Below are 115,343 nucleotides of genomic sequence, written 5' to 3'. Positions count from 1 at the left end.
GTTGAAAGCAAGGAATACCAGTCGTTAGTAAAGAAGACATTCCGTGAGTGGGCTGGTGCTGAAAGCGAAGAAAAGCGCATCTATATCCGTAACATTCTGTCGAACGCGGCTGCCACTACAGTTTCCAGCGATGATGTAGTGCGTATGTACATTGATTGGATCAGCCAATATTCGGAAATGCACTTCCAAGTTATTGGAGCAATCTATAACAGCGGTGGCATAACCCGCGGTGAAATTTGGCGAAAAATTGGTAAGGGGCCTGTACGTGAAGATTCAGCTGATGCTGATTTGTACAAGCTGCTATTTCGTGATTTAAGTACGGGCAGCATCATCCGTCAGCACCGGGAGGTAGACCGGTTCGGTAACTTCGTACCAAAGCCTTCGCAACGAAGACCCAAGGGAAGTGGTCCAAAACCGCCAGTTTCGGCATTTGACGAAAACGAAGGCTATGAGCTGACCGGGCTAGGTCAACAGTTTGTTCATTATGCAATGAGCGAGCTACCGCCTAAAATCGAATTCCAGGCCGAGGCCGAGAGTGGCGAGCCCTAACAAAGCCAGTCACAGTGACGGCTTTTCCGTTACGGCTTCGCCTTCACTACAAAGCCGCACGTGCTGGCGGCGTTAGATTTAAAAAAATGGGATAGCTATGAGCTCAAGCCTGACCCTCCACTTTGATGGAGATATCGTTTCGAATCATTTTGTTTCCGCTCGTACATTGGGAAGGTCGCTCGTTCACACACAGAATGCGGTAGATAGAGCGTTCCTCGATCTTAAATACGGGAATCTCTGGAAACATGCGAGGATGAAGGCCGATGACTATCACGCCGCTGACTTTATAGCGCTATACCCTGAAGAAGGTGGTTTCGTTCAGAAGTTGTTATCGGATTCTGGTAAAGTGATAGTTGATCGTATTTCTTCTGCGCTTGGCCCGGCAATGGATAGGGTTCTTCAAGAAGGGGATGAGGTTTCCGATTCGCTTCAGCAACAGGTTAGCAATAGGAAAAATCAAATTGAAAAGGGGATTATAGAACCCTCCTCATTTCAATATATTGTGGATAACCCCGGGCAGCATGTTGTTAGGAGTTATGCGGATCGCTCAATTAATAGGGAAATTGATCAAGTTCTATCAATGATTCGATCGAGAAACTCTGGTGAGAGTGTTCTTGAAATAACTACGGAGGGTAGTAAAACTGAAAATTATCAATTTAATCGGTTCAGGAGCGAACGATTCCATTCTATCATATCAAAAAGGCAGGTTGGCGAGCCTGTGGTTTATGTAGCCAGAGTCAGGCAGCTAGATCGACAACTGCTAAATGGTAAAATAGTCAACCAAGAAAATGACAAAACATTAACGATTAGGTTTGCAGACGACTCTGATTTTGTAAAAGCTCACCCATATTTAGGAAACAATGACGAAATGGTTTTTATCGGAGCGCCTATCATTGAATATGGTGCTTTCGATCCGAATGCTGGCGATATCTATTTTATCGACCTCGTAGGGTAATGATGGTTGATCTAATCGCATCTCTCAAAGAAAAGTACGCAGAAGAAACTGGTTGGTCTTTCAGTTTCTTTGGGTTTGCGACTTTTTCTTTATATTTATTTTTTGTGAACTTCTTGTTTGAAAATGGCACCGGACGGGCTTGGCATCAGCTCTTAAGTTCAGGGCTACATGACTTAGCGGTTGGCGACTCCTCTATATTTAAAAACGCCAACATTCTTGAATACATAATTTCTTTAATATCACTGCTGGCCACAATAACACTATATCGGTATTTTCAGTCAAAAATATATGACTTTCTTGCGACAATAAGGGATATGAACGCCTATGTTGATAGACTGAAGAAGAAGCATAGTGATGTCGTAAAAAGTGGCCAAGCAATGAGGATTTATATTGCAAAGGAAGCGGCGAGTGATAATAAAAAACATATGCGGCAGGTATCGACGTTAAGTGGCCTTGGACTCCTTTCGATCTCGGGTTTCATAGCAACCATGCCTTTTCTTTTGAGTCCAGACTTAGTCAACTACTTTTCAGCTATCATTTGTTTATTGATATTTTTGGCAGCTCAATGGTTTGCATTTGCGAAGTACACATCCCAAGTGTTACCGCGGATAATATTGGAAAAAGAAGCTAGGGATGAGGCAGTCGAATTTGGTGAGGGACTTGGTGAATAATCTAACAATTCGCGTCACGCGGATGCCCTTTACGCCGCTTCGCTCTGTAAAGGCCACCGGTGCGCTCTGCGTTCGGCAAAGGAGACGCACTGATGACCATAGCCTGTCTTGGTTGGGGCTCCCTCGTCTGGGACCCGCGAGAACTCGCGATTCAGCGCCAGTGGTACGATGATGGACCGCTAATTCATGTTGAGTTCGTGAGGCAGTCCCAAGATGGACGGATAACGCTGGTCCTAGTCCAGACAGAAAGCCCTGTCCGCTCCTTGTGGGCGGTTATGGATGCGGCCGACCTTGCCTCTGCAAAAAGGGAGCTCCGTAAGCGTGAGGGAATTCCTGAGAAAAACGAAGAAAAGCATATCGGTGCTTGGTCAGTTGGGGATCCATCTCCTGCGCTGATCCCCGGTCTCGCCGAATGGGCCGTAGGCCACGGCATAGCTCATGTAGTCTGGACCAACCTACCGCCAAAGTTCAACGGTGAAGAAACCACACCTTCTGCCGAACAGATTGTGAAGTATCTGGCCAGCCTTACAGGCGCCCAACGAGAAGTGGCAGAACGCTACGTTCGTTCTGCACCGAAGCAGATTGATACGGGTTACCGTCGCCGCATCGAGGCGGCGCTCCAGTGGACTGCACGCGATGCAGTACAGTAATAGCAGATTGCGGCCGAACAAGCCCATCCAGCCGACGCCAAAAAGCGGCGCGGCTGATGGACGACGTTGGGCGGGCTCTAAGAGAGCCGGCCTGACCTTTGCCACCACCGAATGTCAAGTAGATAGTGACGAGAAATGAGAAACTTGTTTTTGCCACACAAAGCTTGTGTCGAATTTTGCGAGGCGGCTGGAGACGTGCTTCCGTTGAGCGCAGATCCTGCTTTCTTGTATCACTACACTACGACAGAATCTGTCTTCTCCATTCTTCAATCATCCGAGTTGTGGCTAAGCCACGCACGGTTTTCACTAGATGTAAGCGAATTGGATTACGGTCTGGATGTAGTAGAGGGTGTTATTAATCGACGTGTAGCGGCCTTGCAGGAGTCAAATCAATCGGAAATATTGAAGACTTTGCAAGTCTACGCTCGTGAGAAGCTGGAAACCTATGATCCGTTTATTATTTGTTTTTCTGAGACTCCTGATGTTCTTTCGCTTTGGAGAATGTTTTCTCTCGAAAAGGGCGTGTGCCTAGGGTTTGAGGTGCAGGGGCTATTGGCCACGAATTCTGATGTGATCAATTGCTTTTTTAAAAACTCGGGGGCGCTTGGAAAAGTTTCATATGACCCGGGTGAGCAGATTGCGATAGCTGAAGGGCTTGTTGATACAATTATTGGCTCGCTTGGGCGGGCGGTAAAATATGTTGATGAAAAGCATCCAGATGAGGCATTGGATGTTTACGCCGTCCATTTGCTCGCAGCGGCCATGCTCTTCAAGCATCCTTCATTCCAAGATGAACGAGAGTGGCGATTGTTTCAATTTGCGCATTTCGAGACGGAAAGTGACCATCAAGCGTTGCGATTTCGAACTAAGGAGGCGGCGATAGTTCCAGCGATTGCTGTGGCTCAAGAAAAGCAACCACTCCCGTTGGAGGAAATATTCTGTGCCCAAAGCGCACTATACCCGGACCATAGGCGTGCACTCGAACTTCTCAAGGTGAAGACCGGGCATGCTAAGGCAGCGGTCCATATGTACGACAGCAAACTCCGAATATAGTTGATTAAAGTGCGACACAACCAAGAGGGGCTATTTCATCTGGAAATACATTCCGCCAAGCCCAACAATAGCTTGCAACGGACGCCGTAAAGCGGGCGCCGCTGAAGCTAGGCGTTATACAGCTTTACACCGTTGCGCAACACGCTACAATGTAGCTCATGATCAAGTCGTTCAAGCACAAGGGATTGCGCCGTTACTACGAGACAGGGAGCACACGCGGCATCCAGGCGAAGCACGCCAAACGGCTAAAAATGCAGCTGGCAGCCCTCGATACCGCAGTTGAAATTGCTGACCTGGATATTCCTGGGTACGGGTTGCATCCGCTCAAAGGGAACCGAAAGGGCATATGGGCCATTACCTTAAGCGGAAATTGGCGGCTCACCTTCCAGTTCTCAGACGGCAATGCGTATCTGATTGATTATGAGGATCATCACTGATGACTATGCACAACCCCCCACATCCTGGTGAGTTCATTCTGGCAACCTACATGGAGCCTCACGGTCTGAGCTGCCGCTATTTGGCCGAGCAGCTGGATGTGTCGCCATCTACCTTGAGCCGGATTTTGAAACAGCAGAGCGGTGTTAGCCCGGAAATGGCGTTGCGGCTGTCCAAGGCGCTAGGCCGTACACCGCAAAGTTGGCTCGCAATGCAGGATGCTTATGACCTATGGCACGCGGGTAAGACCATCAAATTGGATAAGGTCCATAAAGTTGAGCTTACCGCTGCATAACCAGTCGCTCGAGTTCGCTCCGGCCCTGGCCGGGCCTGTGCCGGGCGGGCTTTCTAACCTTGTCCCGGTGAATTGGTCCCCTCTTCTATTTAGGTGGATCTTCCCGCCGGCTCTTGGGTCACTGTCGGTTGGGAGGTTGATTCTTAGGCGAGTATGGCGCCCCGGGCAGGATTCGAACCTGCGACCTGCCGCTTAGGAGGCGGCTGCTCTATCCTGCTGAGCTACCGGGGCAGGGCATCGGTGCGTATGATAGCACGAACCCCTCTCAGACCCACGGAGCCCCATGCCCCGCAAAGCCGCCTGGTGTGACCTCAGCGACTGTTTTGCCTGCACCATCCGAGACTCGGCCCTGTTCTCCGGATTGCGGGAGGCGGATCTGGCCGTGGTGCACGGCGCCATTGAGGAGATCCCGCTGCGCCCCGGGCACTGGCTGTACCGCGGTGGCCAGTCCGCCGACTCGGTGTTCACCGTGCGTGGCGGGCTCGTCAAACTGGTGCAGTACCTGCCCAACGGCGATCACCGCATCGTGCGTATTGCCCGTTCCAGCGACGTGCTGGGCCTGGAGGCCACCCTGCGCCAGCCCTACCAGCACGATGCCATCGTGGTGCAGGCCGGGCTGGCCTGTCGCATTCCCATCGAGGTGCTGGACGAGCTGAACGCCCGCAATCCCGCTCTGCACCAGGAGTTGATGCGCCGCTGGCAGTCCGCGCTTAGCGAGGCTGAGGCCTGGCTGACGGAGTTGTCTACCGGGTCGGCCCGGCACCGGGTAATCCGCCTGGTGCTGCGGTTGTCCGATGAACAGGGGCGGGGTAGTGCGCCATTGTTCAGCCGCAAGGACATGGGTGCCATGCTGGGGGTCACCACCGAGTCGGCCAGCCGTGCCGTGGCCGAGCTGAAGCGTGCCGGTTTGTTGGGCGAGGACGCTCGGGGGTTCTGGTGCGACCGCGAGGCGTTAGCGCAGCGCGTTACCGATTGAGAAATTTCATCGCCGCCGATTGACGATTTTCAATGCGGTGCGGTTTCTTGCCTCATTACCATCCTCCCGACTTGCGGAGTCACTTGCTCTGCAGCGGAGGATGGAAAGATGCGCAACTATCTGTACCTGCTGGGTGCCATCATCTTCGATGCGCCCTCCCCAGGCCGTTTCGAGGCCGCCCGCTCTTTGACCACGGCCCTGCGCGCGCAGGACCTGCCTGCCGGCCACGCCGCCATTGTCGAGCGGATCGATTCTGAACTCACCCTGACCCCCCAACTGGCCTGCGAGCACAGCCGCCTGTTCGTACTCGGCAACCCCGACGTGGCGGCACAACCCTATGCCGCCTACTGGCTGGAGGGGCAGTTGATGGGGGAGTGCACGGTCAACGTGGCCCGCCACATGGAGGCCTTCGGTTTCGGGGTGGATCGCGCCAGCGGCCTGCTGCCCGATCATATCGTGGCGGAGCTGGAGTTCCTGGCCCTGCTTTCCGATCTGGAAACCCCCGCGGCGCGCGATGCGCTGGAGGCCTTCAACGATCAACACCTGGTGCGCTGGGTGCCGCTGTTCACCCGGGCGCTGCGCCGGGCCGATCCGGCCCCCCATCCGCTCTACGCTGCAGCGGCCGACCTGCTCGACCTGCTGCTGACCGAGCACCGCCCCTGGCCGGGTGACCCGGTGTACCGGCAGCACGCCCCCGCCGCCCTGTCCATCTGAACAAGCCCCTGTCGAGGTACCGGATGAGTTCCAAACAAGCATTCAACCCCGGTCGTCGGGCCTTTCTGACCGGTAGCGCGGCCGGTGCCGGCCTGGCCGTGGCCGGGGTGACCACCCGGGCCCTGGGCCGGATCCAGGCACCGCACCAACTGGAGAAGCTTAAGCCGACCACCGAGACCTACGGCTTCTGCGACATGTGCTTCTGGCGCTGCGGCATCAAGGTCCGCTCCCGGGATGGCCGGGTCGTCAAGATCGACGGCAACCCGGAACACCCCCACAACTACGGCATCGTCTGCGCCAAGGGCAATGCCGGCCCCATGTGGGCCTACGACCCAGACCGCCTCAAGTACCCCATGCGCCGTGTCGGCAAGCGCGGCGAGGGCAAATGGGAGCGGATCAGCTGGGACGAGGCGCTGGACGAGGTGGCGGCCGGGCTGGCACGGGTCAAGGAGCAGTACGGGCCGCAGGCGCTGACCGTGATCGGCCACGGCACCTGGATGAAGCCCTACACCCGCCTGGGCCGGGCCTTCGGCTCCCCCAACATCTGCAGCCCCGCCTTCGGGTTCTGCTGCGGCCCGCGCCTGGTGGCCAACGACCTGGTGGCCGGGCGCACCCTGACCGGCAACGAGACCCTGGACCTGGAAAATTGCCGCTACTTCCTGATGCTCGGCCGGAACATCACCGAGGCCCTGCACAACGGCGAGGTGCGCGGCTGGATGGACGCCGTGGCCGAGGGCGCCAAGTCGGTCTACGTGGACCCGCGGTTCAACATCACCGCCTCGAAGTCCCAGGAGTGGCTGCCCATCCGTCCGCTGAGCGACCACGCGCTGCTGCTGGCACTGATCCACGTCGTTATTGAAGAACAGCTCTACGACCAGGCCTTTGTCGCCGAGTACACCACCGGCCTGGACGAGCTGCGCCAGCGCGTCCAGCCCTATACCCCGGAGTGGGCCGAGGGCGAGACCGAGATCCCGGCCGACACCATTCGCCGCATCGCCCGCGAGATGGCCGAGGCCGCACCCCGGGCGCTGGTCTACTCCCCGCGCCGGGTCACCCGCACCACCAACCAGCTGGGCACCCTCCTGGCCATCGCCCAGCTCAACGCCCTGCTGGGGGTCTGGGACCGCTACGGCGGTATCTTTACCCCCCAGACCTTCGACATCCCGGAGCCGGACCTGCCCCCCTACGAATACCCGCGGGCGGACAACCTGCCCGAAGAGTGGGTGGACGAGGAGGGCCGGCCGCTGCGCGCCGATGGCGCCGGGGTCGACGGGGCCTTCCCGCTGGCCTGGGGCGATGACCGGGGGCTGGCCAACCAGCTCTGGCGCGTCATGGCGACCGAGGAGCCCTATCCCATCAAGGCCTTCATCGCCGCTGGCGGCAACGGCTTCCTCAGCGGGCCCGATTACGAGCTGGTCCACAAGGCGATTGAGAACCTGGAGTTCTTCGTGGCCTGCGACGTGATGCCCAACGAGATGAACAGGTACGCGGACATCCTGCTGCCGGAGGCCAGTTACCTGGAGCGCTACGACGACCTGCAGACCGGCGGTCAGCGCGAGGGCTACGTCGCCCTGCGCAGCCCCGCCATGGAGCCGCTGCACGAGAGCCGGGATGCCTGGACCATCTGCAAGCAGATCGCCGAGCGGCTGGACCTGGGGCAGTACTTCCCCCACGAATCGGTGGCGGATCTGGTGGACGAGCGCCTGCGCAAGGTGGGCCTCAGCCGCGAGGAACTGGAGCGCAAGGGTGTGGCCAAGATACCGGCCGACCCGGCGGTCAACTTCCCCCGGGAACATGGCCGGCGCTCCGAGTTCCCCACCCCCAGCGGCAAGCTGGAGCTGGTGCCCAGCCGCCTCAAGGCGATGGGCTACGAGGAGGCCCTCGACTACCGCCCGCAGGTGGCGCGTGAGCCCGACGAGTTTCACCTGGCCTTCGGCCGCACCGGCGTGCATACCCACACCCGCACCCAGAACAACCCCTGGCTGACCGAGTTCATGGCCGAGAACCGTCTCTGGGTCCACCCCGATGCCGCAGCCGAGCGGGGCATCGAGGACGGTGACCCCCTGCGCGTCACCGACCGCAAGGGCCGTAGCGAGACCCTGCGCGCGAAGGTGACCCGGCGCATCCGCAAGGACACGGTCTTCATGGTGCACGGCTTCGGCGGCTTCGACCCGCGCCGCCAGCAGGCCTACGGGCGGGGCGGTGCGACATCCAACCTGGTTTCCAACGACGTGGACCCCTACCTCGGGTCGGCCGCCCTCGACCGGGGGCTGGTCCGGGTGGAGAAAGCGAGCGGGGGTGAGGCATGAGCGAGAAACGGTACGTAATGCTGGCGGACGTTACCCGCTGCATCAACTGCAAGGCCTGCGTGGTGGCCTGCCGCGCCGAGTGGGATACCCCGCTGGGCCATTCCCGCGACTGGGTGGCCGAGGTGGAGGACACCGACGACAACGGCATGCCGGTGCTGGACTTCTTCCCCGGCCGCTGTCAGCACTGCGAAAACGCCCCCTGTGTCAGCGCCTGCCCCACGGGCGCGGCCTGGCAGCGGGACGACGGCATCGTGCTGGTGGACGACCCGCTCTGCTCCGGTTGCGAGCTCTGCGTGCCCGCCTGCCCCTACGATGCCCGCTGGCTCAACCCGGAGACCGGCACGATCAGCAAGTGCACTTTCTGCCAGCCCCGGGTGGACGAGGGGCTGCAGCCGGCCTGCGTGGAGACCTGCGTGGGTGGTGCACTGCACTTCGGCGATGCCAACGACCCGGACTCCGAGGTCAGCAAGCTGCTGGCGGAGAAGGAGTGGGTGCAGCTGACCACCGAGGCGGTGCCCGCCTCCACCAACCACTACTACTACACCGGCGGCAAGCCGCTGCCCAAAGAGGTGCTGCCCCGACCGGTGCAGCAGTCGATCCAGGAAAAGGCGATCAGCGACGTGGTCAACCCCACCGCGAAGATCGGTCTGGGGGCCATGGTGGCCACCTTTGCCGGCGCGGGGCTCAAGAAGCTGATCGACCGGCGCAACGAGCTGAGCGGTGATGAGCGTCCGGCAGAGCACGGGCGGGAGGAGCAGTGATGGCAGAGGCAGAGAAGATCAAGGTCCGCGACCGCTGGACCATCCGGCTGCACTGGTTCAACGCCCTTTGCTGGGCGCTGCTGGTGCCCACCGGCCTGGGTATTATCAGCGGCGAGAGTCTCCGCCTGGCCCCCGCCTGGTGGCCGCAGTTCCTGCAGACCCTGTTCGGTGGCAACCAGAACCTCATCCTCTTCCACGTGGTGCTGGGCGTGGTCTGGATGGTGGGTATCGGGCTGTTCATCCTGCTGCGCTGGCGCAGCGTGGTGGTGCCCTTCCTGCGCAACGTGATGGTGCTGACCCCCGGCGCGCTCTGGCGTGACCTGCGCACCCTGGTCATCACCATGGCGCGGCTTTTCGGCCTGATGAAGCGCGTGCCCATCCCGCCGCAGGGGCGGTACAACGGCGCCCAGCGGCTGCTGGGCACCATGATCGTGTTCGCCTCGCTGGCCATCGCCTTCAGCGGGTTGTACCTCTACTTCGGGCCGATGGTCTTCCACTTCCCGGACAGCGCCCTGTACGGCGCGGCGTTCCGCTGGGCGCTGGTGGTGCACGCCGCCGCGGTGTTCCTGGTGCTGATCGGGCTGGTGCCGCACATCTACTTTGCGATCGTCGAGGAGCGGGAGTCGCTGGAGACCATGAAGAGCGGCTACGCCGAGGTGGACTTCATCAAGCACCATAACCCGCTCTGGTACGAGGAGCTGAAGCGCGAGGGCAAACTGCGTTGAGCGAGCGTCCCTAAAGCAGCAGGGAGAGCGCCACCGACACGGTCAGTATGGACAGCACCGTGGAGACCAGGATGGCCGTGGAGGTGGGGCCCGCGTGGATCCCGTAGCGCTGGGCCAGCACGTAGACGTTGGCGGCCACCGGCAGGGTGGCCAGGATGATCAGCGCGGTCTGCAGCGGCCCGTCCAGCCCGAGCAGCGTGGTGGCGCCCCAGATCAGCGGCGGGTGCACCAGCAGCTTGATGGCCACCAGCAGCAGCGTCTCGCTGTTGGCCGAGCGCACCGACTGCTGCGCCAGGGTGATGCCCAGCGCAAAGAGGGCCGTCGGCCCGGCGGAGGCGCCCAGCAGCTCCAGGTAGCGCACCGCCGGCGCCGGCAGGTTGATGGACAGCAATGCCAGCGTGACGCCGACGACGCTGGCAATAATCAGTGGGTTGCGCGCCACCCCCAGTGAGGCGGTACGCACCGCCCGCCAGAAGCCCTTGCCCTGGTCCTTCTCCAGTTCGATGATCACCGTGGCCACGCCGATCATGATGGCGCTGTCGACGATGATCACCACCATGGCTGCCGGCAGCACGTGGGCCCCCATTGCGGTGACCACCAGCGGTAGCCCGACAAAACCCACGTTGCCGAAGGTGGCGGTCAGTGCCTGGATGGCGCGGGTGCCGGCACCGCGGCCGTACAGCGCCTTTATCCCCAGCCAGGTAGCAAAGAAGAGCACGAACGCGGGCAGCAGCCAGGAGAGGAACAGCGCCGGGCGCAGGATGTCGGCGGCGTCCATCTCCGCCGTGCCGCTGAGCAGCAGGGCGGGCAGGGCGAAGTAGAAGACGAAGGTGTTCAGCAGGCGGGTGTTCTCGCCGGCCAGCAGCCGGGTGCGGGCGGCGGCCATGCCGGTGAAGATCAGGGCGAAGAAGGGCAGGGCAACGGCGAGGACGACATCCATGGTGGCCTGGTCTCAAACGAAAAAAGGCCGCCTGGCGGGGCGGCCCTTTGGGGGCAGGCCCGGCCTGAATCAGGCGGCCTGCCGGGTGGTGTCTGGTGGAGCCGAGGGGAGTCGAACCCCTGACCTCAGCAGTGCGATTGCTGCGCTCTCCCAACTGAGCTACGGCCCCGAAACAACGCGTATCCTAGCACCGCCGTTGGCAAGAATAAAGAGCCCGGCCCCGGACAGTCCCGGAGCCGGGCTCGATTCCCCATGAAGAAGCGCCTCCGGGTCAGCCGCGCTCGGCGGCCACGGCGTTGGCCCGGTCCATCAATTCACTGCGCTCCTGCAGCAGGTAACCGATCTCGCGATAAGTGTGAACATCCAGCCCGGTATCCTCAACCGCGGTGGTCATGGCCTCGCGGGCCTCTTCCTGCAGGGCCAGGGCGTCCTCGCCCTCCGCCTCGCGGATCTGGTCCGCGTAATCCTCACGGACGTTCTGGATGGCCTCGGCGGCCTCCAGGAAGTTGCCGAGCTGCTCATCCTCCACCTCGTCGGCGCTCAGTTCCGCCTCGCTGGCCACCTCGCTCTCGTACAGGTCCTTGTCGTTGGCGGCCCACGCCACGCCGGCCGGGGCCAGGGCCAGGCCGAGGGAGACGAGGAATGCCGGAATGTGGCGGGTGGTTACTCGCATGGTGCACCTCCGCTAGAAGTGTTCGGTCGGCTCACCACCGGGTGTGCCGTGTGCGTACCGTTGCAGGGGTGATGCCAAACAGTGATGTCTTTAAAAACAGTGCCTTACGAGACATACGGGGCAGGCGCGCCTGTGCCCTTGCGGCACATGTGCGTGCGGGTCGCGCTCAGGGGCTTCAATATCCCCGGGCCTGGATGCCGCGCCGCTCCAGCAGTGAGCCGTCCAGCCGGTAGAGGTCGACCAGCGCCTGGCGGTAGCCTATCTGAGCGGCCTGCTGGTCCACCTGGGCCTGCAACAGATCGCGCTGCGCCTGCGAGAGGGCGAAGGCGGTGGTCTGGCCCACCTCGAAGCGCGCCTCCTCGGCGCGTAGCCTCTCCTCCTGGGCGGCCCGGGTGGCGGCGGTGGCTTCGATCTGGGCCTGGCTGCGCGCCACCTCCAGCCACGCGCTCTGTACATCCACCTGCACCAGCCGGGTCAGGTTGTCGATGCCAAGCAGGGCCTGCTCCCGCTGCAGCCCGGCCTGGCGGTGCTCCGCCTGACCGGCGCGGCGCCCCAGCGGCTGTTCCACCCGGAGGCCCACAACGGCGTCGTAGCTTCGGCCATCCAGCTCTTCCACGGCGGAGCCAAAGCTGTCGGCATAGCCGCTCTTGCCCAGGGTGACGAACAGGTCCAGCCGCGGAAGGAGCCCGTTGCGGGTGCGAACCAGTTCCAGTTCGTTGCGCTGCAGCAGCAGCCGGGCCTCGCGCAGTTCCGCCCGGTGCTCCAGGGCCAGCAGCAGGTGGGTGGCCACCGGGTCCGGCTCCGCGTCCTCGGGCAGGGTGGGCGCGGTCTCCGGGGTCAGCTCAGGTGCCTCGCCGGGGGCGTAATCGGTACCGGTCAGTTGCAGCAGCTCCAGGCGCGCCACGTCGCGGCGGTTGCGGGCATCGATCAGCTCCTGTCGGCGCAGGGCGGCCTCCGCCTCCAGCGGGGCCAGCTCGGTCTCCGAAAGGTCCCCGAGCCGGACACGTTCCTCGGTGCGCTCGATCTGCTCCTCGGCCAGGGCCAGCGAGGCCTCGAACAGCTCAATCTCCCGCTCAGCCTGTACCAGGTCCCAGTAGGTGGTTTCCACGTCCGCCACCAGGGCCTCGGTGAAACCGCGCAGCTCGTACTCCGAGCGCAGCGTGTCCAGCTCTGCCTGCTGGATGCGAACCAGGTTGACAGCGCGCCCGCTGCCCCGGAGCAACGGCTGGTTGAGCGTAAGGTTGAGCCGGGAGCGGTGCAGGGCGCTGCTGTCGGCGGCGCCGGGCGCGTCGCTCTCGCTCAGTCGGCGGTCCTGGGTGACGCCCAGCTCCACCTCGGTGCCCGGGGCGAACTGCTGGCGGATGCCGGCTTGAACGTCCTCGCGCTCAGTCTCCACGGCGAAGCGGTCGCCGAGCCGGTCGTCCAGCCGGTCTTCCCGGTCACGGCGCACGCGCAGTTCGGCAAAGATCTCCGGATCAAAGACCGCCCGCTCGATCTCCTGAAAGGTGGCGGCGATCTCCGGTTCCAGGCGCTCGGAGCGCAGGGCCGCGTTGGACTCCAGCGCCCGCAGCACCGCCTCCTCCAGGGTGAGGGACTCCGCCTGGACACCACCGCTGGCCAGCAGTGCGGCCAATCCGATCAGCAGGCCATTCATCCGGGTCATGTCGCGCGTTTCCTTACCGGGTGGAAGAGGGTGTAGACCACCGGGATCAGCAGCAGGGTGATCACCGTGGCGCTGGTCAGGCCGCCGAGCACCGCCCGGGCCATGGGGGCCTGGGCCTCGGCACCCTCGCCCCAACCCAGGGCCAGGGGCAGCAGGGCGAGCATGGTGGTGGCCGAGGTCATCAGCACCGGACGCAGCCGGCGCCGGCCCGCCTGCAGTGCGGCAGCCCGTGGCGGCAGGCCGGCGCGCCGGTAGCGGGTGGCGCGGTCCACGATCAGGATGCCGTTGTTGACCACAATGCCGGCCAGCAGGATGGTGCCGATAAAGGACTGGGCGTTCAGGGTGGTGCCGGTGAGCCACAGGGCCAGGATGACCCCGATGGCGGCCATGGGCACGGTGAACATCACCACCAGTGGGTCGCGCAGCGATTCATAGAGTGAGGCCATCACCATGTAGACCAGCACCACCGCCAGCACCAGCGTGAGCGTCAGGGCGCTGAAGGCCTCGGCCTGCTCCTCGTAGTCGCCGCCCAGGTGGTAGCTGTAATCCCGGGGCAGGGGTTGCTCGGCCAGCCGCTCGCGCACGTCGGCCACCACCGAGCCCAGGTCGCGGTCGGCGATGTTGGCGTAGACCAGGGCGATGCGCTGGCGGTCGCGCCGGTCGATGCGCAGCGGGCTGGTGCCCGCCTCGCGACTGACCAGGTTGCGCAGGGCGATGGCCTCACCCTCGCGGTTGCGCACGGTGAGGTCGAGCAGGTCCTCCAGGTCGAGGGCGCGGGCGTTGGCCAGGCGTACTCGGATATCCACTTCCTCGCCGTTGTCCTGGAAAAGCCCGGCCCGGGTGCCGGCGACAGCGGTCTCCAGGGTGCGGGCCACCTGGCTGGGGGAGACGTCCAGGTCGGCGGCCCGGGCGCGGTCGATCATCAGCCGGTTCTCGGGGATGCCGTCGTCGCGGGAGCGGCGCAGGTCGGTGATGCCCGGCACGCCGTCAAGCCGCTCGATGGTGGCCTCGGCCAGACGGTCGAGGGTGTCCAGGTCGAAGCCGCGGATCTCGATGGCCAGTTGTTCACCCTCGCCGCCGAAGCCGCCCCGGAACAGCATGCCGGAACGGGCGCGGATGCGGACATCGGCGCCGGGGATGTCGGCCAGCGCCTGGCGGAGTTCCTGGGCGACGGCTTCGCTGGAGCGGTCCCGTTCGGTGACGCTGCCCAGGGCCAGTTGCAGGTTGCCGCGGGCACCACCACCGGCGCGGAAGCCGCCGCTCCCGGCCCGGGTCACCCACGCCTGGGTCTCCGGTACCCACTCCAGCACCCGGGCTTCGATCTCCCGCATCCGCTCATCCATGAACTCCAGCCCGGTGCCCGGCTCGTAGGTGATGGTGATGCGTACGTCGCCCTCGTCGGTGGCGGGCATCAGCTCGGTGCCCAACCGGGGCAGCAGGGCCAATGCCAGCACGAAGGCCGTCGTGCCCAGGGCCAGGGCGGCATGGCGGTTGCGCAGGGTGGCGGCCAGCAGCCGGCGGTAGCCGTGATCGAGCCCGGTGAGCAGGCGCTCAACGCGTCTTTTGATCCGCCGCAGCGGGTGGCCGGCACCCTGTCGGGGGGCTTCCGCGGCCTCGACCGGGCGGACATCGCTCGCACCGGCGCGAGTCAACTGGCGGCGCGCCCGTTGCGGAATCAGCGCCGTGAGCATCGGCACCAGGGTCAGTGCCACCAGCAGGGAGCAGAAGAGGCTGAAGGCCACCACCCAGGCCAGCGGCTGGAACAGCTCCCCGGCCAGCCCCTCCAGGAAGACCAGCGGCAGAAAGATGGCCAGGGTGGTCAGGGTGCTGGCGATGACCGCCGGGGCCACTTCGCCAGTGCCCTGGACGGCGGCCTCAAAGGGCGTCGCCCCGCGTTCCCGCCGGGCAATCACCGACTCCAACACCACGATGGCGTTGTCCACCATCAGCCCCACGCCCAGGGCCAGCCCCCCGAGGGTCATAAGGTTGAGAGTGAAGCCGCCGCCGTAGATCAGTGCGAAGCTGGTGACCAGCGAGATGGGGATGGCCACGGCCGCCACGGCGGTGGCCCGCACGTCGCGCAGAAAGAACAGCAGCACCAGGATGGCCAGGCTGCCGCCCAGTACGATGGACTGACCCAGGTTGCGCATGGCCCGCTCGATGTAGCGGGCGGAATCCGTGATCGGCTGGAGCTGGATGGCCGGGTAGTCCAGATTCATGCGCGCCAGCTCGCGGCGCAGCTCCCGGGCGGTGGCGACGGTGTTGGCCTCGGACTGCTTGCGCACCGCCAGCCGGATACCCGGCTCGCCGTTGATCAGGATGCGCCGGGTCTCGCGCTGGTGGGTGTCGCGGATGTCCGCCAGCTGGCCCAGGCGCACGAAGGCGCCATCGGCTCGGGCCAGGGTGATCTCGTGCAGGGCGTCCAGCTCGGTGAAGCGGCCGGGGATGCGCAGGGCGCGCTCGTAGCGGCCCTCCTCAAGGCCGCCGGCGGCCACCTCGAAGTCTGCCTCCATCAGGGCATCGCGCACGCCATCCAGGGTCAGCCCCAGCGATTGCAGCCGCCCCGGGTCCACGCCGACCTCGATTTCCCGTTCCAGGCCGCCCCAGATGTCGATGGCGCCCACGCCGGGCAGCCGCTCCAGGCGGTAGGCCATCTGGTCGTCCACCAGGCGGCGCAGTTCGATGGGATCCAGCGGGCCGGAGGCACCGATGATCATGATCGGCGTATCGCCCAGGTCCACCTGGCGCACCCTGGGGCGATCCGCCTCATCGGGCAGGTTGGGAACCACCCGGTCCAGGCGGTCGCGCAGGTCGTTGGCGGCCTGCTCCAGGTTGGTGCCCCAGGCGAAGTTCAGCGTGACGTCGGATTGGCCCTCACCGGACACGGAGTTGATCCGCTCCACCCCCGGCACGGCGGCCACGGCGTCCTCCACCCGGCGGGTGATCTGCTGCTCCACCTCCCGGGGCGAGGCGTCGGCGTAGCTGGTGGAGACGGTCAAGGTGGGGTAGGCCACGTCCGGCAGCAGGTCCACCGGCAGCCGGGTCAGCGAGGTCAGCCCGAGGACCACGGCGATGAGGGTGACCATCACCGTGAAGACGGGGCGCTGGGCGCAGAAGGCGGCGAGCTTCACCCTTCCTGATCCTCGTCATGGCGGGCCAGGACGTCGGTGAGCCGCTCCGGGCGCAGCGGGCTGCCATCCTGGATCAGGTGCTGGCCGAGGGTGACCACGTCGCCGCGTAGATCCGGCTCGCGGATCTGGACCCGGTCGCCGTCGCGGACGCCAGTGACCACCACCTGGTAGCGGGCGCGGGGCGGCTCGCCCTCGTCCACGTCGTCGTCCACCAGGTAGATACCGGTCTCGTCACCGCGCCGGACCAGGGCGTCGCGGGGGACCCAGAGGGCATCCTCTGCCTCGCCCACGGTGATCGCCATGCGGGCGAACAGGCCCGGGCGCAGGCGGTCGTTCGGGTTGGGTACGGCCAGTTCCAGGCGTGCCTGGCGGCTGCCGGGACTGAACCGCGGAGCCAGGCGGGCCACCGTGGCGGGGAAGGGCTCCCCCGGATAGACATCGACGGCCAGACGGGCGCTCTGGCCCGGATGCAGGTGGGCGTAGTCCCGTTCGGTGACGAAGCCCACCGCGCGCAGGGTGCGCGTGTCCATCAAAGAGACCACCGGGTCGCCGGCGTTCAGCGAGGCGCCCTCGTCGCGGTAGCGCTCGCCGACCACCCGGGTGTCGCCGTCACCCTCCCAATCGGCACGGATCTCGGTCCAGGAGAGGCGCACCCGGGCGGCGGCCAGCGCCGCCTCGCGCTGGGCGATCTGCGCCGTGGCCAACTGCTCCCGGCTCTGCTCTGCGGCCACCCGCGCCTCGGCCGCCTCCAGTTCGGCCTGGGAGGCGACCCGGCGTTCCCGCAGCGCGCGGGTGCGGTCCAGTTCCTTGCGGGCGGAGGCCAGCGCGGCGCGGGTTTCGGCCAGCTGGGCGCGGGCCACGTCACGGGCGGCTTTCGCCTCGGCCACGGCCTGCTCCTGCTCCTCGCTGTCCAGCCGGGCGATCAGCTGGCCCCGCTCTACGGTATCGCCGATATCCACCATCAGCTGGCGCAGCCGGCCGCCGGTGCGGGCGGCCAGGTCGAACTCATTGGCCGCCTCCAGGCTGCCGGTAAAGCGGCGCACATCCTGCAGCGGGCCGCGGGTGAGGCTGGCGGTCTCCACCGCCACCGGCCGGGGCTGGCGTTCTCCGCCCATGCCCGGGGCGCCCAGGTCGGGGCCGGTCTGTTGCAGGACATAGAGGCCGATGCCGGTGATTAGCACGGCGGGCAGCCACCAGCGGAGGGCTTTGATCAGCTTGGAGGTCATGGGTTAGTCCGATTCCATGAGTGCGCACCCCGCCATGAGAGCAGCGGCGGGTAACACCACTGTTACACGATCGGCCCGGATTGTAACGGGGTGTGACAGCGCGTTCGTCGCAGGCATCCCCCGATTGGATGCCGTTGGAGCCGTGGGGTTCCCCTACGGCGGGTGGTACTCCGGCTGGGAGCGGGTACAATGCCGCACTGCAACGATCCCGGGTTGGCCAGGGAGTGACCCGTGCACTGGAAGACCATCCTGCGTATCACCAGCCTGCTGGTGGTTATCTTCAGCTTCAACTTCATCCCGCCGCTCGGCGTGTCGCTGTTTTACGGCGATGGTCACTGGGGCACGTTCGGGTTGAGCTGGCTGATCGTGGCCGTGATCGGCGTGCTGTTCTGGCTGCCGGTGCGGGGGGACCGCAAGGAGTTGATGGTCCGGGACGGCTTCCTGGTGGTTGCGCTTTTCTGGACGGTGCTCGGCCTGGTGGGCTCGCTGCCCTTCATGTTCGGGCTGGGCATGACCGCCACCGATGCGGTGTTCGAGTCCATCTCCGGGTTCACCACCACCGGCGCCACGGTCATCCTGGGCCTGGATGAACTGCCGCGCTCCATCCTGTATTACCGCCAGCAGCTGCAATGGCTGGGCGGCATGGGGGTGGTCGTGCTGGCCGTGGCCATCCTGCCCATGCTGGGCATTGGTGGCATGCAGTTGTACAAGGCGGAGGTCTCGCGGGTGACCGCGGATGACAAGCTGACCCCCCGGCTGATGCACACCGCCCGCGCCCTGTGGGCGATCTACCTGACGCTGACCATCGCCTGTGCCCTGGCCTACTGGCTGGCGGGCATGACGCCCTTCGACGCCATCGGCCACGCCTACACGACGGTGGCCACGGCAGGCTATTCCACCCATGACGCCAGCATGGGCTATTTCGACAGCGTGGCCATCGAGCTCATCGCCATCGTGTTCATGCTGCTCGGCGGGATCAACTTTGCGCTGCACTTCCTGGTCTGGCGCTCGCGCGATGTGAGGGTTTACCTGCGGACGCCCGAGGCGCGGGTGTTTCTCGGGCTCTTCCTGGCCGCGACGATGGCGATCGCCGGCGGGTTGGCCTTCGTCGGCACCTATGACTCCGTGCTGGAGTCGCTGCGCTACGCCGCGTTCCAGACCGTTGCGGTTCTAACCACCACGGGCTATGGCACGGCAACCTTTGCCGAGTGGCCGCTTTACATCCCGCTGGTATTGGCCAGTCTCTCCTTCATCGGTGGTTGCGCCGGGTCCACCGCCGGCGGCATGAAAGTGGTGCGCATCATGCTGCTGTTCAAGCAGGGTGCGCGTGAGGTGAACGCCACCATCCACCCTCATGCTGTCTACCGGGTGAAACTGGGCGACCGGGCCGTGCCGGAGCAGGTGGTGCAGGCGGTGTGGGGCTTTTACACCGTGTACATCCTGGCGGCGCTGGTGCTCACGGGGCTGAACATGGCCATGGGGCTGGACATGGAGAGCGCCTTTGGTGCGACCATCGCCTCGCTCAACCTGCTGGGTCCGGGGCTGGGGGAGGTGGCGACTACCTTCGCGCATCAGTCCGACCCGGTGAAGTGGATGGCCAGCTTTGCCATGCTCATGGGGCGGCTGGAGGTGTTCACCCTGCTGATCCTGTTCACCTTCGCCTTCTGGCGCAACTGAAACGAGGTGACCCATGTTCCTGGAATGTAACCCCCGTTTCGTCAGTCGCCTCACCCGGGACACGCTGGCGCTGATCATGGCCGGGGGGCGCGGGGGCCGGTTGTCCAACCTCACCGACTGGCGCACCAAGCCGGCGGTGCCCTTTGGCGGCAAGTTCCGGCTCATCGACTTTCCGCTGTCCAACTGCATCAACTCCGGCATTCGCCGTATCGAGGTGCTCACCCAGTACAAGGCCCACTCGCTGATCCAGCACATCCAGCGGGGGTGGGGTTTTCTGCGCGGTGAGTTCGGCGAATTCGTGGAGCTGGTGCCGGCCCAGCAGCGCATGGACAAGCCGCTGTGGTACGCCGGCACGGCCGACGCGGTCTACCAGAACATCGACATCATCAAGGCGCATAACCCCAGCTACGTGCTGGTGCTGGCCGGTGACCACGTCTACAAGATGGACTACGGCGGCATGATCGCCCGCCACGCCGAGTCCGGGGCGGCCATGACCGTGGGCTGCGTGGAGGTGCCGCGCAAGCGTGCCTCTTCCTTCGGGGTGATGAGCGTGAACGAGGCGCGCCAGGTGCTGGCCTTCAACGAAAAGCCCGGGGACCCCACACCCATGCCCGGTAACCCGGATCGGGCCCTGGTCTCCATGGGCATCTACGTCTTCGACCGCGAGTACCTGTTTCAGCTGCTGCGTGAGGATGCGGAGAACTTCGACTCTTCCCGCGACTTCGGCAAGGATGTCATCCCCATGGCCATCGCCAACCACAAGGTACAGGCCTATCCTTTCAGCGACCCGGTCTCCGGCCGGCAGGCCTACTGGCGCGATGTAGGCACGGTGGATGCCTTCTTCCAGGCCAACATGGAGCTGATCGGCGAGGACCCGGAGCTGAACCTCTACGACGAGGAGTGGCCCATCTGGACCTACCAGGCGCAGCTCCCTCCGGCCAAGTTCATCCACGACCGCGAGGGCAAGCGGGGCATGGCCATCAACTCCATGGTCTCCGGCGGGGACATCATCCACGGGGCGGAGGTGCGCGACTCGCTGCTCTTCTCCCAGGTGGTGGTGCGCCCCGGCGCGGAGGTGCACGAGGCGGTTATCCTGCCCGACGTGCAGGTGGGCGAGGGCTGCCGCATTCGCAAGGCGGTGATCGACGAGGGTTGTCGCATCCCGGCCGGCACGGTGATTGGCGAGGATCTGGCAGAGGACCGGCGGCGCTTCTTCGTCACCCCCAAAGGTGTGGTCCTGGTGACCGCGGAGATGCTGGGCCAGGAGGTGGCGCACGTGCGCTAGCCTTACTGTGTCAAAGCGCCTCGTCACGATATAGTGAGAACGATCACACTTGAGAAGGGGGCGCCCCGACATGGCCCAGGATCCACACCTGCCCGCATCCGGCCAATCTACCGAAGCCGAGAGCCAGACGCCCTGGCACGCCCGTGATGCCCAGGCGGTGCGCGAGCACTGGCAGGTGGGCGAACAGGGGCTGAGCGCAGACGAGGCCCGGGATCGGCTGGCGCGCCACGGGGCCAACCGGCTGGTGCCCCCGGAGCGGGCCAGCGCCCTGGTGCGGTTCGCCCGCCACTTCCACAACATCCTCATCTACATCCTGCTGGCGGCAGCGCTGGGCACGGCCCTGCTGGGCCACTGGGTGGACACGGGCGTCATCCTGGCCGTGGTGCTCATCAACACACTGATCGGCTTCGTGCAGGAGGGCAAGGCCGAGCAGGCCCTGGACGCCATCCGCAAGATGCTCTCGCCCATGGCGGTGGTGGTGCGCGAGGGCAAGCGCCGGGAGATCCCCGCCGAGGAGATCGTGCCCGGTGACCTGGTCTACCTGCAAGCGGGGGACAAGGTGCCTGCCGATCTGCGCCTGCTTGAGGCGAAGAACCTGCGCATCGAGGAAGCGGTGCTCACCGGCGAATCGGTGCCCGTCGAGAAAGACCGAGAACCGGTGGCCGAAGAGGCTGCTCTGGGCGACCGCGCCAGCATGGCCTGGTCCGGCACCCTGGTGACCTTCGGCCGTGGCGTCGGCGTGGTGGTGGGCACCGGTGAGCAGACCCAGATCGGGCGCATCTCCAGCATGCTCAGCGAGGTGGAGAGCCTGCAGACCCCGCTGGTGCGGCAGGTGGAGCAATTCGGTCGCTGGCTGGCGGTGGTCATCATCGCCATCTCCGCCGCCACCTTCGCCTTCGGCTACTGGGTGCGTGACTATCCCCTGGACGAGATGTTCCTGGCGGCGGCCAGCCTGGCGGTCTCCACCATCCCCGAGGGGCTGCCCGCCATCATGACCATCGCCCTGGCCATCGGCGTGCAGAAGATGGCCCGGCGCAACGCCATTATTCGCAAACTGCCGGCGGTGGAAACCCTGGGCTCCGTCTCCGCCATCTGCTCGGACAAGACCGGCACCCTCACCCGAAACGAGATGACCGTGCAGAGCCTGGCCTTCGCCGACCGCCTGGTGGAAGTGGACGGCGTGGGTTACGCCCCCCATGGCGGCTTCAGCCAAGGGGAGCGCGACCTGGACCCGGAGGAGGACCGGGTGCTGATGGAGACCCTGCGCGCGGGGCTGCTCTGCAACGACGCCCAGGTCTACTGTCGCAACGATGAATGGGTGATGGAGGGCGACCCCACCGAGGGGGCGCTGATCACCGCCGCCCAGAAGGCGGGGCTCGACCCCGAGCGGGAGCGGGTGACCTATAACCGGGTAGACGTGATCCCCTTCGAGTCCGATCACAAGTACATGGCCACCCTCAACCACGATCACCGCAACCACGAGGTGATCTACCTGAAGGGCGCCCCGGAGCGGGTGCTCGAACTCTGCCATCGGCAGATGACCGTGGAGGGCGCGCAACCGCTGGACCGGGATCACTGGCAGAGCCTGATGGATCAGGTGGCCGATCGGGGTCAGCGTCTGCTGGCCATCGCCGCCCGGGATGGCAAGCCCCAGCAGCACAGCCTCAACTACGACGAGGTGGAGGCCGGCGATTTCACCCTGCTGGCCCTGGTGGGCATCATGGACCCGCCGCGGGACGAGGCCATTCGCGCCGTGGCCGAGTGCCAGGATGCCGGTATCCGGGTGAAGATGATCACCGGCGACCACCTGATCACCGCCCGGGCCGTGGGCCGGATGCTGGGCATCGCCGGGGCCGGTGAGGGCCGCGAGGCGGTGGCCGGCCACCAGCTGGATGAGATGGACGACGCCGAACTGCAGCGGACCGTGCGGGAGGTGGACGTCTTCGCCCGCACCACGCCGGAGCACAAGCTGCGGCTGGTGGAGGCGCTGCAGGCCGATGGCCGCATCGTCGCCATGACCGGTGACGGAGTGAATGACGCCCCGGCCCTCAAGCGGGCGGACGTGGGCGTGGCCATGGGCGGCAAGGGCACGGAGGCGGCCAAGGAGGCCTCCGAGATGGTGCTGGCGGACGATAACTTTGTCTCCATCGCCCATGCCGTGGAGGAGGGGCGGACGGTCTACGACAATATTCGCAAGTCCATCCTGCACATGCTGCCCACCAACGTGGGCCAGTCCCTGACCATCATGATGGCCATCCTCATGGGTCTGGCGCTGCCGCTGACACCGGTGCAGGTGCTGTGGGTAAACATGGTCACCTCCGTCACCCTGGCCATGTCGCTGGCCTTCCAGCCCAGCGAGCCAGGGGTCATGGGGCGACCGCCCCGCTCGCCGGATGCGCCCCTTCTCAGTGGCTTTCTGCTCTGGCGCATTCCCTTCGTCGCGGTGCTGCTCTGGATCGGCACCTTCGGCCACTTCGTCTACATGGAGGAGGTGGTGGGCGCCTCCGACGAGCTGGCCCGGGCCGTGGCCATCAACACGCTGGTGGCCGGGCAGGCCTTCTATCTGCTCAACCTGCGGCTGATCTACCAGCCGGTGTTGAAGGGCTGGGAGGTGTTCCGATCCAAGGCCATGTGGGCCGCGCTGGGTGTGCTGGTAGTGCTGCAATTGAGCTTCACCTACCTGCCTTTCATGAACACCCTGTTCGGGCTGGAGCCCATCAGCCTGGCGGATTGGGGTCGCATCCTGGTCTTCGGGCTGGCGGTGTTCCTGATCGTCGAGCTGGAGAAGTGGGTGCTGCGCCGAACCCCTTGGGTGGATACAGGCAATGGCACATCGGGGGCGGCTCCGCGCCATGTCCCGAGTCACTGAGCTTCCATGCTAAGCTCGGCGTCATAACCATAAGGGGAGGCTGATGTGACGGCAAAACTCCTGGTGGCGGTCATCGCCGATGAACTGGAAGAGCGTGCTATCAAGATCGCGCGAGAGGAGGGTGCCCGGGGGGTCACGATCCTCTCGGGGCGCGGTATCGGCTTTCCCGAGCGGATCACCTTCTTCGGTCTTACCTACCGGGGGCTTACCAAGATTTTGCTGTGGGTGCTCCCCGAGGCGGCCGCCGACCTCATTGCCGAGCGGCTCAACCGGGAGCTGGACCTGCTCCGGCCGGACCAGGGGCTGGCCTTCGTCCTGCCGGTAAGCGAGACCGGCGGTGTTGATGTTGAGGCAATCCGCCGGGAAATCGCCGCTGGCATGCGGGCCAACGACTGATCGTAAAGGCGACCACCCCATCCCATCACGAGCGACCAAGAAAACGAATCAGTGAATCAGCTCAAGGAATTCTACGGGATACTCAAGCACGCCTTCCGCAACCTGCTGCCCATCATCGCGGTGGTGGCGTTCTTCCAGTTCGTGGTGATGCAGGAGGTGCCCGAGGGCATGATGTCCATGGTCATGGGCCTGGGCATCGTCGTGCTGGGCGTGGCGCTCTTCCTGCAGGGCCTGGAGCTGGGCATCTTCCCCATCGGCAAGAATATCTCCAACGAGTTCGCCAAGCGCGGTTCGTTACCCCTGTTGATGGTGTTCGGCTTCTGTCTTGGCTTCGCCGCCGTGATCGCCGAGCCGGCGCTGATTGCCGTGGCCGAGCAGGCCGAGGTGATCAGTGAAGGGCGGGTCAACGCCTTCACCCTGCGCCTGTTGGTAGCCGGCTCCGTCGGGGCGGTGGTGGCCCTCGGCGTAGTGCGGATTATCCTCGGCCACAGTCTGCACTGGTACATGATCATCGGTTACATCACCGTGGTCATCGTCACCTTCTTCTCGCCCGAGGAGATCGTCGGCCTGGCCTACGACTCCGGCGGGGTGACCACCAATATCGTCACCGTCCCGCTGATCGCCGCCTTGGGTATCGGCCTGGCGGTCTCCATCCGGGGCCGTAATGCGCTCACCCACGGCTTCGGGCTGGTGGCGTTGGCGGTGATGGTGCCCATGATCACTGTCCAGCTCTACGGGATCATGGTGTACACCTTCGGCGAGGCCGGCGATGTGGCCGCCAACGGCCTGCAGGTGGAGGCCGAGACCGAGGGGGTGACCGACCCGGTGGCGGGCAGTGTCCTGCTCGGCATGCTCAAGGATCTGGGGATGATGGTGCGCGACGTGCTGCCTATCATCGGGGTCATCCTGATCTTCCAGTACCTGGTGATCCGCAAGCGCATCGCCCACCTGCACAAGGTGATGGTGGGCTTCCTGCTGGTCATCGTCGGCCTGTACGCCTTCGTGGTGGGCCTCAAGCTGGGCCTGTTCCCCATCGGCGAGCGCATGGCCGAGCAGTTGATCGCCCTGGAAGGCTTCTTCTGGCTCTACCTGTTCGCCTTCAGCATCGGTTTCGCCACCACCATGGCCGAGCCGGCCCTGATCGCCATCGGCGACAAGGCCGAGGAGGCCGCCAAGGGCAAGCTCAAGGGGCACATCATCCGACTGCTGGTGGCGGCGGGGGTTGCCATCGGGATCACCATCGGGGTGCACCGGATCATCACCGGGGACTCCATCCACTACTACATCATGGCCGGGTACACGCTGGTGATCCTGCTGACCTGGTTGTCGCCCAAGTACATCGTGGCCCTGGCCTTCGATCTGGGCGGGGTGACCACCTCGGAGGTCACGGTACCCCTGGTGACCGCCCTGGGTATCGGGCTGGCCACCCATATCGAGGGCCGGAGCGTGCTTATTGACGGTTTCGGGCTGATTGCATTCGCATCCATTTTCCCCATCATCACGGTAATGCTCTACGCCATCATCGTGGAGCAGGTCGCCAAGGCGAGAGGAGTGCAGACATGAAATTCGCAGTGCTGGTGGCCATTCTGGCCGAGGACCTGGAGGAGCGGGCCATCGACTCGGCGAAAAAGGCCGGGGCAGGCGGTGTCACCATCCTGGACGGCCGGGGTATCGGCACCAAGGAGAAGAAGACCTTTTTCGGTCTGACCTACGAGGGCAGCCAGTCCGCCCTGGTTTTTGTGCTGGAGAAGAAGCTGTCGGTCAAGGTGCTCAAGCAGCTGACCCACGATTTGGATCTGAACTCGCACAGCAAGGGCGTGGTGTTCACCATACCGCTTGAGCACATTGCCGGCATCGATACCGCGCAGGTGCAGAAGTTCGAGTCACAGATCAAGGACGACCTTTAAGCCGCCCAAGACGACGGGAGCCGATATGCTGGTCAAGGACATCATGAAGAAGGATGTGGTCACCATCTCGCCGCTGGCCACCATCCGCGAGGCGATGCGGCTGATGAAGGACCACGGGGTGAAATCCCTGGTGGTGGAGAAGCAGGGGCCGCATGATGCTTACGGCATCATCACCTACACGACCATCCTGCGGACCATCGTGGCGGAAGAGGGTGATATCGACCTGATCAACGTCTACGACGTCTGCACCAAGCCCGCCATCTCGGTGAGCGCCGAACTGGAGTGCAAGCACGTGGCCCAGTTGATGGTGAACCAGAAGTTTCGCCGGGTGGTGGTGCTCAAGGACAACGAACTGCAGGGAATCATCACCCGCAACGATATCGTCCGGCCGATTCTGGAACTGGCCGAAGAGTAGCTTTCACTCCATTGCCGGGAGACAGTGTCATGGCCTCAGGGCAGGGGGATGCACGGCGGGCGGGCTGGGACAATCGCTACCGGGAGGCTGAGGCCGGCTCGGCCGCGGCGGTGCTGGCGGACAACACCCACCTGTTGCCGGCCCGGGGTCTTGCCCTGGATCTGGCCTGCGGGTTGGGCAGCAATGCCATGTTGCTGGCCGGCGCCGGGCTGGAGACCGAGGCGTGGGATTACTCGCCGGTGGCCTTGGAACGGTTGGGCGAGCGGGCCCGACGCCAGGGGCTGAACATCACGCCGCGCGAGCGGGATGTGGAGCAGGCCCCGCCGGAGCCGCACAGCTTCGACGTGATCGTGGTGGCCAACTTCCTCCACCGGCCCACCGCCCCCGACCTGGTCCGCGCCCTGCGCCCGGGCGGCGTGCTCTTCTACCAGACCTGGAGCCGCGCCCGGGTCTCGGACGCGGGCCCCTCCAACCCGGACTTCCGCCTGGCCGAGGGCGAACTGCTGACCCTCTTTGCCGACCTGCAGCCGCTCCTCTACCGCGAGGAGAGCGACCAGGGCGACACCCGCCGTGGGCTGCGCGATATTGCCCAACTCATCGCCCGCCGGCGCTGACCGTGCTCCATCGCGACCAGGAACCATCCATGTCCAATATGGCCCCCGGCTTTCGCCCGCCCGACTACCAAGGCTGGCCCCCCTCGGTTAATCAGCAGGATGGTGCGCGCGGACAGGGCTACAGGGTCATCAAGGCGCGCAAGAACGTGATGATTTGGGCCGCCGATGCCGGTGAAGAGGGCCCGGTGGTCTGCAAGCTTTATCACCATCGGGGTCCGGTGAGCTGGGCCCGTGAACACTGGTTCAGGTTCCGCGTGCAGCGGGAGTACGACGCCCTTGCGCACCTCCACGAGCGTGGCGTGCCCTGTAGCCCACCGCTTTACTGGAGCAAGGGACGGGCGTCGCAATACGGGCAGCGCTTTGAATTGCTGGTCACCCGGGAACTGCCCGGGGTGGTGCCGTTACGTAGCTGGTTGCAGGAAACGGAAAACGACGAGGCGATGCCCTGTCTGCGCCGTGCCTGCCGGCTGATCCGGCAGATGCACGAGGCAGGGGTACACCATGGTGCGATGTATCTGCGTAATATCCTGATCGATACACGCGAGCCCAGTGCCGAGGCGCCGCTCTACCTGATCGACATGCCCAAGGCCGTGGTGCTCTCAAAGAGCCTGGTCGGCAGCAGACTGGCGCGCATCGACCTGCTGGATTTCTGCCGCCGCCCACTGCAACGCCTCGGCGAAGTGGGCCTAGACGATCTGCTCCAGGCCTACGGGCTGACGCATCGAGACGACCGCGCCCGACTGATTGCGGCCGCCGCCCGCTACCGCACCAATCGCCACGTCCGTGACTGGAATCGCTTCCAGGGGACGCTCATGGAATTCATGGGGCGCGCTGACCGGTAAACCCGCCAGCTGCCGGGCGCCGGCGGATCCACCACCATCCCAGTCAGGCCTTGCTCAACGCCTCCTTCAGCGCGTCCACCACCCGCACCTGGGTGTCGCGGTCGATGGCCGGCCACATGGGCAGGCTGATCACTTCCCGGGCGGCGCGCTCGGCCTCCGGCAGGCTCACGGTGTACCCCTTGTCCCGGTAGACCGGCTGGGTGTGCAGCGGCGCCGAGTAGTAGCTGTTGGCGCCCACGCCGAGATCGTTCATGTGCTGCCGGATGGCGTCGCGCCGCTCGGCGGGTACCCGGATAGTGTACTGGTGGAAGACGTGGTCACCGTGGGGGGAGACCAGCGGCGGAGTGACCTCCGGCAGCGGGGCCAGCAGCTCGTTGTAGCGGGCGGCTGCGGCCTGGCGGCCGGCGTTCCAGTCGTCCAGGTGGGGCAGTTTGACCCGCAGCAGCGCGGCCTGCAGGGCGTCCAGCCGTGAGTTGTAACCGATGGCGGTGTGGTGGTCGCGACGTGTGGAGCCGTGCACGCGCAGTAAGCGGCAGCGCTCGGCCAGCTCGGCGTCGTTGGTGGTGATCATGCCGGCATCGCCGGCCGCGCCCAGGTTCTTGGTGGGGTAGAAGCTGTGGGCGGCGATATCACCCAGGCTGCCCAGGCGACGGTCGCCTTGCCGGGCGCCGAAGGCCTGGGCCACGTCTTCCAGCACCTTCAGCCCATGCTTTTCCGCCAGGGCGTTGATGGCCGCCATGTCCGGCCCCTGGCCGTAGAGGTGCACCGGGATGATGGCCCGGGTGCGCTCGGTGATCACCGCTTCAATGGTCTCGGCGGTGATGTTGAAGGTGGCGGGGTCGATCTCGGCAAAGACCGGGTGGGCGCCCACCAGGTCCACCGACTCACTGCTGGCGAAGAAGGTGAAGGGGGAGGTGATCACCTCGTCGCCGGGCCCGATGCCCAGGGCGGCCAAGGCGATGATCAGCGCATCGGTGCCGCTGTTGCAGCCGATGGCGTGCTCCACTCCCAGAAAGTCGGCCACCTCCTCCTCCAGGCCCTGAACCTCCGGACCCAGCACGTAGCCACCGGAGGCCAGCACCCGCAGGGCGGTCTCTTCCAGCGGGGCGCGCAGTTGCTCGTACTGCGGGCGGGGGTTGTAGATGGGGATGAAGGGCTGGTCGCTCATTGGGGGCTCCGTCAGCGGGTTTGGCGCAAAGCTTAATGGAAAGCGCCGGAGCCACGCAAAAAAGCGGTGGTGCAGGAGCGCCGGTTGCGCGCGCCCCTGCACAGTGCCGGCCGACTTAGACGCGCTCGATGACCGCGTCAGTGAACCCGCTGGTGGAGCCGTGGCCGCCCAGGTCGGGGGTCACCCGGTCCCCGGCGAAGATGGTGTTGCGGATGGCGGTGCGCATGCGGCTGGCCGGCTCGTGCATCTCCATGTGGTCCAGCATCAGCGCCGCGGCCAGCATCATGGCGGTGGGGTTGGCGATGTTCTGCCCGGCGATGTCGGGGGCGCTGCCGTGAACCGCCTCGAACAGGGCCTTGTCCTCGCCGATGTTGGCGCCCGGCGCCATGCCCAGACCGCCCACCAGCCCGGCGCACAGGTCGGAGATGATGTCACCGAACAGGTTGGTGGTGACAATGACGTCGAACTGCTCCGGGTTCATCACCAGCTTCATGCAGCAGGCGTCGACGATCATCTCGTTCATCTCGATGTCCGGGTACTGCTCGGCCACTTCACGGGCGCACTTGAGGAACAGCCCGGAGGTGGTCTTCAGGATGTTCGCCTTGTGCACCACCGTGACCTGTTGCCGGCCCAGCCGGCGGGCCATGTCGAAGGCGAACCGGACCAGCCGCAGGGACTCTTCCCGGGTGATCACCGAGCGGGCCTCGGCGGTGTTCCCATCCTCGCTCAGGGTCTGGCCCACGCCGGAGTACATGCCCTCGGTGTTTTCGCGCACGGTAATGATGTCGATGTTTTCGTAGCGGGCGCGGGTGCCGGGGATGGTGATGACGGGGCGGACGTTGGCGAAGAGCTGGAAGTGCTTGCGGAGGCTGACGTTGACGGAGGTGAAACCCTCACCCACGGGGGTGGTGATGGGACCCTTCAGGACAATGCCGTTGCGCTCGATAGTGTCCAGGGCCTCTTGCGGGATGAGTTCCCTGCCCTGTTCGAGTGCGGTCAGCCCCACGTCGGCGTATTCGTATTCCAGGCCGCAGCCGAGCCGGTCGAGAACACGAATCGTGGCCTCGACGATGTCCGGGCCTATGCCGTCGCCGGGCAGAACGGTGATTTTACGGCTTGCCATTCGGGTGCCTCCATGTCGGGTTGTAATGGTTTTTAACGGGGTTCGGGCGTGGCCTTGCGCCACCGGGGAAACAGAACCCGCGATGACCCGTATTCTACACCCCAAGTGGCCAGGAGGCAGCCTTGTCCGGCGCTGGACGCACCGTTGATCAAACCGTGTGGAAGGGGGCTTGGCTCAGTCGGGTCGGGAGGCAACGCCCGGCAGAACCGGCGGGTCCCGCAGCACCGCCCCGGCCTGGTCCGCCGGCAGGGGGTGGCTGTAGAGGTAGCCCTGGATCTCGTCACAACCGAGGCGTTTCAGCGCGTTCAACTCCGCCTCGGTCTCCACGCCCTCGGCCACTACCCGCAGGCGCAGGCTGCGCGCCATGTTGATGATGGCGGCGTTGATGGCCGCATCGTTCGCGCTCTGACCGAGACCGCGAACGAAGGTCTTGTCGATCTTCAGTTTGGCCACCGGCAGTTTCTTCAGGTAGCCGAGGTTGGAATAACCGGTGCCGAAATCGTCGATAACCAGTCTCACGCCGAGCGCCTGCAGGGCTTCGAAGGTCCGTATACCCGCATCGTGCTCCTCCCCGTCCAGGAAGACGCTTTCGGTGATCTCCAGGTGCAGGTCGGCGGCCGGCAGGCCGGTTGCGGCGAGCGCCTCCTTCACATCAACGGTGATGTCGGTGCGGCGCAGCTGCACCACAGAGAGGTTTACCGAGACCGGGAGAGCGGGCAGCCCCGCATCACGCCAGGCCTGGGCCTGGCGGCAGGCCTCCTGCAACACCCAGCGGCCCAGCGGAATGATCAGGCCGGTCTCCTCGGCGACGGGGATGAACTCGGCCGGCGGGACAGGATCGCCCCCGGGCGGGTGCCAGCGAAGCAGGGCCTCCACGCCGGTGATACGGCCGTCGTCCAGACCCACGAGTGGCTGGTAGTGAAGCTGGAACTCCCCCTGGTCCAGCGCACGGTGCAGGCGGTTCTCGATGGACAGGCGCCGCTGCGCCCGCTCGGTCATGTCCGCGGTGAAGAACTGGTAGCCACCCGGGGTGTTGCTCTTGGCCATGGACATGGCGGCATCGGCGTGGCTGAGCAGCGCCTCCCGGTCACGGCCGTCTTCCGGAAAGACGGCGATGCCCACCGTGCTGGAGAGGGTGATCTCCTGCCCGGCGAGGGTGAAGGGCTGTGCTACCTGGGTCATCAGGTCCGTGGCGGTCTGGGCGGCCTCGGACGGGCGCTCGATCTGCGGCAGGAGCACCAGGTACTGGTCACTGCCGATGCGGCAGACCGTGCCGGACTCGCCTACCGCCTGGTTCAGCCGATCGCCCACGACGCGCAGCAACTCATCGCCGGTCTGATGGCCCAACGATTCGTTGATGATCTTGAACCGGTCCAGGTCCAGCGACAGCAGCGCCAACCGATGCTTGTCCTGCGACGCCCGGTGCAGGGCCTGGTCCACGCGGTCCGCCAACAGCCCGCGGTTGGGCAGGCCGGTCACCGGGTCGTGCTGGGCCAGGTAGCGGATGCGCTCCTCGCGGTGCTTGGTTTCGGTCAGGTCCAGGCCGACGGCGATGTAGTGGGTGATGGCGCCTTCACCATCGCGGACCACCGACAACGTCAGCCACTGCGGGTATACCTGGCCATTGCGGCGGCGGTTCCAGAGTTCCCCCTCCCAGAAGCCGTCCCGGTGGAGGCGTGAGAGGATATGGCGGTAGAAGTGGTCGGGGTGGCGGGTGGAGCGCAGCATGTGCGGCCGGCGGCCCACCACCTCGTCCGGGGTGTAGCCGGTGCGGTCGGTGAAGGCGCGGTTGACCCGCAGGATCCGTTGCGCGGCATCGGTGATGATGATGCTCTCCGCGCTGTGCTCGAAGACCTCCTCGGCCAGGCGCATCTCCGCCTCGGCGGCCTGGCGCGCCTCTTCGCGCTGGATATTGTCCAGGGCAAAGGAGATATCGGAGGCCATCTCCTCCATGAGCTGCACGATGTCCGATTTGAAAAAGTGCATATGGCGGGAATAGACCGCCAGGGCCCCGATGCACTCCCCGCCCCGGCGGAGCGGGAAGGCCGCCACGGCGCGGAACCCGTAGCGGGCCGCCGCTTCCTGCCAGGGGCGGGTGTCCGGGTGGTGCAGAAAATCCTCAAACACGCTGGCCCGCCCCTGGCGGATGGCCCGGCCCACCGGGCCGTGGCTCTCCGCCCGGGCCGGGTTTGCGCTCACCTCGATCTCGTCCAGGTAGGCCACTTCCGAGCCGGCCCGGCTGACCGGGCTGACGATCTGGCTCGCCGGGTCCAGCAGGCCGATCCACGCCATGTCCAGGCGCCCGTACTCCACCACGATCTCGCAGGTGCGCTGGAACAGCTCGTAGGGGTCATCGATGCGGATGATGCTCTGGTTCGCCTGGCTGAGCGCGGCGTAGAGATCACGCAGCCGGAGGATCTCCTCCTGGGCCTTCACGTGATCGGTCAGGTCGTGGCTGATCGAGAGGATGTGTTCGACGTGGCCCTCGGCATTCTTCTCCGGGATGACCAGCGACTCGAAGTGGCGGGTCCGGCCGTGCTGGTCGGGAAAGGAGAAGCGCAGCTTGGAGGGCTCGCCGGTCTCGCCGACCCGGCGGAACTCGTCCTCCCAGCGGGAGACCGTCTCGCCGCTGAAGCCGATCTCGGCGTGGGTCTTGCCCAGGAACGTGTCGCGGGAGACGCCGGTAAAGGCCTCCAGCGCCCGGTTGACGTAAAGGTGGCGCAGCTGGCGGTCCACCCGCACGATCATGTCGGGTGAGTTCTCGGCCAGCGCCTCGTAGGCGCGCTGGCGTTCCGCTAAATCTGCCTGACTGACCAGTTCTGCCTGTAGGCTGCGGGCTTCGAAAGCCAGCAGATGGCTTCGCCACCAGATCAGGATGCCGAAACCGGCACCGATCAGCAGCAGCACCCCGGTGGCAAGACTCCAGATCGCGGCCTGCCTGGCCGGGGCACCTGCGTCTGGTCCGGGGGCGATCGCCTGCTGGTAGTAGAGTAGCGCGATGGCGGCCAGTGCCAGCCCGAGACCCACCAGGATGGCGACGGGAATCCAGTAGCCGGTCTGGGCAGACGGGTGGGCAAGGGCATCAGTGCTGGCGCGCTGCGCCTGCTCCTGGTGCCGGGCCACGCTCATGGTGAAGCGGATCACCAGGTAGAGCAGTCCGGTCGTCATCAGGACGTAGAACCAGCCTTTGGCGGTCTGCAGCCGACTGACCAGTTCGGCATCCTCGGTGATCGCCAGCAGCAGCCGGTCCGAGCCGAAGATCCAAAGCGCTCCCAGCACCGCGTAGACGATGCAGATGGTGATGGCCGGGCCGTGGCCCGATGTACTGCGTGCCTGAGGCATGGGGCGTCCAGTCAGGACTTCTCCTCGGGGTCCAGGTTGCAGTGTTCGCCGCCCGCGGTGGGGAACTCGCAGATGAAGGTCGCGCCCTCGCCAGGCTGGCTCTCCACCCGGATATCACCCCAATGGGCGTCCATGATCAGTTTGCAGATGGCCAGCCCCAGACCACTGCCCTTGGGCTTGCCGGCCTGTTGGCTGCTGACCTGGTGGAACTTGTCGAAGATCTTGCGCTGCTCCGCGTCGCTGATGCCCGGGCCGTTGTCCTGCACCCGAAGTTCCAACCACTCATTGTCAACGGGTTTGACCACCAGGTCCACCCGGCCGTCATCCGCGTCGGTGAACTTGGCCGCGTTGGACAGCAGATTGATGACCAGCTGGATCAGCCGGTCGTGATCGCCCTTGATGATCATCGGTTCATCGGGCAGGTGCACCTGCAGGTCGACCCGGGTGTCGTTGAAGATCTGGCGGGTGGCGTCGGCGGCCTCGTGCACCACCTGGTTGAGGTCCAGGGTCTCCAGGTGCCATTCGGCCGCGCCGCTCTCGATCTTGGACAGATCCAGCACCTGGTTGATCAGCCGCGTCAGCCGCTCGCTCTCCTTGACCACCACCTGCAGGAACTCCTTGCGCTGCTCGGCATCGAGCTCCGGGTTGCTGAGCAGTATCTCGCCGAAGGCGCGGATGGAGGTGAGCGGAGTCCGCAGCTCGTGGCTGACCATGGAGACGAACTCGTCCTTCAGGTGGTCCAGCTCCTTCAGCCGTTCGTTGGCCCGGCGCAGCTCATCGGTGGCCTTTTCCAGCTCCCGCGATTTCTGCTCCAGCCGCCGGGAGTACTCGATGGCGCGGGAGGTGGCGTCGAGGATTTCCATCACCCCCTCGAAGGAGAGCGCCTCGCCCTTGATGATGGACGAAACCATGACCCGCGCCGAGGCGGAGCCGATGCTGCCCGAGAGCAGGCGCTCGGCGTAGCCGACCAGTTCGGGGCGGGCGTGATCCCTCTCGCTGAGCGCGATGCCGTGCTCTTCGGCGTAGCTGGCGAAGGTCTGGCGCGCCCGCTCCTGGCCGATGAACCGGCCCAGCAGGTCCTGCAGGTCGCCCACCGTGGCGGTCCCCTCCCAGAAGCGGGTGTCGCGCTCGGAGCGCAGGAAGACGTCCACGAACAGCGCGCCCTGGATGCGTTCGATATCCGACTGGCGGGCGAAGAGCGAGACCCCCACCAGCAACCCGATGTTGGCGAACAGGCTCCAGAACACCGCGTGGGTGATCGGGTCCAGGTCGGTGAGGCCGAACAGGCCGTAGGGGTTCAGCCACCCCACGCCCAGCGGGCCGTGCTCGAGCAGTGCGCGGGAGATCAGCCCGGCGTCCACGAAGGAGGGCAGCAGCAGGGTGTAGCCCCAGAGGATGAAGCCGGCGATCAGCCCCGCCATGGCCCCCTTGCGGCTCGCCCCCTTCCAGAAGATCCCGATAAGGATCGGCGGGGCGAACTGGGCCACGGCGACAAAGGAGATCAGGCCGATGGAGACCAGCGCGTAGGTGTCCGCGATCAGCAGGTAGTAGCCGTAACCGAGCAGCAGGATCAGGCAAATGATTACCCGGCGGAGGTTGACGATAAATCGCGACAGGTCGGCGTTGGCGGACAGCTGAAAGCCGCGCATGCGCAGCAGCGCGGGCACCACCAGGTCGTTGCTGACCATGATGGCCAGGGCGATGGTGGCGACGATGACCATGCCGGTGGCCGCCGAGAAGCCCCCGATGTAGATGAACAGCGCCAGCCAGTCGTAGCCCTCGGCCAGGGGCAGGGCCAGGACGAAGCTGTCCGGGTTCACCGTGCCCTCGCCGAAGTAGATCATGCCGGCAAAGGCGATGGGCAGCACGAACAGGTTGATCACCAGCAGGTAGAGCGGGAACAGCCAGGCCGCGGTGCGCAGGTGGTCCTCGTTGACGTTCTCCACCACCGTGACCTGCCACTGCCGGGGCAGGAATACGATGGCCAGCATCGAGAGCACGGTCAGCGTCATCCAGTTCACGTAACCACCGGGGAGGCTGGAGAGCAGCATCAGGTCGCGGATCTGGTCCACCTCGGCGGCCTGTTCGAACAGTGCCTGCGGGCCGTCGAAGAGCATGAAGGTGACAAAGAAACCGGCCGCAAGGAAGGCCAGCAGCTTGATGACCGACTCGAAGGCCACGGCCACCACCATGCCTTCCAGCCGCTCGGTGGCGTCGATGTGCCGGGTGCCGAAGAGGATGGCGAAGATGGCCAGCAGCCCGGCCACCCAGAAGGCCTTGTCGTCCCAGAAGCGCAGCGGCGTGGTGGCCACCTCCGGGTCGGGGAAGCTCAGCATCACCACGAAGCTGTCGGACACCGCCTTGAGCTGCAGCGCGATGTAGGGCGTGATGCCCACCACGGCGATGAAGGTGGCCAGCCCGCCCAACGCCATGGACTTGCCGTAGCGCGAGGCGATGAAATCGGCGATGGAGGTGATCCGGTACAGCTTGCTGATGCGTATGATCCGACGCAGGATCAGCCACCAGAGCACCGCCATCAGGGTGGGACCGAGGTAGATGGTCAGGAACGAGACCCCGGTCTCGGTGGCGCGGCCGACGCTGCCGTAGAAGGTCCAGGCGGTGCAGTAGACGGCGATGGACAGGGTGTAGACGTAGGGGTTGTTGACCAGGGAGCGGCCGGTATCGCCGAGCTTGTCCGCCGAGTAGGCGATGGCGAACAGCAGGCCGACGTAACCGAACGAGGTGATGACCAGCAGCCATTCAGACATGCCCACTGTCCTTGCCATTGCCCTGGCGAGGTGGCACAGCGGCGTGCCGCCGGCGCCTGAGCACCAGCCCGGTGAGGAGGAGCACCAGCAGCCAGCAGCTGAACAGGTAGACGTAGAGCACGGGCAGGCCGAACACCCAGCCGTCCCGCGCGAACAACGACAGCAGCGGGTAGTTGAACAGCAGCGCGGCCAACAGCGCCAAGGCCACGATACGCTCAGTACGTTGCATGAGGGCTCCCTGCTATCGGAATCGGGCCTGCTGTTTGCGCACGGCCACCACCTGTTCCGAGGCGCGCACCGCCTGCCCCAGGGTGTGGATGCCCCGCTCCTGTAGCAGGGTGATCATCCGGGCGAGGATGTCGGCGGTGACCCGCGCGTCGGCCAGCGCGCTGTGGCGCTTTTGTACTTCTACCCCGAGGCGCTCGGCGACACCCTCCAGCGTATGGTCCGGGGTATGGTCGTGCAAATACACCGACAAGAGTAGCGTATCCAGTACCGGCTGGCGGAAACACACGTCGGCGCGCGCCTCGGCGCGGCGCAGAAAGCCCATGTCAAAGGCCGCATTATGCGCGGCCAGGACGGTGTCCTCGCCGACAAAGCGCTGAAAGCGCTGCAGCACCGGCCCGATCTCCGCCGCCCTGGCCACGTCCTCGTCGCTGATGCCGTGGATGCGGGTGGCGCTGGCGGGGATGGCCCGGCGCGGCCGGACCAGTTCCTCGAAGTACTCGTGCTGCACTACCCGACCGTTCACCAGGCGCACCGCCCCGATGGCGATGATTTCGTGGCCCCGCGCCGGTGACAGCCCCGTGGTCTCGGTGTCGAAAACGACGCAGTTGAGCTGGTCCAGCGGCCGGTCGGCCCAGGCGCCGAGATCGGCGGGCTGCTCCGCCACCGAGAAGTCGTAAAAGGCATCCGTGCCGGTTTCCGGCGGGGCTGGCGGGCACCATTGCCGGGTAGAGGCGGGCAAGGGCAGGCGCAGGCAGGCCCGGCCGTGATCCAGCGAGCGGCTCCACGCCACACTGTGATGGCGCTCGAGCACGGCCCGGGCGGGCAGCTCGCCGGCCAGTTCCGGTTGGGGGGCGTCCAGCCACTGATCCAGCCGTTCGCTGCTGACCGGTTCGCCGGTCCAGCTCAGGTCCAGGTAGACCCGCTGGTCCCCCATCAGGGCCTCTACCGTGATGTCCTCCACCCCCTGTTCCGCAGCCAGGCGCGCCAGCAGGTGCTCCAGTACCAGGCCGATGGCGTGGCCCTCGGCGTGCACCCAGAGCGGCAGTCCGATCTCCCGCACCCGGGGCAGCCGGTGGCCGGCCCGTCGCGTCACACTGCCCAGCAGGTCGCTGGTGTAGAGGTCCGCCATCACCCAGGGGGGCGAGACGAAGCGTTGGGCCTCCTCCGCCAGTTGCTGGAACTGCTCATTCAGGGTGTGGCTCTCTCCCCGTAACAGCTGCTCGAAGGCCCGGCGTTGGTCGCCGGTCATCGACGCCACCTGGTCGAGGCTGTCGGCGGCGGCGAGCAGGCTGGCCAGGGGGGTGCGCATGGCCTCCAGCGCCGCGTTCAACCGCTGCTCGCGCTCGGCCATGCCGCGCAACTCGTGGGTGATGTCGTCGAGGGTGAGCACGAAGGCGGACTGCAGCGGCCCGCTGGCGGGCAGCAGGGCGAGCTTGCAGTGGAGCAGGCGGTCCTGGTCGCGGGTCGCGCAGACGAACTCGGTGCTCTCGCTGCCGTCGCCGGGGGTGGCACGGCTGTGGCGCAGTTGCTCCAGGCTGTGTTCCAGCGGAGCGGGGGCGAGCAGGTCGCCGATGGGGCGGCAGAGCCCCAGTTCCGGGGGGTCGTCGAGAATGGCCCGGGCGGCCGGGTTGTAGAGCATGATCCGGCCGTGGTCGTCACAGACGATCACCCCCTGGCGCAGCCCCTGCAGCACCACCTCCAGGCGGGTCTTCTGCGCCTCCAGCCCGCGGGGGTCGCCGGTGACCGCCTTGGCTACCTCCAGTCGGCATTCATACAGGGCCCGACCCAGGGCCTCGACCCGGTGGGGCAGCGTACCCAGCAGGTGGGGGCCGTTCAGCTCGATGCGATGGGCCGGATTGCTGTGGCGCATGATGGCCGCCCCGTGGCTGACCGCGGCCACGGCGGCGGTCAGCCGCTGGTCCAGCACCAGCCAGATCAGTGCCAGCAGCCCCCCGAAGCCGAGCCCGAAAGCGCCCAGCGCCAGGATGGCGCGTCCGCGCTGCAGGTCGTCGGGGAGTTGCGGCAACAGGTAGTGGCCCAGCGCCAGCAGGGCGCCGAGCAGCACGCCCAGCGGGACCAGCAGGAACAGCCAGAACCGGGCGCGCGGGCGGACCGGACGGGGCGAACGGGGCACGACGCGGGCCGCGACCGGAAAGGCTCAGCCTTCGCCCAGGAGTTCGCGCACCTTGTCGATGACCTCCTGGGTGGAAAACGGCTTGGTGATGTAATCGTCGGCGCCCAGGGACAGGCCTTTCTCGCGCTCTACGTCACGCCCCTTGGCGGTGAGCATGATCACCAGAACGTCCTTCCAGTCGTCATCGGCACGGATGGCCTCGCAGACCTCGTAGCCGTTCTTGCGCGGCATCATGACGTCCAGCAGCACCAGGTCCGGCTTCTGCTCCTTCAGGGCCTCCAGCGCTTCGTCACCGTCGGTCGCGGTCTCGACCTCGTACCCGGCCTGCTTCATGAGGAATTCAAGCGACAGGACGATGTTGGCCTCGTCGTCGACGATGAGAATGCGTTTCGGCATGTGTGCAGCTCCTCCGGTCACGGCCCAGTTGTTTTGTTCGGCTATGGTCGTCCCGATAGACGAAAGCGCTCTGGCGGTGGGCCCGTACCCTTTAATTGTACCTGGCTTTTTCGACATGAAAATGCGGGTGCCCCCGAGGGGGCGGATCAGGCCCCGAACCGGGCGTGCATGTTCTCCTGAAAACGTTTGACCACCCGCATGGTCAGGGTGAGGCTCCGTCGGGCCAGCGGATGCAGATCGTCCACGGCCACCTCTTTGTCCAATGGCGTGCCGGCCTCGCACTGGGACAGCTGGTGGGCCAGCAGCAGGTCCAGCAGGTCCTCGTGGGCGGCAATGACCGACTCGGCGGCGTCCGGGCTGAGTACGCCCTGACGGACCAGCGCTTGTACCCGGCCCCGGGTATTGGTCTCCTGGATGCCGGAGCCCACCGCGTGCACCCGGGCGCAGTTGGCGATAATCCGCAGCCCCTGGCGCTTGATGTCGATCTTGCCGCGGTTGGGGCCCCGGTCGGGCGTCACCAGCCGGTTGAACAGCCCCAGCGGTGGCCGCCCCTCGGCGTCATCCATGGCCAGGGCCCGGAGCGCCCGGGGGTGGGCCGGCAGGGCCTCCAGCACGTGGCGCCAGAGCGCATCCACCAGCCGGTCCTCGCCGTACAGCAGCTCGAAGTCCAGCACGATATTGCACCAGCGGGCCGCCTTGCTGCCCGGGTACTGGGCGGCCCGGCTGAAACTGGCCTGCCACTCGGACAGGGTCTTCTGGTAGGCCGGGTTGCGGGCCATGATCTCGCCGGGGCAGATCGCGTAGCCCACCTCGCCGAGATTGACGTTGACCCGGTCGCAGAAGGTCTGGAACCACTGCTTCTCCTCGTCGGAGAGGGGGCCCGGGGCATCATCGATGATGATGCCGTTGTCCTGGTCCGGCTCGAACAGCATCTCCCGCCGGCCCCCGGAACCCATGATGACCAGGGCGTAGGCGCGCGGTGCGGTGCCGTGGCCCTCGCGCTGGATCTCCTCCAGCGTGAGGTCGATGCAGCGGCGCTGCAGGGCCAGGTGGAACTCGCTGATCACCCAGGCCGCCTGGCTGGCATCGCGGTGGCTCTCGAAGGCATCGCGCACCACCTTGCCGATATCCCGGTAGAGCCGTTGCAGCTGCTTGAGGTTGGCCGCATTCCAGGCCAACTCCAGGGCCGTGCTCTCCTGCATCAGCAGCGCACGCAGGATGTTGGTCTGCGAGAGCATGCCGGCCGGTTTGCCTTCGTCCATCACCACCAGGTACTTCTGGCGCAGCTCGGACTGCAGGGCCTCGGCGCGCCAGAGCGGGGTGTCCGGGGTGATCGGGATGGTGGGCCGGGTGATGCTACTGACCGGCGCCGAGGGCGGGTAGCCGGTGCCCAGCACGGCGTGGGCCATGTCGGGCGCGGTGACCAGCCCGAGCAACCCGCCCTGGTCGTCCATGACGCCCATGGAGCCGATGCAGCGGGCCTGCATTTCGCTGTGCACGGCCATCAGGGTGTCGCTGCCCCGGCAGGTGGCCAGGGGGCTGTTCATGGCCGTGCGGGCCGGGCGTGCCAGTGCGCCGGTGGGGGCCTGGTTGGCGTAGCTGCGTGCCCGGATGCGCTGGGTGATGACCTGCTCCAGCGCATCGTGCAGGCCGGGATGCTTGGCACTCAGGGTGTGGATGCGCTCGAACGGGACCACCGCCAACTGTGCCGGCCGTGTTACCACGGCCGTGGCGGAATAGGGCTGGTTGTCCAGGTAGCTGGAGATGCCCAGCAGGCAGATGGCCTCCCGCAGTGCGGTCTCGCCGCTGGGGTAGACCAGGTCGGCGGCCCCCTCCAACAGCACGAACAGCGCCTTGGGGTCGGTGTCACCGAGGCGGAACAGGGTGTCGCCGGGCTCGGCGCGGCGAATCTCGGCGCCCTGGATCAGCGTGGACAGCGCCGCCGGATCCATGTGGTGCAGCGGGCGGCTCCGGGCCAGTTCGTGGATGTCGGGCGGCGTGGGTTCGATGGCGCGCTCGGCCATGCTGGTCTCCGCGTTGGTTGAGCCGTTTGGAAAATATCGCATTCTCGCCCGGTTTTGTCCAAAGCACGCCGCGTTACGCGGGTACACAAGGCATCGTTACCCAAGGTAGCACTTGCGCCAACGGGAGGCCGGTGGATGGGCAGCCAGGCGGCGCTAACAAGCTGAAAGTGAAAGGGATCAATCCCGCACGGCCGGTGGCATGATTCTCGCTCCCCTAAAGGGTAGCCACTTTTTGCGGGTACTGCCGGATGTCCGGCGGCCCGTGCCCACAGATGAAGCGGAGCATGCAGGCAGAGGGAGCCGGACAGCGCCAGTGGGGGGAGCACCCGTAGATGGAGGCGAAGGCAGTATGGCTGTTCATCTTCGTGGCCCTCTACTGGGGTTACTGCGTGTTCTGGGGCGTCCGCGGCGCCATGGAGGCGCGCACGGCTACCGATTACTTCGTGGCCGGGCGCAGCGTGTCCATGTGGGTGTTCATCCTGGCCGCCACGGCCACCTCCTTCTCCGGCTGGACCTTCATCGGCCATCCCGGGCTGATCTACCAGGACGGGCTGCAATACGCCTACGCCTCCTTTTACGCCATTACCATCCCCTTCACCGGGCTGCTGTTCCTGAAACGGCAGTGGATGATTGGCAAGCGCTGGGGCTTCGTGACCCCCGGCGAGATGTTCGCCACCTATTACAAGTCCGACACCCTGCGCATCCTCATCGTGCTGGTGGCGTTGATCTTCGCCATCCCCTACCTGGGGGTGCAGCTGCGCGCCTCCGGCTTCCTGTTCAACGTGCTCACCGACGGCATGCTGGGCGTGGAAGTGGGCATGTGGCTGCTCTCGGCCATCATCGTCTTCTACGTGGCCTCCGGCGGGCTGCGGGCGGTGGCCTACGTGGATGCGCTGCAGGCGGTGCTGTTGGCCGGGGGCATCGTCATCGTTGGCGGGGTGGCCATCTACTTCATCGGCAGTTGGGGTGTGTTCATGGAGGGGATCGCCCGGCTCAGCGAGCAGTCCGTGGAACGGGGCGAGTACGTCACCCCGGCCGGGTTGAGCGGTTACGTGGCGGTGCCCGGGGTGATCCAGTTCGTCAGTGACGGGCCCTCGGCCAGCGGCGGCGCCTGGACCGGGCTGATGATCCTCACCTACATGTTCGCGCTGATGGGCATCCAGTCCAGCCCCGCCTTCACCATGTGGGCCTTCTCCAACGCCAACCCGCGTCCCTTCGCTCCGCAGCAGGTGTGGGCCTCCGCGGTGGGCATCGGGCTGATCCTGTTTACCTTTACCGCCTTCCAGGGCATGGGCGGGCACATGCTGGGGGCGAACCTGGGGTTTACCGCTGACAACCCGGACCTGTTCGACAGCCGCGACCGGGTGGTGCTGCAGCGGGGGCTGATCGCCACCGCCGAGCCGGAACTCTCCCGCGAGGCGGTGGAGGCGCGCATCGAATCGGGGCTGGCGGCGCTGCAGGCCACCGGCCCGGGGGAGACGGTGGATCTGGCCGGCGACCACGGTTGGGTGGACCTGAGGGATCACGGTGGCGGTGACCCCGCGCTGGTCCCCCAGATGATCAGCCTGCTCGAGGTGGGGGCGCCCTGGCTGGTGGGACTTCTGGCGGTCTGCGCCCTGGCCGCTATGCAGTCCACCGGCGCGGCCTACATGTCCACCTCCGGGGGGATGATCACCCGAGATATCCTGCGCCGCTACCTGATGCCGGAGGCGGACCACGCTACGCAGAAGTTCTGGGGGCGGGTCTTCGTGCTGCTGATCGTCGCCGCGGCCCTGCTCACCGCCACCCTGGCCACGGATGCCCTGGTGCTGCTGGGTGGGCTGGCGGTGGCCTACGGCTTCCAGATGTGGCCGGCACTGATCGGGTTGTGTTTCTGGCCCTGGCTGACCCGGCAGGGGGTGGTGGCCGGTCTGATCGTCGGTCTGGTGGTGGTCACGCTCACCGAGAACATAGGGGTGCAGTTGCTGGGCGCCCTGGGGATGGATCTCTGGGGGCGCTGGCCCTGGACGCTGCACTCCGCCGGCTGGGGGATCCTTTTCAACCTGGGCACCGCGATCATCGTCTCGGCATTGACCCAGAACCGCGCCGAGACCGAGCACCGCATGGTCTACCACCAGTTCCTGCAGGAGCACGCGGGCCTGCCGGCGGAAAAGCGCCATCTGGTTCCGGTGGCCTGGATCCTGACCATCGGCTGGTTCTTCTTCGCGGTGGGGCCGGGCACGATCATCGGCAACACACTGTTCGGTTATCCCCAGTCGCCGGTGTTCGGGCTGCCCTCCATCTGGGTCTGGCAGCTCCTCTTCTGGGCGGCCGGCTGTCTGCTGCTCTACTTCCTGGCCTACCGGATGGAACTGAGCACCGTCCCGCGCAAGGAGGTGGAGGTGCTGGCCGAGGAAGAGGACGAGGACATCCGCCTGGACGTCCACCGCCCGTCCTGAGGGCTGCCCCGTGATCGACGAGCGTCATTACCGGTTCTTCAAGTGGACAGCGGTGCTGCTGGCCCTGCTGTGGGTTGGCTGGACGGTCTACGACGGCGTGCTCAGCCAGCGTGGGCCGGGGGATAACGCCGCGCTCGCCGGGGACCGGGCCTTCTCCGACGGCCACCTGGAGCGGGCCGAGCAGCGCTACCGCGAGGCGCTGGACGCCGAGTCCGGGCACGTGCACGCCCTGCGCGGCCTGGCCCTGGCGCTGTTGGAGCAGGGGGAGCACGAACAGGCGCTGGCCAAGCTCAACCAGGCCATCGAGCGGGAGCCGGACTTCGCCGGTAACTACGCCAACCGGGGTATCCTTCACGATCGCATGGGCGAGCACCTGGCCGCTTTGCACGACTACGAGCGCGCCCTGGTCATGAACCCGGACCTTGCCGATGGCCCCGGCTGGTTCACCCGCTTCATCCGCCTGCAGGCGGACCCGCCCCCCACCATCGCCGACCGGGCCGACTACCTGCGCCACCAGTTCGAGTTGCCGGAGGAGGAGCGCCAGCTCCTGCAGCCCGAGGAGGACGGCGCACAACGCCCCTGGCGCCAGTGACGGGTGGTACCCCGGTGCCCGCTCCGCCCGGACGGCGCTGCTGATGCGGGCACAAAAAAACCGGCCGCCCCTGGGGGCGGCCGGTTCTGCCAGTAAGCTGGCCCCTGAGGGGCGCAGGCTTACTTGGTTTCCCGATCCTCGATCAGGTTGTCGACCACGGTCGGGTCGGCCAGGGTGCTGGTGTCGCCCAGGCTGTCCAGCTCGTTGGCGGCGACCTTGCGCAGGATGCGGCGCATGATCTTGCCGGAGCGGGTCTTGGGCAGGCCCGGGGCCCACTGGATGACGTCGGGCTTGGCGATCGGGCCGATCTCGTTGGAGACCAGCTTCACCAGCTCCTTCTTGAGCTCGTCGGTGGGTTCCACGCCGGCCATCAGGGTGACGTAGGCGTAGATGCCCTGCCCCTTGATGTCGTGCGGATAGCCGACCACCGCGGCCTCGGCCACCGAGTCGTGCAGCACCAGGGCGCTCTCCACCTCGGCGGTGCCCATGCGGTGACCGGAGACGTTGATGACGTCGTCCACACGGCCGGTGATCCAGTAGTAGCCGTCCTCGTCCCGACGGGCGCCGTCACCGGTGAAGTACATGCCCGGGTAGGCCGACAGGTAGGTCTCCATGAAGCGCTTGTGGTCACCGTAGACCGTACGCATCATGCTCGGCCAGGCGCGCTTGATGACCAGGTTGCCGTCGCAGGCGCCTTCCAGCTCCTTGCCCTCGGCGTCCACCAGGGCCGGCTCCACGCCGAAGAAGGGCAGGGTGGCGGAACCCGGCTTCAGGTCGGTCGCGCCTGGCAGCGGCGCGATCAGGATGGAGCCGGTCTCGGTCTGCCACCAGGTGTCCACGATCGGGCAGCGGCTGTCGCCGACCACCTTGTAGTACCACTCCCAGGCCTCCGGGTTGATGGGCTCACCGACCGTGCCCAGGATGCGCAGGCTCTTGCGGCTGGTCTTGGTGACGTACTCGTCGCCCTGGCCCATCAGTGCGCGGAGCGCGGTGGGGGCGGTGTAGAAGATGGAGACGTTGTGCTTGTCCACCACGTCCCAGCAGCGGGAGGCGTCCGGGTAGGTGGGCACGCCCTCGAACATCAGGGTGGTGGCGCCGTTGGCCAGCGGGCCGTAGACGATGTAGCTGTGGCCGGTGACCCAGCCCACGTCGGCGGTGCACCAGTAGACCTCGCCTTCCTGGTAGTCGAAGACGTACTTGTGGGTCATGGCCGCGCCCAGCAGGTAGCCGGCGGAGCAGTGCTGCACGCCCTTGGGCTTACCGGTGGAGCCGGAGGTGTAGAGGATGAACAGCGGATCCTCCGAGTCCATCTGCTCGGCGGGGCAGTCGGCGGAGACGTCGGCCACGGCCTCGTGGTACCAGATGTCGCGGCCGTCCTTCCAGTCGATGTCGCCGCCGGTGCGCTTGACCACGAAGACGTTCTTGACGTCGGGGCAGCTCTCCAGGGCCTTGTCGGCGTTGGACTTCAGGGCCACGTTGCGGCCGCCGCGCACGCCCTCGTCGGCGGTGATGACGGTCTCGCAGTCGGCGTTCTGGATGCGGTCCTTCAGCGCGTCCGGGGAGAAGCCGCCGAACACGATGGAGTGGATGGCGCCGATGCGGGCGCAGGCCAGCATGGCCACGGCCGCCTCGGGGATCATCGGGAGGTAGATGCAGACGCGGTCACCCTTCTTGACGCCGCGGGCCTTCATGGCGTTGGCCAGGCGGCAGACCCGCTCGTGCAGGTCCTTGTAGGTGATGTGCTCGGAGTTGTTGGGGTCGTCGCCTTCCCAGATGATGGCGGTCTGGTCGCCGCGCTTCTCCAGGTGGCGGTCCAGGCAGTTGTGCGCGACGTTCATCTTGCCGCCCTCGAAGAAGCGGATGTCGCCGTTCTTCAGGTCGGAGTGGTAAACCTTGTCCCACTTGCTGAACCAGTCGAGGAACTTCTCGGCCTGCTCACCCCAGAAACCCTCCGGGTCGTCCAGGGAACGCTGGTACATCTCCTGGTAGGTCTCTTTGGTGATGTGCGCGTTCTTGCGGATATCGTCGGGTACGGGGTAGACCTTCGCGTTGGACATACTGGATCTCCTCCCAGTTTTGAATTGTTGCTGATGGCCCGTCGGGGCCGAAAAACACCGGCTTACAGCCTGATTCGTGGTTATGGCCGAGCACTGCGCGGCGCCCTGGTATTACGCCCCCTTTTGGACTGACCAATTGACCGGCTCAATGCCGCCCAATTCGTCTGTCGGAGCGGCCGGGTGACCGTCGAGCGCGCAGCCCCTCGTGGGCTCAGCCGTACTTCTTTCTGCTCTGTGCGGGCCTGCTGCCCGCTGGCGGCATTATGGTAACGCTTTCCACGCCATGTTTTGAAATGGCGCAGTGCCGCCGATCTCCTAACCCTAACATTATAAAACATTATTTTCTCGGCCGGGGGATCCCGAGGCGCTGGCGTTTTTCCCAGAGCGCCTTGCGACTTATGCCCAGCCCCTTGGCCAATGCCGTCTCTGTCATCTGGTCCTGGTTGGCCAGGACGTATTCGCGGAAGTAATCCTCCAGCGACAGATCCGGCTTGCCGCTGGGCGCACCGCCGCCGGAGGGCGGCGTCTCCCCGCCCTCCGGCGACCGGCGGCGGGGCAGGGTCAGCTGCTCGGCGGTAATGGTCTCGCCCTCGCAGAGGATCACGGCCCGCTCAATGGTGTTCTCCAGTTCCCGGACGTTACCCGGCCAATGGTAGTCGCTGATCGCCGCCAGCGCCTCCCCGGACAGCTGCAGTGCAGGTCGGTTGAGCCGCTTGCAGATCTTCTCTAGCAGGACCTGGGCCAGCACCGGGATGTCGCCCTCGCGTTCGCGCAGCGGGGGCAGGCGGATCTCCATCACGTCGATGCGGAAGAACAGGTCCTCGCGGAACTGGCCCTCGTTGACCAGTGCCTGCAGGTCGCGGTGGGTGGCCGCCAGCAGGCGCACATCCACCTGGCGCTCCCGCGACGCCCCGACCCGGCGGATGACCCCCTCCTGCAACACCCGCAGCAGTCGCCCCTGGGCCTGCATGGGCAGCTCGCCGATCTCGTCCAGGAACAGGGTGCCGCCGTCGGCGGACTCCACCAGCCCCTGGCGCGCCCCCACCGCCCCGGTGAAGGCCCCCTTTTCGTGACCGAACAGCTCCGCCTCGATCAGGCTGTCCGGGATGGCGGCGCAGTTGACAGCGATCAGCGGCCCGTCCTTGCGGGCGCTCTGCTCGTGCACGGCGCGGGCCACCAGCTCCTTGCCGGTGCCGGATTCGCCCAGGATCAGCACCGAGGTGTCGGTGGGGGCCACCTTGTGGATGCGCTGGAAGACATCCTGCATCGCCTGGCATTCGCCGATGATCCCGCTCACCGGGTAGTCGCGCTGGATGTCCGCCTTGAGTGCGGCGTTCTGGCGCTGCAGACGGTGATCCTTGAGCACCTTGTCCACGGTGAGCAGCAGCTCGTCGTGGTCGAAGGGCTTGGCGATGTAGTCCACCGCCCCCTCGCGCATGGCCTCCACCGCCGAGCGCACGCTGGCGTAGCTGGTCATGATGATGACCGGCACCTCGCCGGCCAGCGGGATGACCCCGGTGCCGGGTTCGCCGGGCAGCCGCAGGTCGGCGATGATCAGGTCGTAGTCGGCGAAGCGGTGGCCCTCCTTGGCCTCCTCCAGCGACTCCGCCTCCGCCACCCGGTAGCCGTTCCGGGTCAGCAGGCGCCGCAGCGCCGAGCGGATGACCGCCTCGTCCTCGATGATCAGCAGTTGCGCCATCTGATTACCTCCATTGTGTCCCGGGCGTCGCTGATCGCCCCTACGGCGACGGGAACTCCAGGGTGACGGTGGTCCCGCCCACATCGGACTCGATGTCCAGGGTGCCGCCGTGATCCGTGATGATGTTGTAGACCAGCGGCAGGCCGAGGCCCGTGCCCTGGCCCGCCGGCTTGGTGGTGTAGAAGGGGTCCAGCACCTTCTTCAGGGCCGAGGCGGGGATGCCCGGCCCGTTGTCCGCCACCCGCACGATGATCCGGTCGCCGCGCTCGCGAGCGGTGAGCACCAGCCGGCCCTGCTGTTCGCAGGCGTCGGCGGCGTTGGAGAAGAGGTTGACGAACACCTGCACCAGCCGCTGGCCGTCCCCCAGTACCTCCAGGTGCTCGGGGATGCGGTTGTCGAATTCCATCTCCTTGCCGCGCCGGCTCAGTACCATCACCTGGCGGGCTTCGTCGGCGGCCTCGCGCAGGCTCACCGGGTCGGGCGGGGCCTCCTCGGTGCCGCCGGCGTGAGCATAGCTCACCAGGGTGTGCACGATGTTACTGATCCGGCGGGTCTGCTCCAGGATCTGCTCCACGCTCTCGCGCACCAGCGCCGGGTCGTCCTCCTCGCGCAGGTTCTGCGCCAGCGAGGCGACGCCGGTCACCGGGTTGCCTATCTCGTGGGCCACGCCGGCTGCCAGCCGGCCGATGGAGGCCAGCCGCTCACTGTGGGCCAGCTCCCGCTCCAGCACCCGCAGCTCGGTCACGTCCTCCACCAGCATCAGGCTGTCGTTGGTGCGGCCCTTGCCGGGCTCGCCGATGCGGGTCCGGTGCAGGCTCAGCCAGCGGGTACCGTCGCCGGGCACCTGCGCCTGGTCGTGGGCGTGGGGCTGACCGAAGGCGATGAAGCGGCCCAGCAGCCGACCCCAGGGCTCCGGCAGGTCCTCCAGCCGGTTGCCCAGGGCGTCGGCGGCGGGGATGCCGGTGAGTTGTTGCATGGCGGTGTTCCAGCGGACGATGCGCTGGTTGGCCGTCACCGTGATTACCCCCAGGGGCAGGTCCTCGAGGATCTGCCGGTGGTAGCGGCGCAACCGGTCCAGCTCCGCGGTCAGCCCGCGGAAGCGGCTGCTGGAGGACTCCAGCCGCTCCTCGATCTGGCGGATGTTCTGGGTATGGGCGGGGCTGACGGAGTGGTCCAGCTCCAGGCGCTCGTCCACGATCATGCGCGCCAGCACCGGGCCCATCATGCCGGAGAGGTTGCGCTCGATCTGATCGCGCAGGTGCTTGAGTCGGTCCGGGCGGTTCTCGGTCCAGTCCAGTCCCAGGTCGTTCAGCGCCTTGCCCACCTCGGCGCGGGCGGCCTCGTCGCCGGTGACCGGGGCCAGCTGCACCACGAACTGCGCCGGCGAGTCGGCCACCAGGGTGCCGAAGGTCATCGGGTGGCCCAGGTCGCGGCAGGCCTCCGCAGCCTGGCGCTCCGGCCCGGTCTGTGGGGTAAGGGTGGAGACGGCGGCGAACAGCAGGGCGTTGAACGACAGCGACCAGAAGGTGGCCAGCCCGTAGATGTCGGTCGGTGACTCCGGCGCCGTGGGGAAGCCGAGCAAAAAGAAGGGCTCGGTGCCCACCAGCGCCGGCAGAAACAGCGCGTCCAGCCAGACCAGCGTGCCGCCGAGCAGTCCGGCGATGAACCCCCAGACATTGGCCCGGGCCCACCAGAGCACGCCCACCACCCCCGGGATGAACTGCGCCATGGCCAGAAAGGAGATCAGGCCCCAGTCCACCAGCCCCTCGCCCGGGTCGAGCATCAGGAAGAAGTAGTAACCGGCGGCGATCATCAGCGCGATTAGCGCCCGCCGGGTCCAGCGCAGGGTGGCGTACAGGTCCAGGTCCTGGCGCGGGCGAGCCCGGGTCAGCGGCAGCACCAGGTGGTTCAGCGTCATCGAGGCGAGCGCCAGGGTGGAGATAATGATCATGGCGCTGGCCGCCGAGATGCCGCCCAGGTAGGTAATGATCACCAGCAGCGGCGAGTCGCTGAGCACGGCGATGCCCAGCACGTAGTACTCGGGGCCCGTCCCCGGCTGCAGCACCTGGCCGGCCCAGAGGATCGGGGGGATGCAGATGGACAGGGCCAGCAGGTAGGCCGGGAACCCCCAGCTGGCCTTGAGCAGGCTGCCCGGCTTGAGGTTCTCGGTGAAGATCATGTGGAACTGGCGCGGCAGCAGGAAGGCCGCGGCGAAGGCCAGGAACAGCAGGCTCATCCAGGGGCCGTCCAGCGCCGGCTGGTAGAAGGCCTCCAGTCGTTCCGGGTTGTCCGCCAGCCAGCGGTTCAGGCCGATGGGGCCGTCGAAGGCCAGGCTCATGGCCACCCAGGCGATCACCAGCAGGGCGGCCAGTTTGACCAGCGACTCGAAAGCGATGGCCACCACCAGGCCGGTGTGCTTTTCCCGCGGGGTGACGTGGCGGGCGCCGAAGATGATGGCGAACACCGCCACGGTGATGCAGAACACCACCGCCAGGAAGTGCACCGTTGTCTCGCCCCCCGCCAACCACTGGCTGGACTCGGCCACCGCCCGGATCTGCAGGGCGATGTAGGGCAGGATGCCGGTCAGCATCACCAGCGTGACCAGCACCCCGGCCGCCTGGCTGTGGTAGCGGAAGGCGAACACGTCCGAGAGCGAGGTCAGCTGCTGGTCACGCGCCAGGCGCAGCAGCGGCATCAGCAGAACCGGCGTGAGCAGGAACGCGATGGTGGCGCCCAGGTAGATGGGCAGGTAGGCGATGCCGTAGCGCTCGGCGAAGCCCACGCTGCCGTAAAAGCTCCAGGTGGTGGCGTAAACCCCCAGTGCGAGCACGTAGAACACCGGGTGGTGCGCCACGGCACGCGGCAGCCAGCCGCGCTCCGTGCCGTAGGCGATCACGAACAGCAACAGCAGGTAGGCCGCCGCGCTGAAAAAGAGCGTGCTGAGGTTAAAGTCCATGCGGTCTGAGCTTTCTGACCACCAGCCAGCAGAGCACCAGGACGACCGCCCAGGCGAGGAAGGGCAGGTACCACGGTGGCGTCTGGCTGAGCCACCAGGTGGCGAACGGCGTGCACAACAGGAATACGGCCAGCAGGCCGAGTATCACACTGTTTCCCCGCGCCCTCGGGTCAAGCGTCCCAGGCATGTACTCCTCCTCCGCGGCAGGGTTGGGTCACCCCGTCTCATCGTTTGTTACTTAAGGTAGCACGGCGCGTCGGATTTGCCCAAGGGCGCCGGGCCTACGCCGGTGCCTGGTGCTGCTGGCGGGGGATCAGCGCCTCGTCCCACGTTTCCAGGGCCCACGTCAGCACCGCGCCGGGCCCGGTCCGGGCCAGGTCCGCGGGCGGCTGTTGGCCCAGAAAGCGGGCCGCCTGCACCAGGTTGTGTGCGGCCCGGTTATTGTCCAGCGGCGGGGCGTGGCTCTGCTTGCTCAGCTTCTGCCCCTCGGCGTTCACCGCCACGGGCAGGTGCAGGTAGCGCGGGGTGGGTAGTCCCAGTGCCCGCTGTAGCAGGATCTGCGGCGGTGTGCACCAGAGCAGGTCGGCGCCACGGACCACCTCGGTGAAGCCGTATTCCCCGTCATCCACGGCGCAGGCCAGGTGGTAGGCCCAGTAGCCGTCGGCCCGGCGGATGATGAAATCGCCGATGGTCGCCGCCGGGTCGCAGCTCTGTGGCCCCTGCAGCGCGTCATCGAAATGGAGCGGGGCGTGGTCGCAGCGCAGCCGCCAGGCGCGGGCTTCGCGGCCCGGCGGCAGGCCGTCGGAGCAGGTCCCGGGGTAGACCGGGCCATTGGGGCCTCTGCGCGCCACCGCCATGATCTCGCGCCGGGTACAGCCGCAGGGGTAGGCGCGGTCCGCGGCGCGCAGTTGCGCCAGGGCCGCCTCGTAGGCGGCCGAACGGGTGGACTGGAAGACCACCGGTCCATCCCAGTGCAGGCCGTGCGCCTGCAGGCTCTGCTGGATGGCGTCGGCCGCGCCGGGTTGCTCCCGCGGCGGGTCCAGGTCGTCGATGCGCAGGTGCCACTCGCCGCCCTGGCGCCGGGCCCGCACGTAGCTGCCCAGCGCCGCCACCAGCGAGCCGAAGTGGAGCGGCCCGGTGGGGCTGGGGGCAAAGCGGGTGCGGTAGCGGAGCGTGGTCGAGTCGGTCACGGGTGGCCTCGCGGTGGCTGGCAGAATCGGCACCTTTGCCGCCGATACCATAGCCGATTGCCGGTAGCCGCATAAACTGACTGCAACGGCCCTTGAAAAGGGCGAGGCAGGGCCTCAGCTCATTAAGTAAGGGGTTGGCACCGGGCGCGAGAGCAAAGCGCCCGGGATGCGCAGCGTACTCAGTGCCCCGGGCGACTCCGGGGCGGCAAGCAAGGAGGGAGTGGATATGTCCCGCTACTGGATCGTCGTAGCAGATGCCAGCAACGCCCGCGTTCTCGCCCGCGAGAAGAAATTCAGCGCGCTGCAGGAGGTGGAGACCCTGACGCACCCGGAGTCACGCCTGCACCGGCGCGACCTGGCGTCGGACCGCCCCGGTCGCCTTGATGAGTCCTATTCGGCCACCAGCAGCGAGGCGGAAGAGCCCACCGACCCGAAGGTGCGCGAGGCCCAGGTCTTTGCCCGGGAGGTGGCCCACGTACTGGAGCGGGGGCGCACCGGTCACCGCTACGAGGAGCTGATCCTGGTGGCGGAGCCGAAGTTCCTCGGGCTGTTGCGCAAGGCCCTGGACGACGAGACCCGGGAGCGGGTCGCCCACGAGGTAACCAAGAACGTCACCCGGGAGCCGTTGGAGGCCATTACCCGGACCGTGGACGCGCTGCTCTGAGCCGTCAGGCCAGCTCCACCTTCGGTTCGGGCTGCCAGCCCGGCTTGCGGTGTTCCGCGACCACCGTGGTGTAGATGCCGCCACGGACGTAGAACTCGGCGGTCACCTTCATGTAGCGAGGCGCGGTGGCGCGCACGAGGTCATCCAGCATCTCGTTGGTGATGGCCTCGTGGAACGCGCCCTGGTCGCGGAACGACCACATGTAGAGCTTCAGCGACTTCAACTCCACGCAACGCTCGTCCGGCACGTAGTCCAGATAGATGGTGGCGAAGTCCGGCTGCCCGGTCTTCGGGCAGAGGCAGGTGAACTCCGGCACCCGCATGTGCAGCACGAAGTCCCGCTCCGGCCGGGGGTTGGGGAAGGTCTCCAGTTCTTTGCTGGGCTGAGTGCTCATCGGCGCTGGTGGCTCCTGTTCAGATGCGATGGGAGGACTATAATGGCCGCCCATTGTAACCGCAGCCGCCACCGATCGCCTGATGCGACTGAAGAAGATCAAACTCTCCGGCTTCAAGTCCTTCGTGGACCCCACCCAGGTGGCCATGCCCGGCGACCTGGTGGCGGTGGTGGGGCCGAATGGCTGCGGCAAATCCAACATCATTGATGCGGTGCGCTGGGTGATGGGCGAGAGCTCTGCCCGCCACCTGCGCGGCCAGTCCATGGCTGACGTCATCTTCAACGGCTCCACCGGCCGCAAGCCGGTCAGCCACGCCTCCGTGGAGCTGATCTTCGACAACAGCGACGGCCGTCTGGGCGGGCAGTACGCCCAGTACGCGGAGATCGCCGTCCGCCGCCAGGTCAACCGCGAGGGTCAGTCCCAGTACTTCCTCAACGGCACCCGCTGCCGGCGCAAGGACATCACCGACGTCTTCCTGGGCACCGGCCTGGGGCCGCGCGGCTACACCATCATCGAGCAGGGGATGATCTCCCGGGTGATCGAGGCCAAGCCGGAGGAACTCCGCGTCTACCTGGAGGAGGCGGCCGGCATCTCCATCTACAAGGAGCGCCGGCGCGAGACCGAGCGGCGCATCCGCGACACCCGCGAGAACCTGGAGCGGCTGGAGGACGTGCGTGAGGAGGTGCGCCGCCAGCTGGACAAGCTGCGTCGCCAGGCCGAGGTGGCCCGCCGGTACCGTGAGCTCAAGCAGGAAGAACGGGATACCCGGGCCGAGCTGATCACCCTGCGCCAGGCCAGCCTCAAGGCCCAGCTGGAGGAGCAGGAAGCCGTCATCTCGGCCAAGGTCAACGCCCGGGAGTTCGCCCTGGCCACCCAGCGCCAGGCCGAGCGGGAGATCGAGGCGGTGCGCGCTACCCAAGGCGAGGCCGGCGATCGGCTCAACTCGATCCAGGCGGATTACTATGGCGTGGGCAGCGAGATCGCCCGCATCGAGCAGCAGATCAGCCACCGCCGGGAACTGCGCGACAAGCAGTTGCGGGAACTGCGCGACAGCGAAGCCCAGGTCCAGGAACTGGAGGACAGCCTGACCCAGGACCGGGAGAAGCTCGAACTGCTGGAGGAGCGCCTGGCCGACCTGGAGCCGGAGCAGGAGGAGCAGGCGCAGTCCGAGGCCTTTGCCCAGGAGGCGCTGGAGACCGCCCGCGAGCGGCTGGAGGCCTGGCGCGAGGCGCGCGAGGGCTTCCAGCGGGAGAGCGCCGAGGCCCAGCGCGCCGAGCAGGTGGAGAAGGTGCGGGTCGAGGGCCTGGAGCGCCGCGCGGACGAGCTGGCCCGCCGGCTGGAGCGGCTTGACGAGGAGTACGAGGCCGAGGACCTCTACAGCCTGGAGCGGGCCATTGTCGAACTGGAAGAGGAAGAGACCGAGCTGGCCGAGGAGCTGGCCGGCATGGATGAGGCCCAGGCCGACGTGGCCGAGCGCCTGGACCACGACCGGGCCCAGGCCGCGGAACTGGCCGAACAGGTAGAGCGGCTGCGCGGTGAGCTGCACCAGCAGCGCGCCCGGCTCGCCTCGCTGGAGACCCTGCAGCAGTCCGCCCTGGGCGAGGACGGCGGCCCGCTGGACGACTGGCTGGGTGCGCGCGAGTGGCAGGAGCGGCCCCGGCTGGCCCAGCAGCTCACCGTCACCCCGGGCTGGGAACGGGCGGTGGAGACGGTGCTGGCCGAAGGGCTGCAGGCGGTCTGCGTGGCGCCCGAAGAACTGGACGCCGCCGCCCGCGAGTTGCCGGAGCAGGGCGACCTGACCCTGGTCAGTGCGGTTTCGGCAACCGCCGGCGGGGCGGCCGGCCCCTGGTTGAGCGACCAGGTGCGCGATGACGGCCGCGCCGTGGCCCTCCTGGCCGGGATCCGCTGCGCCGACGACCTGCCTGCCGCCCTGGCCCGGCGCGCTGAACTGGGCCCCGGCGAGTCCTTCATCACCCCGGACGGCGTCTGGCTGGGGCCCAACTGGCTGCGCCTGCGCGCCGGGGACGATGCGGAGCGGGGCGTGATCGCCCGCGAGCGGGAGATCCACCAGCTGCGCGAGCAGGTGGCCGAGGGCGAGGCACGGCTGGCGGAACAGGAAGAAGCGCACGAGCGGGTCAAGGTGGCCATCCAGAGCCTGGAGGAGGAGCGCGAGGCGCTGCAGCAGCGCAGCGCCCCCCTGCAGCGCCGCCAGGCGGACCTGCAGGCGCGCGTCGAGCACCGCCGCGACGCCCTGGAGGCGGCCCGGGAACGGCGCGAGGCCCTGCACCAGCAACAGATTGAACTGCGCGAGGAGCGCGAGACCGTCGTCGAGGAGATGGACGGCGCCCAGGCGCGCCTGGCCGAGGCCGCCGCCCGGGTGGAGGCCCAGGCGGAGCGGGGCGCGGCGCTGGACGATGAGCGCCACGCCCTGGAGGCGGCGGTGGACGATGCCCAGGAGCAACTGCGCCAGTGCCGCGAGGCCCGCCACGAGATTTCCCTGAAGCTGGAGAATGCCACCACCGCCCGTCAGGCCCTGCGCGAGGGGCTGGAGCGGCTGCAGGCCCAGCACCAGCGGCTGCTGGACCGGCGCGAGGAACTGGCCGAGGGCCTGGAGGGGCTGGACGACCCGGGCGAGGACCTGGAGGGGGAGCGCGACAAATTGCTGGACCGCCGCCACCAGCTGGAACAGGAACTGGCCGAGGCGCGCAACCACGTGGCCAACCTGGAGCAGAAACTGCGCGAGTGGAGCGAACGCCGCCAGACCGCCGCCCAGGAGACCGAGACCCTGCGCGAAGAGCTTGAGGGGCTGCGGATCACCGCCCAGGAGTACCGCGTGCTGCAGCGCCGGGAGGCCGCCGAGCTGGAACAACTGGGCGAGCACCTGGAGGTGGTCGCCTCGCGCCTGCCCGAGGGCGCCGAGGTGGCGGACTGGGAGAAGCGCCTGGAGCAGCTGGGGCGGCGCATCGCCCGGCTGGGCACCGTCAACCTGGCCGCCATCGACGAGTGCGCCGCCCTGGAGGAGCGCCAGCAGTACCTCGACGCCCAGTACGACGACCTGGTCGAGGCGCTGGAGACCCTGGAGAGCGCCATCCGCCGCATTGACCGGGAGACCCGGGCGCGCTTCCGCGACACCTTTGAGCAGGTCAATCAGGGGGTGCAGCGCCTCTTCCCGCGACTGTTCGGGGGCGGTCGCGCCTACCTGGAGCTCACCGACGACGACCTGCTGGCCACCGGCGTGGCGGTCATGGCCCAGCCCCCGGGCAAGCGGGTCACCAACATCCACCTGCTCTCCGGCGGCGAGAAGGCGCTCACCGCCGTGGCGCTGGTCTTCGCCATCTTCAACCTCAACCCGGCGCCGTTCTGCATGCTCGACGAGGTGGATGCGCCGCTGGACGAGGCCAACGTGGGGCGCTTCTGCGAGATGGTCAAGGAGATGTCGCAGCAGGTCCAGTTCATCGTCATTACCCACAACAAGACCACCATGGAGGCGGTCTCGCACCTGGTAGGGGTGACCATGCACGAGCCCGGCGTCTCGCGCCTGGTGGCGGTGGACGTGGCCGAGGCGGTGGAACTGGCCGAGGTCTGATGCTTTAATTCCCCGCTCGCTGCCGGTTCAAAGACGCCGCGGCAGCGTATAAAGTGTCATTTGAAATAGGCGCCGCAAGGCGCTGAAACCCATGCCCAGGTGCCTGCCCGGACAGCTGCGGCCCGCCAGCCGGGCCCGCCGGCAGGCCCGACCAATCGCGCGGATGCACTCATGGATCCATTTCGCTGGCTACTGATCATTCTCGGCCTGCTGCTCATCGCGGGCATTTACGCCTGGGGGCGCTGGCAGGACAAGAAGCATGCCCGCCGCGAGGACTTCCGCTCGGCCTTCGACGACATGGACAGCGCCGTGGGGAGCGACGACGGTTTCGACGTCATCGTCAAGACCCCGCGGCGCGAGGGCGAACCCGACGAGGCCGCGCCGGCCCGCGGGCAGGGCCAGCGCCGGGAGCCCACCGGGTTCGACGCCGACCTGGATTGGCCCGATGAGCCGGAGCCGAGCCTGGGCCTGGACGATGAGCCCGGTTCCCCCGGTTTCAATGAGCCGGAACCGGAACCGGAACCGGTTCGCCGCCGCCCGGCCGCGCCGCCCACCGCCCGCCGGGAGCCCACGCGTGCACCCGGCACCACCGAGGCGCCGGAGGCCCCCGCACCCGCACCGCGCGTCCGCCGCCGCGCCGAGCCGCAACCGGAGCCGGCCCCTGCGACCCGCCCGGCTCCCCGGGCCCCCGAACCGGCACCGCCGGCCGAGGATCCGGTGCGCGACCGCCCCGACCTGGCCGCCCTGGGCCGGAACAACCCCCGCCCTGAGCCGGCCCGCCCCGAGCCGGAGCTGCCCGCCGGCCCCCAGGTGGACATCGACGCCGCCGGCCTGGAGGACAAGATCGTCGCCATCCACGTGGCCGCGCCGGAGGGGCATGTCTTTGCCGCCGATGCGCTGGTGGACGCCCTGGAGCGCGCCGGTCTGGAGTACGGCGAGCACGGCATCTTCCACCGCCACGTGCGCACCGAGCAAGGGCCGGCGCGGGTGTTCAGCGCCGCCAACATGATCAAGCCCGGCTGGTTCGACCTGGACCGGGCCGCCCAGGACGAGACCCCGGGTGCGGCCTTCTTCCTGCAACTGCCCGGTCCGGTGGACGGCATGGCCGCCTTCGACGACATGCTGCGGGTGGCCCGCGATGTGGCCGACCGCCTGGGCGGGCGCCTGCTGGACGCCCGCCGCTGCGATCTCTCCCGGCAGGCGATGGAGCACATCCGCGAGGAACTGCGCGAGTACCGTCGCCGCCTGCACCTGGCCGCCCGTCAGCAGCAGGTGTAAGGGGCGTGGCGCAGGAGGACCCCAGGGCGCGCATCGAGGCGCTGCGCCAGACCATCCGCGAGCACGACTACCGCTACTACGTGCTGGACGCGCCGGCCATTGCCGATGCCGAGTACGACCGGCTGATGGCCGAGCTGCAGGCGCTGGAGGCGGAGCACCCGGAGTGGGTCACCCCCGACTCACCCACCCAGCGCGTCGCCGGGCAACCCGCCGAGGGCTTTGGCGAGGTCGCCCACGGCGAGCCCATGTTCTCGCTGGATAACGCCTTCGAGGAGGAGGACCTGGCCGAGTTCGACCGCCGGGTGCGCCAGGCGCTGGGCGCCGACCCGGTCACCTACGTCGCCGAGCCGAAGCTGGACGGCCTGTCGGTGAGTATCCGCTACGAGGACGGCCGCATGGTGCGGGCCGGCACCCGTGGCGATGGGCGTGTCGGCGAGGACATCACCGAGAACGTGCGCACCATCCGTAGCGTGCCGCTGCGGCTCCACGGCGAGGGCTGGCCGCCGGTTATGGAAGTGCGCGGCGAGGTGGTGATCCGCCGCGGCGACTTCGAGCGCCTGAACGAGCAGCGCCTGGCCGACGGCGAGCGCCCCTTCGCCAACCCGCGCAACGCCGCCGCCGGCAGCCTGCGCCAGCTGGACCCGCGCATCACCGCCCGGCGCCGGCTCACCTTCTTCACCTTCGGTATCGCCGCCGCCGGTCGGGTGGGCGATAGCCACCACGCGGTGCTGGACAAGCTCGCCCGGTGGGGGTTCCGCGTCAACGAGCGGGTGGAAGCGGTGCAGGGGCTGGATGGCTGCCGCGACTACTACCAGCGCCTGCTGGCGGACCGCGACGACCTCTCCTTCGAGATCGACGGCGTGGTCTACAAGGTGGACGACCTGGACGCCCGCGAGGAGCTGGGCTTTACCGCCCGGGCGCCGCGCTGGGCCATCGCCTGGAAGCTGCCGGCGCAGGAGGCCACCACCGTGGTCCGCCGCATCCTGCCCTCCGTGGGCCGCACCGGCGCTATCACCCCGGTGGCCGAGCTGGAGCCGGTGGAGGTGGGCGGCGTCACGGTCAGCCGCGCCACCCTGCACAACCTGGACGAGGTGCGGCGCAAGGACGTGCGCGAGGGCGACACCGTGATGGTACGCCGTGCCGGCGACGTCATCCCGGAGATCACCACCGCGGTGGTGGACAAGCGCCCGGAGGGCGCCCCGGAGTGGCTGATGCCCGAGGCCTGTCCGGTGTGCGGCTCCGAGGTGCTGCGCCTGGACGACGAGGCGGTGCACCGCTGCATGGGCGGGCTCTACTGCCCGGCCCAGCGCGAGGGTGCACTGCTGCACTTCGCCTCGCGCAAGGCCATGGACATCGACGGACTGGGCGAGAAGATCGTCAGCCAGCTGGTGGAGCGCGAGATGGTCCACTCGCCGGCCGATCTCTTCCACCTGGCGCACAAGCAATTCGCCGGCCTGGAGCGCATGGGCGACAAGTCCGCGGACAACCTGGTGGCGGCCCTCGACCAGGCCCGCCACACTACGCTGCCGCGCTTTCTCTACGCCCTGGGCATCCAGCACGTGGGCGAGGTCACGGCCCGCCGGCTGGCCGAGCATTTCGGCAGCCTGGACGCCATCATGGCGGCGGACGAGGAGCGCCTGGCCGACACCCCCGACGTGGGACCGGTGGTGGCCCAGGCCATCGCCCACTTCTTTGCCGAGCCGCACAACCGCGAGGTGGTGGAGGCGCTGCGCCAGGCGGGGGTCACCTGGGAAGAGGTGGACCCGGCGGAGCGGGGCGAGCAGCCCTTGGAAGGGCTGACCTTCGTGATCACCGGGACGCTGGCGGAGATGACCCGGGACGAGGCCAAGGCGGCGCTGGAGTTGCTGGGCGCCCGGGTCAGCGGGAGTGTGTCCAAGAAGACCGACTACCTGGTGGCCGGCGAGAAGGCGGGCAGCAAGCTCGCCAAGGCCGAGTCACTCGGCGTGGAGGTGCTGGACGAGGCCGCCTTCCAGGCCTTTCTGAGCCGGCACCGGGGCTGAACCCGCCCCGAGGGTTCAGAACACCATCTCGGAGAAGTCGTAGTTCATCTCCCGGCCCGGCTCCTGCAGGAAATCCCCCTGCACGTAGTCCGCGCCGTACTCCCACATCAGCGCCAGCGCCCCCGGGTGGCCCAGGTAGCCGGCCACCACCTGCTGGCCCATCTCGTGCGCGGTGTCGATGATCTGCTTGACCAGCTTCTGGTTCTCCTCGGTCTGCTCGATGTCGGCCGTAAGGGAGTCGTCCAGTTTCACCTGGTCGGAGCGCAGGTGCTTGAGTAGCTGGAAGGGGTTGAGCGCGCTGCCGAAGTGGTCCAGCGACAGTTTGCAGCCCAGGGCTTCCAGCCCCTCCTGCAGGGCCTTGGCCTGGTTGAGCTGAGTGACCACCACCGGCTCGTTCACCTGGAAGACCAGTGAGGCCGGGTCGACCTGGTGCTGCTCGATCTCCTCGCGCAGCAGGTCCAGGAAGCCCGTGTCCCCCAGGGTGGCGCCGTCGAGTTTCACGAACAGCCGGGAGCGCTTGCCCATGCGCTTGCGCTCGCCGGCCAGCGCCACCGTGCGTCGGGCCACCCAGCGGTCGATGTCGCGCATCAGCCCGGCCTGCTCCGCGTAGGGCAGGAAGGCGAGCGGTTCCACCTCCTTGCCGTCCTCCTCCATGCGGATGCGCACCTCGTAGAGCTCGTCCCAATCGGCGTTTTCGGCCAGGGCGATCACCGGCTGGTAGACCAGGTAAAACTCGTCGTTCTGCAGGCACTGATGGATGCGCTCGCGCCAGTGGGCCTCGCGCTGTTGTGTTTCCATGATCTCCTGGCCGGAGGCGTGCAGCTGCACCTGGTTGCCGCCGGCGCGCAGCGCCGTCTCCGAGGCGGCGTAGGCCATGTCCACGGCGGCCTGGGCGTTGTCGGCGTTGGTGCCCACCATGGCCGCACCGATGGCGCAGGTGATGGCCAGGGTGCGGTCGTCCACCTCGATCAGCTGCTCCTCGATGTCCTGGCGCAGCTTCTCGGCCACCTCCATGGCGTGGTCGATCTTGCTGTGCTGGAGCAGGATGGTGAACTCCTCGTCGGCCAGCCGGCAGGGAATGTCGTGCTCGCCCACGAGGTTGGTGATGCGCTTGGCCACGTGCGCCACCACCTGGTCCACGGCGGCCAGGCCGATCCGGTCGCGGATGTGGCTCAACTTCTCCAGCTGGATGTAAAGCAGCGCGTGGCTGTTGCGGCCGTCCGAATCCAGGTTGCGCGCGATCAGGTTGTCCAGCTGCTCCAGGAAGTAGCTGCGGTTGTACAGCCCCGTGGTGACGTCCTGGCGGTTGAGCAGCTCCAGGTCCGCCTCCGGCTCGCTGAGCTGCAGCAGCACCTGGGTGCAGGGCTCGTCGTCCACGGTGGCCGGGGTGAGCACCATGGTCACCTCCTCCGGCCCCTCGGTGGTGACGAACCCGAGATTGACCTCGTGGCTGGTCAGGTCGCCCCGGCTGAAGCGGCGCAGCGCCTCCTTGCACGCGCCCTGATCGTCGTCCACCACCATGTCCAGGATCGGCATGCCCTCGATGTCGGCCAGCTCCTGGTGGCCGAACATCTCCAGGTAGGCGGGGTTGGCGTAGATGTGCATGCCCTCGTGCACGTAGGCGATGGGGTCGCGGGAGCTGTCCAGCAGTGCCCGGCAGCGGCGCTCGGTCTCGCGCACCGAGGACTCCAGCCGGCGCAGGCGGCGGCGCTCATGCAGGTGGCGCAGCTCGCGCTCCACCACCAGTTTGAGGTGCTCCAGGTCATTCTTGCTGACCAGGTCCTGGGCCCCCATCTGCATGGCGTAGCGGCGCTGGTCCTGGCTCTGCTCGTGGCTGGAGGCGATGATGGGGATGTCCTTGCCCCACTGCTGGATCAGCTGGTACGCCGTGTCCACCGGGACCTCGCGCAGCACCAGCGAGCAGAGCATCATGTCGGCGGGTTTCTCCTGCAGGGTATCGCGCAGGTTATCGATGCTCTCGATACGACGCGCCCGCACGGCGTAGCCGCTGTTGCGCAGCACGCTCACGTAGATCTCCGCGTCGTTGGGTGATTCCTCGGTGATCAGGAGCCTGACCAGGGGGTTTTGTTTCATGCCGGTGGTCCCTTTCCATGCAATGCCCTGATGCTATCAGAATGCGCAGCGGGGCGGGTGGCCCCCTCGCCCCGGGGCCTCAGTCGGCGTCGGGGGCGGGGGCGACGAGGGTCTTGGCGGGTTCGCCGGCCTCCTCACGGGCCAGGCGCGGCACCAGGTAGCCGGGCAGGCGGGCGCCCAGCTCGGCGGCCAGCGCCTGGCCGCGGGCCTCGGGCACCTCGAAGTGGGCCGCCCCCTGCACCCGGTCGAGCAGGTGGAGGTAGTAGGGCAGCACGCCCACCTGGAACAGCCGGCGGCTCAGCGCCTCCAGGGCGTCCGCGCTGTCGTTGACCCGCCGCAGCAGCACCGCCTGGTTGAGCAGCCAGTGACCGGCGGAGCGCAGCCGGCCCAGCGCGGCCGCCACGGCTTCGTCCAGCTCCTGCGCGTGGTTGCTGTGGATCACCCAGACCACCTCCCAGGGGCCATCCAGCAATGCCAGAAGCTCGGCGGTGACGCGATCCGGCAACACCACGGGCAGCCGGGTGTGCAGGCGCAGGCGGCGCACCTGGGGGCGCTGGCGCAGGGCCCGAGTGAGCGTGCCCAGGCGCCGGTCGCTGAGGGTGAGCGGGTCCCCGCCGCTCAGGATGACCTCGTCCACCTCCGGGTGGCCGTCCAGCCAGGCCAGGCTATCGGCCCAGTCGTTGCGACCGGCCTGCGATTCGCTGTAGGGGAAGTGGCGGCGGAAGCAGTAGCGGCAGTGGATGGCGCAGGCGCCGGTGGTGATCATCAGCACCCGGCCGTGGTACTTGTGCAGAATGCCGGGCCCGCTCTGTGCCGGGCCGTCGCCCACCGGGTCCGTGCTGAAGCCCGCCGGCGTCTCGTGCTCGGCGTACAGCGGCAGGACCTGCAGCAGGAGCGGGTCATCGGGGTCGCCGGGGCGGATCCGCCGGACCCAGGGCTCGGGGGCCCGCAGCGGGAACAGCCGGGCGGCGGACTCGGCCGCCGGCAGCAGGCTCAGCGGCAGCCGCAGGCGTTGCAGCAGCGCCTGGGGGTCGCGCTCGGCCTGCGCCAGCTGACGGCGCCAGTCCGGTGGGGTCTGGGGTTGCGGCGAGGGTATCGGCATGGCAGCCCGTGTTCTAAACAAGCCGGTTTTCCGTTAAGATTCGGCGACACTTTACATGAATCGAGGCTCGGGGAGGGGGCAGCGGCCGGCTCCCCGCGTGCAACCGCAACCGGACAACAGGTGTCGAATGGCGCAATACAGTACCAACGAGTTCAAGGGTGGTCTCAAGATCATGCTCGACGGTGACCCCTACACCATCGTCGAGAACGAGTTCGTCAAGCCGGGCAAGGGGCAGGCCTTCAACCGCGTGAAGGTGCGCAACCTGAAGACCGGCAAGGTCATCGACCGCACCTTCAAGTCCGGCGAGTCCGTGGAGGCCGCCGACGTGATGGAGACGGAGATGCAGTATCTCTACTCCGACGGCGAGTTCTTCCACATGATGGACCCGCAGAGCTTCGAGCAGAAGGCGGCGCCGGCCTCTGCCGTGGGTGATGCGGCCAAGTGGCTGAAAGAGCAGGACATGTGCACCGTGATCCTGTGGAACGACGAGCCGCTCACGGTGGAGCCGCCGAGCTTCGTCGAGCTGCGCGTCACCGAGACCGACCCGGGCGTGCGGGGCGATACCTCCAGCGGCGGCGGCAAGCCGGCCACCCTGGAGACCGGCGCCGTGGTCCGCGTGCCGCTGTTCATCGAAGAGGGTGAGCTGCTGAAGGTGGACACCCGCTCCGGCGAGTACGTGGGCCGGGTCAAGAGTTGAGACCGGCACCGCCTTGACCGATTGGCACCCCACCGCGGGGCTGCCGGTGCTGCGGCGCCGGGCGGCCCTGATCCGGCAGGTCCGCGCCTTTTTTGATGGGCGCGGGCTGCTGGAGGTGGAGACCCCCCTGATGGCCGGCGCCCCGGCCATGGACCCCAACCTGGACAGCCTCGGCGTGCGCCGCCCGGACGGCCGTCCCGCCTGGCTGCAGACCTCGCCGGAATACGCCATGAAGCGGCTGCTGGCCGCCGGCAGTGGCGATATCTGGCAGCTGACCCGCGCCTTTCGCGGGGGCGAGCGCGGCCGCCACCACAACCCGGAGTTCACGCTGCTGGAGTGGTACCGGGTGGGCTGGGACCACCACGCACTGATGCAGGAGGTGGCGGAACTGGCCGCCGAGGTGGCCGGCGCGCGCCCGGTGGAGCACTGGACCTACCGCGACGCCTTTCTCACCTTCGCCGGGGTTGACCCTTTCGACGCCCCGCTGGCGGAACTGCAGGCCCACGCCAGCGACCCCGCGCTGGTGCCGGTTCTGGGGGACGACCGGGATGCCTGGCTGGACCTGATCCTCTCCCGCGAGGTGTCGCCGCGGCTGGGGCAGGGCCGGATGAGCTTTGTCACCGACTTTCCCGCCAGCCAGGCCGCGCTGGCGCGCCTGCGACCGGGCGAGCCGCCGGTGGCCGAGCGTTTCGAGCTGTTCATGGACGGGCTGGAGATCGCCAACGGCTACCACGAGCTGGCCGACCCCCGGGAGCAGCGGCGCCGCTTCCTCGCCGAGCGCGATGCCCGGGGCCCGGCCGGCGCGGCTCTGCCGGTGGACGAGCGGCTGCTGGCGGCGCTGGAGGCGGGCATGCCGCCCTGCGCCGGCGTGGCGCTGGGGGTGGACCGGTTGCTGATGGTGGCCCTGGGGCTGGAGCGCATCGACCGGGTCTGGGCCTTCCCCGACGAACACGCCTGAAGCGGCCGGCGTGCCGGAGGCGGCCGTCGCCGCCCATCAGCCCTGGCCGAGCTCTTCGGGGGACTGCACCCGGTTATCCGGCCCCATCAGCGTGCGCCCCTCGGGCATCTCCAGTTGCACGCCGCGGCACCGGGGGCCGAGCAACTGCACGTAGCCGGGCCGGCGGTCCGCCCCGTCCACGCTGAATTCGAAGCGGTACTCGCGGCGCCAGGTCAGCCGCCCGGAGGGGCCGCGGGCAGGGCGTATCCGCGCCAGCGCCACGGTGACGTCCAGCAACTGCACGTTCAGCGCCCGGCAGGCCCGGCGGGCGGCGCGCACCGCCTGGCTGCGGGCGCGCAGTGCGTCCGACCAGTAGAGCCCCAGGGCGACAACGATGATCAGGGTGACGAGCGCGGTTTCCATCAGCAGGCGGGTCCGGGGTTCGCGGGCGTAACAAGGGTGCCGCCAATGATACGCTGCCTGCCGGAAAAGTCAGACCCGCCGAGGTGAAGCCCCGCTCATGAGCGCCAGTATCGACCTGCACAGCCACTCCACCGCGTCCGACGGCCGCCTGAGCCCGGCAGCCCTGGTGGCGCGCGCCGCAGCGCAAGGGGTGACCACCCTGGCGCTGACCGATCACGACACCACGGCCGGCGTGCCCGAGGCCGCGGCGGCCGCCCGGGAGGCGGGCATCCGCCTGGTGCCCGGGGTGGAGATCTCCACCACCTGGGCGCGGCGCGACTTCCACATCGTCGGCCTCGGCGTGGATACCGACCACTCCGGGTTGCAGGCGGCGCTGGCGGAGATCCGCGCGCTGCGCGATCAGCGGGCGCGGGCTATCGGTGACAAGCTGGCGCGCCACGGCATGCCCGGCGCCCACGCCGGCGCCTCGGCCCTGGCCGGCGATGCGGCGGTCACCCGCGCCCATTACGCCAGCTGGCTGGTGGCCCAGGGGTACGTCGACACCCCCAACGAGGCCTTCCACAAGTGGTTGCGCAAGAGCAAGCCGGCCGGGGTGAGCGTGCGCTGGCTGGATATGGGCGAGGCGGTGGCGCGCATCCGCGAGGCGGGCGGGGTGGCGGTGCTGGCCCACCCGCTGGCCTACAAGCTCACCGGGGCCTGGATGCGCCGGGTGCTGGGCGCCTTCCGCGAGGCCGGCGGCGAGGCCATGGAAGTGGCCTGCGGTACCCGCCCGCAATCCGTGGACGTGGCGCGACTGGCAGAGTGGGCCCGGCGCTACCAACTGCTGGCCTCGCAGGGGTCGGATTTTCACCACCCGGATAATCCCTGGCTGGAGCTCGGGCGCCTGCCGCCGTTGCCCCAGGACTTGACGCCGGTCTGGAATCACCCTTCACTGTGCAATGCAGCATCCTGAGTCCGGCCCGGGGTTTCCCCGGACGGGTAAATCGGGGATGCTTGGTTATACTGAATTGCGTTAGTCTCGCAGGCAGGTTGAACAACAAACCAAACCGACTGGCGCCGCGGGCATTGTCCGGGGGGCGGTACCGGCAAAGTTGCCGAACGAAGCAGGAGGAGTTGTATGTCCGATAGAGAAGTGGTTGTCCTGAGCGCAGCACGTTCCGCCATTGGCACCTACAGCGGCACCCTGGCCGGGTTCGAGCCCGCGGACCTGGGTGGCCTGATCATCAAGGAGGCCGTGGCCCGCTCCGGCGCCGATCCCGAGCAGATCAGCTACCTGACCCTGGGCAACTGCATCCCCACCGAATCCCGTTCGCCCTACGTGGCGCGCGTGGCCGCCATCCAGGGGGGGCTGCCGCACAGCTCCACCGCGGTCACCGTCAACCGCCTCTGTGGCTCCGGCATGCAGTCCATCGTTTCCACCGCGCAGTCCATCCTGCTCGGCGATGCCGATTTCGGCGTGGGTGCCGGCAGCGAGGTCATGTCCAAGGGCGGCTACCTGAGCCCCGCCATGCGCTTCGGTGCCCGCATGGGTGACACCAAGCTGGTGGACATGATGGTCTCCACGCTGACCGACCCCTTCGGTGTCGGTCACATGGGCATCACCGCCGAGAACCTGGCCGAGAAGTGGAACATCTCCCGCGAGGAGCAGGACCAGTTCGCGGCCGAGTCCCAGCGGCGCGCCCAGGCGGCCATCGAGGGTGGCTATTTCAAGGACCAGATCGTCCCGGTGACCATCAAGAGCCGCAAGGGCGAGAAGGTCTTCGACACCGACGAGCACCCGCGCTTCGGCGTCACGGTGGACGACCTGGCCAAGATGCGTCCGGCCTTCAAGAAGGAGGGTGGCACCGTCACCGCCGGTAATGCCTCCGGCATCAACGACGCCGCCGCCGCCCTGGTGCTGGCCGATCGCGCCGCCGCCGAGAAGGCCGGTTACAAGCCCATGGCCCGCCTGGTGGCCTACGGCATCGCCGGTGTGCCCAACGACGTGATGGGCGAGGGCCCGATCCCGTCCTCCAAGGTGGCGCTGGACAAGGCCGGCCTGAGCCTGGGTGACATGGACGTGGTCGAGTCCAACGAGGCGTTCGCCGCGCAGGCGCTGACCGTGATGAAGGGGCTGGGCCTCGACCCGGAGAAGACCAACCCCAACGGCGGTGCCATCGCCCTGGGCCACCCGGTGGGTGCCACCGGCACCATCCTGGCGGTCAAGGCGCTGCACGAGCTGCAGCGTGTTCAGGGCAAGTACGCCCTGGTGACCATGTGCATCGGTGGCGGTCAGGGCATCACCGCCATTTTCGAGCGCATGTAAGTCGCAAATTGCCGCCCAGGCCGGCCCCCGTGGCCGGCGACAGGGCGTGTTAGAGAGGGCCCTGCCGGCGTAATGTGGCAGGGCCCTTTTTTCAGGATAAAGAGGCATAACAATTGGGTTAATTGTTATAACCGAATTGTTGTTGCGGGTTTTTCTGGTTAAAATCCCCGCAAATTCTCAGTGAAGTAAGTGCATGATCCCTCCTGAACAGGCCGCATGGTGGCCGGCAGCTCTCCCATGAAGCCTGTCGTAAAAACCAAGCTAGCGCGTCGGGTTTTTCTGCCCATTATCATCGCGGCCATCGTGCTGTCGGTGGTTTCCGGTGCGTTTTCCTATTGGCAGAGCACCGAACTGGTGCGTGACAAGGCCCACAGCCTTGCCGACCAGCTGCTGCAGGCCACCGAGGTTGGGGTTGCCGGCAGCAGCTCCAGTCACCAGTTGCAGCGCGTGGTAGAGGCGCTGGCAGCCAACCCGGGCGTAGAACAGCTGGTGGTCGGTCGGCCGGATCGGGGGCGCATCCTTGCCGCCCACGACCCGGCGCTGCGGGACCAGGATTGGGCGACGCTGGTTCAGTCCAGTTTCCCCGCAGAGCATTACCAGGCCCTGATGGAGGCCAACGGGCCGGTGCGCCTGGCCACCGATGACACGCTCCATGCGATGCGCCGCATGGAGGCGGGCCGGGTCAACCTGGTAGACCGGGGTTCCGGTGAGGCCTACATCCTGCTCTCCATGAAAAGCGATGGCTCCATGGGGCTGTTCCAGCGCTCGGTGATCGTCTCGCTGTCCGGGGCCGTGCTGGCTCTGCTTGTGTACGGGCTGCTCACCGGCTGGGTGGTCCGGCGCTACGTGCTGAATCCCGTCTGGACGCTGGAGCGCACTATGCGGGCCCGCAAGGCCGGGGATCGCGAATCACGCTCGAGCCTGACCCGTGACGACGAACTGGGTCGATTGGGCCGCAGCCTGGACCGTCTGCTGGACCAGGAGGACCGGCACCTGGGGCTCTATCAGCAGATCTTCGAACGCCACGATGCCGTCCAGTGGTTGGTGGACCCGCGGGAGGGTGTACTGGTGGACGTCAACGCAGCGGCTGCCCGGTTCTACGGCTACAGTCGGACCGAGATGCGGGGCATGCGGGTCACCCGTATCAACATGTTGCCGCCGGACGAGGTGGCCGCTGCCATGGAACGGGTCCGCAGCGGTCAGCAAGCGGCGTTGTACTTCCCCCACCGGCTGGCCAGCGGCGAGGTCCGCGAAGTGGAGGTGCACTCGGGCAGCGTGAACGTGGGCGGCCGGGAGTACCTGCACTCGATCATCCACGATATCACCGAGCGGCAGGAACTGGCCCGAAACCGGCGGCAGCTGGTGGAAATCCTGGAAGCCGCTCCGCAGTTCATCTCCATGTCCGAGGCCAACGGCCGGGTCACCTACGTCAACCGCAAGGGGCGGGAAATGGTAGGTGACCGGCTGCCCGAGACCGACCCGGATACCGGTGAGCCACCCCGGTTCCCGGATGCCCTCTACTGGGTCCACCCGGAGTGGGCGGTGAAGCGCCTGGTCGAGGAGGCCATGCCGGCGGCGGCGCGGGACGGTCACTGGGAGGGGGAGACCGCGCTGCTCGCCAACGGGGGAGAGGAGCTCAGCCTCTACCAGGTGGTGATTGCCCACCGGGACGAGGCGGGGCGGGTGGAGCGCTTCTCCACCGTGGCGCAGGACATCAGCGACCGTAAGCGCCAGGAGCGGGCGTTGCGGTTCCAGGCCAGCCATGACGCGCTGACCGGCCTCTACAACCGGCGCTACACCCAGCGGGCGCTGCAGCGCGAGCTTCAACTGGGCCAGCGCACCGGTCAGCCGGTCTCGGCGGTGCTCTTTGACCTGGACCATTTCAAGCGGGTCAATGACACCCACGGGCACGCTGCGGGCGACCGAGTGCTCAAGCGGCTGGCGGAACTGGTGCGGGCACGCGTGCGGGATACGGACATCGCGGGCCGCTGGGGGGGTGAGGAGTTCATGCTGGTGCTGCCTGGCACCGATGATGCCGGGGCGGAGCAGGTCGCGGAGACCCTGCGCCAGAAGGTGGAGGGGTGCGAATTCCCGACGGTTGGGCGTGTCACCGTGAGCGTGGGTTACGCCGAGGCCTCCGCCACGGAGAACGTCGATGAGCTGTTCAAGCGGGTGGACGAGGCGCTCTACGCCGCCAAGCGGGCGGGCCGCAACCAAAGCCGGCGGGCCGTGCCATCGGCCGGGTCGGCCGGCGGCACTGCGGCCCGCTCCTGATCGGGTGCCGGAGGCCGGCTACTCCGCTTCGTCCAGGTCGTCGAAGTCGAAGTCCAGCTCGCTGATCTCGCGCTGCAGCCGCTTCTCTTCCCAGATCTGCTCGATCACCCGGCGGGTGTCGGCGCCCTTGGCGTTCTTGTCGCCGCCGACCTCGTCCACGCGTTCCGTGTCCCGGTCGGTGATCCGGTCGATGAGTTCCTGGTAGTTGATTTCGTTGCCCATACTGCCCTCCGCATTCCAGAAGTGGCCGGGTCGGCAAAGCCTTTACAAGGCTTGGACAACGAACTTATCCCATCCCTTCCTTAGAATTAAATAAATTATTCCGATGGACCCGATCGGTTATACCGACTGCTGCTTATAGTGTCGGGCCGCGGCTGCGGAACTGTCGCCAGGTGTTCTTGCCGGCCGCCTTGGCCTCGGGGATGCACTGGTTGGCCGCGTCGATGAGGTCCTCCGGGCGCACGCCGTGGTCGGGATAGAGGCTCAGCCCCAGGCTGGCGGTCACCTGCACCTCGTCGGCGCCGATCAGCATGGGCTCGGCGATGGCCTGCAGCAGGCGCCCGGCCAGGCTGCCCGCCTCGGCCGGGTCGCCGAGGCGCTCCAGTACCACCACCAGGGTGTCGTCCTCCAGTCGGGCCAGGGTCTCGCAGTCCGGCACCTGCTGCTTTACCCGGCCCGCCACCCGTGCCAGCACCGCGTCGGTCTCCCGTTCGCCCAGGCGCTGGTTGAGGGCGCCGAAGTCGTCCAGGTCCAGGCAGAGCACGGCGAGTTGGCCCTGCTCGGCGCGGGCGCGCTCGATGGCGTGGACCAGGCGGTCCTGCAACAGATCGGCGCTGGCCAGGCCGGTCAGCGGGTCGCGCAGGGTGCGCTCGCGGGCGGCGGCCTCGCTGGCGCGCTGCTCGGTGGCGTCCTCGGCGATGCCCACGCGATGGGTCAGGCCGTCGTCCGGATCGATCACCGGGGCCAGCCAGGTGTGCTGGATCCAGAGGTCGTCCGGACCTTCGCCGCGGCGGCACTCCAGATCGCCGCTCCAGGGGCGACCGTCGGACAGGGTGTCGGTCAGGCGTTGGTGGAAGTCGTGGCGTTCGCGCCCGGAGGTCAGGTGTTCCAGGCGCCGGCCCTCGGCGCCACCGCCCACCAGGGCCTGGAAGGCGGGGTTGGCGCTGATGATACGGCCCTCCGGGTCGGCCACGTACAGCCCCAGGGGGCTGTGCTGGTAGGCCAGGCCGGCCAGCTCCAGCTCGCGCACCGCCGCCTTCTGATCGGTGATGTCGGTGAGCATGCCGGTGAGTGCCGGACCGTCCGGGTCGCCCATGGCCGGGGCCAGGTGCACCAGCAGCCAGCGCTGCTTGTCCCGGGCGTCGCGGCTGCGGAAGGTCTCGCGCAGCGACTCGCGCTCGCCCTCGAGGATGGCGCGGGCGAGGCGCTCGGCGCGCGGGCGCTCCGCCTCGTCCAGCAATTGTGTCCAGGGGCGGCCGCGCAGGCCCTCCGGATCCTGGCCCAGGGTGCGCGCCCAGGCGGGGGACAGCCAGCCGATGGTCCCGTCCGCCCGGATCAGCACCATCGGTTCCGGGGCGTGGTCGGTGATGGCGCGCAGCCGCTGCTCGCGGTGGCGCAGGCTGCCGGCGGCGTTGCGCTGGCGGGTGCAGTCGGTGCCGACGCTGAGGATCTCCCGCAGGCGGCCGTCCTCGTGGTAGAGCGGGCAGTGGTTCCAGACCAGCCAGCGCGGCTCGCCCGTATGGTCCAGGCAGCTGCCCTCGCTGGTGGGGTAGCTCTCCGGTTCGCTGCCCACCCGCGCCAGGGACAGGGCATCCGGGGCGTCCTGTTCCGGCTCCAGCCGCGCCCAGAGCGGTTCGGCTTCGCTGAACTCCGCCCTGTCACCGAACAGGGTCTGGCCGGCCTCGTTCAGAGAGAGCAGTTCGCCCCCGGGGCGCCAGCGCATGACCACCGCCGTGGCCGATTCCACGATCTCTCGGTAGATGCGTTCGCTCTCCGCCAGCCGGGCGGCATCGCGCAGGCGCTGGTCCATATCGGCCACAGTGGCCACCGCGGCCGGCTGTCCGTGCCACTCGGCAGGGGCGATGTTCAGCCGCACGTAGACACTGCGCCCGGCACTGTGGCGCAGCCGCAGGTTGAACTCGCCCATCGGTGGCAGACCCGCCTCCAGCTCACCGGTGTGGGTCTGCACCCGTTTGCGGTCGGCCGGGTCGAGCAGCTCCGGGAAATCCCGCCCGATGAGTTCGTACTCCGGATAGCCGGTGATATCGCGGAAACGGTGGTTGGCGTAGCGAACCCGCCCCTCCTGGATCAGGCAGGCGCCATCGCTCAACTGGTCCAGCACCGCCCGGGCATCCTGCTCCGCCGCCTTCAGCGCCATATGCCGACGCAACCCGAAGGCGGTCAGCAGGCCCAGCGCCAGGCTGGTGCCGCCACCGGCGGGCAGCAGCCAGCCGCCGCCGGTTTCTGGCAGGGTCGCTCTCAGTTGGCCCTCGCCGCCCGGAATCTGGACCGGCACCCGCAGCGCCGCGCCGGCTGCATCCGGCTCGGGACCGATGGTGCTCTCCTCGTCGTTCTGGGTCAGGGTCAGCTGGGCGTCCACCCCGTGGCTGGCCGGCGCCAGGCCGGTCTCTCGGGCCAGCAGCTCCACGTCCAGCGCTACCAGCACCTCGCCCAGATGCTCGGTGCTCCCGTTGTCCTGCTCGAAGGGCCGGACGGCGGCATACAGGGGCAGCACCGTGCTGCCATCCATGCGCGTCACCGGCCCGAGCTTCACGCCCCCGCGCCCCTCCGCCAGGGCCTGCAGGATCAGCGTCTGTGAGCTGTCGCCGCGCAGGTCGCGGCCGATCAGGCCGAGGTTGTCGGAGAGCGGATGGACCAGGGCAACGCGGCTGTCCGGGGCCAGGGCGGCGCGGCGGACGGGCACGGAGAGACCCATGAGCTGGTCCGCCACCCGGGAGAAGTGCTCCTCGTCCGGTTCGGGCTCCACGCCCAGCCAGGCGGCCAGGCCGCTGGCCACACGGCCGGCGGTGGCCAGTTCCGCCTCCAACTCGGCGCGCAGCGCATGCAGCGAGGACAGGGCCCGGGACTCGGCCTGCTGCTGCTGGTGCGCTTGGTAAAGGTCGTGGGCCGCCAGGGTGGCGGCGCCGAGGCCGGCGGCCACGGTCAGGCCGGCGGCCAGGGGAACGAGTCGGCGGACGGCTGAGGGCTTGTCCATGGGTCTCCTTATCCTTTGAGCCGCCGTCGCGGGCAGATCGGGGTGCGGTCAGTGGGGTTAATTATCCTTGCTCTGCGCCCCGGAATAAACCCGCGTGACAGTGCAGTCCATCGCGCCCTGGTGGACCCGCACCCGCACCGCGTCGCCGGCGGCCACCTGGGTGACATCGCGGATCACCGGGCCGTCTTCACCCTGGCGGGCGATGGCGTAGCCGCGGGAAAGGGTGGCCAGCGGGCTGACCGCATTCAGCTCCCGCCCGATGCTGCCCAGGCGGTGGCGGGCCCGCTCCAGGTGCTGCTGCACCGCCGCGCTCAGGCGGCGCGCCAGCGCCTGGCGCTGCTCCTCGCGCTGGCGGATGGTCAGGCGCGGGTCGCTCCGTTGCAGCCGGCCGCGCAGGTCGGCGAACCGCTGCGCCGGCTGGTTCAGGCGCTGGCGCACGGCGTGTCGAAGGCGCTGGTCCAGCTCGTCCAGCCGTTGGCTGCGGTCGCGCAGCAGTTGCCCGGGGTGTCGCGCCTGCAGTCGCCGGGTCAGGGCGTGCAGCCGTTCACCTGCCTGGCGGCGGTGCTGGGCGTTGAGTTGTGCCAGGCGGTCACCCAGCGCCTGAACCTGGCGCAGCAGGGCGGGGCCGTCCGGCGAGATCAGTTCGGCGGCGGCCGACGGGGTGGGCGCGCGCTGGTCCGCCACGAGATCGGAGATGGTCACGTCCACCTCGTGGCCCACGGCGCTGACCACCGGGAGGCCGCAGGCGTGAATGGCGCGGGCTACCACCTCCTCGTTGAAGGCCCACAGATCCTCCAGCGAGCCGCCACCCCGGGTCACCAGCAGCACGTCCACGTCGCGCCGGCGGTCCGCCTCGGCTATGGCGTCGGCGATCTGCCGGCCGGCGCCCTCGCCCTGTACCGGCACCGGGTAGATCAGCACCGGCAGGGCGGGGAAGCGGCGCTTGAGCACCGTCAGCACGTCGCGGATGGCCGCGCCGGTGGGCGAGGTGACCACCCCGAGTCGGCGCGGGAAGGGGGGCAGGGCCTGCTTGTGCGCGGGGTCGAACAACCCCTCCTGCTCCAGTTGCGCCTTCAGCGCCTCGAAGGCGCGGCGCAGCGCCCCCTCGCCGGCCTCCTCCATGTGGTCCACCACCAGCTGGAACTCGCCGCGGGCGGGATAGAGCCCGGCGCGGGCCCGGACCAGCACCCGCTGGCCGTCCTCGGGGCGGAAGCGCAGCAGCATATTGCGGTTGCGGAACATCGCACACCGCACCTGGGCGTTGCCGTCCTTCAGGGTGAAGTACATGTGCCCGGAGCGGGGCCGCGCCAGGTTGCTGATCTCGCCCTCCACCCAGAGCGGGGGCAGGGCGGTCTCCAGCAGGCTGCGGACCTCCTGGTTGAGCTGACTGACGGTGTAGACGGTGCGCGGTGCCTGGGGTGCGGAAGAAGTAACCATGAGACGGATGTTAGCCCGGATACTGGCCTTGGCGGAACTCTTGCGCTTGAATTAGGGCAAAGACAATAAGGGCCCCGGTGTGCGCTGTATCGAATGAACCCCGGGGCGCTGCCATAAAAATCCCGTGCACGAGGAATGACCATGTTCGAAACCACGCTGGGTGCCGCCCTGGCGGGCCTGCCGCTCGTTCTGGCGATGATGCTGGCCATCTGGCTGGACACCCTCAGCCACGATGACGTGAGCCTGGTGGACCGCTTCTGGGGCATCGGTTTCATGATGCTGGGGCTGTTCTGGTACCTGGAGGCCGGGGCGCCGGCCGGCGCCTGGCTGCCGTTGCTGGTGCTGATGGTCTGGGGGGCGCGCTACACCACCTACATCATCTGGCGGAACTGGGGGAAAGGGGAGGACCCCCGCTACGCCGCCATGCGCAACTACCACGGCGACAGCTTCCGCTGGCTGAGCCTGCGCAACGTCTTCCTGCTGCAAGGGGTCATCATGTGGCTGGTGGCGCTGCCCCTGCTGGTGGCCCTGCGCGACCCGGCGCCGATGGGTAGCGTGCTGCTCTGGCTGGGTGCCCTGCTGGCCCTGTTCGGCGTGGTCTACGAGAGCATTGCCGACTTCCAGCTGGCCCGTTTCCTCGGCCGTCCGGGCAACGCGGGCAAGGTCATGCAGCGGGGGCTGTGGCGCTACAGCCGCCACCCGAACTACTTCGGCGAGTGCCTGGTGTGGTGGGGTATCTGGCTGATGGCCGCCGCGGCGGGCGGCTGGTGGACGATCTTCTCGCCGCTGATCATGACCTGGGCGCTGCTGCGCTTCTCCGGCGTCACCCTGCTGGACGAGCGGCTGCGGGAGACCCGCGAGGGCTACCGGGACTACATGGCGCGCACCAACGCCTTCATCCCGGGCAAGCCGAAGTCGCAAGGCGCCGGTCAGTCCTCCGGCACTGGCGGGTCCACCGCGCAACCTGCCTCGGAGCAGGGGTAGTAGGGGTTGGTGACGGGCTTCGGCCCGTGCTCGCCCACCCGGAATTGCCGGGCGATGGTGTCCAGGTCGCTGGGCTCGGCCCGGTCCGGCTGGTAGGCGGGGATGTCCGCCTTGTACAGCACGCCGGTAGTGAAACCGTCGTCGTCCATCAGCTGCATGAAGGCCTCGCGCCGGTCCGCCGTGGGCTCGAAGCCCGGGTGGACCAGCTTCTTGTACTCCTTCTGCTCCGGCCGGTAGGTGACGCAGGGGCTCAGCACCTGAATAAAGGCAAAGCCCGGAAAAGCCAGTGCCTCGGTGAGCCGCTGCGCCAGCCCGTTGGGGTCGCCGGAGAAGCAGCGGGCGATGTAGGGCGCGCCGGCGGACAGGGCGATCTCCAGCGGCTGGAACTGCGCCAGCCCCGGGCCCTCCGGGGTGAGCTTGCTGCCGGCCCAGTCCGACTCGGTGGTGGGTGAGGCCTGGCCCTTGGTCATGCCGTACACCGCGTTGTCCATGACCAGGTAGGTCAGGTTCACGTTGCGCCGGCAGGCGTGCATGAAGTGGTTGCCGCCGATGGAGAAGCCATCGCCGTCACCGCCGGCGGCCAGCACCGTCAGGTCGGGGCGACTCACCGCCAGCCCGCTGGCCACCGGCAGGGCGCGACCGTGCACCCCGTGAAAGCCGTAGACGGCAGAGTAGGCCGGGATGCGCGACGAGCAGCCGATGCCGGAGACAAACGCCACATCCTCGCGGGGCAGTTGCAGGGCCGCCAGCGCCTTGGTGATGGCGTTGAGCACGCCGAAGTCGCCGCAGCCCGGGCACCACACCGGCTTGGTGTCGGACTTGTAGTCCTTCGCCTTCAGCTCCGTGGTCTTGATCTGGTCTGCACAGGTGCTCATGCCGCCTCCTGTTGCGCCAGTTGGCGCAGTTGTTCCAGTACTTCGCCCGGGCGGATGGCCAGCGGCCCGGGGTGGTGAAAGGCCTGCACGGTGGCCGGCAGGTCGTAGTGGGCACGCAGGTAGTGGTGGAACTGCCCGCCGTGGGTCTGTTCCACCACCAGTGCCCGACTGACCCCGCGCAGCGCCTCGGCCATGGCCTCGGGTTGCACCGGCGACAGCAGGCGCACCGAGATCAGCCGGGCGGTAATGCCCTCGGCCCGCGCCCGGTCCAGCGCCTCGCGCACCGGGCCGGTGCTGCTGCCCCAGGTGATCACCGCCAGTTCGCCTTCACCCTCGATATCCGCCCAGTACTCACCGTAATCGTAGCCGGTCAGCTTGTGCAGGCGCTTGTCCAGCTGGCCCTGGTGGTGGTCCGCCTGGCTGGAGGGGGTACCGCGCTCGGCGTGCTCCAGCCCGTCAGCGGTGTACACCCCGCCCACCGTGCCCGGAATGGCCATGGGCGAGACACCGTCGTCGGTGATGCGGTAGCGCAGGTAATCCTCGCCCGGCTTATCGGCGGTGCGGCGCTCGGCCTTCCAGTCCATCGGGATCGGCTTGTCCACTATGGCCCGGGCCTGACCCATGGCCTGATCGCTGAGCACCAGCGCCGGCGTTTGCAGCGCCTCGGCCAGGTGCACGCTCCACTGGGTGGCGGCCAGGCAGTCGGTGATGCTGTTGGGCGCGACCACCAGGTGCGGGGCATCGCCGTGCAGCCCGTACAGGGCGATGTTCAGGTCGGACTGCTCCGACTTGGTGGGGATGCCGGTGGAGGGGCCGCCGCGCATCACGTCCACCACCACGACCGGGGTCTCCGAGGCCACCGCCAGACCCAGGGTCTCGATCATCAACGCCAGACCGGGGCCGGAGGTGGCGGTGATCGACGGCGTGCCGCCGAAGCTGGCGCCCAGGCACATATTGATGGCCGAGAGTTCATCCTCGGCCTGCACCAGGCAGCCGCCCAGCTTGGGCAACTCGGGCGCCAGCCACTCCACGATGTCGGTGGACGGGGTGATGGGATAGGCAGCGCTGAAGCGCACCCCGCCGCGCAGCGCACCCAGGCCCGCCGCCTCGTTGCCGGTGAGCGCCCAGCGCTCCGGTTGCTCGCCCTCGGGGGTGGGTTTGGCCTCCAGGGCCAGCGAGGTGTCGACCGCTTTGGCCTGCTCGGCGCCGGCCTGCAGGCAGGCCTCGGCGGTCTGCAGCACATCCTCGCCCTTGCGGCCCAGCACCTTGTTGAGGGTTTGCATCAGCGCCGCGCGTGGCAAGCCGATCAGCTCGGCCACCAAGCCCAGTGCCACCATGTTGGCGCGACCGCCCTTTACTGACTTGGTGACCTCCTTGAGCGGCACCATGGCCTGCCGGGCGCCGGTGCGGGCGATCACCTGGGGCACGTCGCCCTGCGCCGGGTCGGCTATGACAGTGCTATGCTCGGCCAGCGGTAGCTCGGCGGCAAAGCGCTCGATGTTCCCCCAGTCCAGCGCCAGGAACAGATCCAGGTGGTCGTCCTGCCCCTGAATGGGGTGGTGCGCCAGCCGCAGAATGGCCGCCGCCTCGCCACCGCGGATCTGCGGCCCGAACGAGCGCGTCATCAGCCCGTACCACCCGGCCTGCGCCGCCGCATCCAGCAGGATCTGCCCCGCTGTCATCACCCCGGTGCCACCGCTACCGATGAGCGCCAGGGAGAGAGAGTTCGCTTGCATCAGGTCACTTCCCCGCAAGGTTTGTATAAAAGTATTCATTTCCGAGTATGCCAGAAGGTTGGGGACAGGACGCTGATCTGGCGCAAGGTTTCGAGTGGCGTGGCAGGGCAGATTGCCGCACCGAGGGGAGCCAATAGAGCACGGCCCACCCCCAGTCATTGCGAGCAAAGCGAAGCAATCCACATGCCCGGCCCAGCCTCCAGTCACAGAAAGCTCCCAATTGGCATTGCGCCAGGCACCCCAACAGGGAAAACAGGCAACCCCTTGCCGCTTTTCCCGCCAAAGTGGTCTCTGCTTGCCGCTTTTTGCCGAAAAACCACCCCCAATCAAGCACTCCCGCACTGCGCCGTTAGCCTGGGTGCACAGAGGTCGGGCCGCCACCGGCGAGTCCAGAACCCGAAAACAAGCGGCACAGCCGCAGACAATGCTTGAGGGGTGAACGTCATGGCACAGGTCATCAACACCAACATTGCTTCACTGAACGCCCAGCGGAATCTAAACGCCAGCCAGGGGCAGTTGAACATCTCCCTAGAGCGCCTGAGCTCGGGGCTGCGGATCAACAGCGCGAAGGATGATGCGGCGGGGCTGGCGATCAGCGAGCGGTTTACTTCGCAGATCAACGGGCTGGACCAGGCGGCACGTAACTCGAATGACGGGATCAGTTACGCCCAGACTGCAGAGGGCGCGTTGGATGAGGCAGGTAACCTGCTACAAAGAGTCCGCGAACTTGCGGTTCAGTCAGCGAACGACACCAACTCTGCGTCGGATCGTGAAGCACTGGATCAGGAGGTTCAGCAAGCGATTGACGAGATCGGTCGAATTGCGCGAGATACGCAGTTCAACGACCAGAATATCCTGGATGGGACGTTGCGGGACCTCTTCTTCCAGGTTGGGGCCAACCAAGGTCAGACCATCGCGGTCTCTGGTGTCGACGCGAGGAGCACAGAATTGGGGCGAGCCCTGGTTCAAGGTGAGGAGGGGTTGACTCAGGATGACATCGCGGAAGGCATCGAATCTGTGGGAGAAATTACCATTGCCCTAGGTGAGGGAGATGACGCAATTCCCATCGAACTGGGGGATGATGAACTAGGTGAGGTTACCTCACTCGAGGATTTGGTGCGGGAAATCAATAGCGCTATCACAAACTTCGCGGGAGAAGGTGACGACGCTGCGGATCAGGTTCAGGCGGTTCGTAATGCGGGACTGAGCGCGGCCGTCTCTACAAATGATGCGGGTGAAAGCACTGTTGTGGTCAGGGGGGCGTTTGATTCCGACTTCAGCGTTGAAGGCGGGGAAATCACACTAGCGGATGGCGAGGACACAACCGTTGAATTATTTGGAGACGGGGAAGATGCGGTCAATAAAAACCTGACCGAAATCGACGTCGCCACACGAGGTGGAGCCAATGAAACCATTGCAGTCGTGGATGGGGCGTTGGAGCAGGTGAGTGGTATCCGGGCAGACCTCGGTGCAGTTCAGAACCGTTTCGAGGCAACCGTGGCTAACCTCAGCATCACCTCGGAAAACCTCAGCGCCTCCCGGTCCCGGATCATGGATGCAGACTTTGCTTCTGAGACCGCAGCACTGACCAGGGGTCAGATCCTGCAGCAGGCCGGCACCTCCGTCCTCTCGCAGGCCAACCAGATCCCCAATAACGTGCTCAACCTGCTGCAGTAATCGAACAGCCAGACCGAACCTCAAGCGGCAGTACTTGGCCCGGGTGGCGTCAGCCTCCCCGGGCCTTTTCTGTATCGGGGCCAGATATCTATCCATCCGCAAGACTCCAGCTGGCGCAATCATTGCAAGATGTCGCTGACAGTCAACGATCTGTCAGCGGAGAGGCATGTTCTGCAATGGCCAAGAAGAACGCGATCAACGTCAAGTTCGAGAACCTTAGGTTTACCGACGGGGCAAGAGAGGGCCTGTTGGGGCCAACCCTTACGGTAGATTTGAAATTACCGCAGCCCATCAAACGCTGGCCGGACGCGGAGGGTCGGCTGCGGGCGATGGCGCGCCACCTATGGGAAGCAGAGCCACTCTACAACGTTGAACCGGAGGACTGGCCGGGAGCTTTCTTGCTGAACACGCCCTCCGATGACTCGCGGGAGCAGTTCGCAGCCTGGTTGGTGGCGTTCCAGATCGCACTGCAGCGCATTGCCAGAGACCCCGTCGGTGCCGGTGGACTGGCGAAGAAGGATGAGTCGGTGCTTGAACTCGTGCTGCCTTGGGAGCGTCAGAATATCGCCAGTGACGCCTTGAAACTGGCCGTTCAGTACCTGGGGATTTCACTGTCCCCGGGCAACAGCGGTCTGCCTGACCTGCAGAAGAAGGTGGCTCAGTGGGTAAACTCGGCGCAAAGTGGCGGACTGCACCCCACCAATCTGCGTTTCGCCCGCGCCGCGATGGAGCGGGGCGTGCCAGTGCGTCGTGCAGGTGGGCAGTTGTTGCGTCTAGGTTGGGGGGCGAATGGAAAACGGATGGAATCAACCTTTGGTCATGAGACCAGTGTCATCGCTACACGCTTGGCTCGGCACAAATTCCGGGCATCACAGATCCTCGCCGACGCAGGCATCCCAGTGGCTCCAGCGGTCATGGTCCGAACTGAAAAAGAGGCTCAGGCCATGGCTGAGCGATTCGGTTGGCCCGTGGTAGTGAAGCCAGGGAATCAGGATCAAGGCGTGGGTGTGGTGCCTGGCATTCGTGACGTGCAGACCTTGCGGCAGGCCTTTTCAAGTGCGGCTAGTTATAGCCCTCAAGGGGTCCTTTTGGAGAAGCATGTTTCGGGCGAAGACCACCGTCTACTCGTCGTTGGTGGGAGAGTACGCGTCGCCACTAAGCGGGTGCCGGCTCATGTGGTCGGGGACGGCCATTCGTCGATCGGAAAGCTTGTGCGGTCTTTGAATGCAGATCCCCGCCGTGGGGATGGAAAGAGCATGCTGGTGCAAGTGAAGATCGATGATGAAGCCGAAGCGATGTTGAATGAACAAGGGCTTTCTCTCGAATCGGTGCCTGCTGAAGGGGATACAGTCTGGCTACGGCGAACCGCGAACATCAGCACAGGTGGGACAGCGGAAGACCTGACCAGCGCGATTCACCCGGATAACGTTCGGCTGGCAGAGCGAGCCGCTCGGATTATCGGACTCGATATCGCTGGAATAGATTTGATTTGTCCGGACGCCCATCGCTCGTGGCGAGAAGTCGGTGGCGTAATTTGTGAGGTCAACGCGCAACCGGGATTGAGACCACACTGGTTGGGGACTCCGGATCACGATGTCAGCGGAGAAATATTGAATTACCTCCTCCAAGGCGAGGACCTTAGGATCCCTGTCGCAGCGGTGGTCGGTGGTGACCGTCGTACTCATGTGGCGGCCATTGCCCACGTTCTACTCGGTGCGGAAAACCACGTATGCGGGCTGGCAAGTGAGGCGGAGGCTCGCGTGGGCGTTGAGTCGGTAGGCGGTACTGGCGCGGACCCATTCAAGCGCGCTCGGATGATTCTATCTGACCCCACGGTGACCCGGGCTGTATTCGCACTGCCTGACCCGACGCTATTGGCTCAAGGCCATCCCTGCGATTACTACCAGTGGGTCGTAATTACAGACTTGAACGAGGGGGGCGACAGCCAAGGGCTGTCGTCGGATCAACGAATGCTGCTTCGGGCCCAGGCCGTTGCCCGGGCCACTGGTGGTGTTGTCGCCAACGCTGACGATGCTGCCTGCGTTGCCCTGGTACGGCAGGTTTCCAGCTTGCCGGTGATCTGGGTGTCCACAGGCTCCAATTTCGACACCGCGCTGCTTCGTCCAAGCGATAAGGCGGTCGTTTGGGGGAGCAATGGCGATGACGCGATGCGTGTAGTAACAGAAAAGGGCACTCAGCATCTTCGCTTGGCTGCGCACCTGACTAACGGAGATGCGGAGGTTGGAGGATTGGACCGGAAGGCCGTGGCCTTTGCCGTGGCGGTGTCTGTTGGCATGGGTCAGCCTGTGGATGTGTTGGCTGAAGCCTGAACAGCAGGAGGTTGTGTTGAGACCGGGTGCATCTGCATGTGTGGTGTGACCTTAACCTACTGACTATTCGATTGTTTTGATTCTTCTCTTTGCTTGTGCCGCCAGGCGGAAAAAAATTTCCGGTCAGGCCTAAAGTTTGCCGCTCATGGGTCGTTACAGGGGGCGCAGGGAGGAAAAGCGGCAACACCGCGCCTCCCACCGGAAACAAACCCAGGGGTTCCTCGCCGAACCCGGAAAGCGGTAAGGAGAAGAGTCATGTCACAGGTAATCAACACGAATATTGCCTCCCTGAACGCCCAGAGGAACCTCAACAGCTCCCAGAGCCAGCTGAACGTGTCTCTGGAGCGCCTGTCCTCGGGCCTGCGGATCAACAGCGCCAAGGACGACGCGGCAGGGCTGGCGATTTCCGAGCGCTTCACCGCGCAGATCAACGGCAACAACCAGGCAGCACGTAACGCCAACGACGGCGTCTCCCTGGCACAGACCGCCGAGGGTGCGCTTGAGGAGATCGGCAACATCGCACAGCGTGTCCGCGAGCTGGCCGTTCAGTCCGCCAACGACAGTAACTCGGCGTCCGATCGTGCTGCGCTGAATCAGGAGGTTGAACAGCTGGTGGACGAGGCCGGTCGTATTGCTGAGTCTACCGAGTTTAACGATCAGACAGTGCTCGATGGAGCCCTGAGTGATCTTTTCTTCCAGGTCGGCGCCAATCAGGGTCAGACCATCGCAGTAGATGGTGTGGATGCGAGGTCCGCCGAACTTGGGCGTTCGATCGCTGAGGGTGAAGCGGGTCTGACTCAGGATCAGATCAGTGAGGGCATCGATGGGATTGGCGAAGTCACTATCGAACTGACCGATCTGGAGGGCTTTGACGTTGGTGAGGGTATTGAAATTGAAGTTGATTTCGGTGAAGACGTTACTTCACTAGAGGGCATGGTCCGCGAGATCAACAGCGCAATCGCATCCTTTGAAGGAGAGACTGAGGAAGAGACGCAGGCTGTCAGGAGTGCGGGTCTGAGTGCAGCTTTGACTACCATTGATGGGGAGGACGGCACGGAAACGACTGTTTCCATTCGTGGTGCCTTCGCTGCTGAATTCGAGGTTGAGGGCGGCGAAATCACCTTGGAAGGTGAAGACACGATTGATGTGTTCAACGGTGAGACCGGAGTTGAGGCAGAGCAACGCAATCTAACTGACGTTGATATTGGTACCCGGAATGGCGCAAGCGAGGCGATCGCCATCGCCGACGGGGCATTGGACCAGATCAACAGCTTGCGAGCCGACCTCGGTGCGGTGCAGAACCGGTTCGAGTCCACGGTGGCGAACCTGAATGTCACCTCGGAAAACTTGGAGGCTTCCCGCAGCCGCATCGTAGACGCTGACTTCGCGGCCGAGACCGCGGCCCTGACCCGGGGTCAGATCCTGCAGCAGGCTGGTACCTCCGTCCTGGCGCAGGCCAACCAGATCCCGAACAACGTGCTGGGCCTGCTCCAGTAATCGGGCCTTCGGGAACTGAGTAGCGGGGTGGCCCGGGGCAGGATGGCCCCGGGTCGCCTCTGACCCCGCCATCGGGGGAGGAGGATCAGATGGATACCAGCATGAAGGTGTCTACGCTGAACGTTCAGATGCTACGGCCCTCGGGGACGGGTGAGAGCCAGGGGAAGGCCTCGCCCGCGCCTTCGGGGGCCGAAGCCGTTTCCGGCACCCGCCAGGGTGGCGGGGCGGCCGAGGCGGCCCAGCAGGCGCAGCGCAACGCCGAGAAGGTCGCCGACGCCGTGGATCGCATCAACGACTTTGTCCAGGTGGTCCAGCGCGATCTGGAGTTCAGCGTACACGACGATACCGGCCGCACCGTGGTGCGGGTGTTCGACTCCGGCAGCGAGGAGCTGGTCCGCCAGTTTCCCGCCGACGAGATCCTGGCCATCGCGGAGCAACTCGACGAGGTCCGCGGGCTGTTGGTGAGGGATCAGGCCTGAGGCGCTGTCCGGATTGTCGGTTTTCACAATTTCTGCGTTTCTCCGGCCCGGGGCGGCGATGCCACTCCGGGCCTTTTTCTGTCCGGGGTGTGGGCTTTCATTGCGCGCGGGGCTAAAGTTCTCCTAAATGCTGCCGATATTTCTTTTAGGGAGCATGCGGCCGGTGGCAGGAGGGATTAGATGGATACCAACAACACCGTGACAACGTCCAACGTCGAGGGCATGCGCCCGGCGGTCACCGGCAGCCAGGGTGCGCCGGCGGGCGAGGGCGTCCGCCAGAGCGAGGCCGCGTCACGCCCGCCCCAGCCGGATTCGGCACGGCCGGTGGACCCGACACTCGACGCCGCCCGGCCGGAGCAGGCGCGGGCCGCCGGCGACCCGACCGGTGAATCGGTCAGCGATGCAGTGGACCGGATCAATGAGTTCGTGCAGGTGGTCCAGCGCGACCTGGAGTTCAGCATCGACGAGGACACCGGGCGCACGGTGGTGAAGGTGTTCGACTCGAAGAACGAGGAGCTGATCCGGCAGTTTCCGCCGGAGGAGATCCTGGCCATCGCCGAGCAGCTGGAAGAGTTACGCGGCCTGCTGGTGCGGGAACAGGCGTAGCACGGCGTGTCACGAGGCGTGAGGCGCCTCTAACTGAAACAGGAAGGTGGGCGAGATGGCGAGCATCAGTTCTCTCGGTGTGGGTTCCGGGCTGGATATCCGGGATCTGGTGGATCAGCTGGTGGCCGCTGAGCGCGAGCCTGGCCAGCAGCGCATCGACCGCCAGGAGTCGCGGCTGGAGGCGCAGGTCTCCGGCCTGGGCAAGCTCCAGGGCGCGGTCAGCGATTTCGGTAGTGCGCTGGGCAATGTCTCCGGCGAGAGCGATTTTCGCAGTGTCGAGGCGGCCAGCAATAATGAGTCGGCGGTCACCGTTTCGGCCAACCGTGACGCCCCGCCCGGCAGCTACGACGTGAACGTTACCCAACTGGCGCAGGCCCAGCGCATCGCCACCAACTCCGACCTGTTCGAGGATGTGGAGGATTTCTCCGCCGGCACCACCTCGCTGGGCACCGGCACCTTCACCATCACCCTGGGCGAGGGCGATGACGCCGTCACCGAGACCTTCCGCCTGGAAGAGGGCGCCGACACCCTTCAGGACGTGCGTTCTGCCATCAACAACGAGAGCGAGTTCCTGCGTGCCTCGGTGGTGGATGATGGCGAGGGGCCGCGGCTGGTGTTCACCAGCCGGGAGCCGGGGCAGGCCAATGCGGTCACGGCCATCGAGGTGGACGCGGATGACGACGAGGGCGATGCCCTGCTCGAGCGACTGGCCTTTGACGCGGCGAGCCTTGACGACCCGGACGAGGATGGTGTGCGCGCCGGCGATAACTTCTCCCAACTGCGCGAGGCACAGAACGCCGAGCTGTTCGTGGACGGTCTGCGCATCACCCGCCCCACCAACGAGATCAGCGGCGTGATCGACGGGGTGACCCTGACCCTCAACGCGGTGGACCAGGCGCGCGTCAACGTCACCCAGGAGCCGGGGGCGGCGGAGTCGGCAGTGCGCGATTTCGTCGAGGCCTACAACAGCCTGCAGCGCACCCTCGGTGATCTGAACGCCTTCGACCCGGAGTCCGGCGAGGCCGGGGAGCTGAAGGGTGATTCCACCCTGCGCTCGGTGCAGTCCCGCATGCGCCAGCTCATCAGCGAGCCGGTTCCCGGCGCCGAGGGCGCGGTGCGCACCCTGGCCGACCTGGGCATCACCACCCAGCGCGACGGCACCCTGGAGATCAACGACAGCCGGCTGGAAGATGCGTTGAACGAGAACCGACTGGACGTGGTCCGACTGTTCACGGACAGCGAGAACGGGATAACTGCCCGGCTACAGGATGCCGTGGACGAGTTCACCGGTCGGGACAGCGTGATCAACAACCGCACCGAGTCCCTGCAGGACCGGCTGGCGGCGCTGGCGCCCCAGCAGGAGCGGCTGGACATGCGCATGGACCGGCTGGAGGCGCGGCTGATCCGGCAGTTCTCGGCCATGGATTCGATGATCGCCCAGATGAACCAGACGAGTGAGTTCCTGGACAATCAGCTGGGCCTGCTGAACCAGCAGTAACCGGCCTAAATGCTCTCAAGTTCGGGGATGAATTGCCGTTAATTATGGGTGACAATCATCCACTAGGGAGAGGGCAGCGGGAATGAGTTACGCAGCCATGAACAGCGGAATCGACCAGTACCAGCAGGTGGGTGCCTACAGCGGTGCGGCCTACGCCGACCCGCACCGGCTCATCGAGATGCTGCTCGACGGTGGCATTGACCGGATCGCCCAGGCCAAGGGCGCCCTCCTGCAGGGCGACCGCGGCACCAAGAGCCAGCTCATCGGCAAGGCCATCGCCATTATCGACGGGCTGCGCGGCGGGCTGGACCAGGACACCGGCGGCGATCTGGCCGCCAATCTGGACAACCTTTACGACTACATGCAGCGCCGCCTGGTCAGTGCCAATGCGCGGAACGACGAGGCCATGCTGGACGAGGTGTCGGACCTGCTGAAGCAGATCCGTGAGGCCTGGCAGGCCATCCCCAAGGAACTGCGCGACAAGGAAGCGGCGAAACGCGCCGCGGCCAACGAGGGCTGAACGCACCCATGCCCCTGTCCCGCGATGAGGCCATGCTGGAGGCGGCGGTGGAGCTGGAACACCTGGCTCGCCGCCGCCTTGCGCTCGCCGAGGCCGGGGAGTGGGACGAGGTAGTGGCCAGCGAGACCCGTCGCGGCGAGCTGGCCCGCGCCATCGACAGCAGCGCCGTTGAAGACCCGGACCGCTACCAGGCCCTGGTCACCCGCCTGGAGCGCATCCTCGAATTGGACAACCGCCTCCGGCCCCTGCTGGAGGCCCGGCTGGAAGCGCTCGGCCATACCCTCATCAACGCCCGCAAAGGCGCCGCCGGCCACCGCGCCTACCAGCGCTTCCGCAACGACTGACTTCCCACTTCGGCATCCCCCTTGGGCGAAAACCGTCATCGCGAGCGCCGCGGCGATCTACCTGCGCCGCGTCCCATAGCGCGGATGCCTGCGTTGGTGACGGATCGTGAGAATTCGGATCACCCGCCCGCCACCGCGGATACGGTACAGGATGGCCCAGGGAAATCGACCCACCAGGCATTACCTGATATCCCCACTGAGCACCGGCCACTGACGGGGTTGGATCGTCAGTTTGTCTATGGCCGCATAGACCTCTTCGCGGAATGCGTCACCCAAGCCAGGCTCTCGCTTGTTGTAAAAAGCTGTGGCCTTGTTGACTTCGTCGATTGTGGCGGGGTGAAACTCAATCTTCATGCGTCCGGCGACCGTCAGTCAGGCGCCGGAACTGAGAGTAACTGATCGGTTGGGCTTTGCCGCTTTCGATGTCCTTATCCCGTTCCAGAGCCGTGGCCAGTCCTTGGGCATCACTGAGCACTTTCCCCTGCTGGTCCCGCTCAAGACTGGACCAAGCTGCCATGGCCAGCCGCTTTCGGGACTCGTAGGGCAGGCTAAGGATCTCTTTTTCCAGTTCGGTGATGCTGCTCATTGGTCGGAATGTAGCACAGACGGTGGCCACCCTGTCTTGCCTCACGGCCGGCAAGGGGCCTTTGTCGTAATTTTGACGGCAGTCGCACGCTGTGGCTAAACTCCGGTCATTAGCGCGGCTATTTGGCCTTTGGGGGGAGCAGTGGTTCAGGTCCTGGTATTGGATGACGACAGCGAGCGCGCTGGCGCCGTGGAGGCGGCGGTGCGGTTCCTGGAGCACGAGGTGGTGCGCGGGCCGGCCGACGGGCAACTGGCGAAGGCGCTGGAGGGCAGCCGGCAGTACGCGCTGGCGCTGATCCCCGCCGAAGGGGAGCGCAAGGACCGGCAGGCGGCGCTGGAAGTGCTCTGGCAGGAGGTCCCCGAACTGCCCGTCTTTTTGGTCTCAGAGGCCGGCCAGCCCCGCGGGCTGGATGCCGGCGCCAACGTGCTCGGCACCCTGCAACTCCCCCTGCGCCAGGCCCAGTTCAGCGCCGCACTCAAGCAGGCCCTGGCCCAGAACGCCCAGCGCAGTCGCGAGAGCCAGACCCGCCCCAAGGGCAAGGCCCCCCGCCTGGTGGGCCAGAGCCGCCCCATGCAGATGGTCAACCGGATGATCGAGCAGGTGGCCGACACCGAGGCCAGCGTGCTGATCCTGGGCGAGTCGGGCACCGGTAAAGAGGTGGTGGCGCAGAATATCCACTACCAGTCCGGCCGCGCCGACAAGCCCTTCGTGCCCATCAACTGTGGCGCCATCCCCGGCGAGCTGCTGGAGTCAGAGCTGTTCGGCCACGAGAAGGGCGCCTTCACCGGCGCGATCAGCGCCCGCCAGGGCCGTTTCGAGCTGGCCAGGGGCGGCACCATCTTCCTGGACGAGATCGGCGACATGAGCATGCCCATGCAGGTGAAGCTGCTGCGCGTGCTCCAGGAGCGCACCTTCGAGCGGGTGGGCAGCAACCGCACCATGGAGGCGGACGTGCGGGTGATCGCCGCCACCCACCGCAACCTGGAAGAGAACATCCGCACCAACGACTTCCGCGAGGATCTCTTCTACCGCCTGAACGTGTTTCCCATCGAGGTGCCGCCGCTGCGGGGGCGGCCTTCCGACATCCCTGTGCTCATCGAGGAGCTGGTCCGGCGTATCGAGGATGAGGGCCGGGGCTCGGTGCGCTTCAGCGCCGCCGCCATGTCCTGCCTGGCCCAGTACGAGTGGCCGGGTAACGTCCGCGAGCTGGCCAACGTGGTGGAGCGGCTCGCCATCCTCTGCGCCTACGACGAGGTGCAGGTGGACGACTTGCCGGTCCGGATCCGCCAGGCGGCAGGCGTACCGGTGGACCCGGCAACGGCTTACCTCCCCGGTGGCGGGAATCCGTCACCCCAACCGGAGCCCGCCCCCGAGCCGGCGATGGCGGCTGAAGCGCCGGCGGCACCCGCCGGGGGCGTGCCCTCGGCGCGGCCCGAGGAGGAGCGCGCCCCGCTGGAGGACATCCCGCCCTTTCTGCGTGCCGCGGAGCCCTCGGAGCCCTCCGAACCAGAACCGGACGTGAGTCCCGCTAACCCGGGCCGCGCCGCCCATCCGGGGGATGAACCCGCCCCCGATGCACCGACCCGCGCCGGTAACGGCGCCGACCCGGCCGCCGGCCAACAGGTCGACTCGCCCCGGTACGCCATTACCGACGTGGACTGGCAGGGCGATGGCGTTAATCTGAAGGCAGCCCTGGCCGACGTGGAGCAGCAGCTCATCGAGGACGCCCTGGACCACGCCGACGGCGTGGTGGCCCGGGCGGCGAAGCTGCTGCAACTGCGTCGCACCACGCTGGTGGAGAAGCTGCGCAAGTACGACATCTCCCGCTGAGCTTGCCGGGTGTCGGGAATCCGTCGGGGCAGCTTTCTGCCGCCAGACACGTTCTTGCCGATCCTCTTGAAAACCATTCAAAGACAATAGCTTGCAGCATATGGCACACCCCGTGCTTCCTTGCCGGTCAAAGTCACCGCGGGCCTGGCCCGGACAAGGAACACGAGGTTTTCACCATGTCGCAACCCAGCGTGCTCATCGTCACCGCGGATCAGGAGTTCAGCCGCCGGCGTTGCCTGTTGCTGCGCGAGGCGGGGTTCCAGCCCATCGGCGTCTCTGACTACACCCACGCCCAGCGCCTGCTGGAGCGGCGCAGCCTGGCGCTGGTGATCGTGCAGACCAGCGCGGAGACGCGCCAGTGGCGGCAACTGGCCCAGTTGCCCTCGGCACCGCCGCTGGTGCTGCTGGCCCCGCAGCCCTCAGTGGAGGAGGCCAAGCTGGCCATGCGCGCCGGTGCCGCCGAGTACCTGGGCGAGGGCTGCTCCTCGCTGGAGCTGGTGCAGACGGTGCGCCGGCTGGTGGGCGACGAGCAGGACCTGGTGGCCAAGGACGCCCGCTCCCGCGAGGTGTTTCGCATGGCGCGCCGGGTGGCGCAGAAGGACGTGAGCGTGCTGATCACCGGCGAGTCGGGCACCGGCAAGGAGATGCTGGCCCGCCATATCCACGAACACTCCGGCCGCGCCGAGGGCCCCTTCGTGGCGGTGAACTGCGCAGCCATCCCCGAGCAGATGATCGAGGCGGTGCTCTTCGGCTTCGAGAAGGGCGCGTTCACGGGCGCCAGCCGCAGCCACGCCGGCAAGTTCGAGCAGGCCCAGGGCGGCACCGTGCTGCTGGACGAAATCAGCGAGATCGACACCAACCTGCAGGCGAAGCTGCTGCGGGTGCTGCAGGAGCGGGAGATCGAACGGCTTTGCGGCACCGAGAGCATCCCGCTGGACGTGCGGGTGCTGGCCAGCAGCAACCGCGACCTGCGCGAGGCGGTGGCCAGCGGTCAGTTCCGCCAGGATCTCTACTACCGCCTGCACGTCTTCCCCATCCACCTGCCGCCGCTGCGCGAGCGGCTGGACGACGTGCTGCCCCTGGCCGAGGCTTTCATGGCCAAGCATGCCGGCCTGGGACCGGAGGGGGCGCAGCTGGACGACGCCGCCCGCAGCCGCCTGCTGGGCCACGACTGGCCGGGCAACGTCCGCGAGCTGGAGAACGTGATTCAGCGCGCCATGATCCTGGCGGACAGTCAGCGCATCAGTGCCGATGACCTGGTCATCGAGCCGGTGCCCACGGCTGCCGCGCGCCGCCCCGTGCAGCCGGCCGTCAGGGACGGCGACGAAATGCCGACGTCCCCGGAGACCGCTGACACCAGCGCCGGCGCGTCGCCGGCGGAAGAGGAGCCCGCCACCCTGGGCCACAACCTGCGCGAGCAGGAGTTCCGGCTGATCATGGACACCCTGCGCGAGTGCCGCGGCAACCGCAAACAGGCGGCGGAGAAGCTCGGCATTTCCGACCGCACGCTGCGCTACCGCGTGGCCCGTCTGCGCAAGGACGGGTTCCACGTGCCCTCGAAGGCCGGCGCGGAATATGCATACGGACAGGTGTGAGTCGGAATAACGGCAGGCACCGGTGGAGGCCGGCACCATGAACGTCAATAACAGTTTTCAGGTCAATCAGGCGCTGCAGCAACTGCAGGAGGTCGCCTCGCAGGCGCGCAACGAGCCCGTGCAGGGCCAGGGGGAGGCCCCCGGCGCCGATTTCACGACGATGATGCGCGAGGCCATCGAGAACGTGAACGGCATGCAGCAGACCTCGAAAGGCATGGCTGACGCCGTGGCCCGGGGCGAGGACATGAACCTCACCGAGGTGATGGTGGCCCAGCAGAAGTCGCGCGTCTCCTTCGAGGCGCTGAAGGAGACCCGGAACCGGCTGCTGGAGGCCTACCAGGAAATCTCCAACATGCAGGTCTGACGGGCGCAATAACGACCATCCGACGAAAATCTGACTGAACGGGGAAGGCAATGGCTGAGGCAAGCCAGGCACTGACGGAGACGGAAGGCGGCGCGGGCCAGCAGATGGCCGAGCGCGGCGGTGCCGGTGGTGCAGGCCGCGGCGGCATGGGCGGCACAGCCGGCCGCATTCCGGGGGTGGACCAGCTGGAGGCCATGCTGGGCGGGCGGCAGAACCTGATGCGCCTGGGCCTCGCGGTGGTGCTGCTGTTCACCATTGGTGCCGGGGTGGTGCTCTACCTCTGGGCGCAGGAGCCCAGCTACCGCACCCTGTTCAGCGAACTGGACGACCAGGACGCCGCCGCCGTAATCGAGCAACTGGACGAGCAGGGCATCCCCTACCGCATGGAGGAGCGCACCGGTGCCATCCGCGTGCCCTCCGACCAGGTCCACCCGGCCCGCCTGCAGCTGGCCGCCGAGGGGCTGCCCCGGGGCAGCGGCTTTGGCTTCGAGACCCTGCAGGAAGACTCCTCCTTCGGCACCAGCGAGTTCATGGAGGGCGCCCGCTTTGACCGGGCGCTGGAGACCGAGCTGTCCCGCTCCATCGCCACCATCCGTCAGGTGGAGTCCGCCCGGGTGCACCTGGCGCTGCCCCGGGAGTCGGTCTTTGTCCGCGATCGCCGCCAGCCCCGCGCCTCGGTGGTGGTCAGCGTGGCCCAGGGCCGGCGCCTGAGCGACGAGCACGTGGAGGCCATCGTGCACATGGTGGCCAGCAGCGTGCCGGAGCTGGAGCACGAGCAGGTGAGCGTGGTGGACGAGCGCGGCCGGCTGCTCACCCGCGACGAGGAGCGCGGCCTGGGCAGCACCGCGACCCAGTTCGAGTACAAGAGCCAGGTGGAAGAGACCTACGTGCGCCGCATCGAGGACCTGCTGGCGCCCATCGTCGGGCAGAACCGGGTCCGCGCGCAGGTCAATGCCAGCCTGGACTTCTCCGAACAGGAGCGCACCGAGGAGCTGTTCGACCCGGACAGCCGGGTGATCCGCAGCGAGGCCCTGCAGGGCCGCCGCACCCAGCAGGACCAGGGCCCGATGGGCGTGCCCGGCGCGCTCTCCAACCAGCCCCCGGGTGCGGGCGAGCTGGGCATGGAGGAGGACGAGAACGGCGAGTTCCAGGCCATGCCGCCCGTCGATATCAGCTCCTCCGAGACCCGCAACTACGAGATCAGCCGCACCCTGCGCCACGTGCGCGATCCGGTGGGCAGCATCCAGCGGGTCTCCGTCGCGGTGGTGGTGGACGAGCGCACCACCACCGACGAGGAGGGCAACACCGTGCGCGAGGCGTTGTCCGAAGAGGAACTGGACCGGATCAACGCCCTGGTGCAGGAGGCCGTGGGCTTCGACGCCGAGCGCGGCGACAGTGTCAACGTGGTCAACGCCGCCTTCCTGGAAGAGGACCTGGTGGAGGAGGCCATGCCGGCGGTGCCGCTGATGGAGCGCGAGTGGGTGCGCGAGCTGATCCGGCTGGGGATTGCGGCACTCGCCTTCATCGCCCTGCTGCTCTTCGTGGTGCGGCCGCTGATCAAGGGCATGCAGCGCCAGCGCCAGCAGGAGCAGCGCGACCGTGAACGGGCGGCGGACGAGCAGGCGCGTATCGCGCAGCAGGGGGGCGGCGGCGCCGCGGCCCAGCTCACCGGACCGGACGCCAACGAGCAGGCCCTGCTGGCGGGCGTGCAACACAAGCCCTACGAGGCCAAACTGGATGCGGCCAAGAAGCTCGTGACCGATGAGCCCGAGCTGGCGGCCAACGTGATCAAGTCCTGGCTGGCGGAAGACGATGGCAGACGATAACAGACTCAAGGGCACCGACCGGGCGGCGGTCTTCATGATGAGCCTCGGAGAAGACGAGGCGGCGAACATCATGAAGCACCTGGGCCCGCGCGAGGTCCAGCGCCTGGGGCAGAGCATGAGCGCGATGGAGCAGGTCTCCCGCGACGACGTGGACGACGTGCTCAGCTCCTTCGTGCAGACCGTGCAGGAGCAGACGGCGCTGGGTATCGGCACCAACGACTACGTGCGCTCGGTGTTGACCAAGGCGCTGGGCGAGGACAAGGCGGGCGGCATCATCGACCGCATCCTGATGGGCGGCTCCACCCAGGGGCTGGACCAGCTCAAGTGGCTGGACCCGCGCACCATCGCCGAGATGATCCGCCTGGAGCACCCGCAGATCATAGCCATCGTGCTGGCCTACCTGGAGTCGGACCAGGCCGCCGAGGTGCTGGATTCACTCTCCGAGCGGGTGCGTCACGACGTGCTGATGCGGGTGGCCACGCTGGACGGCATCCAGCCGGCCGCGCTGAAGGAGCTGGACGAGATCATGGAGCGCCAGTTCTCCGGCCAGCAGCGGGTCAAGTCCTCCAGCATCGGCGGGCTGCACTCGGCGGCGGGCATCCTCAACAACCTGGACACCAGCACCGAGAACACCATCCTGGACAACATCCGCGAGTTCGATGCCGAGCTGGCGGAGAAGATCCAGGAGCTGATGTTCGTCTTCGAGGACCTGATGGAAGTGGACGACCGCTCCATCCAGACCATCCTGCGCGAGATCAGCACCGAGCAGCTGGTGCTGGCGCTGAAGGGCGCCGACGACAAGCTGAAGGACAAGATCATGAACAACCTCTCGCGCCGTGCCGCCGAGATGCTGGCCGACGATCTGGAGACCATGGGGCCGGCCCGGATCAGCGACGTGGAGGGCGCGCAGAAGGAGATCCTGGCCGTGGCCAAGCGGCTGGCCGACGAGGGCCAGATCGTGCTCGGCGGTGGCGGCGAGGAGATGCTCTGATGATTGAACCACGGGGGCTGACGGCATGAGTGGCAAGGCGCGGAACGGCGCGGCGGGCGGTGGGCCGTCCGGCGACAGCGCGCGGCCCCACGTGCGCATCATCCCGGCGGAGGCCGCGGGCGAGACCTTCGCCCGCTGGGGCAAGGAGGCGGCCGGTGGCCGCCAGTCGCGCCCGCCGGAGGAAAAGCCGGCACCGCCGCGCTCCGCGGCCGGCAAGGCGCCGGCCGACGAGCAGGCCTCCGGGGACCGGGCGGCCGAGCGTGAGTACGCCGGCTTCCGCAAACCCAAGCGGGTGGAAGCGCCGCGCATGCCCACCGCCGCGGACATCGAAGCGCTCCAGCAGCAGGCCTGGGAGGAGGGCTACCGGGCCGGGGAGCAGGCCGGCCAGGAGGCCGGCCACGCCGAAGGGCTGAAGCGGGGCGAGGCCGCCGGCCGGGAAGCGGGCTACCAGGCCGGCTATCGCGCCGGAGAAAAGGAGGTCAAAAAACTGGCGCGGCGGATGGACCAGCTGGTGCGTCAGCTGGACCGGCCCCTGGAGCAGATGGACGAGGAGGTGGAGCAGGCGCTCACCGAGCTGGCCGTCCACCTGGCCCGCCAGATCATCTACCGCGAGTTGCGCCTCCAGCCGGGCGAGATCGTCCGGGTGATCCGCGAGGCGGTGGGGCTGCTGCCGGTGGGGGCCCGCAACGTGGAGGTGCACCTGCACCCGGACGACGCCCGCTTTTTGCGGGAAACCCTGAGCGCCGACGGCGACACCGAGCAGGCCTGGCAACTGGTGGAGGACCCGGCCATCAGCCGGGGCGGCTGCCGGGTCAGCACCCAGACCTCGCACATCGACGCCACCCTGGAGCACCGTCTGGCGCAGCTGGCGCAGCAGGTGCTGGGCAACGGCCGCGGGCAGGCAGCCGGCGACGACGACACGGCGCGGGAGGGCGAGCAGGATGGCTGAGGCCGAGGTGCCGCGCCGCACCGGCCGCTGGGCCGAGCGGCTGCGCCAGCGCAGTGAACGGGTGGCACCCCCCCGCCTGGTGGTGGAGGGTGTGCTGCGCCGCATGGTGGGCCTGACCCTGGAGGCGGAGGGCTGCCAGGCGCCGCTGGGCAGCCGCTGCACCCTGCACACCCAGCAGGACCGCGACGTGGAGGCCGAGGTGGTGGGCTTCGCCGGCGACAAGCTCTACCTGATGCCCACCGGCGAACTGCACGGGGTCATGCCCAACGCCCGGGTGGTGCCCCGTGGCGGCACCGCCGAGGCGGGGATGGGCCCGGGGCTGCTGGGTCGGGTGCTGGACGGCGGCGGCTACCCGCTGGATGGCAAGGGGCCGCTGGACCACAGCGAAAAGCGCAGCCTGGTGGGCGAGGGCATCAACCCGCTGGCCCGGGCGCCCATCAAGCAGCCACTGGACGTGGGCGTGCGCGCCATCAACAGCCTGTTCACCGTGGGCCGCGGCCAGCGCATGGGCCTGTTCGCCGGCTCCGGCGTGGGCAAGAGCGTGCTGCTGGGCATGATGACCCGCTACACCAACGCCGATGTGGTGGTGGTGGGGCTGATCGGCGAGCGGGGCCGTGAGGTCAAGGAGTTCATCACTGACATCCTGGGCGATGAAGGCCTGGCGCGGGCGGTGGTGGTGGCCTCGCCGGCGGACAAGTCGCCGCTGATGCGCCTGCACGGGGCGATGCTCGCCACCAGCATCGCCGAATACTTCCGCGACCAGGGCCTGAACGTGCTGCTGCTGATGGACTCGCTGACCCGCTACGCCCAGGCGCAGCGCGAGATCGGCCTGGCCATCGGCGAACCGCCCACCACCAAGGGCTACCCGCCCTCGGTGTTCGCCCTGCTGCCGCGGCTGGTGGAGCGGGCCGGCAACGGGCCGGACGACGGCGGCTCCATTACCGCCTTCTACACCGTCCTGACCGAGGGTGACGACCAGCAGGACCCGATCGCCGATGCCGCCCGGGCCATCCTGGACGGCCACCTGGTGCTGTCGCGGCAGCTGGCCGACGCCGGCCACTACCCGGCCATCGACATCGAGGCGTCGGTGAGCCGGGCCATGATCAACATCACCCAGCCGGCGCACCAGAAGCTGACCCGGCGGTTCCGCCAGCTCTGGTCCACCTACCGGGAGAACCAGGACCTGATCAGCGTGGGGGCCTACCAGAAGGGTAGCGATGCGCGGGTGGATGAGGCCATCGCCATCATGCCGCGGCTGCGCGCTTTTCTGCAGCAGGATGTCTCCACGGCAGTGAATTTCCAGGAGAGCCTGGAGCAGCTTTTCGGGCTGCTCAGTGATCAGGCGCAGACCGGTAAAGGAAATGGCTGACAGCCGGAATAAGCCGGGTCATAATAGGGATTAAGCGTCGGCACCGTCCGACGAGGAGGCGACATGAACCGTTCCGCACGCCTACAACCCGTGCAGCGCCTGGCCGGTGACAAGGCCGACGAGGCCGGGCGCGAGCTGGCCGAGGCCCGCCAAAAGCTGGACGCCCAGCGCCAGCAGCTGCAGCAGCTGATGACCTTCCGCCAGGAGTATGCCCAGCAGCTCCAGGACCAGAACGGCGGTATCAACGCCGCCCGGCTGCGCGATTTCAACGCCTTCATCTCCCGCATCGACCAGGCCATCCAGCAGCAGCACAAGGCCGTGGCCGAGGCCCGCCGCGCAGTGGAGGCCCAGCGCCAGGACTGGCTGGACGCCTACAGCCACTCCCGCGCCGTCGACCGCGTCGTCGACCGCTTCCGCGATGAGGAGCAGCGTGCGGCCGACCGCCGCGAGCAACTGCAGCTGGACGAACTGGCGCGCCGCACCTACACCAATCCGTTGCTTGGCTCCTGAGCTGGCCCCGAAATTGCTTTGATTCCCGTGAGGGCAGTACGCCGGCCGGTGGGCCGGTCTGCCAGGGTACTCAGACTGGAGAGCATCAACTGTGACCACACCTGTCGATATGCCGCGGGCAGAGCCGGCAGCGGGCGCCCCCGAACTGCTGCAGATGCTGCTGGGCAAGGCGGCGGAGGACGAAGGCGAGGGCGAGTTCATGGACGCCCTGCTGGACACCGACGCCTTTGGTGACCTGGACAAGGCGGAGCTGAAGGCCCTGCTTGAGGACCCCGAGCAGCTGGCCCGACTGCAGGAAAAACTGGCCGCGCTGGACGGCGAATTGCCGGAGGGCGGCAAGCTGCTGCCGTTGGTGCTGGCGGCGATGGCGGACAAGCAGGCCGACGCCGAGGCCCTGGAGGCGCGCAGCGCCCGGGGCGCCGAGGCGCGCCTGACCGGCGAGGTGCCGGCCCTGCCGCTGTGGGCCCTGCACGACCTGATCCCCGAGGACGAGGACCCGGCCGAGCTGCTCAACCTGTTGCAGACCACCGGCCGGATGCTGGAACCCACCGGCACCGGTGAGGGGCTGCGCGACGCGGTGGCGGACGCCATGAAGGGGCGTGCCGGCACCAGTACCGAACGGGCCGAGACCCTGCTGCAACAGACCCTGACCCAGGAACGGGGCGAGCGCGAGGGTGAGGGGCGGAACCCCGGTTCGTCGCAGGCTCAGCCCCGGGCTGACGCCGGTATCGGGTTCTCGGGGCTGCTGGCGGCCGGGGAGTCCAACGGCACCTCCCGGCCCGGTGCCCAGCCGGTGCAGCAGGCCCTGCCCAGTTTTCAGCTCTCCACCCCGGCCAACCAGCCCGGCTTCGGCCGCGCCCTGGGCGAGCGGATGGTGATGATGATCCAGCAGCAGGTCCAGCAGGCGCGGATCCGTCTGGACCCGCCGGGGCTGGGGCCGCTGGATATCAAGATCGCCACCCAGGATGAGCGCACCACCATCCAGATTACCGCCCAGCAGGCCAGTGCCCGCGAGGCGGTGGAGTCCGAACTGCCGCGGCTGCGCGAGATGCTCGCCGAGCAGGGCCAGGGCAGCGTGGACGTGGATGTCTCCGAGCGCCAGGACGAGCGCTTCTGGGCCCAGGGGCAGGCCAGCGGCCTGTTCGGGGCCGGCGCGGCGGGCGAGGATGACGCCGGCGACGAGGCCTTGGCCGAGGGGCCGGTGCAACGCCTGCAGCCGCAGGGGCTGATCGACCACTACGCGTGACTCGCCTTGAACTCCTGAGTCTTGCCCTCATCTAATCCGAAGGATAATTTGAACGGCCGCTCCGGTGAGGCACTATCGGGGCCGGCCATGGGCAGAGCAATCAACGGGAGACGAAGCGACGATGAAGCGCATAGGGCTTTTCCTGCTCACCAACCTGGCGATCCTGGTGGTCCTGGGTGTGGTGCTGTTCATTCTGCAGGCGGTGTTCGGGATCGGCACCCTGGACGAGACCGGCCGTGGGCTCGATTACGGCGGGCTGCTGATTATCGCCGCGGTGATCGGCTTCGGGGGTTCGTTCATCTCGCTGGCCATGTCCAAGTTCGTGGCCAAGAAGATGACCGGCGCCCGGGTGATCGAGCAGCCGCGCAGCCAGTCCGAGCAGTGGCTGGTGGACACGGTGCGCCGTTTTGCCCGCCAGGAGGGCATCGGCATGCCGGAGGTGGCCGTCTACGACGCGCCGGATATCAACGCCTTCGCCACCGGTGCGCGGCGTGACAACTCCATGGTGGCGGTGAGCACCGGGCTGTTGCAGAACATGACCCGGGAGGAAGCCGAGGCGGTGATCGGGCACGAGGTGGCCCACATCAGCAACGGCGACATGGTGACCCTGACCCTGATCCAGGGCGTGGTGAACACCTTCGTGGTCTTCTTCTCGCGCATCATCGGCCACTTCGTGGACCGGGCGGTGTTCAAGACCGAGGAGGGCCACGGGCCGGCCTATTTCATCACCTCTATCTTTGCCCAGATCGTGCTCGGCATCCTGGCTTCGGTGATCGTCATGTGGTTCTCGCGCCAGCGGGAGTACCGTGCTGACGCCGGCGGCGCCAAGCTGGCCGGGCGTGAGAACATGGTGGCCGCCCTGGAGCGGCTGAAGCGGTCGGTGGACCAGGAACACCTGCCCGACCAGTTGCAGGCCTTCGGCATCAACGGCAACCGGGGTAGCAGCGTCAAGCAGTGGTTCATGAGCCACCCGCCGCTGGATGACCGCATCGCCGCCCTGAAGGAGGGGCGCCATCTGCGGTAAGCTGTAGGCCACCTACAAGCAAGTTACACGGTTACTGTAGGAGCGCAGTTCCGTTGGGCTGGCGCCAGTGCCCTGATAGGGGCAGGTGCCGGCGCCTCGGGGCTGCGCTTCTGCATGTTTTGGGGGAAGCATGTACGTCAGCCTGCGCAACCCGGTGGTGCTAGCCGTGCTTGGCCTGGTGGCTACCACGTTGTTCTGGGGCGGTAACGCGGTGGTGGCACGGGCCACCTCGGAGTGGTTCCCCCCTTTCACGCTCTCCTTCCTGCGCTGGGTGTTGGCGCTGCTGATCATCCTGCCCTTCGCCTGGGGCCCGATCCGCGCCCACTGGGCCACCATCCGCCGCCACTGGCCCATCCTCTGGGTGCTGGCGGCGCTCAGCGTGGGGCTGTTCAATACGCTGCTCTACCTGGCGGCGCAGTTCACTACGGCGACGAATATCACCCTGGTCAACTCCACCATGCCGGTGGCCATCGGGCTGATGGGGCTGGTGTTCTTCGGCCAGCGACTGAAAAAGCACGAGATCGTCGGGATCATCCTCGCCTTTCTCGGGGTGCTGGCCATCGTCAGCCAGGGCGATCGACAGATACTCTTCAACCTGGAGTTCAACCCCGGGGACCTGGTGATGGTCCTGGCGGTGCTCTGCTGGGGGCTCTACTCGCTGCTGCTCAAGCGCTACGGGCCGGACATCCCGGCGGTGCCGCTGCTCGCGGTGATGATCGCGCTGGGCATTCCGGTGATCGTGCCCTTCCTGGTCTGGGAGCTGGTCATGGTGGGGCCGGTGCAGGGTTCGGTGCTGGAGATGGTGCCGCCGCTGATCTACGTGGGCATCTTCCCGTCGCTGTTGGCCTACCTGTTCTGGAACAACGGGGTGCGGGTGCTGGGGCCGGCGCGGACCGCCATGTTCATTTATCTGGTTCCGGTATTTGGCTCCGCCATGGCGATTCTCTTCCTGGGCGAGCGGCTGGAGCAGTACCACGGAGTGGGAGCCGCGGCGATCCTGGCCGGGCTTTATATCGCCACCCGCGGGCTGCCCGGCCGGCCGGCGGTGAACGGGGACCGCTAGGGCCGGCGCAGGCAGGGTGGGGGCGGTTCAGGCCTCGTCCGGGGTCAGCGCCTTGATGCCCAGGGCGTGGATGACGTCGTTGCGCATGGCATCGCCCATGGCGTCGTAGACCTTGCGGTGGCGCTGCAGGGTGTTCAGGCCCTGGAAGTCGGGGCTGACCACCCGCACCTGGAAGTGTCCGCCGCCAGCCTGGGCACCGGCGTGGTTCGCGTGCTTGTGGCTGTCGTCCTGGACCTCCAGGCTGTGGATGTCCAGCGCCGCCTCCAGGCGCTGGCGGATCATCTCGACGCGTTCGTTCCCACTCACGGCAGCACCTTCTTGAACGGCTTTACGGTGACCTTCGCGTAGACGCCGGCGTCCATGTAGGGGTCGGCGTTGGCCCAGGCCTGGGCGTCCTCCGCGCTGGGGAACTCGGCGACCACCAGGCTGCCGGAGAAGCCGGCCTCGCCCGGGTCCTCGGCGTCGATGGCCGGGTGGGGTCCGGCGATCAGCAGCCGGCCCTCGTCCTTCAGCGCCTCCAGCCGCGCCAGGTGCTCCGGCCGGGCCTGCTTGCGCAGCGCCAGGCTGTTGGGGACATCTTCGCTGATAATGGCGTAGTACATGCGTGTGTCTCCATGTTGGGTGGGGTCAGCGCCGTATCCTACACCGATCATCGGTTTTTGTAGCGATGCGGCGCGCCGCCGGGGCGGTGGCCTGCATGATAGGGTGGGGCTGCCATGATTGAACAAAAACACACCGCCCCGAGCAGCACTCAGGAGGAGCGTTCATGAGCCAATACTTCGAGATTCACCCGGTCACCCCCCAGGCCCGGTTGGTCAAGCGGACGGTGGAGATCATCCGCGCCGGCGGCGTCATCGCCTACCCCACCGATTCCAGCTACGCCCTGGGCTGCGGCATCGGCGAGAAACAGGCACTGGACCGGATCCGCCAGATCCGCCGTCTGCGCGCGGATCACGACTTCGCCCTGGCCTGCCGCGACCTCTCCGATATCGGGAACTACGCCCGCTTGGAGAACTACGCCTACCGCCTGCTGAAATCGCACACCCCGGGCCCCTACACCTTCGTGCTCAAGGCCACCTCCAAGGTGCCGCGCCTGCTCCAGCACCCGAAGAAGAAGACCATCGGCATCCGCGTACCCGATCACCCGACCACCCAGGCGATCCTGGCGGAGCTGGGCGAGCCGCTGATGACGGTGAGTCTGATCATGCCTGACGACGAGATGCCCATGACCGACCCTTCGGACATCCGCGCCGCGCTGGAGCACCAGGTGGACGCGGTGATCGACGGCGGGCCAGGCGGGCTGGAGCCCAGCACGGTGGTCGACCTGTCCGGGGACGCCCCCGAGGTGCTGCGCGAGGGTGCCGGTGACCCCTCGATCTTCCGCGCCTGAACGCCACGGTGCACCCGATCCCGGTTTTGCCGGCTGAGGCGAAGCCGGGATTCGGTTATCATCGCTCCCCGTTGTTGTAACCGAATCCGCGAACGGCCCGACCGACTGGAGGCAGAACCCTTGGCCAAGCTCACCGCCCAAAGCCGCGTCCTGTCAGGCATGCGCCCCACGGGCCGCCTGCACCTGGGGCACTACCACGGGGTACTCAAGAACTGGGTGCGCCTGCAACAGGAACACGAGTGCTTCTTCTTCGTGGCCGACTGGCACGCGCTGACCACCGAGTACGACGATACCCGCGGTATCGCCCAGTCCGGCTGGGACATGGTCATCGACTGGCTGGCCTGCGGGGTCAACCCCAACATGGCGCGCCTGTTCGTCCAGTCGCGGGTGCCGGAGCACGCCGAGTTGCACCTGCTGCTCTCCATGATCACGCCGCTGGGCTGGCTGGAGCGCGTGCCCACCTACAAGGACCAGCAGGAGCAGCTGCGCGAGAAGGACCTGGCCACCTACGGCTTCTTGGGGTATCCGCTGCTGCAGAGCGCGGACATCCTGGTCTACAAGGCCGATGCCGTGCCGGTAGGCGAGGACCAGGTGGCGCACGTGGAGATCACCCGCGAGGTGGCTCGCCGGTTCAACCATTTTTACGGCGTGGAGCCGGACTTCGTGGAGCGGGCCGAAGAGGCGATCAAGAAGATGGGCAAGAAGAACGCCCGTCTCTACCGCGAGACCCGGCGCAGCTACCAGGAGCAGGGCGACCGCGAGGCGCTGGACAAGGCCCGGGCCCTGCTGGAGACCCAGCAGAACCTGACGCTGGCCGACCGCGAGCGGCTCTTCGGCTACCTGGACGGCACCGGGCGCAACGTGCTGCCCGAGCCCCAGGCGCTGCTCACGCCCAACGCCAAGATGCCCGGGCTGGACGGCCGCAAGATGTCCAAGTCCTACAACAACTTTATCGGCCTGCGCGAGGACCCGGAGGCGGTGAAGCACAAGGTCCGCACCATGCAGACCGACCCGGCCCGCGTGCGCCGCACGGACCCGGGCAATCCGGAGAAGTGCCCGGTCTGGGACTTCCACAAGCTCTACTCCAGCGAGGCCGACCGCCAGTGGGTCTGGGAGGGCTGCACCACCGCCGGCATTGGCTGCGTGGACTGCAAGATGTGCATGCTCGAGGGCATGGAGCAGGAGTTGGCCCCCATCCGGGCGCGCGGCCGCGAGTTCGAGGATGACATGGACATGGTGCGCAGCATCGTCAACGATGGTTGCGAGGCCGCCCGCGACGAGGCCCGGGAGACCCTGGACGAGGTGCGCACCGCCATGGGGCTGATCTATCGGTGAGCACCTCCACGCCGGACAGCGGTGACGCTGCGGCCGAGGCCCGCTCCACGGATGCCGCGGCGGTCGAAGCAGCGGGTGAGGCCTTGGCGCGGGTCGGCGGCCAGCCGGTCACCGACCTGCCCGAGGATCTCTACATCCCGCCGGACGCCCTGGAGGTCTTCCTGGAGACCTTCGAGGGCCCGTTGGACTTGTTGCTCTACCTGATCCGGCGCCAGAACCTGGACATCCGCGATATCCCCATCGCCGAGATCACCCGGCAGTACATGAGGTACGTGGAGGTGATGCGCGAGCTGCGCCTGGAGCTGGCGGCGGAGTACCTGGTAATGGCCGCGATGCTGGCGGAGATCAAATCGCGCATGCTGCTGCCGCGCCCGCCGGCCACCGAGGAAGAGGAGGAAGACCCGCGGGCGGAACTGATCCGCCGTCTGCAGGAGTACGAGCGCTACAAGCAGGCGGCCGAGGACCTGGACGGGCTGCCCCGCGTGGGCCGCGATGTCTTCCGGGTGCGGCTGGACGCGCCGGGCAGCGAGCCACGCCAGCGCGAGCCCGAGGTGAGCATGCGCGAGTTACTGCTGGCCTTCGCCGAGGTGTTGCAGCGCTCCAGCCACTACGAGCACCACCAGGTGCAGAAGGAGGCGCTGTCCGTGCGCGAGCGCATGACCGAACTGCTGGGCCGGCTGGACGGTGAGCAGTACCGGTGCTTCACCGATCTCTTTCCCCGGCGCGAGGGGCGCCAGGGGCTGGTGGTGAGCTTCCTGGCCGTGCTGGAGCTGGTCAAGGAGTCACTGATCGAGTTGACCCAGAACGAACCCTACGCGCCGATCTACGTGCGCGCCCGCTGACCGTTGAGCCATGCCTGCGAATCCGCCCGTCAAGTACATCCTGGAAGCGGCGCTGATGGCGTCGGAAGGCCCGCTGGACCTGGAGCAGATGCAGGGGCTGTTCGACCCGATGCTGGCGCCGGACCGGCAGACGCTCCGCCAGGCCCTGGCGGAGCTGGAGCACGACTACGCCGGTCGCGGCCTGGAGGTGAAGCGGGTGGCCAGCGGCTGGCGCATCCAGGTGCGTGAACAATACGCCCCCTGGGTGTCGCGGCTCTGGGAGGAGAAGCCGGGGCGCTATTCTCGGGCCCTGCTGGAGACCCTGGCCATCATTGCCTACCGGCAGCCGGTGACTCGCGGCGAGATCGAGGAGATCCGCGGGGTGACGGTGAGCAGTTCCATCATGCGCACCCTGACCGACCGGGGCTGGGTGCGCATCGTCGGGCACAAGGACGTGCCCGGCCGGCCCGGCCTCTACGCCACCACCCGCGCCTTTCTCGACTACTTCAACCTGGGCAGTCTCAGCGAGTTGCCCGACCTGACCAGCCTCAACGACCCGGATGACCCGGAGCTGGAGTTGCCGCTGCCCGACCCGGACAGCCCCGAGGACAATGACGGGGTGGATACGCCCTAAATGCGGTCCTCGAAGAGCCCGTGAGCGTTCTGGATCAGCACTTTCCCCTTGTAGCCATAGAGCTCCGCCACCTGCCTGGCCACCCGTAATGCACCCGGTTCCGACTTGGCGGTGGCGATGTGCTGTACGTGCCCGTGGCTGTTGAAGTAGGTGATCTCCCAGCTTCGGGCGTGCTCCACCAGTTTGATGACGGGACAGGGGAAAGGGGTGCGTCGAGCCTGCAACTGAGCTCTCCTCTATTGGTCGGATAGAAATTAGAATAACTCAAAGAGTACCAAATTGGTCCGGTATGGTTTAGAATCCAGACCATCATGGTACGGATTAACAGAGAAACCGACTACGGCATCGGCATCCTCACCGCCATGGCCCGGTCGCCGGAGCAGCGCTTCAGCACCGTGCGCCTGGCCGAGCAGCAGGGGTTGCCCCAGCCCATGGTGGCGAAGATTCTCAAGAATCTGACCCGCGCCGGTGTGCTTGTGTCCTACCGTGGTGCCAAGGGCGGCTATGGGCTGGCCCGCCCGGCCCGGGAGATCTCGGTGGCCGAGATCATCACCGCCCTGGAGGGCCCCATCGCCTTCACCGAATGCGTGGAGGAGGGGGTGGATGCCTGCCAGTACGGCGATGCCTGTACCACCAGCGCCAACTGGTGGCGGATCAGCCAGGTGGTGCAGCAGGCCCTGGGCAGTATCAGCCTGAAGGATATGAGCGAGCCGGTGGTGCCGTTGCGCATGATGGCGCCGCAGCCCGGCTCCCTCAAGGGGGATGCTTCGTGAGCGTGTGCCCGCGCGCATCCTCAGGAAGCATTTACTGAGCAGAAACCCGTCGTTCATCAACTGAACGGAGCAGCAGCCATGTCGGCGAGCAAAGACATTATCGAGCAGCATACGAAGAAGGGCTACGAGGCCGGCTTCACCACGGACATCGAGCAGGAGTTCCTGCCGCCGGGCCTCAGCGAGGACACCGTCCGGTTCATCTCCGAGAAGAAAGGGGAGCCGGAGTGGATGCTGGAGTGGCGTCTGGAGGCCTACCGCAACTGGCTGAAGATGCCCCACCCCAAGTGGGCGCACGTGGACTACCCGCAGATCGACTTCCAGGCGATCAGCTACTTCGCCGCGCCCAAGTCGGACGATGACCGGCCGAAGAGCCTGGACGAGGTGGACCCCAAGCTGCTCGAGACCTACGAGAAGCTGGGCGTGCCCATGCACGAGCGCGAGCAGCTGGCCGGTGTGGCCGTGGACGCGGTGTTCGACTCCGTCTCCATCGGTACCACCTACCGGGAAAAGCTGGCCGAGCAGGGCATCATCTTCTGCTCCATGTCGGAGGCCGTCCGCGAGCACCCGGAGCTGGTGAAGAAGTACATCGGCTCGGTGGTCCCCCGGGGCGACAACTTCTTCGCGGCGCTGAACTCGGCGGTCTTCTCCGACGGCAGTTTTGTCTACATCCCCAAGGGGGTGCGCTGCCCGATGGAGCTGTCCACCTACTTCCGCATGAACGCCTCCAACACCGGGCAGTTCGAGCGCACGCTGATCATCGCCGACGAGGGCGCCGAGGTCTCCTACCTGGAGGGCTGCACCGCCCCCATGCGCGATGACAACCAGCTGCACGCCGCGGTGGTGGAGCTGGTGGCCCACAAGGACGCCACCATCAAGTACTCCACGGTGCAGAACTGGTACCCGGGCGACGAGAACGGCAAGGGCGGCATCTACAACTTCGTCACCAAGCGCGGCCTGGCCGAGGGCGCCCGCTCCAAGATCAGCTGGACGCAGGTGGAGACCGGCTCAGCCATCACCTGGAAGTACCCCAGCTGCGTGCTGAAGGGCGACGACTCGGTGGGCGAGTTCTACTCGGTGGCGGTGACCCGGGGCCGGCAGCAGGCCGACACCGGCACCAAGATGATCCACATGGGCAAGAACACCAAGAGCACGATCATCTCCAAGGGGATCTCGGCCGACCACGGTGAGCAGAGCTACCGCGGCCTGGTGCGCATTGCCCCCACTGCCAGCGGGGCGCGCAACTACTCGCAGTGTGACTCCATGCTGATGAGCGACACCTGCGGGGCGCACACCTTCCCCTACATCGACGTGCAGCACCCGAGTGCCCAGCTGGAGCACGAGGCCACCACCTCGAAGATCAGCGAGGACCAGATCTTCTACCTGCGCCAGCGCGGGCTGAGCGAGGAGGATGCGGTGAACCTGGTGGTGAACGGCTTCTGTAAGGAGGTCTTCAAGGAGCTGCCCATGGAGTTCGCGGTGGAGGCCCAGGCCCTGCTGGCGGTCACCCTGGAAGACAGCGTGGGTTAAACGCGCCTTTGGCGATCGGTTAGACGAACACTCAAGAGATAGGAAACGGAGTAAGACATGCTGAAGATCAGAAACCTGCATGCCCGGGTGGAAGACACCGAGATCCTCAAGGGCGTGGACCTGGATATTGGCGAGGGCGAGGTGCACGCCATCATGGGCCCCAACGGCTCGGGCAAGTCCACCCTGTCCAAGGTGCTGGCCGGTGATGAGAACTACGAGGTCACCGCCGGCGAGGTCACCTTCCGCGGCAAGGACCTGCTGGACCTGGAGCCGGAGGAGCGGGCCGGCGAGGGCGTCTTCCTGGGGTTCCAGTACCCGGTGGAGGTGCCCGGCGTGTCCAACGTCTATTTCCTGAAGACCGCCATCAACTCGGTGCGCCAGTACCGGGGTGAGCCGGAGCTCTCCGCCGTCGAGGTGCTGCGCCACATCAAGGACGCGGCCAAGATGGTGAAGATGGGCGACGAGCTGGTGAACCGCCCGGTCAACGAGGGCTTCTCCGGTGGTGAGGGAAAGCGCAATGAGATCTTCCAGTTGGCCGCGCTGGCACCCCACCTGGCCATCCTGGACGAGACCGACTCCGGGCTGGACATCGACGCCCTGCGGGTGGTCTCCGATGGCGTGAACGCCCTGCGCCATCCGCACCGTTCGTTCCTGCTGATCACCCACTATCAGCGCCTGCTCAACTACATCCAGCCCGACAAGGTGCACGTGATGCTGGACGGCAAGATCGTCAAGTCCGGTGACCACACCCTGGCGCTGGAGCTGGAAGAGTCCGGTTACGCCCTGTTTGGTGAAAACGCGGCCTGAGGAGGACCGAATGGAAGCCTTGGCAGAAAAGCATAGCGTTTACCTGGAGGACTTCCGCCAGCGGTCGCCCGAGCAGCAGGGGCCGGACTGGCTGGAGGCCCGTCGCCAGGCCGCCATCGAGGCCTTCGAGCGCATGGGGTTCCCCACCCGGCGCTGGGAGGCCTGGCGGAACATCAAGCTGGACGCGCTGCTCCAGCACCACTACCGCCCGGCCGAGAGCCTGGGCGTGGCGCCGCAGGTGCTTCAGGAGGCCATCTCGGTGGCCCCCGACGCCCCGCGCCTGGTGTTCATCGACGGCGTGTTCAGCCCGCAGCACTCCACCATGGATGAGCTGCCGGAGGGCATGACGGTCAAGCCGCTGGCCGACGCCCTGGACGAGGCGGACGTGCAGCAGCACCTGGCCGCCTACGCGGACTACGAGCAGAACCCCTTCATCGCCCTGAACACGGCGTTCGCCCAACAGGGGGCCTACGTGCACGTGCCCCGGGGCAAGGCGGTGGAGCAGGAGGTGCTGTTCGTCTTCGCCTGCTCCGAGGCCGGTGGCGAGCGCGCCTCCTGGCCCCGCGTGCTGGTGCACGCCGAGGAGAGCGCCGAGTGCCGTTTGATTGAGTGGCACGGCGGCCCGGACGGCAACGCCTACCTGGCCAGCCCGGTGACCGAGATCATCGCCGAGGACAACGCCAACGTGCGGGTGGACCGGCTGCAGCGCGAGGGCAAAGACGCCTTCCACCTGGGTGCCGTCTACGCCCAGGCAGGGCGAGACGCCCGCGTGCACGTGCAGAACTTCAACTACGGCGGTCGCGTCAGCCGGGTGGACTATTACGGTCTGCTCAAGGGCACAGCCGCCGAGGTGATCATCAACGGGCTGTACCTGGGTGATGCCAAGCGCTTCACCGACCAGCACACCTGGATGACCCACGACTGCGAGCATGGCCACAGCAGCCAGCTGTTCAAGGGCATCCTCAAGGACAAGGCCGAGGCGGTGTTTGACGGCCTGCTCAAGGTGGAAGAGGGCGCCCAGAAGACCGACGGCTTCCAGGAGAACCGCAACCTGCTCCTGAGCCCGATGGCGCTGGCCCACTCCAACCCCCGGTTGGAGATCTACGCGGACGACGTGAAGTGCTCCCACGGCTCCACCGTCGGCGAGCTGGACAAGGAGGCCATCTTCTACCTGCGCAGCCGCGGTATGGACCAAGAGAGCGCTCAGGCGCTGCTCACCTGGGCCTTTGCCAACGAAGTGCTCAGTGACGTTAAGCTGGATAGCCTGAAGACCTATCAGCAACGCCTGCTGGGCGGCTTCCTGCCGGGGCAGGCCGACTTCGAGGGGCTTGTATGAGCACGGTTGACCCGGTTCGCGACCGGGACCGGGCCGGGCCGCCGCTGGATGTGGCGGCCCTGAGGGCCGAGTTCCCGGTTCTGCACCAGGAGGTAAACGGCTACCCGCTGGTTTACCTGGACAACGCCGCCAGTTGTCAGAAGCCGGAAGCGGTGATCGAGGCGGAGGCGGAGTGTTACCGCCGGTACTACGCCAACATCCACCGCGGCGTGCACGCGCTGTCCCAGCGCTGCACCACGGCCTTCGAGGGCGCGCGCGAGAAGGTGCAGCGGCTCCTGAACGCCGAGCGCGATGCGGAGATCGTCTTCCTGCGGGGCACCACCGAGGCCATCAACCTGGTGGCCCACAGCTTCGTGGAGCCTATGCTCAGGCCGGGCGACGAGATCCTCATCAGTCACATTGAGCACCATTCCAACATTGTGCCCTGGCAGATGCTCTGCGAGCGCACGGGGGCGGAGCTCAAGGTGATCCCGGTGCAGGACAATGGCGAACTGGACCTGGAGGCCTTCCAGGCCCTGCTCAGTGAGCGCACGCGGTTCTTCTCCGTCGGCCATGTCTCCAACGCCCTGGGCACTATCAACCCGGTGCGGTGGATGATCGAGCAGGCCAAGGCGCGGGACATACCGGTCATGCTGGACGGCGCCCAGGCGGTGCCCCACGGCCCGGTGGACGTGCAGGACCTGGGGTGCGATTTCTACGCCTTCTCCGGCCACAAGCTGTACGGCCCGAGCGGTGTGGGCGTGCTCTACGGCCGTTACGACCTGCTGAAGGCCATGCGGCCCTGGCAGGGCGGCGGCGACATGATCCGCACCGTCAGCTTCGAGAAGACCCTGTACGCCGATCCGCCGGCCCGCTTTGAGGCGGGCACGCCCAATATCGCGGGGGTGATTGCCCTGGGGGCCGCGGTGGATTGGGTGCAGTCCGTCGGATTAGAGGCGATTGCTGCTCACGAAGCCCGTTTGCTCGACTACGCTACGGAGCAGATGGGCGCGCTGAAAGGCGTGCGGCTGCTGGGAACGGCCCCGGACAAGGCCGCGGTGCTCTCCTTCGTGATGGAAGAGGCCCATCCGCACGATATCGGCACCATCCTGGATCAACAGGGTGTGGCCATCCGCACCGGCCATCACTGCGCCGAACCAGTGATGCAACGCTTCAACGTGCCGGCCACTGCCCGGGCCTCGTTTGCGGTGTACAACACCGAGGCCGAGGTGGACGCGCTGGTGCGGGGCGTCAACAAGGTGCTCGACCTGTTCGGTGGCTGACCGGATGTCAGCCTGACGGCGGGCCGGTCGTACACGCCGGCCTTCCGGTTCTCCTTTGCCAAGGCAGCCTGGCTGCCACCTCCGTTTGGCCCGGGTTTCGTCCCCCGAACCCGGGCATTTTTCTGTCCGCGGCCGGTGTCCTGGTGACTTCGGTATAATGGCAGTTTTTGTCGCTGGGGAGATCATGGCCGAGCTGAGTGACCTCTACCGCAAGACCGTTCTTGCCCATAATCGCGATCCGCATAACCATGCGCCGTTGGAGCCCTGCAGCCATCGGGCGGAGGGACACAATCCCGTGTGTGGCGATCGTATCCGGGTCTACGTGCGCACGGGCGAGGACGGCCGGCTGGAGGCGGTGAGCTTCACCGGCGAGGCCTGCGCCATTTGCACGGCGTCCAGCTCCATGATGACGGATGCGGTGACCGGGCTGGACGAGGCCGGGGTGGAGGCGCTGTTCCACCGGCTCCAGACCGTGCTCACCGACCGTGCAAGCGAGGGCGACGCGCTGCCCGGCGAGCTGCCGGTGCTGGCCGGGGTGCGCAACTTCCCAGGCCGGACCAAGTGTGCGACCTTGTCCTGGCATACCCTGCTGGCCGCCCTCCGGGGCGATGAGACCGCCAGTAGCGAATAACCGACCCGGAGCCTCATCCCGGCGGTACCAGGGCCCCGGGACCAAGGATCAGGAACCAGGGACCAGGGGGGCAGTTTGAGACGCAACCGATTCCTTCTTACCCGCCTGCCGGTCTTGCTGGCCTTGGGGTTGGCGCTGCTGCTGGTCGGCTGCGACGACGCGCCCGAGGCCGATCACAGCGACCTGCCCCGGCCCGTGTACGTGGAACCGGCGCGACTGCAGCCGGCCCTGGAGCTGGTGACCCTGCCCGGGCAGCTGCGTGCCCACGACGAGTCCCCGCTGGCCTTCCGCGTCTCCGGCCCGGTGGATGAACTGCCCCTGTCGGAAGGTGACCGGGTCAGCGCCGGTGACCTGCTCGCCCGCATGGACCCCCGCGACTATCAGCGCCGGGTGGACGGCCTGAAGGAGGCCTTGGCCGAGGCCGAGGCGGCCCGCAGCCTGGCGGAAACGGAAAAGCGCCGCCTCCGGCGCGCAGCCGAGGGCCCCGGGGTGACCGAACTGCAACTGGACCAGGCCCGGGCCGCCCTGGCCCAGGCCAGTGCCCGGGTGGAGCGCACCCGCCAGGAGCTGGAGAGCGCCCGCGACAACCTCCAGGACACCCGCTTGCAGGCCCCGACGGACGGCGTGCTGGCGCAGCGGATGGTAGAGCCGGGGCAGATGGTGGAGGCGGGCCAGCCGGTGGTGCTGTTTCAGAACACCGACAGCCTGGATGTCACCGTGGATATCCCCGAGCGGCTGCTCGTGGGCGGAGCCCTGACCGGCCCCCTGCAGGTCCGGCTGCCGATGCTGGGCGAGGCGCTGCACCGCGCCCGGCTGGTCCACCGCGCCAGTACCCCCAGCCCCGCTACCGGGACCTGGCGCATCCGGCTGCGCCTGGATGAGCCGCCGGACGGGGCCAGCCCGGGCATGCGGGCCCGGGTGCTGCTCCAGCCCGCGATCGACGAGGACTCCGTCTGGCTGATGCCCATGGGGGCGCTGGACGACCGGGAGGACGAGCCGCGGGTCTGGCGGCTGCGCGAGGACGACACCCTGGAGCCGGTGCCGGTGACCGTGCTCGGCCTGCAGGCCGACCGGCTGCAGCTGGCCGCCGAGGCACTGAACGTCGGTGACCGCGTGGTTAGCGTTGGCGCGGTCTTCCTGCGCGAGGGGCAGCGGGTGACACCGCTGGAGGTGGAGGCCTCCCGATGAACCTGGCGGCGCTGGCGATACGCCACCGTATTACCACCCTGGTGGCGGCCGCGTTGCTGGTGGTGATGGGCTGGCAGGCCTACCACAACGTGGGCTGGCTGGAGGACCCGGAGTTCAGCATCAAGCTGGCGCTGGTGGTCACCCAGTACCCCGGGGCATCCCCCGAGGAGGTGGAACGGCAGGTCACCGACCCGCTGGAACGGGCGATCCAGGACCTGGACCAGCTGGACCACGTACGCAGCCTCTCCCGCGCCGGCGAGTCGGTCATCTACGTGGAGATCCAGCAGCGCTACCGTGCCGATGACCTGCCGCAGATCTGGGACCGGTTGCGCCAGAAGGTGGGCGACGCCCAGGCCGGCCTGCCCGAAGGGGCCCACCCCTCGCTCGTGGTGGACGATTTCGGTGACGTCTACAGCGTGGTGCTGGCGGTGCACGGCGAGGGCGTGGAACGCGCCCGGCTGGAGGACTACGCCGATGAGCTGAAGCGCGACCTGCTTGGCGTCGACCACGTGGCCCGCGGCATGCTCTGGGGCGAGCAGCCGGAGGCGGTCTACGTGGACCTGTCCGAGTCACGCATCGCCAGCCTGGGGCTGGCGGCAGGTCAGGTGGTGCCGCTGCTCTACGACCAGACCCAGGTGCGCGATGCCGGCTGGGCCAACGTGGAGGACCGCCGCCTGCGGCTGATCCCCAGCGGCACCTTCAACACCCTGGACGAGTTGCGCGACTTTTTGATCCCCGGCGGGGAAGCGGGCGAGCTGGTCCGGCTCGGTGACATCGCCGAGGTGAACCGCGCGCCGGTAACCCCGCCGCGGCCCCTGATGCGCTACAACGGCGAGCCGGCCGTGGGCATCGCCCTGTCCCACCAGGAAGGCAGTAACGTGGTGGAGATGGGGCGCGCCGTGCAGCAACGGCTCGACGAGCTGGCGCCCTTCACCCCGGCGGGCATGGACATTGGCGTGGTGGCCTGGCAACCGCAGATCGTCGAGGATGCGGTCAGCGGCTTCATCCGCAACGTGCTGATCGCACTGGTGATCGTGCTCGGCGTGCTCTGCCTGTTCACCGGGCTGCGCAGCGGTCTGATGGTGGGGGTGGCGCTGCTGCTCACCGTGGCCACCACCCTGGTGTTCATGCGTGTCTTCGGCATCGACCTGCACCGGGCCTCGGTGGGGGCCATGATCATCTCCCTGGGCATGATGGTGGATAACGCCATCGTCACCGCCGACCTGATGCAGGTGAAGATCCGCCGAGGCGTGGAGCGGTTGCAGGCGGCCCGTGAGGCGGTGAGGGAGAGCGGGCTGCCGCTGCTGGGGGCGACCCTGGTGGGTATCTTCGGCTTCCTGGCCATCTTTCTGGCCGAGGACGACACCGGCGAGTATGTGGCCAGCCTGTTCCAGGTGGTGGGCATATCGCTGCTGGTGAGCTGGGTGGCGGCCATGACCATCGTGCCGCTGCTGGGCTTTTTGCTGTTCAAGCCGGGTGGGCAGACCACGGAGCCCTACCAGAGCCGGTTTTACCAGGGTTACCGGCAGTGGCTGCATGCGGTGCTGCGCCACCGGCCGCTGGTGGTGGTGGCGGTGATCGCCACCGTGGTGCTGGCGGCGCTGGGCTTCCGCTACGTGGACCAGAGCTTCTTCCCCAATGCCGACCGCGACGAGGTGATGCTGGACTACTGGCTGCCGGAAGGGGCCCGGGTCGAGCAGGTGGCGGAGGACCTGCGCGGTATCGAGGCGCACTTCAAGGCCATGCCGGAGGTGGAGCAGGTGACCAGCTTCATCGGCGAAGGCCCGCCCCGCATCGTGCTGGCCATGGAGCCGGAGCTGCACAACCAGAGCTACGGCCAGTTGCTGATCCGGCTGCAGAGTGCCGACCAGGTGGAGGAGATCGTCCGCCGGGGCGACGAGTACCTGCAACAGCACTTCCCGCAGGCAGAGCCGCGGATGAGGCCCTTCAGCCTGGCCTCGGTGGAGAAGTTCAAGATCGAGGCGCGCTTCCGCGGGCCGGACCCGGCCGTGCTGCGGGAGTTGGCCGAGGAGGCGCAAGCCATCCTGCGGGCCGACCCGGAGGCCAAGTACGTCCGCCACGACTGGCGTCAGCCGGTGAAAACGCTCGAGCCGGTCATCGACCAGGCGGCAGCGCGCCGCGCCGGGGTGACCCGCGAGGCCATCGGCCAGGCGTTGCAGCGGGCCGAGGACGGGCTCACCATGGGCATGTACCGCGAGGGCGACGACCGCCTGCCCATCCGGTTGCGTCGGCCGCCGGAGGAGCGGGGGCCGCTGTCCGACCTGCGGCAGGTGCAGGTCTGGCCCATGGAGCAGCCCTGGTCGTTGCCGCTGGACCACCTGCTGGAAGACCTGCGGGTGGGCAGCGAGGACAGCCTGCGCTGGCGCCGCCACCGCCAGCCCACGCTCACCGTGCAGGCGGACCCGGTAAACATCGAGGCCCACGAACTGCACGCCCGGGTCCGCGCCGAGATCGAGGCCATCGACCTGCCTCCGGGGTACCACTTCGAGTGGGGCGGCGAGTACGAGGCCGCCGAGCGCAGCGAGGCCGAGGTGCTGTCGAAGGTGCCGGTGAGCCTGGCGCTGATGGTGCTGATCACCGTGGCGCTGTTCAACGGCCTGCGCCAGCCCCTGATCATCTTTTCCACCATACCGCTGGCCATCGTCGGGGTGACCGCCGGGCTGCTGCTCACCGGCTTGCCCTTCGGCTTCATGGCACTGCTGGGGCTGATAGCGTTATCGGGCATGCTGATCAAGAACGGCGTGGTGTTGCTGGACCAGATCGAGCAGTACATCGACAAGGGCATGGACCACTACGAGGCGGTGGTGGAGGCCTCGGTGGGCAGGCTCTCGCCCATCTCGATGACCGCGTTGACCACCGCGCTGGGCATGACCCCGATGCTGACCGATACCCTGTTCCGGGTGATGGCGGTGAGCATGATCGGCGGGCTGCTGTTCGCCACGCTGTTGGCGCTGTTCCTGGTGCCGGCGCTCTACACCTGGCTGTTCCGGGTGAAGCCGCCGCCGGCGGATGAGGAGGCGGCCTGAGGACGGCCAGTGGTCCGTCCCGGCGTGTCGGGCGGTCGCGAGAAAACCCGTCAGTCTGCTAGGATTGAATGTATTACCATCCGCCATTGGATGGGCTATAAGAAAGACTTTTCTACTTGGGGCAACTCGGAGTCGAATCAGTTTGCACAGAATACGTGTTCGTAATCTCACCAAAGTGTTCGGCGACCGGCCCGACGAGGGCCTGAAGCAGCTCCGCGATGGGGTCAGCCCGGAAGAGATCCACGAAAAACTGGGATTGACGGTCGGCCTCAACGACGTCTCCTTCGACGTGGATGAGGGTGAAATCCTGGTGGTGATGGGCCTCTCGGGCAGTGGAAAATCCACCCTGATCCGCTGCGTGAACCGCCTCATCGAGCCCACTGCAGGCAGCATCGAGGTGGACGGGGAGGACATCGTCGGG

95 protein-coding genes and 2 tRNA genes (2 of these 97 only partly in view) are annotated in these 115,343 nt (G+C 67.1%); 65 read left to right on the top strand and 32 right to left on the bottom strand.

The window, feature by feature from the left end; all coding sequences use genetic code 11:
- The 7 genes from DFR31_RS04955 to DFR31_RS04940 all read left to right on the top strand — a co-directional run.
- Window positions 1-549 carry the 3' portion of a hypothetical protein gene (locus DFR31_RS04955; protein WP_121441522.1) on the top strand. It extends 279 nt beyond the left edge of the window, so only the last 549 of its 828 coding nucleotides appear in the window; its start codon lies beyond the left edge, outside the window; it ends in the stop codon at window positions 547-549.
- 253 nt (window positions 550-802) lie between these two features.
- The gene (locus DFR31_RS13750) at window positions 803-1,504 is read left to right on the top strand and encodes a hypothetical protein (protein WP_170153596.1); all 702 of its coding nucleotides are present in this window, start codon (window positions 803-805) and stop codon (window positions 1,502-1,504) included.
- The gene (locus tag DFR31_RS13745) at window positions 1,504-2,175 is read left to right on the top strand and encodes a hypothetical protein (protein WP_147436943.1); all 672 of its coding nucleotides are present in this window, start codon (window positions 1,504-1,506) and stop codon (window positions 2,173-2,175) included. Before DFR31_RS13750 ends, DFR31_RS13745 begins: the two co-directional genes overlap by 1 nt.
- Window positions 2,176-2,267: 92 nt before the next feature.
- Complete coding sequence (locus tag DFR31_RS13740; RefSeq protein WP_147436942.1) at window positions 2,268-2,825, top strand: hypothetical protein; 558 nt, start codon at window positions 2,268-2,270, stop codon at window positions 2,823-2,825.
- 204 nt (window positions 2,826-3,029) lie between these two features.
- On the top strand, window positions 3,030-3,878 hold the full coding sequence (locus DFR31_RS04950; protein ID WP_170153595.1) for a DUF2971 domain-containing protein: 849 nt from the start codon (window positions 3,030-3,032) through the stop codon (window positions 3,876-3,878).
- Between the two features lie 158 nt (window positions 3,879-4,036).
- Window positions 4,037-4,315, top strand: a complete 279-nt coding sequence (locus DFR31_RS04945; protein WP_121441520.1) for a type II toxin-antitoxin system RelE/ParE family toxin — start codon at window positions 4,037-4,039, stop codon at window positions 4,313-4,315.
- On the top strand, window positions 4,315-4,608 hold the full coding sequence (locus DFR31_RS04940) for a HigA family addiction module antitoxin (protein ID WP_211328234.1): 294 nt from the start codon (window positions 4,315-4,317) through the stop codon (window positions 4,606-4,608). Before DFR31_RS04945 ends, DFR31_RS04940 begins: the two co-directional genes overlap by 1 nt.
- A gap of 154 nt (window positions 4,609-4,762) precedes the next feature.
- Here DFR31_RS04940 and DFR31_RS04935 read toward each other — a convergent pair.
- Window positions 4,763-4,839, bottom strand: a tRNA-Arg gene (locus tag DFR31_RS04935).
- A gap of 52 nt (window positions 4,840-4,891) precedes the next feature.
- On the opposite strand from DFR31_RS04935, the gene DFR31_RS04930 reads away from it, so the two are divergent.
- The 5 genes from DFR31_RS04930 (at window position 4,892) to DFR31_RS04910 (ending at window position 10,093) form a co-directional block, all read left to right on the top strand.
- Window positions 4,892-5,584 carry a Crp/Fnr family transcriptional regulator gene (locus DFR31_RS04930; RefSeq protein ID WP_121441518.1) on the top strand — a complete coding sequence of 231 codons (693 nt, stop codon included), beginning with the start codon at window positions 4,892-4,894 and terminating at the stop codon, window positions 5,582-5,584.
- A 108-nt stretch (window positions 5,585-5,692) separates the two neighbouring features.
- Window positions 5,693-6,298 carry a TorD/DmsD family molecular chaperone gene (locus tag DFR31_RS04925; protein WP_121441517.1) on the top strand — a complete coding sequence of 202 codons (606 nt, stop codon included), beginning with the start codon at window positions 5,693-5,695 and terminating at the stop codon, window positions 6,296-6,298.
- Window positions 6,299-6,321: 23 nt separating this feature from the next.
- Window positions 6,322-8,607 (top strand): molybdopterin-containing oxidoreductase family protein, encoded by a 2,286-nt coding sequence (locus DFR31_RS04920; protein WP_121441516.1) that lies wholly within the window; start codon window positions 6,322-6,324, stop codon window positions 8,605-8,607.
- A complete protein-coding gene (locus DFR31_RS04915; RefSeq protein ID WP_121441515.1) occupies window positions 8,604-9,368 on the top strand; it encodes a 4Fe-4S dicluster domain-containing protein in 765 nt (254 codons plus the stop codon). The genes DFR31_RS04920 and DFR31_RS04915 overlap by 4 nt, the downstream gene beginning before the upstream one ends.
- Window positions 9,368-10,093, top strand: a complete 726-nt coding sequence (locus tag DFR31_RS04910) for a formate dehydrogenase subunit gamma (RefSeq protein WP_121441514.1) — start codon at window positions 9,368-9,370, stop codon at window positions 10,091-10,093. The genes DFR31_RS04915 and DFR31_RS04910 overlap by 1 nt, the downstream gene beginning before the upstream one ends.
- A 10-nt stretch (window positions 10,094-10,103) precedes the next feature.
- Here the strand turns inward: DFR31_RS04910 and DFR31_RS04905 are convergent, their stop codons facing one another.
- The 6 genes from DFR31_RS04905 to DFR31_RS04880 form a co-directional block, all read right to left on the bottom strand.
- Complete coding sequence (locus DFR31_RS04905; RefSeq protein ID WP_121441513.1) at window positions 10,104-11,033, bottom strand: AEC family transporter; 930 nt, start codon at window positions 11,031-11,033, stop codon at window positions 10,104-10,106.
- A gap of 93 nt (window positions 11,034-11,126) precedes the next feature.
- Window positions 11,127-11,202: transfer RNA gene (locus DFR31_RS04900), tRNA-Ala, on the bottom strand.
- Window positions 11,203-11,304: 102 nt separating this feature from the next.
- The gene (locus tag DFR31_RS04895; RefSeq protein ID WP_121441512.1) at window positions 11,305-11,706 is read right to left on the bottom strand and encodes a DUF4168 domain-containing protein; all 402 of its coding nucleotides are present in this window, start codon (window positions 11,704-11,706) and stop codon (window positions 11,305-11,307) included.
- A gap of 175 nt (window positions 11,707-11,881) precedes the next feature.
- Window positions 11,882-13,369 (bottom strand): TolC family protein, encoded by a 1,488-nt coding sequence (locus DFR31_RS04890; protein WP_245971087.1) that lies wholly within the window; start codon window positions 13,367-13,369, stop codon window positions 11,882-11,884.
- Window positions 13,366-16,500 carry an efflux RND transporter permease subunit gene (locus tag DFR31_RS04885; RefSeq protein WP_121441511.1) on the bottom strand — a complete coding sequence of 1,045 codons (3,135 nt, stop codon included), beginning with the start codon at window positions 16,498-16,500 and terminating at the stop codon, window positions 13,366-13,368. Before DFR31_RS04885 ends, DFR31_RS04890 begins: the two co-directional genes overlap by 4 nt.
- Window positions 16,497-17,726 (bottom strand): efflux RND transporter periplasmic adaptor subunit, encoded by a 1,230-nt coding sequence (locus tag DFR31_RS04880; protein ID WP_121441510.1) that lies wholly within the window; start codon window positions 17,724-17,726, stop codon window positions 16,497-16,499. The genes DFR31_RS04885 and DFR31_RS04880 overlap by 4 nt, the downstream gene beginning before the upstream one ends.
- 231 nt (window positions 17,727-17,957) lie before the next feature.
- On the opposite strand from DFR31_RS04880, the gene DFR31_RS04875 reads away from it, so the two are divergent.
- The 9 genes from DFR31_RS04875 (at window position 17,958) to DFR31_RS04835 (ending at window position 27,731) form a co-directional block, all read left to right on the top strand.
- Window positions 17,958-19,403, top strand: a complete 1,446-nt coding sequence (locus DFR31_RS04875; protein ID WP_121441509.1) for a TrkH family potassium uptake protein — start codon at window positions 17,958-17,960, stop codon at window positions 19,401-19,403.
- A gap of 13 nt (window positions 19,404-19,416) precedes the next feature.
- On the top strand, window positions 19,417-20,688 hold the full coding sequence (gene glgC / locus DFR31_RS04870) for a glucose-1-phosphate adenylyltransferase (RefSeq protein ID WP_121441508.1): 1,272 nt from the start codon (window positions 19,417-19,419) through the stop codon (window positions 20,686-20,688).
- 70 nt (window positions 20,689-20,758) lie between these two features.
- Window positions 20,759-23,557 (top strand): cation-transporting P-type ATPase, encoded by a 2,799-nt coding sequence (locus DFR31_RS04865; RefSeq protein ID WP_121441507.1) that lies wholly within the window; start codon window positions 20,759-20,761, stop codon window positions 23,555-23,557.
- Window positions 23,558-23,602: 45 nt separating this feature from the next.
- Window positions 23,603-23,953, top strand: coding sequence for a P-II family nitrogen regulator (locus DFR31_RS04860; RefSeq protein WP_121441506.1), 351 nt, complete (start codon window positions 23,603-23,605; stop codon window positions 23,951-23,953).
- Window positions 23,954-24,004: 51 nt separating this feature from the next.
- Window positions 24,005-25,516 carry a DUF1538 domain-containing protein gene (locus DFR31_RS04855; protein WP_121441505.1) on the top strand — a complete coding sequence of 504 codons (1,512 nt, stop codon included), beginning with the start codon at window positions 24,005-24,007 and terminating at the stop codon, window positions 25,514-25,516.
- Entirely contained in the window at window positions 25,513-25,860 is a 348-nt protein-coding gene (locus tag DFR31_RS04850; protein ID WP_121441504.1) for a P-II family nitrogen regulator, read from the top strand. The genes DFR31_RS04855 and DFR31_RS04850 overlap by 4 nt, the downstream gene beginning before the upstream one ends.
- Before the next feature lie 25 nt (window positions 25,861-25,885).
- Entirely contained in the window at window positions 25,886-26,275 is a 390-nt protein-coding gene (locus tag DFR31_RS04845; protein WP_121441503.1) for a CBS domain-containing protein, read from the top strand.
- 29 nt (window positions 26,276-26,304) lie between these two features.
- The gene (locus DFR31_RS04840) at window positions 26,305-26,889 is read left to right on the top strand and encodes a class I SAM-dependent methyltransferase (RefSeq protein WP_121441502.1); all 585 of its coding nucleotides are present in this window, start codon (window positions 26,305-26,307) and stop codon (window positions 26,887-26,889) included.
- Between the two features lie 29 nt (window positions 26,890-26,918).
- A complete protein-coding gene (locus DFR31_RS04835) occupies window positions 26,919-27,731 on the top strand; it encodes a lipopolysaccharide kinase InaA family protein (protein WP_121441501.1) in 813 nt (270 codons plus the stop codon).
- Between the two features lie 43 nt (window positions 27,732-27,774).
- Here the strand turns inward: DFR31_RS04835 and DFR31_RS04830 are convergent, their stop codons facing one another.
- The 8 genes from DFR31_RS04830 to DFR31_RS04795 all read right to left on the bottom strand — a co-directional run bounded on the left by DFR31_RS04830 (window position 27,775) and on the right by DFR31_RS04795 (window position 40,914).
- Window positions 27,775-28,899, bottom strand: a complete 1,125-nt coding sequence (locus tag DFR31_RS04830) for a DegT/DnrJ/EryC1/StrS family aminotransferase (RefSeq protein WP_121441500.1) — start codon at window positions 28,897-28,899, stop codon at window positions 27,775-27,777.
- A gap of 115 nt (window positions 28,900-29,014) precedes the next feature.
- Window positions 29,015-30,022 (bottom strand): isocitrate dehydrogenase, encoded by a 1,008-nt coding sequence (locus tag DFR31_RS04825; RefSeq protein ID WP_121441499.1) that lies wholly within the window; start codon window positions 30,020-30,022, stop codon window positions 29,015-29,017.
- A gap of 174 nt (window positions 30,023-30,196) precedes the next feature.
- The gene (locus DFR31_RS04820; protein ID WP_121441498.1) at window positions 30,197-33,364 is read right to left on the bottom strand and encodes a sensor domain-containing protein; all 3,168 of its coding nucleotides are present in this window, start codon (window positions 33,362-33,364) and stop codon (window positions 30,197-30,199) included.
- An 11-nt stretch (window positions 33,365-33,375) separates the two neighbouring features.
- Complete coding sequence (locus tag DFR31_RS04815) at window positions 33,376-36,132, bottom strand: sensor histidine kinase (RefSeq protein WP_121441497.1); 2,757 nt, start codon at window positions 36,130-36,132, stop codon at window positions 33,376-33,378.
- The gene (locus DFR31_RS04810; RefSeq protein WP_121441496.1) at window positions 36,125-36,361 is read right to left on the bottom strand and encodes a hypothetical protein; all 237 of its coding nucleotides are present in this window, start codon (window positions 36,359-36,361) and stop codon (window positions 36,125-36,127) included. Before DFR31_RS04810 ends, DFR31_RS04815 begins: the two co-directional genes overlap by 8 nt.
- Window positions 36,362-36,373: 12 nt before the next feature.
- Window positions 36,374-38,494, bottom strand: coding sequence for a 3'-5' exonuclease (locus DFR31_RS04805; RefSeq protein ID WP_121441495.1), 2,121 nt, complete (start codon window positions 38,492-38,494; stop codon window positions 36,374-36,376).
- A 24-nt stretch (window positions 38,495-38,518) separates the two neighbouring features.
- Window positions 38,519-38,890 (bottom strand): response regulator transcription factor, encoded by a 372-nt coding sequence (locus DFR31_RS04800; protein ID WP_121441494.1) that lies wholly within the window; start codon window positions 38,888-38,890, stop codon window positions 38,519-38,521.
- 146 nt (window positions 38,891-39,036) lie between these two features.
- Entirely contained in the window at window positions 39,037-40,914 is a 1,878-nt protein-coding gene (locus tag DFR31_RS04795; protein WP_170153594.1) for a putative nucleotidyltransferase substrate binding domain-containing protein, read from the bottom strand.
- Between the two features lie 332 nt (window positions 40,915-41,246).
- Between DFR31_RS04795 and DFR31_RS04790 the strand changes: the two genes are divergently transcribed.
- Window positions 41,247-43,352 (top strand): sodium:solute symporter family protein, encoded by a 2,106-nt coding sequence (locus DFR31_RS04790; RefSeq protein WP_121441492.1) that lies wholly within the window; start codon window positions 41,247-41,249, stop codon window positions 43,350-43,352.
- 10 nt (window positions 43,353-43,362) lie between these two features.
- Window positions 43,363-43,944, top strand: a complete 582-nt coding sequence (locus DFR31_RS04785) for a tetratricopeptide repeat protein (protein WP_121441491.1) — start codon at window positions 43,363-43,365, stop codon at window positions 43,942-43,944.
- Between the two features lie 119 nt (window positions 43,945-44,063).
- On the opposite strand, the gene acs is transcribed toward DFR31_RS04785, so the two are convergent.
- The 4 genes from acs to gluQRS form a co-directional block, all read right to left on the bottom strand.
- A complete protein-coding gene (gene acs / locus DFR31_RS04780) occupies window positions 44,064-46,001 on the bottom strand; it encodes an acetate--CoA ligase (protein ID WP_121441490.1) in 1,938 nt (645 codons plus the stop codon).
- 337 nt (window positions 46,002-46,338) lie between these two features.
- Complete coding sequence (locus tag DFR31_RS04775; RefSeq protein WP_121441489.1) at window positions 46,339-47,700, bottom strand: sigma-54-dependent transcriptional regulator; 1,362 nt, start codon at window positions 47,698-47,700, stop codon at window positions 46,339-46,341.
- 40 nt (window positions 47,701-47,740) lie between these two features.
- The gene (locus DFR31_RS04770) at window positions 47,741-50,656 is read right to left on the bottom strand and encodes a sensor histidine kinase (protein WP_121441488.1); all 2,916 of its coding nucleotides are present in this window, start codon (window positions 50,654-50,656) and stop codon (window positions 47,741-47,743) included.
- Between the two features lie 281 nt (window positions 50,657-50,937).
- Complete coding sequence (gene gluQRS / locus DFR31_RS04760) at window positions 50,938-51,846, bottom strand: tRNA glutamyl-Q(34) synthetase GluQRS (protein ID WP_245971086.1); 909 nt, start codon at window positions 51,844-51,846, stop codon at window positions 50,938-50,940.
- Between the two features lie 226 nt (window positions 51,847-52,072).
- Between gluQRS and DFR31_RS04755 the strand changes: the two genes are divergently transcribed.
- On the top strand, window positions 52,073-52,510 hold the full coding sequence (locus tag DFR31_RS04755; RefSeq protein WP_170153593.1) for a host attachment protein: 438 nt from the start codon (window positions 52,073-52,075) through the stop codon (window positions 52,508-52,510).
- 4 nt (window positions 52,511-52,514) lie between these two features.
- Here the strand turns inward: DFR31_RS04755 and queF are convergent, their stop codons facing one another.
- Window positions 52,515-52,904 carry a preQ(1) synthase gene (queF, locus tag DFR31_RS04750; protein WP_121441484.1) on the bottom strand — a complete coding sequence of 130 codons (390 nt, stop codon included), beginning with the start codon at window positions 52,902-52,904 and terminating at the stop codon, window positions 52,515-52,517.
- A gap of 82 nt (window positions 52,905-52,986) precedes the next feature.
- Here queF and smc point away from each other — a divergent pair, with 82 nt between their 5' ends.
- The 3 genes from smc (at window position 52,987) to ligA (ending at window position 59,789) form a co-directional block, all read left to right on the top strand.
- Window positions 52,987-56,490, top strand: coding sequence for a chromosome segregation protein SMC (gene smc / locus DFR31_RS04745; protein ID WP_121441483.1), 3,504 nt, complete (start codon window positions 52,987-52,989; stop codon window positions 56,488-56,490).
- A 171-nt stretch (window positions 56,491-56,661) separates the two neighbouring features.
- A complete protein-coding gene (gene zipA, locus DFR31_RS04740) occupies window positions 56,662-57,768 on the top strand; it encodes a cell division protein ZipA (RefSeq protein ID WP_121441482.1) in 1,107 nt (368 codons plus the stop codon).
- Window positions 57,769-57,773: 5 nt separating this feature from the next.
- The gene (ligA, locus tag DFR31_RS04735; RefSeq protein WP_121441481.1) at window positions 57,774-59,789 is read left to right on the top strand and encodes an NAD-dependent DNA ligase LigA; all 2,016 of its coding nucleotides are present in this window, start codon (window positions 57,774-57,776) and stop codon (window positions 59,787-59,789) included.
- A gap of 15 nt (window positions 59,790-59,804) precedes the next feature.
- Here the strand turns inward: ligA and DFR31_RS04730 are convergent, their stop codons facing one another.
- A complete protein-coding gene (locus DFR31_RS04730; protein WP_121441480.1) occupies window positions 59,805-61,883 on the bottom strand; it encodes an EAL domain-containing protein in 2,079 nt (692 codons plus the stop codon).
- A gap of 79 nt (window positions 61,884-61,962) precedes the next feature.
- Window positions 61,963-62,985 carry an EF-P beta-lysylation protein EpmB gene (gene epmB, locus DFR31_RS04725; protein ID WP_121441479.1) on the bottom strand — a complete coding sequence of 341 codons (1,023 nt, stop codon included), beginning with the start codon at window positions 62,983-62,985 and terminating at the stop codon, window positions 61,963-61,965.
- 127 nt (window positions 62,986-63,112) lie between these two features.
- On the opposite strand from epmB, the gene efp reads away from it, so the two are divergent.
- Complete coding sequence (efp, locus tag DFR31_RS04720; protein WP_121441478.1) at window positions 63,113-63,682, top strand: elongation factor P; 570 nt, start codon at window positions 63,113-63,115, stop codon at window positions 63,680-63,682.
- 13 nt (window positions 63,683-63,695) lie between these two features.
- Window positions 63,696-64,640 (top strand): EF-P lysine aminoacylase EpmA, encoded by a 945-nt coding sequence (gene epmA / locus DFR31_RS04715; protein WP_121441477.1) that lies wholly within the window; start codon window positions 63,696-63,698, stop codon window positions 64,638-64,640.
- 36 nt (window positions 64,641-64,676) lie between these two features.
- On the opposite strand, the gene DFR31_RS04710 is transcribed toward epmA, so the two are convergent.
- Entirely contained in the window at window positions 64,677-65,042 is a 366-nt protein-coding gene (locus DFR31_RS04710) for a DUF3301 domain-containing protein (RefSeq protein ID WP_121441476.1), read from the bottom strand.
- 97 nt (window positions 65,043-65,139) lie between these two features.
- Between DFR31_RS04710 and DFR31_RS04705 the strand changes: the two genes are divergently transcribed.
- The 3 genes from DFR31_RS04705 to DFR31_RS04695 all read left to right on the top strand — a co-directional run bounded on the left by DFR31_RS04705 (window position 65,140) and on the right by DFR31_RS04695 (window position 69,621).
- Window positions 65,140-65,994: a PHP domain-containing protein gene (locus DFR31_RS04705; protein WP_121441475.1), complete on the top strand. Its 855-nt coding sequence runs from the start codon at window positions 65,140-65,142 to the stop codon at window positions 65,992-65,994.
- A gap of 165 nt (window positions 65,995-66,159) precedes the next feature.
- Window positions 66,160-67,347: an acetyl-CoA C-acyltransferase family protein gene (locus DFR31_RS04700; protein ID WP_121441474.1), complete on the top strand. Its 1,188-nt coding sequence runs from the start codon at window positions 66,160-66,162 to the stop codon at window positions 67,345-67,347.
- 237 nt (window positions 67,348-67,584) lie between these two features.
- Window positions 67,585-69,621: a diguanylate cyclase gene (locus DFR31_RS04695; RefSeq protein ID WP_147436941.1), complete on the top strand. Its 2,037-nt coding sequence runs from the start codon at window positions 67,585-67,587 to the stop codon at window positions 69,619-69,621.
- 18 nt (window positions 69,622-69,639) lie between these two features.
- Here DFR31_RS04695 and DFR31_RS04690 read toward each other — a convergent pair whose 3' ends face one another.
- From DFR31_RS04690 to xseA, 3 genes are all read right to left on the bottom strand, one after another.
- Window positions 69,640-69,843 (bottom strand): PA3496 family putative envelope integrity protein, encoded by a 204-nt coding sequence (locus tag DFR31_RS04690; protein WP_121441472.1) that lies wholly within the window; start codon window positions 69,841-69,843, stop codon window positions 69,640-69,642.
- Between the two features lie 133 nt (window positions 69,844-69,976).
- Window positions 69,977-72,835: a PAS domain S-box protein gene (locus DFR31_RS04685; RefSeq protein ID WP_121441471.1), complete on the bottom strand. Its 2,859-nt coding sequence runs from the start codon at window positions 72,833-72,835 to the stop codon at window positions 69,977-69,979.
- Window positions 72,836-72,892: 57 nt separating this feature from the next.
- Window positions 72,893-74,272 carry an exodeoxyribonuclease VII large subunit gene (gene xseA, locus DFR31_RS04680; protein ID WP_121441470.1) on the bottom strand — a complete coding sequence of 460 codons (1,380 nt, stop codon included), beginning with the start codon at window positions 74,270-74,272 and terminating at the stop codon, window positions 72,893-72,895.
- A 141-nt stretch (window positions 74,273-74,413) separates the two neighbouring features.
- Here xseA and DFR31_RS04675 point away from each other — a divergent pair, with 141 nt between their 5' ends.
- On the top strand, window positions 74,414-75,256 hold the full coding sequence (locus DFR31_RS04675) for a DUF1295 domain-containing protein (protein ID WP_121441469.1): 843 nt from the start codon (window positions 74,414-74,416) through the stop codon (window positions 75,254-75,256).
- Here the strand turns inward: DFR31_RS04675 and DFR31_RS04670 are convergent.
- Both DFR31_RS04670 and DFR31_RS04665 read right to left on the bottom strand, forming a co-directional pair.
- Window positions 75,202-76,131 (bottom strand): 2-oxoacid:ferredoxin oxidoreductase subunit beta, encoded by a 930-nt coding sequence (locus DFR31_RS04670; RefSeq protein WP_121441468.1) that lies wholly within the window; start codon window positions 76,129-76,131, stop codon window positions 75,202-75,204. The two genes, DFR31_RS04675 and DFR31_RS04670, sit on opposite strands and share 55 nt — an antisense overlap.
- Entirely contained in the window at window positions 76,128-77,867 is a 1,740-nt protein-coding gene (locus DFR31_RS04665) for a 2-oxoacid:acceptor oxidoreductase subunit alpha (RefSeq protein ID WP_121441467.1), read from the bottom strand. The genes DFR31_RS04670 and DFR31_RS04665 overlap by 4 nt, the downstream gene beginning before the upstream one ends.
- 444 nt (window positions 77,868-78,311) lie before the next feature.
- Between DFR31_RS04665 and DFR31_RS04660 the strand changes: the two genes are divergently transcribed.
- The 8 genes from DFR31_RS04660 to DFR31_RS04625 all read left to right on the top strand — a co-directional run bounded on the left by DFR31_RS04660 (window position 78,312) and on the right by DFR31_RS04625 (window position 86,818).
- Entirely contained in the window at window positions 78,312-79,544 is a 1,233-nt protein-coding gene (locus tag DFR31_RS04660; RefSeq protein ID WP_121441466.1) for a flagellin, read from the top strand.
- Window positions 79,545-79,720: 176 nt separating this feature from the next.
- Window positions 79,721-81,874, top strand: a complete 2,154-nt coding sequence (locus DFR31_RS04655) for an acetate--CoA ligase family protein (protein ID WP_121441465.1) — start codon at window positions 79,721-79,723, stop codon at window positions 81,872-81,874.
- A 255-nt stretch (window positions 81,875-82,129) separates the two neighbouring features.
- On the top strand, window positions 82,130-83,371 hold the full coding sequence (locus DFR31_RS04650; protein WP_121441464.1) for a flagellin: 1,242 nt from the start codon (window positions 82,130-82,132) through the stop codon (window positions 83,369-83,371).
- 89 nt (window positions 83,372-83,460) lie between these two features.
- Window positions 83,461-83,850 (top strand): flagellar protein FlaG, encoded by a 390-nt coding sequence (locus tag DFR31_RS04645; RefSeq protein ID WP_121441463.1) that lies wholly within the window; start codon window positions 83,461-83,463, stop codon window positions 83,848-83,850.
- Window positions 83,851-84,030: 180 nt separating this feature from the next.
- A complete protein-coding gene (locus DFR31_RS04640) occupies window positions 84,031-84,456 on the top strand; it encodes a flagellar protein FlaG (RefSeq protein WP_121441462.1) in 426 nt (141 codons plus the stop codon).
- A 55-nt stretch (window positions 84,457-84,511) separates the two neighbouring features.
- Entirely contained in the window at window positions 84,512-85,954 is a 1,443-nt protein-coding gene (fliD, locus tag DFR31_RS04635) for a flagellar filament capping protein FliD (RefSeq protein ID WP_121441461.1), read from the top strand.
- An 82-nt stretch (window positions 85,955-86,036) separates the two neighbouring features.
- Window positions 86,037-86,474 carry a flagellar export chaperone FliS gene (gene fliS, locus DFR31_RS04630; RefSeq protein ID WP_121441460.1) on the top strand — a complete coding sequence of 146 codons (438 nt, stop codon included), beginning with the start codon at window positions 86,037-86,039 and terminating at the stop codon, window positions 86,472-86,474.
- An 8-nt stretch (window positions 86,475-86,482) separates the two neighbouring features.
- The gene (locus tag DFR31_RS04625; protein ID WP_121441459.1) at window positions 86,483-86,818 is read left to right on the top strand and encodes a flagellar protein FliT; all 336 of its coding nucleotides are present in this window, start codon (window positions 86,483-86,485) and stop codon (window positions 86,816-86,818) included.
- A 343-nt stretch (window positions 86,819-87,161) separates the two neighbouring features.
- On the opposite strand, the gene DFR31_RS04615 is transcribed toward DFR31_RS04625, so the two are convergent.
- Window positions 87,162-87,404 carry an addiction module protein gene (locus DFR31_RS04615; protein ID WP_121441457.1) on the bottom strand — a complete coding sequence of 81 codons (243 nt, stop codon included), beginning with the start codon at window positions 87,402-87,404 and terminating at the stop codon, window positions 87,162-87,164.
- A gap of 141 nt (window positions 87,405-87,545) precedes the next feature.
- Here DFR31_RS04615 and DFR31_RS14105 point away from each other — a divergent pair, with 141 nt between their 5' ends.
- The 11 genes from DFR31_RS14105 to DFR31_RS04560 all read left to right on the top strand — a co-directional run bounded on the left by DFR31_RS14105 (window position 87,546) and on the right by DFR31_RS04560 (window position 100,171).
- A complete protein-coding gene (locus DFR31_RS14105) occupies window positions 87,546-89,234 on the top strand; it encodes a sigma-54 dependent transcriptional regulator (RefSeq protein ID WP_245971085.1) in 1,689 nt (562 codons plus the stop codon).
- A 176-nt stretch (window positions 89,235-89,410) separates the two neighbouring features.
- A complete protein-coding gene (locus tag DFR31_RS04605; protein ID WP_121441455.1) occupies window positions 89,411-90,829 on the top strand; it encodes a sigma-54 dependent transcriptional regulator in 1,419 nt (472 codons plus the stop codon).
- 37 nt (window positions 90,830-90,866) lie between these two features.
- Window positions 90,867-91,193 (top strand): flagellar hook-basal body complex protein FliE, encoded by a 327-nt coding sequence (gene fliE, locus DFR31_RS04600; RefSeq protein WP_121442173.1) that lies wholly within the window; start codon window positions 90,867-90,869, stop codon window positions 91,191-91,193.
- 50 nt (window positions 91,194-91,243) lie between these two features.
- A complete protein-coding gene (gene fliF / locus DFR31_RS04595; protein WP_121441454.1) occupies window positions 91,244-93,019 on the top strand; it encodes a flagellar basal-body MS-ring/collar protein FliF in 1,776 nt (591 codons plus the stop codon).
- Window positions 93,006-94,010 carry a flagellar motor switch protein FliG gene (gene fliG, locus DFR31_RS04590; RefSeq protein ID WP_121441453.1) on the top strand — a complete coding sequence of 335 codons (1,005 nt, stop codon included), beginning with the start codon at window positions 93,006-93,008 and terminating at the stop codon, window positions 94,008-94,010. Before fliF ends, fliG begins: the two co-directional genes overlap by 14 nt.
- Before the next feature lie 25 nt (window positions 94,011-94,035).
- On the top strand, window positions 94,036-94,959 hold the full coding sequence (locus DFR31_RS04585; protein WP_121441452.1) for a flagellar assembly protein FliH: 924 nt from the start codon (window positions 94,036-94,038) through the stop codon (window positions 94,957-94,959).
- A complete protein-coding gene (gene fliI / locus DFR31_RS04580) occupies window positions 94,952-96,328 on the top strand; it encodes a flagellar protein export ATPase FliI (RefSeq protein WP_121441451.1) in 1,377 nt (458 codons plus the stop codon). Before DFR31_RS04585 ends, fliI begins: the two co-directional genes overlap by 8 nt.
- A gap of 63 nt (window positions 96,329-96,391) precedes the next feature.
- Complete coding sequence (gene fliJ / locus DFR31_RS04575) at window positions 96,392-96,838, top strand: flagellar export protein FliJ (protein ID WP_121441450.1); 447 nt, start codon at window positions 96,392-96,394, stop codon at window positions 96,836-96,838.
- A gap of 91 nt (window positions 96,839-96,929) precedes the next feature.
- Window positions 96,930-98,084, top strand: coding sequence for a flagellar hook-length control protein FliK (locus DFR31_RS04570; RefSeq protein ID WP_147436940.1), 1,155 nt, complete (start codon window positions 96,930-96,932; stop codon window positions 98,082-98,084).
- 121 nt (window positions 98,085-98,205) lie between these two features.
- On the top strand, window positions 98,206-99,108 hold the full coding sequence (gene htpX, locus DFR31_RS04565; RefSeq protein WP_121441448.1) for a protease HtpX: 903 nt from the start codon (window positions 98,206-98,208) through the stop codon (window positions 99,106-99,108).
- A 130-nt stretch (window positions 99,109-99,238) separates the two neighbouring features.
- Window positions 99,239-100,171 (top strand): DMT family transporter, encoded by a 933-nt coding sequence (locus DFR31_RS04560; RefSeq protein ID WP_121441447.1) that lies wholly within the window; start codon window positions 99,239-99,241, stop codon window positions 100,169-100,171.
- A gap of 27 nt (window positions 100,172-100,198) precedes the next feature.
- Here the strand turns inward: DFR31_RS04560 and DFR31_RS04555 are convergent, their stop codons facing one another.
- Together DFR31_RS04555 and DFR31_RS04550 are read right to left on the bottom strand one after the other, a co-directional pair.
- On the bottom strand, window positions 100,199-100,477 hold the full coding sequence (locus tag DFR31_RS04555) for a BolA family protein (protein ID WP_245971084.1): 279 nt from the start codon (window positions 100,475-100,477) through the stop codon (window positions 100,199-100,201).
- On the bottom strand, window positions 100,474-100,773 hold the full coding sequence (locus tag DFR31_RS04550) for a YciI family protein (protein ID WP_121441446.1): 300 nt from the start codon (window positions 100,771-100,773) through the stop codon (window positions 100,474-100,476). Before DFR31_RS04550 ends, DFR31_RS04555 begins: the two co-directional genes overlap by 4 nt.
- A gap of 164 nt (window positions 100,774-100,937) precedes the next feature.
- Between DFR31_RS04550 and DFR31_RS04545 the strand changes: the two genes are divergently transcribed.
- The 4 genes from DFR31_RS04545 (at window position 100,938) to scpB (ending at window position 104,351) form a co-directional block, all read left to right on the top strand.
- Window positions 100,938-101,561, top strand: a complete 624-nt coding sequence (locus tag DFR31_RS04545) for an L-threonylcarbamoyladenylate synthase (protein WP_121441445.1) — start codon at window positions 100,938-100,940, stop codon at window positions 101,559-101,561.
- A gap of 120 nt (window positions 101,562-101,681) precedes the next feature.
- The gene (locus tag DFR31_RS04540) at window positions 101,682-102,896 is read left to right on the top strand and encodes a tryptophan--tRNA ligase (protein WP_121441444.1); all 1,215 of its coding nucleotides are present in this window, start codon (window positions 101,682-101,684) and stop codon (window positions 102,894-102,896) included.
- Complete coding sequence (locus tag DFR31_RS04535) at window positions 102,893-103,738, top strand: segregation and condensation protein A (RefSeq protein ID WP_121441443.1); 846 nt, start codon at window positions 102,893-102,895, stop codon at window positions 103,736-103,738. The genes DFR31_RS04540 and DFR31_RS04535 overlap by 4 nt, the downstream gene beginning before the upstream one ends.
- A 10-nt stretch (window positions 103,739-103,748) precedes the next feature.
- Complete coding sequence (gene scpB, locus DFR31_RS04530) at window positions 103,749-104,351, top strand: SMC-Scp complex subunit ScpB (protein WP_121441442.1); 603 nt, start codon at window positions 103,749-103,751, stop codon at window positions 104,349-104,351.
- Here scpB and DFR31_RS04525 read toward each other — a convergent pair.
- Window positions 104,348-104,575: a hypothetical protein gene (locus tag DFR31_RS04525; RefSeq protein WP_121441441.1), complete on the bottom strand. Its 228-nt coding sequence runs from the start codon at window positions 104,573-104,575 to the stop codon at window positions 104,348-104,350. The two genes, scpB and DFR31_RS04525, sit on opposite strands and share 4 nt — an antisense overlap.
- A gap of 87 nt (window positions 104,576-104,662) precedes the next feature.
- Between DFR31_RS04525 and DFR31_RS04520 the strand changes: the two genes are divergently transcribed.
- The 9 genes from DFR31_RS04520 to DFR31_RS04480 form a co-directional block, all read left to right on the top strand.
- Window positions 104,663-105,124 carry an SUF system Fe-S cluster assembly regulator gene (locus DFR31_RS04520; RefSeq protein WP_121441440.1) on the top strand — a complete coding sequence of 154 codons (462 nt, stop codon included), beginning with the start codon at window positions 104,663-104,665 and terminating at the stop codon, window positions 105,122-105,124.
- Between the two features lie 78 nt (window positions 105,125-105,202).
- Window positions 105,203-106,651 (top strand): Fe-S cluster assembly protein SufB, encoded by a 1,449-nt coding sequence (sufB, locus tag DFR31_RS04515; protein ID WP_121441439.1) that lies wholly within the window; start codon window positions 105,203-105,205, stop codon window positions 106,649-106,651.
- 57 nt (window positions 106,652-106,708) lie between these two features.
- A complete protein-coding gene (gene sufC, locus DFR31_RS04510; RefSeq protein WP_121441438.1) occupies window positions 106,709-107,458 on the top strand; it encodes a Fe-S cluster assembly ATPase SufC in 750 nt (249 codons plus the stop codon).
- A gap of 10 nt (window positions 107,459-107,468) precedes the next feature.
- Window positions 107,469-108,794, top strand: a complete 1,326-nt coding sequence (sufD, locus tag DFR31_RS04505; protein ID WP_121441437.1) for a Fe-S cluster assembly protein SufD — start codon at window positions 107,469-107,471, stop codon at window positions 108,792-108,794.
- Window positions 108,791-110,056, top strand: a complete 1,266-nt coding sequence (locus DFR31_RS04500; RefSeq protein WP_121441436.1) for an aminotransferase class V-fold PLP-dependent enzyme — start codon at window positions 108,791-108,793, stop codon at window positions 110,054-110,056. Before sufD ends, DFR31_RS04500 begins: the two co-directional genes overlap by 4 nt.
- Before the next feature lie 157 nt (window positions 110,057-110,213).
- A complete protein-coding gene (gene sufU, locus DFR31_RS04495; protein ID WP_211328233.1) occupies window positions 110,214-110,687 on the top strand; it encodes a Fe-S cluster assembly sulfur transfer protein SufU in 474 nt (157 codons plus the stop codon).
- Between the two features lie 75 nt (window positions 110,688-110,762).
- Complete coding sequence (locus DFR31_RS04490; RefSeq protein WP_170153592.1) at window positions 110,763-111,875, top strand: efflux RND transporter periplasmic adaptor subunit; 1,113 nt, start codon at window positions 110,763-110,765, stop codon at window positions 111,873-111,875.
- A complete protein-coding gene (locus DFR31_RS04485) occupies window positions 111,872-114,922 on the top strand; it encodes an efflux RND transporter permease subunit (RefSeq protein WP_121441433.1) in 3,051 nt (1,016 codons plus the stop codon). Before DFR31_RS04490 ends, DFR31_RS04485 begins: the two co-directional genes overlap by 4 nt.
- Before the next feature lie 142 nt (window positions 114,923-115,064).
- On the top strand, window positions 115,065-115,343 hold the 5' portion of the coding sequence (locus tag DFR31_RS04480) for a quaternary amine ABC transporter ATP-binding protein (protein ID WP_121441432.1). 1,023 nt of this gene lie beyond the right edge of the window; only the first 279 of its 1,302 coding nucleotides appear in the window; its start codon is at window positions 115,065-115,067; the stop codon falls past the right edge of the window.

The organism is Alkalispirillum mobile (genome assembly GCF_003664325.1).
Taxonomy (GTDB): domain Bacteria; phylum Pseudomonadota; class Gammaproteobacteria; order Nitrococcales; family Halorhodospiraceae; genus Alkalilimnicola; species Alkalilimnicola mobilis.
The sequence above is the reverse complement of the archived record's forward strand: the minus strand, read 5'-3'. Positions and strand labels throughout refer to the sequence as shown.

What these genes read in the sequence shown, in the direction of transcription:
- DFR31_RS13750 (WP_170153596.1), top strand. Translation starts at nt 803, where the DNA reads ATGAAGGCCGATGACTATCACGCCGCTGACTTTATAGCGCTATACCCT.
- DFR31_RS13745 (WP_147436943.1), top strand. Translation starts at nt 1,504, where the DNA reads ATGATGGTTGATCTAATCGCATCTCTCAAAGAAAAGTACGCAGAAGAA.
- DFR31_RS13740 (WP_147436942.1), top strand. Translation starts at nt 2,268, where the DNA reads ATGACCATAGCCTGTCTTGGTTGGGGCTCCCTCGTCTGGGACCCGCGA.
- DFR31_RS04945 (WP_121441520.1), top strand. Translation starts at nt 4,037, where the DNA reads ATGATCAAGTCGTTCAAGCACAAGGGATTGCGCCGTTACTACGAGACA.
- DFR31_RS04940 (WP_211328234.1), top strand. Translation starts at nt 4,315, where the DNA reads ATGACTATGCACAACCCCCCACATCCTGGTGAGTTCATTCTGGCAACC.
- DFR31_RS04930 (WP_121441518.1), top strand. Translation starts at nt 4,892, where the DNA reads ATGCCCCGCAAAGCCGCCTGGTGTGACCTCAGCGACTGTTTTGCCTGC.
- DFR31_RS04925 (WP_121441517.1), top strand. Translation starts at nt 5,693, where the DNA reads ATGCGCAACTATCTGTACCTGCTGGGTGCCATCATCTTCGATGCGCCC.
- DFR31_RS04920 (WP_121441516.1), top strand. Translation starts at nt 6,322, where the DNA reads ATGAGTTCCAAACAAGCATTCAACCCCGGTCGTCGGGCCTTTCTGACC.
- DFR31_RS04915 (WP_121441515.1), top strand. Translation starts at nt 8,604, where the DNA reads ATGAGCGAGAAACGGTACGTAATGCTGGCGGACGTTACCCGCTGCATC.
- DFR31_RS04910 (WP_121441514.1), top strand. Translation starts at nt 9,368, where the DNA reads ATGGCAGAGGCAGAGAAGATCAAGGTCCGCGACCGCTGGACCATCCGG.
- DFR31_RS04905 (WP_121441513.1), bottom strand. Translation starts at nt 11,033, where the DNA reads ATGGATGTCGTCCTCGCCGTTGCCCTGCCCTTCTTCGCCCTGATCTTC.
- DFR31_RS04895 (WP_121441512.1), bottom strand. Translation starts at nt 11,706, where the DNA reads ATGCGAGTAACCACCCGCCACATTCCGGCATTCCTCGTCTCCCTCGGC.
- DFR31_RS04890 (WP_245971087.1), bottom strand. Translation starts at nt 13,369, where the DNA reads ATGACCCGGATGAATGGCCTGCTGATCGGATTGGCCGCACTGCTGGCC.
- DFR31_RS04880 (WP_121441510.1), bottom strand. Translation starts at nt 17,726, where the DNA reads ATGACCTCCAAGCTGATCAAAGCCCTCCGCTGGTGGCTGCCCGCCGTG.
- glgC (WP_121441508.1), top strand. Translation starts at nt 19,417, where the DNA reads ATGTTCCTGGAATGTAACCCCCGTTTCGTCAGTCGCCTCACCCGGGAC.
- DFR31_RS04865 (WP_121441507.1), top strand. Translation starts at nt 20,759, where the DNA reads ATGGCCCAGGATCCACACCTGCCCGCATCCGGCCAATCTACCGAAGCC.
- DFR31_RS04850 (WP_121441504.1), top strand. Translation starts at nt 25,513, where the DNA reads ATGAAATTCGCAGTGCTGGTGGCCATTCTGGCCGAGGACCTGGAGGAG.
- DFR31_RS04845 (WP_121441503.1), top strand. Translation starts at nt 25,886, where the DNA reads ATGCTGGTCAAGGACATCATGAAGAAGGATGTGGTCACCATCTCGCCG.
- DFR31_RS04840 (WP_121441502.1), top strand. Translation starts at nt 26,305, where the DNA reads ATGGCCTCAGGGCAGGGGGATGCACGGCGGGCGGGCTGGGACAATCGC.
- DFR31_RS04835 (WP_121441501.1), top strand. Translation starts at nt 26,919, where the DNA reads ATGTCCAATATGGCCCCCGGCTTTCGCCCGCCCGACTACCAAGGCTGG.
- DFR31_RS04830 (WP_121441500.1), bottom strand. Translation starts at nt 28,899, where the DNA reads ATGAGCGACCAGCCCTTCATCCCCATCTACAACCCCCGCCCGCAGTAC.
- DFR31_RS04825 (WP_121441499.1), bottom strand. Translation starts at nt 30,022, where the DNA reads ATGGCAAGCCGTAAAATCACCGTTCTGCCCGGCGACGGCATAGGCCCG.
- DFR31_RS04820 (WP_121441498.1), bottom strand. Translation starts at nt 33,364, where the DNA reads ATGCCTCAGGCACGCAGTACATCGGGCCACGGCCCGGCCATCACCATC.
- DFR31_RS04815 (WP_121441497.1), bottom strand. Translation starts at nt 36,132, where the DNA reads ATGTCTGAATGGCTGCTGGTCATCACCTCGTTCGGTTACGTCGGCCTG.
- DFR31_RS04810 (WP_121441496.1), bottom strand. Translation starts at nt 36,361, where the DNA reads ATGCAACGTACTGAGCGTATCGTGGCCTTGGCGCTGTTGGCCGCGCTG.
- DFR31_RS04800 (WP_121441494.1), bottom strand. Translation starts at nt 38,890, where the DNA reads ATGCCGAAACGCATTCTCATCGTCGACGACGAGGCCAACATCGTCCTG.
- DFR31_RS04795 (WP_170153594.1), bottom strand. Translation starts at nt 40,914, where the DNA reads ATGGCCGAGCGCGCCATCGAACCCACGCCGCCCGACATCCACGAACTG.
- DFR31_RS04790 (WP_121441492.1), top strand. Translation starts at nt 41,247, where the DNA reads ATGGAGGCGAAGGCAGTATGGCTGTTCATCTTCGTGGCCCTCTACTGG.
- acs (WP_121441490.1), bottom strand. Translation starts at nt 46,001, where the DNA reads ATGTCCAACGCGAAGGTCTACCCCGTACCCGACGATATCCGCAAGAAC.
- DFR31_RS04775 (WP_121441489.1), bottom strand. Translation starts at nt 47,700, where the DNA reads ATGGCGCAACTGCTGATCATCGAGGACGAGGCGGTCATCCGCTCGGCG.
- DFR31_RS04770 (WP_121441488.1), bottom strand. Translation starts at nt 50,656, where the DNA reads ATGGACTTTAACCTCAGCACGCTCTTTTTCAGCGCGGCGGCCTACCTG.
- DFR31_RS04755 (WP_170153593.1), top strand. Translation starts at nt 52,073, where the DNA reads ATGTCCCGCTACTGGATCGTCGTAGCAGATGCCAGCAACGCCCGCGTT.
- queF (WP_121441484.1), bottom strand. Translation starts at nt 52,904, where the DNA reads ATGAGCACTCAGCCCAGCAAAGAACTGGAGACCTTCCCCAACCCCCGG.
- smc (WP_121441483.1), top strand. Translation starts at nt 52,987, where the DNA reads ATGCGACTGAAGAAGATCAAACTCTCCGGCTTCAAGTCCTTCGTGGAC.
- zipA (WP_121441482.1), top strand. Translation starts at nt 56,662, where the DNA reads ATGGATCCATTTCGCTGGCTACTGATCATTCTCGGCCTGCTGCTCATC.
- DFR31_RS04730 (WP_121441480.1), bottom strand. Translation starts at nt 61,883, where the DNA reads ATGAAACAAAACCCCCTGGTCAGGCTCCTGATCACCGAGGAATCACCC.
- epmB (WP_121441479.1), bottom strand. Translation starts at nt 62,985, where the DNA reads ATGCCGATACCCTCGCCGCAACCCCAGACCCCACCGGACTGGCGCCGT.
- efp (WP_121441478.1), top strand. Translation starts at nt 63,113, where the DNA reads ATGGCGCAATACAGTACCAACGAGTTCAAGGGTGGTCTCAAGATCATG.
- DFR31_RS04710 (WP_121441476.1), bottom strand. Translation starts at nt 65,042, where the DNA reads ATGGAAACCGCGCTCGTCACCCTGATCATCGTTGTCGCCCTGGGGCTC.
- DFR31_RS04705 (WP_121441475.1), top strand. Translation starts at nt 65,140, where the DNA reads ATGAGCGCCAGTATCGACCTGCACAGCCACTCCACCGCGTCCGACGGC.
- DFR31_RS04700 (WP_121441474.1), top strand. Translation starts at nt 66,160, where the DNA reads ATGTCCGATAGAGAAGTGGTTGTCCTGAGCGCAGCACGTTCCGCCATT.
- DFR31_RS04695 (WP_147436941.1), top strand. Translation starts at nt 67,585, where the DNA reads ATGAAGCCTGTCGTAAAAACCAAGCTAGCGCGTCGGGTTTTTCTGCCC.
- DFR31_RS04690 (WP_121441472.1), bottom strand. Translation starts at nt 69,843, where the DNA reads ATGGGCAACGAAATCAACTACCAGGAACTCATCGACCGGATCACCGAC.
- DFR31_RS04685 (WP_121441471.1), bottom strand. Translation starts at nt 72,835, where the DNA reads ATGGACAAGCCCTCAGCCGTCCGCCGACTCGTTCCCCTGGCCGCCGGC.
- xseA (WP_121441470.1), bottom strand. Translation starts at nt 74,272, where the DNA reads ATGGTTACTTCTTCCGCACCCCAGGCACCGCGCACCGTCTACACCGTC.
- DFR31_RS04675 (WP_121441469.1), top strand. Translation starts at nt 74,414, where the DNA reads ATGTTCGAAACCACGCTGGGTGCCGCCCTGGCGGGCCTGCCGCTCGTT.
- DFR31_RS04670 (WP_121441468.1), bottom strand. Translation starts at nt 76,131, where the DNA reads ATGAGCACCTGTGCAGACCAGATCAAGACCACGGAGCTGAAGGCGAAG.
- DFR31_RS04665 (WP_121441467.1), bottom strand. Translation starts at nt 77,867, where the DNA reads ATGCAAGCGAACTCTCTCTCCCTGGCGCTCATCGGTAGCGGTGGCACC.
- DFR31_RS04660 (WP_121441466.1), top strand. Translation starts at nt 78,312, where the DNA reads ATGGCACAGGTCATCAACACCAACATTGCTTCACTGAACGCCCAGCGG.
- DFR31_RS04655 (WP_121441465.1), top strand. Translation starts at nt 79,721, where the DNA reads ATGGCCAAGAAGAACGCGATCAACGTCAAGTTCGAGAACCTTAGGTTT.
- DFR31_RS04650 (WP_121441464.1), top strand. Translation starts at nt 82,130, where the DNA reads ATGTCACAGGTAATCAACACGAATATTGCCTCCCTGAACGCCCAGAGG.
- DFR31_RS04645 (WP_121441463.1), top strand. Translation starts at nt 83,461, where the DNA reads ATGGATACCAGCATGAAGGTGTCTACGCTGAACGTTCAGATGCTACGG.
- DFR31_RS04640 (WP_121441462.1), top strand. Translation starts at nt 84,031, where the DNA reads ATGGATACCAACAACACCGTGACAACGTCCAACGTCGAGGGCATGCGC.
- fliD (WP_121441461.1), top strand. Translation starts at nt 84,512, where the DNA reads ATGGCGAGCATCAGTTCTCTCGGTGTGGGTTCCGGGCTGGATATCCGG.
- fliS (WP_121441460.1), top strand. Translation starts at nt 86,037, where the DNA reads ATGAGTTACGCAGCCATGAACAGCGGAATCGACCAGTACCAGCAGGTG.
- DFR31_RS04625 (WP_121441459.1), top strand. Translation starts at nt 86,483, where the DNA reads ATGCCCCTGTCCCGCGATGAGGCCATGCTGGAGGCGGCGGTGGAGCTG.
- DFR31_RS04615 (WP_121441457.1), bottom strand. Translation starts at nt 87,404, where the DNA reads ATGAGCAGCATCACCGAACTGGAAAAAGAGATCCTTAGCCTGCCCTAC.
- DFR31_RS04605 (WP_121441455.1), top strand. Translation starts at nt 89,411, where the DNA reads ATGTCGCAACCCAGCGTGCTCATCGTCACCGCGGATCAGGAGTTCAGC.
- fliE (WP_121442173.1), top strand. Translation starts at nt 90,867, where the DNA reads ATGAACGTCAATAACAGTTTTCAGGTCAATCAGGCGCTGCAGCAACTG.
- fliF (WP_121441454.1), top strand. Translation starts at nt 91,244, where the DNA reads ATGGCTGAGGCAAGCCAGGCACTGACGGAGACGGAAGGCGGCGCGGGC.
- fliG (WP_121441453.1), top strand. Translation starts at nt 93,006, where the DNA reads ATGGCAGACGATAACAGACTCAAGGGCACCGACCGGGCGGCGGTCTTC.
- DFR31_RS04585 (WP_121441452.1), top strand. Translation starts at nt 94,036, where the DNA reads ATGAGTGGCAAGGCGCGGAACGGCGCGGCGGGCGGTGGGCCGTCCGGC.
- fliI (WP_121441451.1), top strand. Translation starts at nt 94,952, where the DNA reads ATGGCTGAGGCCGAGGTGCCGCGCCGCACCGGCCGCTGGGCCGAGCGG.
- fliJ (WP_121441450.1), top strand. Translation starts at nt 96,392, where the DNA reads ATGAACCGTTCCGCACGCCTACAACCCGTGCAGCGCCTGGCCGGTGAC.
- htpX (WP_121441448.1), top strand. Translation starts at nt 98,206, where the DNA reads ATGAAGCGCATAGGGCTTTTCCTGCTCACCAACCTGGCGATCCTGGTG.
- DFR31_RS04560 (WP_121441447.1), top strand. Translation starts at nt 99,239, where the DNA reads ATGTACGTCAGCCTGCGCAACCCGGTGGTGCTAGCCGTGCTTGGCCTG.
- DFR31_RS04550 (WP_121441446.1), bottom strand. Translation starts at nt 100,773, where the DNA reads ATGTACTACGCCATTATCAGCGAAGATGTCCCCAACAGCCTGGCGCTG.
- DFR31_RS04545 (WP_121441445.1), top strand. Translation starts at nt 100,938, where the DNA reads ATGAGCCAATACTTCGAGATTCACCCGGTCACCCCCCAGGCCCGGTTG.
- scpB (WP_121441442.1), top strand. Translation starts at nt 103,749, where the DNA reads ATGCCTGCGAATCCGCCCGTCAAGTACATCCTGGAAGCGGCGCTGATG.
- DFR31_RS04520 (WP_121441440.1), top strand. Translation starts at nt 104,663, where the DNA reads ATGGTACGGATTAACAGAGAAACCGACTACGGCATCGGCATCCTCACC.
- sufB (WP_121441439.1), top strand. Translation starts at nt 105,203, where the DNA reads ATGTCGGCGAGCAAAGACATTATCGAGCAGCATACGAAGAAGGGCTAC.
- sufC (WP_121441438.1), top strand. Translation starts at nt 106,709, where the DNA reads ATGCTGAAGATCAGAAACCTGCATGCCCGGGTGGAAGACACCGAGATC.
- sufD (WP_121441437.1), top strand. Translation starts at nt 107,469, where the DNA reads ATGGAAGCCTTGGCAGAAAAGCATAGCGTTTACCTGGAGGACTTCCGC.
- DFR31_RS04500 (WP_121441436.1), top strand. Translation starts at nt 108,791, where the DNA reads ATGAGCACGGTTGACCCGGTTCGCGACCGGGACCGGGCCGGGCCGCCG.
- sufU (WP_211328233.1), top strand. Translation starts at nt 110,214, where the DNA reads ATGGCAGTTTTTGTCGCTGGGGAGATCATGGCCGAGCTGAGTGACCTC.
- DFR31_RS04485 (WP_121441433.1), top strand. Translation starts at nt 111,872, where the DNA reads ATGAACCTGGCGGCGCTGGCGATACGCCACCGTATTACCACCCTGGTG.